Genomic DNA, 84,063 nt, shown 5'->3' with positions numbered 1-84,063 from the left:
CCTGCTGCGCGGTGGCGGCATCGGCGAGCGCCTTGGCCTGCGCGGCCTCCTTGGCGACGCGATCCGCTTCCGCGCGCGCAGCCGCATCGGCCGCCGCCGCCGCGGCCTTGGCCGTCGCGTCGGCCGCCGCCGCAGCGGCGACGCGCGCCGCCGCTGCCTGATCTTGTTCGGCCTTGGCGCGCGCGGCGTCCTCCGCCGATCTGGCGGCTGTCGCGGCCGCGAGCTGTGCCGCGTGATCGGCCTCCGCCTTGGCCTGCACGGCGGCGGCCGCCTCGGCGCTCGCCTTTTCCGCTGCCGCTGTGCTGGCGCGGGTCGTGGCGACTTCGGTCGCCGCCTCGATCACCTTGACCGCCGAGGACGATGCCTCCGTCGCCACCCGCGTCGCCGCCGCCACCGAGGCGAGCGCCGCGTTCGTTTCGACGCCGATCGTGCCCTGGACCATACCACCCGTGGTCTGCTGCAACGACACCGGTGCGGCATAGACCGCCTGCGACAGCGCCGCGACCTCGACGACCGGTGCGGCAGTCACCGCTGCCGTCGCGGGCGCTGCCGCCGTGTCCGCGGTCACCACCGTGTCGGCCACCGGTTCAGGCGGCGCGATGGCCGGTGCGGCCGGCGACTGAATGACCCGGCGCACGCCGCCGGTCTCCACCTCCATGCGGAAGCGGTCGCGCGACGATACCAGCGCGACGGAGCCCGGCAGGATCAGGTCGTGCGCGCCGCCGTCGGGCGTCGCCACCTCGACCGCGCCTTCCAGCACCTGGAGCGCGGTGCCCGAATCGCCGATGTTGACGCTGAAGGTGGTGCCCTTCACCACTGCGGCGAGATAGGGCGTCTTCACCTCGAAATGCGGCGTCATCTTCTTCTTGATCATGAAGACGACGTTGCCGAATTCCTGGGCGATGCGGGTGAGGCCGCTCGCCTCCTCGCTGTCGCTGGGCAGGCGCAGCCGGGTGTCGGGCGCGATCATCATGAATTCCGTGCCGCGCACCAGCACCGCCCGGCCGCCCTTGGCCGTGGTGATCGTGTCGCCCGCCGCGATGGCGAGGCCCCGCGTCGCGGCCTTGCTGAGGCCGGCATGGGCGACGACGACCCCGCCGCTCGCCTCGCTGATCGTCCAGCCGCGCGAGGCGGCGAGCCCCGCAGTCGAACAGGACGTCGCCAGAACGGCGAGCACCAGCTTGCGCATTATCGTTTTCCCCTGTCGGGCGAGAACCGCCCAATCATGGGCTGATAGACAGGGAAGCGTTGCGAACCGCTTGATCGGAATGGTTACCCGAATGCCACCCGCCGCCATCGCAAATGCGACGGTAACCAAATGCCAACACTGCCGCGTCTAGGCCCCTTGGCGATGAGTGGGGATACGATGCGTAGATACCGGACGATTCAGGCAATGTCGCTGGCGGCCCTCGGCCTCGCCCAGGCGGGGGTGGCGGGGGCACAGGTGCGGCTCGATCGCGCCGATCCGACGATCACCGAGAAATCGCTGCCGGCGCCCGGCCCGGACGTGACGCAGCCGCCTGCCACCACCGAGGTGGCGACACCGGCCGGCATCGCCGACACCGCCCAGCGCACGCCGACGATCACCGCCATCACCGTCGCGGATGGCGGCCTGCTGCCGGCTGCCGCCTATGCGCAGGTGCTGGCGAACGCGACCGGTCGCGCGCTAGACCGTGCCGATCTCGCCAAGCTGGCGGGCGATGTCGCGGCAGTGGCGCAGGCCAGGGGTTTCCCCTTCGCCACGGCATCGGTCGAACCGCAGCCGATGCGTGACGGCATCCTGCGCGTCACGCTCGACTCCGGCCGGATCGACGCCGTGCGCGTGGTCGGCGCACGGAACGCCGCTGCGGATGCATTGCTGGTCGAGGTGCTCGTCACGCACGGACCCGTCCGCCAAGCGACGCTGGAGCGGGCGCTGTCGCTGCTCGCCGACATGCCCGGCGTGACGGTGAAGCAGACCCGCTATGTCCGCCAGCAGGGTTTCGGCATCCTGCTCGTCACCATCGATCAGGATCGCGCGAGCGCCTACCTTCAGATAGACAACCGCGGCAGCAAGGAGGTGGGGCCGATCCGCTCGACCTTGCTCGGCAATATCCGCAATGTCGCATCCGACGGCGACGAGCTGGGCATCATCGTCGCGCAGACGCCGATCCAGCCGAGTGAATTCGCCTTCCTCCGCCTGCGCTATGCCGCGCCGGTCGATGCCGCGGGATCGATCCTGGCGGTATCGGGATCGATCGGCCGGTCCCATCCGGGTGCGTCGCTCGCCGCGCTCGACGTGATCGGCAACAGCGGCGATCTGGCGGTCACCTATGCACGGCCGCTGCTGCGCCGTCGCAGCGAAGCCTTGTGGGCCACGGCGGAATGGCGGGCGGTCAGCATCGACCAGTCGCTCGCCGGCCAGCGGCTGCGCGCCGACCGGCTGTCCACCTTCACCGGATCGGTCAACGGCTTCACGCCGCTGGCCGGCGGCGTGTTCCGCGGTGAGGTGTCCGCCGTCGCCGGCCTGCCGCTGGCCGGCGTGTCGCATGAAGGCGACCGGTTCATCTCGCGGCCGGATGGCGATGCGCGCTTCGTCGCGGCGACCTATACCTTCGACTGGACGACGCATCTGTCGCGCCCGATCAGCATCGTGCTCGCCTCGGCCGGCCAGCTCGCTTCGCGGCCGCTGCTCGCGACGGCGGAGATCGGCATCGGCGGGCCGGTGTTCGCGCGCGCCTACGATTATGCCGAGCGGACCGGCGATCAGGGGATCATGGGTTCGGCGGAATTGCGCGCGGACACCGGTCGGTTGATCGCCGGGGTGATCGACCGGACACAATTCTACGGCTTCGTCGACGGTGGGGTCGTGCGCAACCTGCGGGACGGCTTCGGCGGCGGTTCGCTGGCGTCGAGCGGCGTCGGCCTGCGCGCCGGTACGGGCCGGATCGACGGGATGGTCGAGGTGGCGCTGCCGCTCAATTCCGATCGCTTCGACACCGGCGACCGCACCCCGCGCATCTCGCTGCGCCTGTCGCGGGTATTCTGATCGGACGGCGGTGTTTTCCGTCACCCGACCTTCAGGGCGCAAAGCGATCTCGCAACGTCCGATGCCGATCCTCCGCCGCGAAGCGATGAACCGATCGGGCGGACGGGGGTTGGATCGGTTCGCATGGACCGGCAACGTCGCCGCGGCATGTCATGCACCACGAGGACTGGCCAGTGACCGATATCAACACCGCGAACCAGGACGAACTCGATGCCATTGGCGGGCTGCGTGGCCATGGCTTCGAGATCGTGCGGTATCGCGAGGAGCGCGGACGCTTCACCAGCCTGCGCCAGCTCGACGAGGTGCCCGGCCTGTCCGGCAAGCTGGACGAGGCAACGCGCGGACAGCTGAGCGTCTGACGCACGGGCGGCGCGCGCGTTGCGGATCGCGACCTATAACGTCAACGGCATCAACGGCCGGCTGCCGGTGCTGCTCGACTGGCTGGCCGCATGCCGCCCCGATGTCGTCTGCCTGCAGGAGCTGAAGGCGGCGGAGGCGCGCTTTCCCCGCCTTGCGCTGGAGGAGGCGGGATATCACGCGATCTGGCACGGCCAGCCGAGCTGGAACGGCGTCGCCATCCTCAGCCGGCGCGATCTGCCGGTTGAGACGCGGCGCGGATTGCCCGACGATCCCGATCCCACCCAGAGCCGCTATATCGAGGCGGCGGTGGACGGCGTGCTGATCGGCTGCCTGCACCTGCCCAACGGCAATCCGCGTCCGGGCGCGAAGTTCGACTATAAGCTGCGCTGGTTCGATGCGCTGATCGCCCATGCGCAGACGCTGGTCGACACCGGCCTGCCGGTCGTGCTGGCGGGCGATTACAACGTCATGCCGACGCCCCGCGACGTCTACAAACCCGAACGCTGGCAGGACGATGCGCTGTTCGCGCCGGAGGTGCGCGCCGCCTTTGCCCGGCTGGTGTCGCAAGGGTGGACCGACGCGCTCCGCACGGTCCATCCCGATGCGACGCTTTTTACGTTCTGGGATTACCTGCGGAATGCCTATGCCCGCGGTGCCGGCCTGCGCATCGATCACCTGCTGCTCAGCCCGTCGCTGGCGCCGCGGCTGCGCGATGCGGGCGTGGACCGGGCGGTACGCGGCCGGGACAGGTCGAGCGACCATGCGCCCGTCTGGATCACGCTCGCGGACGAATGAGCCTGCGGGCTTGCGCGACCGCGGGCGCTGGGGATAAGGCGGCGCCATCCGCATGGACCCGGTGCAAATCCGGGTGGCTATCCCGGCCGCCGATCCGCCGGGCAACCTCCACATGATCCGAACAGGCGCCGCCTTCGCGCGTGCGGCCGGCATGTGTTGCGTTCACGACAGGCAATGACCCACTTACTCTCCCGTTTCCGAACCGAATGGTTCGCCGGCGCCGGCGAAGCGCGCCGCGACATCCTGGCCGGCATCGTCGTCGCACTGGCGCTGATCCCGGAGGCGATCGGCTTTTCGATCATCTCGGGCGTCGATCCGCGCGTCGGCCTCTATGCCTCGGTGGCGATCGCGATCGTCATCTCGCTGCTCGGCGGCAGGCCGGCGATGATCTCGGCGGCGACCGCGGCGGTCGCCGTGGTGGTGACGCCGCTGGTCCGCGACCACGGCGTGCCCTACCTCTTCGCGGCCACCATCCTGATGGGCGTGATCCAGATCGCGGCGGGGCTGCTCCGGCTCGACCTGCTGATGCAGTTCGTCTCGCGATCGGTCATCACCGGCTTCGTCAACGCGCTGGCGATCCTGATCTTCATGGCGCAGCTGCCGCAGCTCGTCGGGGTCAGCTGGCACACCTATGCGATGATCGCGGCGGGGCTGGCGATCATCTACCTGTTGCCGCGCGTCACGCGGGCGGTGCCGTCGCCGCTGGTCGCGATCGTCCTGCTGGCGATCGTCAGCATCGCCATGGGCCTGCCGGTGCGCACCGTCGGCGACATGGGGCGCCTGCCCGAAGGACTGCCCAGCCTGGCGCTGCCGGACGTGCCGCTGACGCTGGAGACGCTGCGCATCATCCTGCCCTTTTCGCTGACCATGGCCGCGGTCGGCCTGCTCGAATCGCTGCTCACCGCGCAGATCGTCGACGACATGACCGACACGGACAGCGACAAGCGCCGCGAATGCATGGGGCAGGGGGCGGCCAACATGGCGGCGGCGCTGGTCGGCGGCATGGGCGGCTGCGCGATGATCGGCCAGTCGGTCATCAACGTCACCTCCGGTGGCCGCAAGCGGTTGTCCACCTTCGTCGCGGGTGCCTTTCTGATGTTCCTGCTCGCGGTGCTCGGCCCGGTGGTCGGGCGTATTCCGATGCCCGCGCTGGTCGCGGTGATGGTGATGGTGTCGATCGGCACGTTCAGCTGGAATTCGATCGCCAACCTGCGCCGGCATCCGCCGACCTCGTCGGTCGTCATGCTCGCGACCGTCGCGGTCGTGGTCGCGACCCACGACCTCGCGCGCGGCGTGCTGGCGGGCGTGCTGCTGTCGGGCATCTTCTTCGCAGGCAAGGTGCGCCGCATGTTCGCCGTCGAGCGCGCGGACGCGGGCGGCACCGGAGAGGTGGCGTATCGCGTCTCCGGCGAGATCTTCTTCGCCTCCGTCGATCGCTTCACCCGCGCCTTCGCCGCCGAGGGCGGGCGCGCCGTAACCATCGACGTGTCGGCGGCGCATTTCTGGGACATCTCAGGCGTGGCGGCGCTCGACAAGATCGTCGCCCGGCTGCGGCGGGATGGATCGGAGGTGACCGTGATCGGCTACAACCGCGCCAGCGCCGACCTGATCGACCGGTTCGCGCTCCACGACAAGACCGGGGTCGAGCTGGGCGTCGTACCGCACTGACTGCCGCGCATGCCGGCGATGCGCGGCGATGCAGGACAAGACGCTCGCCACGACGAGGGCGAAGGCGGCGATCTCCAGCGGCAGCGGCCAGCGGCGTTCCCACAGGAAGCCGTAGAGCAGCGCGAACAGCGTTTCGAACAGGATCATCTGGCCGACCATGGTCAGCGGCAGCAGCCGGCTCATCCGGTTCCACAGCGCATTGCCGGCCAGTGAAGCGAGGAGGGCGACCCCGATCGACACCGCCGCCAGCATCGCCCAGCCATGCGCCTGGTGCCGGGCCGGCTCGATCGCCGTGCTCAACGGGATCAGCGCCACGGCCTGTGCCCCGGTGACGATCCCGGTGAGCAGGTTCCAGTCATGGGCGGACACCGCCGGCAGCCGCGCGAGGCAGCGGGCATTGCCGATGGCGTAGGCGGTCCACGACGCCAGCGCGCCGACCGCGCAGCTCAGGCCGACCAGCGGCAGCGCCGTGCCGGTCGATGCGGATCGCCCCAGTGCCTGCCAGCCGATGCAGGCGACGCCCGCGGTGCACAACAGGATCGACGGCGCCAGCCGCACGAGCGGCACCGCACCAGCATCGCGGCTGCCGATGATCGTGACCGCGACGGGGAGGAAGCCGATGACGAGCGAGGTCATCGCGATGCCGCCGGTCTGCACCGCGGTCGACAGCAGCACATAGTATAGCGTGTTGCCGGCGACCGACAGCCACGCCAGCGCCAGCCAGTCGCGCCGCGCCAGCTGCCGCGTCAGCACCCGCCAGCGCGGCGCGACCAGGATGGCGGAGATCAGCCCATAAGCGAGATAGCGCCCGACCGCGAGTTGCAGCGGCGTCGCCTCGCGCACCAGCGCCGGCGCCAGGAACACGAGGCCCCACAGCGCACCCGCCGCCATCCCGCAGGCGATGCCCGATGCGGTGCGATCCTGGCCCGTGCCCGGCGCCTGCGATGCGATCATGGATGGTGTCCCGCTGTCTGCGCCTTTCGCCTATCACGTCGCCGGCGAGCGATGTGCGCTTGCTCGGCCGCCCGAATGCAACAATTACTCGCGCATGGCCCGCAGCATGTCCTCCCGCCGTCCGACGCTTGATCCGTTCGACCGGGCGATCCTGCGCATCCTGCAGGTCGATACGAAGACGCCGCAGCGCACGATCGCCGCCGCCGTGAACCTGTCGACCGCGGCGGTGCAGCGGCGGATCGCCGCGCTGGAGGATGCCGGCATCATCCGGCACAATGTCGCGATCCTCGATCCGCGTGCGCTGGGCCTGACGATCACCGCGATGGTGGAGGTACAGCTGACCGACGAGCGCCCCCATACCGTGGCGGCCGCCAAGGCGGTGTTCCTCGCGACGCCCGAGGTGCAGCAATGCTATTACGTCACCGGCGGCATCAGTTTCGTGCTGGTGATCGTGACCACCGACATGGTCGTCTACGAGGCGCTGACCCGCCGCCTGTTCACGCAGAATGCGGCGGTGGCGAGCTTCCGCAGCCTGATCGCGCTCGATCGGGTGAAGGCGGGCGCGGAGGTCGTCGTACCCTGACCGCGCCGATCGATCGGTTTCGTTCCGATGGAGAGGGGGCTACACTGCCGGGATGATCGCCGCCGGTTGCCTGTCGCTTGTCGTCCTCCCGCTGATCGGCATGGCGGCGGGCGGGTGGCTGGTGGGATCGGCCGGCGCGGCCTGGGGCGCGGGCATCGGGTTTGCGCTCGCACTGGCGCTGTGCGGCCTGTCGGGGCTGGCGCTGGTCAAGGCGCGCCGGGGTTGACCATTCCGATCGCCTCCGGAGCGTCGCGCAGCCGCAGGTAGAGCTTGGTCTTGGCGGTGGCGGGGATCGTCAGGTCGAGCGCATTGCCGGTAAAGCCGTCGGGCACCGCTTGCACGGTGGCGAACCGGTCGTCGGTTGCAATGGCGCGGACGAGGAACAGGCGATCCGCATCCAGGATGCAGCGCGTCGCCGACGGACAGGTCAGGCCGTGCACCTCGGGCAGGCGGATCGCGGTGCCGAGCGGCGCCCAGCGCGAGGCGACGCCACCCTGGATGACCCGAAAGCGCAGGCGCCCGTGGATCAGCGGCCCCAGCCGATCGCGCGGCACCAGGCTGACGATGCCGGTGGTCGCATCCTGCACGTCATAGCCCTTGCCCGCGGTCAGCTGCACGCTCGCGCCGCCGTCCGCCGCGGCGACCTGGACGATCTCGCGTCCGGTCAGCGGGCTGCCGGCATCGAGGCGGAAGGCGAAACTGACCGGGGCGTCCTGCGCGAAGGCGTCGTCGGGCGATAGCGCGATGGCAAGCGCACCGGTGCGCTGCGGCGGCCGGGCGCTGCGCTGGAGCAGCACCGGATCGGGCCGCGCCGGCGCGACGGTGAGGGGAATCGTCTTGTGCCGGTCGCCGGTGAAGGTCACGGCCGCAGCCACGCGCGTGCCGGCGCCGAGCGCGCGCAGCGCCGCAGGATCGGCGGGCACCAGCACCAGCCGGTCGCTGCCGTCGGCGCGGCTGAGCGCGCCCGGTTGCAGCATGGCCTTGCCGATCGTCACGCTGCGCACCTGATCGAGCCGCGACCCGGTCAGCACCGCCTCGTCATCGCCCGCGGCGAGCGTCAGGTCGTCGAGCCGGCCGACCTCCTGCAACGCGGGCAGCGTCAGGGTGACGGGGGCGGCCTGAGCGCTGCCGGAAACGGTCAGCGTGACGGGGCCGGGCGTCGCCTTGTCGAGCGGTATGGCAAGGGTGATCGCATGCTGGCCGCTCTGCTTCCATGTCAGCGGCTGGGGTGCGCCGTCGCCGCGCCGCATGGTCACCGCGCCGATGCAGCCGGCGCCGTCGCCGGTCAGCTCCAGGCTGTTGTCGCGGCCGACGACCAGTGATGCGCCGGCGGGCGCCGCCCAGCGATTGACCCGCGGATCGGAGAGGGTGAGGCGCGGCCCCTCGAACGGCGTGAACCCCCAGTTGCCGTGCAGCCGCGCCTCGACCACCGGCGCGAAGCCCTGGTCGGGCAGGGCGCGGTCGAGCACGAAGCCGCCGCGGCGCGGATCGGCATGGACGGGCAGGTCGACCGGCGTGCCGTCCTGCCGCGTCACGCGTACCCGCATGTCGTGGGCGTAGCGGGTCGCATAGACCAGTGGCGCGCCCTCCACCGGCAGCACCGCATCGGCGCGCGCGCACAGCAAAGCGCTGCCATCGGTCGCGCGCAGCGGCGGCGGCTTGGGCGCCTCGATCGCGGGCAGGCCGATGACCATCACCGAGGCGGGCTTGCCGAAGGAGAGCGGCGTGTTGAGCAGCAGGGTGATGCGATCCCCGCCCATCCGCGCGAGCGCCGGCACGAATTGCAACTGGGTCGACTGGAACGCGCCGAACAGGCGGAAGATGTCGCGCACCACGCCGATGTACGAGCTGTAGGTGCCATAGCCGCCCTGCGGCGTCGCGCTGATCTGAAAGGCGAGGTCGGTCGGCGCCCCCGCCAGCGTATCGGCGAGCGCCGAACTGTGCGTATCGGCGAACAGCAATGTCTCGCGGTCGCCGGTCAGGCACGCGGCCTGCAAGTCGGCGGGCTGTTGCAGGCATTCCGCCTTCAGCTTGATCGACAGGCTGCGGGTGAGCATCTGCGAGGTGGCGTTGACGCTCTCGGGGTCCTTCGCCGCCGCCTGGAGCAGCAGGTCGAGGAACGTGTCGAGCCGGGCACGGTCGAGCGAGGCCTGGTTGAGGTCCTGTACCGCGCGCACGAAGGTGCCGGGCTGCTTGCGCACCGCGCTGACGATCGCATTGGCGCCGCCGCCCCGTTCGGGCAGCACGAACAGCGCGAGTTGCTGCGCGCCCTTGGGCACGACCAGCGACAGGTCGCCGTTCTTGGCCTTGCCGCTCAGCGTGTCGTGGAACCAGTCGCGCGGCGGCCGGTCGGTGGCCCCGCGCAGAAAGGCGGCGACCAGCCGGAACCGGTCCGTCTGCCCGGCCGGCAGATCGAGCTTGATCGCGATCCGGTCGCCCTCGGCGAGGTTCGGCACCCATTCCAGCGGCAGCGTACTGCCACCGCGCGTCACCGCGACGTCGAGCCGCGGGCCGGTGAGGTCGAACTGCGCCGGCGTCGCCCGCACGGCGCAGGCCGCCACCAGCAGGAGGGACAGGCCGAGATTGCGAAGGAAACGCGACATGAGGCTGGATTCGATCCGTCTCGCAAGAGCGCCATGGGACCCGTGCGTCCTTGCCGCCGACCTGTGTTCAGAATGAGGCCGGGTCGGGGGCGTGTGCGGCGCTAGTCGGTTTCGGCGCCGTCGGGATCGTCGTGCCCGCGATTTATGTCCGAAAGGGATCGCCGCGGCTGGCCTTTTCGCCGGGGGGCTGTAAGCGGGCGGGCATGGCTGGACTGCGGACGACCCGGGCGGGAGCGCGCAAATGGACCCCGTCGCGGTATCGCGCCTTGCTGCGCGCCCGCGGGCCGCGATCGGTGCAGTTCCGCACCCGCATCGCGATCCTGATGGGCGCCGTCGCCATCGGCCTCGCTGCCACGGTCTTCGCCGAGGCTGCCGATTCGGCTGGCGCGATGTTCAATCGCTACGTCGAGCGCCATCCCTATGCGCCGCTGGTGACGACGCCGCTGATCTTTGCCGTGCTGGTGTGGCTGACCCGCCGCTACATCCCGCTCGCGCGCGGATCGGGCATCCCGCAGGTGATCGCCGCGCAGCAGGATCCCGAGCGGGCGACCCGGTCGCTGGTGTCGATCCCGACGGTCGTGGGCAAGGCGCTGCTGACGCTCGCCGCGGTGCTGGGTGGCGCCTCCGTGGGGCGCGAGGGGCCGACGGTGCAGATCGCCGCGGCGGTGATGGGGCTCAGCCACCGGCTGCTGCGCGTGCCGCTGCGTGGCGCGGTGCTGATCGCGGGTGGCGCGGCCGGCGTCGCCGCGGCGTTCAACACCCCGCTCGCCGGCCTGCTGTTCGCGATCGAGGAGCTCGCCTCGGCCTATGAGCAGCGGGTGACGCTGCTGGTCATCGCGGCGATCGTCATCGCCGGCATGGTCGCGCAATCGGTGCAGGGCGATTACGTGTATTTCGGCCTGATCGGCGCGCATATGGCGCTCGGCCCGGCGCTGGTCGCGGTGCCGGTCGCAGGCGTCGTCGGCGGCATTGCGGGCGGCGCGTTCTCGCGCCTGATGCTGACGCTCGCCACCGGCACCCATCGCGTCACCCGCTGGTCGAAGCGGCAGCCGGTCGTCTTCGCGGCGCTGTGCGGGCTGGTGGTCGGCGCGCTCGGCTGCGCGACCGGCCTCACCTGGGGCACCGGCTACAGCGCGGCGCGGGCGATGATCGTCGGCGTCGATGCGCCGCTGTGGTTCGGTCCCGCCAAGTTCCTCGCCACGCTCGCCACCGCGGTTGCCGGCCTGCCCGGCGGCATCTTCGCGCCGTCGCTGGCGGTGGGGGCGGGGATCGGCAACCTGCTGCGCTCCGTCTTCCCCGGATCGCCGTCGTCGGCGATCGTGATCCTCGGCATGGTCGGCTATTTCGCCGGCGTCGTCCGTGCACCGCTGACCGCGGTCATCATCCTGTCGGAAACCACGGTCAGCCGCGGGCTGATGCTGCCGATGTTCGCCACCGCCTTCATCGCCGATGGCACCAGCGCCTTGATATGCCGGGAAAAACTCTACCACGGCCTGTCCAGGACCTTTGCGATGCGCTGATTGGCGGCATCGCCGTGCCTCGGCCGCCCGCGGCCGCCAAAAAGCGGTTGAAAGGTTAGCGCTACTGACCGAGAGGATGGGAATCGGTCGCGCGTCATGAGCGGCCGGCGATGGAGTCGGACGACGCAGCTGTGCTGAACGAAATCGATGTGGATCAACGCTTTGCGCTGTTGGTCAAGGCGGTCAAGGATTACGCCATCTACCTGCTCGACCCGGAGGGGCATGTCGCCAGCTGGAACGCGGGCGCCGAACGATTCAAGGGCTATACGGCCGACGAGATCATCGGTCAGCATTTCTCGCGCTTCTACACCGAAGAGGATCGCCAGGCCGGCGAACCGGCAAGGGCGCTGCACATCGCGGAGAGCGAGGGCAAATACGACATCGAAGGCTGGCGGATGCGCAAGGACGGCACGCGCTTCCGCGCCAGCGTGCTGATCGATCCGATCCGCGACGATGCCGGCCGGCTGATCGGCTTCGCCAAGGTGACGCGCGACCTCACCGAACGCTGGCTGGCGCAGCAGGAGGTGGAGCGCGCGCGCGAGGCGATGGCACAGGCACAGAAGATGGAGGCGGTGGGCCGTCTGACCGGCGGCGTCGCGCATGATTTCAACAACCTGCTGACGATCATCCGCTCGTCGGTCGACCTGCTGCGGCGACCCGGCCTCGATCCTGCGAAGCACGACCGCTACATCGATGCGATCGCCGACACCGCCGATCGCGCCGCGGCGCTGACCGCGCAACTGCTCGCCTTCGCCCGCCGCCAGCCGCTGAAGCCCGAGGTGTTCGACATCGCCGAACGCCTCGCCGCGATGCGCCCGATCATCGAGACCAGCACCGGCCCCGCGATCCGGCTGACCATCGAGGCGGTGGCGCCCGCCCTCGTCTACGCCGATTTCAACCAGTTCGAGACGGCGCTGCTCAACCTGGTGGTGAACGCCCGCGATGCGATGCCCGCGGGCGGCGGCCTGCGCGTCGCCTGCCGGCCGGCGGACGGCGTGCCGGCGGTGCGCGGCCATGGCGCCGCGAGCGGCTGCTTCGCCGCCGTCACCGTCGCCGACGAAGGCAGCGGCATCGACCCGCAGACGATGCGGCATATCTTCGAACCCTTCTTCACCACCAAGGGGCTGCACAAGGGGACGGGGCTGGGCCTCAGCCAGGTGCACGGCTTCGCCAAGCAATCGGGCGGCGAGATCGACGTCGACAGCGCGATCGGCCAGGGCACCACCTTCACCCTGTTCCTGCCGCTGGCCGACGGCGCGCTGGCGCAGCGTGCCGCGCGCCGCAAGCGGCCGGAGGCCGACCCCGGCACCCGCCGCATCCTGCTGGTCGAGGACAATGAGGCGGTCGGCGCCTTTGCCCGCGAACTGTTCGAGGAGATGGGGCAGATCGTCACCTGGGTGCAGAACGGCGAGGCGGCGGTCGCGCTGCTGGAGGTCGCGGCGGCGAAGTTTGACCTGATCTTCACCGATGTCATCATGCCGGGGATGAGCGGCCTCGATCTCGCTCGGCTGGCGGCGGAGCGCTGGCCACAGATCCGGGTTGTGCTGACCAGCGGCTACAGCGACGCGCTGGCCGAGGATGGCGACCATGGCTTCGACTTCGTGCGCAAACCGTATTCGGTGGAGGGGATTGTCGCCGTCCTGGGCAACACGCCCGATACCGCACATCCGGCGGCGACGAGGGATATCAATCCGATCTGACGAATTGTGTCCGGGGTAATCCCTATCGGAGGCACCGTCATGATTCGCTCCTTCCTCATCGGCCTCGTCGCGGGCCAGCGCGGCATCACGCCGCTCGCCGTGGTGGCGACGGCAACGCGGCGTAAGGAGCTGCCCGCCGCGCTCCCGCTGCAATCGCTGATGGAAAATCCGGTGGTCGCGGCAGGCGCAGCCGCGTTCGCCGCGGCGGAAATGGCGGGTGACAAGATGAAGACCGCCCCCGATCGCATCGTGCCGATCGGCCTTGCCGTGCGCAGCGTCACCGCCGCTTATGCCGGCGCGGCGGTCGCCCCGCGCGACCGGCGCGTGCTGGGCGCCGCGGTCGCGGTCGGGACGGCGCTGGCCTCCTCCTATCTCGGCTGGCGGCTGCGCTGCGCGGCGATGCGCCGCTTCGGGCAGACGGCGACGGGCTTCGTCGAGGATGCGATCGTGTTCGGCAGCGGCCTTGCGATCACCTCGCCGAAACTGGTCGGGATCAAGGGGTAAGGGAACATTCGGGCCCGCGGGCGGCTTCATCCCATCCAACACCGGGAGTGACGACGATGGACGACAGCCGCCTGTGGAGCTTCGAGGAAAGCCTGTGGACCGAGGGTCCCGACAATTACCGTGAAAAGGTGGATGGCGAGGTTGTCATGGTCCTGCCGCAGCCGCCGTTCGTCTATCGCGGCGACGCGGCGATCGAAGCGGTGGCGGCGACCCCGGTGTGGGACGGCGCGGACCTCGACGAACGCCAGGTGTCGCGCCCGCAGGAAGGGCTGATCGTGATCGGCTATCGCGTCCGCGCCCATCGCGGCGATGAGACGTATGAGGCGCATTGCACCTCGGTCATCCGCCGCCTGGAGCATGAGGTGTGGCGCGTGGTGCAGCATCAGCAGACGCCGGTTCTCGCCACGACGGCCGGCTGAACCCCAGCTCCCGAGCGGCGCCGCTGTGGTGTCGTTCGGGACGCGCGACCGGGAGGCGATCGCACCCTTGATGCAGGAGAGCGCGCGCGGCGGGCCGATCCGTGCTAGGCGGACGGTTCCCCGGGAGATGACCATTTGGATATCGTTGCGCTCTGCCTGTTCCTGTTGCTTGCCGTGGTCGTCAGCGGCATCGTCGCCCGCATCCTGCCCTCGGCATTACCGCGCCCGCTCGTCCAGATCGCGCTGGGCGCGCTGATCGGCAGCTTCGCCGGCATCCGCGTCGAGCTCGATCCGGAGCTGTTCTTCCTGCTGCTGGTGCCGCCGCTGCTGTTCCTCGACGGCTGGCGCATCCCCAAGGACGAGCTGTTCCGCGACGCGCGCATCGTGCTCGGGCTGGCGCTCGGCCTCGTGTTCCTCACCGTGCTGGGGCTCGGCCTGTTCGTCCACTGGCTGGTGCCGGCGATGCCGCTGGCGGTCGCCTTTGCCCTGGCGGCGGTGGTGTCGCCGACCGATCCGATCGCGGTGGGTGCGATCGCGCAGAAGGTCGCGATCCCCAAGCGGATGATGCACATCCTGGAAGGTGAATCGCTGCTCAACGACGCGTCGGGGCTCGTCTGCCTGCGCTTCGCCATCGCCGCCGCGCTCAGCGGCGCCTTCTCGCTGCCGCATGCGATCGGCACCTTCGCCTGGACCGCGCTGGGCGGCGTTGCGATCGGGGCGGCGCTGACCTGGGCGGCGGTGCAGGGCAAGGCGCTGCTCGCGCGGCGCTTCGGCGACGATACCGGCTCGAACATCCTGGTCAGCCTGCTGATCCCGTTCGGCGCCTATCTCGCCGCCGAGCATGTCCACGCCTCCGGCGTCCTCGCCGCGGCGGCGGCGGGCATCACGATGACCTTTGCCGGCAGCGGCGTCGACACCGGCGCCTCGACCCGCATCCGCCGGCGGGCGGTGTGGGACATGCTGCAATTCACCCTCAACGGCGTCATCTTCGTGCTGCTCGGCGAACAATTGCCCGAGCTGTTCCGGGGGGCACGCGCGGCGCTCGCCGGCACCGGCCACGACAGCGCCTGGTGGCTGCTCGCCTATGTCGCGGCGATAGTCGCGGTGCTGGCGGTGCTGCGCTACGGCTGGGTCTGGCTGTCGCTTCAGTTCACCCTGTTCCGCGCGCGCCGCCGCGGGCACGAGGGCGCCGGCAGCCCGCCGCGCCGCGTGATCGCCGCCATGTCGGTGGCGGGGGCGCGCGGCGCGATCACGCTGGCGGGCGCGCTGACCCTGCCGCTGGCGATGCCGGATGGCGCGCCGTTCCCCGCGCGCGACCTGCTGATCCTGCTGGCATCGGGCGTGATCCTCGCCTCGCTGGTCATCGCCGCGGTCGGCTTGCCGATCCTGCTGCGCGACCTCAGCCTACCCCTCGAGGAAGGGGCGACGACGGCGCGCGACCAGGCCCGCACGATCACTGCCAAGGCCGCGATCACCGCGATCGAGCGTGCGCAGCATGCGTTGTGCGAAGCCGACGATGCCGATCGCTACACCGATGTCGCCGCGCGGCTGATGGCGCAATATCGCGAGCGGATCGAGGATGTGACGGGAGATCAGGCGCAGCGTGACGAACAGGCCCGCGACCGCGCCATCGAACGCGCGCTGCGCCTTGCCGGCATCCGTGCGGAACGCCAGGCGCTGTTCGATCTGGCGCAACGACGCGAGATCAGCGTCACGCTGGCCGAACAGCTGGGTCGCGAACTCGACCTCGCCGATGCGCGGCTGACGCGGCTCGGCATGCGATAGCGGCGCCGGCGGCGATCTTAGCGGTCGCAGGATCGGGCGGCAGCGGCTAGCCGTCCGCCATGGCCCGCCCCTGGATATCGATCGTCACGCTCTGGCTGCTCGGCGTGCTCGCCGCCGCGCAGCTTGCCAAATTCGCCACGCTGGCGCCGCTGCTGCGCGTGCGCTTCGACCTGTCGCTCGCCGAGACGGGGCTACTCATCTCGCTGATGGAGGTCGGCGGCGGGCTGCTCGGCTTCGGCGCCGGGCTGGCGCTCGGCCGGGTCGGCTGCCGGCGCGCGCTGCTCGCCGGCGTGGCGCTGCTGGCGGCGACCGGGCTGGCCGAGGCGCTGGCGCGCGATGCGACGCTGCTGTTCGTCGGCCGGGCGCTGGAAGGGATCGCCTATCTGCTGGTGGTGATCGCCGCGCCCACGGCGATCGCCGCGCTGGCCGACGCGCGCAGCCGGCCGCGCGCGCTCGCCTTGTGGAGCAGCTTCGTGCCCGTCGGCATGGCGGTCGGCGGCGCGATCACCAGCGTGGCGGTCGGGCCGCTCGGCGCCAGCGGCACGATGGCGCTATGGGCCGCGCTGCTCGCCGCTGCGCTGCTGCCGGCGTGGCGGGTGCCGATCGCCTGCGACGAGGAGCCGCGCGTCGTGCTGCCGCGTCCCGCCGCCTGGGTCGCGACCGTCGCCTTCGGGCTCTACACGCTGTCGCTATGCGCGCTCACCATGCTGCTGCCGACGTTCCTGATCGAGCGGCGCGGGGCGGGAGTGAGCGAGGCGGGGCTGATCGCGGCCGTCGCCTCGTTCGCGGCGCTGCCTGCCTTCGTGGTGGCGCTGCGGCTGCTGCGCCACGGTGCCTTGTCGTCGCGGCGGACGGTGGCCATCGCCGCGGGCGCGCTGGTCGCGGCGGCGGTGCTCGCGCCGCTGCTGTTCGGTCCTGCGCCGGGGCTCGTCGGCGCCGGCGGCTGTGCGGTGCTGGTGGTGGGGATCGGCAGCATCGTCTCGCCCCTCCTGTTCGCGCGCCTGCCGTTGCTGGCCGGGGCCGACCGGCCGCACGATCCGCGCATCGCCAGCGCCAACGGCCTGCTGACGCAATTCGGTGCCGGCGGCGCCCTGCTCGGCCCGCCGCTCGGCGGTCTGCTGGTCGAAGCGGCGGGGTGGCAGGCGCTGGGCCTGGGCATCGCGGTGCTGACGCTGGCGATGCTCGCCGCCGTCATCCTCGCCGAGCGGCTGGCAACGGTCAGCCGATAAGCGCCAGCGTCTCGGCGACCGCGGTTAACGGGCGCCCGGTGTCGAACCATGCCGCCAGATTGTCGACCACCAGCCGCCCCATCGCCGCGCGCGTGTGATGCGAGGCGGAGCCGACATGCGGCAGCAGCACGACGTTATCCATCGCGCGCAGGGCGTCCGGCACGTGCGGCTCGTCGGCGAACACGTCGAGCCCCGCCGCCAGGATGGTGCCGTCGGCCAGGGCGGCAACCAGCGCGTCCTGATCGACCACGCTGCCGCGCGCGACGTTGATGAACACGCCGTCCGGCCCTAGCGCCGCCAGCACCGCTGCATCGACCAGGTGCCGCGTCGCCGCGCCGCCGGGCACCACCGCGATCAGCACGTCGCAGGCCGCGGCAAGCGCGACGGCGGACGGGTGATAGGCGTGCGCGACGCCGGCCTGTCGCGACCGGCCATGATAGGCGATGGGCACGTCGAACCCCGCCAGCCGGCGCGCCACGGCCTTGCCGATCGCGCCGAGGCCGATGATGCCGACGCGGCGCCCGCGCAGGGTCGGCGACAGCGGGAAGGGGCCGCCCGGCCACGAGCCATCGCGCACGTAGCGATCCGCCTGCGGAAGGCGGCGCAGCGTCGCCAGCAGCAAGCCGAGGGTGAGGTCGGCGACCTCCTCGTCGAGCACGCCCGGCGTGTTGGTGACGACGATCCCGCGCGCCGCGGCGGCGGCCGCATCGATCCTGTCGTAGCCGACGCCGAAACTCGCGACGATCTCCAGCGCGGGCAGGGCGTCGAACCAGCCGGCATCCAGCCGCCCGGCCAGCGTGCTCGCCGCCAGCCCGCGGATGCGCGGGGCGACCGCGGCGAAATACGCCTCGCGATCCTCCTGCTCCCACAGGCGGTGCAGCACGAAGCGCGCATCAAGCGCCGCGATGACGTCCGCCGGCATGGCGGCGGGCATCAGGATGTCGGGGCCGGTCATGCCACGGCGATAGGGCGCCGCTTCCGCCCGCTCAACCGCCGATACGACAGCGCGGGGCGCTCAGCCGAGCAGCGTCACCAGCCGGTCGAGCCGCTCGTCCGCCGCCTCATGCCGTTCCTTGAGCAGGAAGCGCCCGCCCTTCTCCTCCAGCCCGTCGATCTCGCCCAGGTCGGCGCCGTCGCGACGCGGGGTCAGGGCGATCGCGGCGGGGCCGGCATCGATGCGGGCTATGCCGAGGTCGCGCATCCGCTCGCGCAGCCGGGCGACGCCGATCAGCTGTCGCGCCGCCTCTGGCAATTCGCCGAAGCGATCCTCCAGCTCCGCCTCGAAATCGTCCAGCGCCGCGGCATCGCGCAGCCGGCCGAGCCGGGCATAGAGCGCGATGCGCAGGTCTTCGTCCGGGATCCAGTCTTCGGGCAGGCGCCCTTCGATGCCGATGCGCAGGTCGGGCGTCCACCGCTCCACCGTCTCGCCGCGCGCGGTGCGCAGCGCGTCCTCGAGCAGCTGCTGGTACAGCTCGACGCCGATCAGCCGCATGTGCCCGGCCTGCGTGTCGCCCAGCAGGTCGCCGGCGCCGCGCATGTCGAGGTCGCGCGCGCTGATCGCAAAGCCCGCGCCCAGCCGATCGAACGCCTCCAGCGTGCGCAGCCGCTTGAGCGTACGCGGGGCGATCCCCTCGTCGGCTTCGGTGAACAGCAGCACCTGCCCGCGTCGGTGACCGCGGCCGACGCGCCCGCGCAGCTGGTGGAGCTGCGACAGGCCGAAGCGATCGGCATGGACGATCGCCATCGTGTTGGCGCGCGGCACGTCCAGCCCGGCCTCGATGATGTTGGTCGCGAGCAGCACGTCGCCATCGCCGCGGCCGAAGCGGACCATCGCCTCGTCGATCTCAGCCGCCGGCATCTTGCCGTGCGCCTGCAGCAGATCGAGTTCGGGAACCAGCTTGGCGAGGCGTTCGGCGAGCGGCGCCATGTCGCCGATCCGCGGCACCACGACGAAGCTCTGGCCGCCGCGCGCGCGCTCGCGCAGCAGCGCGGCACGCAGCGTCTCGGGTGAGAAGGTCGACACCGCGGTGCGGATCGGCTGGCGCCGCGCCGGCGGGGTGGCGATCACCGACAATTGGCGCAGGCCGACCAGCGCCGATTGCAGCGTGCGCGGGATCGGCGTCGCCGACAGCGTCAGCAGATGGCCGGCGGACAGGTCCTGCAACCGCTTCTTGTCGGCGGCGCCGAACCGCTGTTCCTCGTCGACGATGACGAGCGCGAGGTCCTTGTAGGCGATGCCCTTGCCCGCCACGGCGCCGGTGCCGATCACCACCTGCACGCTGCCGTCGGCAAGGCCCTGCTTCACCTGCCGCTTCTCGGCGGCGGTCGACAGACGCGAGAGGCCGGCGACGGTCACGCCCGTGCCCTCGAAGCGGGCGGCGAAGCTTTCGAGATGCTGGCGCGCGAGCACCGTGGTCGGCGCGGCGAGCGCCACCTGGCGGCCAGCGAGCGCAGCGACGGCGGCGGCGCGCAGTGCAACTTCCGTCTTGCCGAACCCGACATCGCCGATCACCAGCCGGTCCATCGGCCGCCCGGAGGCGAGGTCGCCGCGCACCGCCTCGATCGCGGTCAACTGATCGGGCGTTTCCGAATAGGGGAAGCCGGCGGCGAAGCGCTCGTAATCGGCCACCGGCGGGTCGAGCACCGGCGCCGTCCGCTCGGCGCGTTCGGCGGCGAGTTCGGTCAGGCGCCGCGCCGTCTCGGCGATGGCGATATCGATGCCGGCGCGCCGGTCGCGCCAGCTCTTGCCGTCCAGCGTGTCGCGGGTGACGGCATCGTCCTCCGCGCCGTAGCGCCACAGCCGATCGGCGTCGGCGACCGGCACCAGGCGCACGGTGTCCTTGGCATGGAGCAGCTTGATCGCGTCGCCCGACACGCCCTCGGCGCTGTCGAGCGGTTCGATACCGGCGACGGTGGCGATGCCATGATCCTCGTGGATCACCGTGTCGCCGACGCGGATCTCCGCCGTCTGGACCAGCGACAGGTCGACGCGCCGCGCGCCGCCATCCTCGCGATCGGCGCGGCTGCCGAGCAGGTCGGCGGCGGTAATCGCCAGCAAGCCCTCGCGCCGAAAGCCGCGCTCGGCCGGTGCGGCGAGCGTCAGGACGGTGCCGGCGGGGGCGGCTGCCACCGCCGCCCAGTCCGCGGCTGGCACGAGCGGTTTCGCCAGAGCCTTCTCCACCCGCCGGGCGAGGAAACGCAGGTCGCGCGCGCTGCCGATGACGACCAGCCGTTCGCCCGCGTCCAGCGCCGCCAGCCCCGCCTTGGCAAAGGCGCGCATCGGCGCGCGGGCCTCGACGAAGCGGGCTGGCGGTTCGCCGGCGCGTGCGATCGCGTGCGTGGTGCGTTCGGCAAGCGCCCGTTGCCAGTCGGCATCGGCGATCATGTCGCGCGCCGCGCGGCGCGATCCGCGCCTGGCGGCATCGGCACTGAGCAGCAGCAGCCGGCGGCGGCGCTCGTCCGCGGCAGGCTCGATCACCACCGTCGCCTGCGCAAGATGGTCGAGCAGGGTCGTCGCCCCGCTGTCGAGCGCCGGCTCGGCAACGCGACCCAGTTCGCGCCGGGCGACCTCGCCGATGCTGCGCTGGTCGGCGGGATCGTAGGAGCGGATGCCGCTCACCACCCCGTCCGCCACTTCGATGCGCAGCGGCTGTTCGGCATCGGCGGGGAACACGTCCAGCACCTGCCCGCGCAATGCCACTTCGCCCGGTTCGTCGACGCGTTCGTCGGCGAGGTAGCCGAGGTCGAGCAGCATGGCGTACAGCGCGGCCAAGTCCTGTGGCTCGCCGGTCGCGACGCAGGGCGGCGCGACGTCGAACGTTTCCGGGCTCGGCAACGCCCGTGCCAGCGCTTCGCCGGAGGTGACGATCGCGATCCGCCTGCGCGTCTTCGCTGCCTGCGCGGCGCGCGCCGCGTGCAGCGCCGACACGCGCTGGCCGACGTTGGCGGGGGAGGCGGGCGCGCTGTCACCGGGCAACGCGTCCGATCCGGGGCAGAACAGCACGGTGGCATCGGGGCAGAGCGCCGCGAGCATGCGGCTGACGGCCAGCGCGCGCACCTCGTCGGTCACCGCCAGCAGCAGGTCGCTGCTGCCGAGCGCTTCGGCCGCCGCCGCGGCGGTTTCGGCGATACCCGGTTGAGGGACGGGCTGATGATCGATGGGGGGCAGGGTGGCGATCTCGGCTTCCGATAAAGTGCGCACGCGCGTCGCGTTCCTCGACAAGGGGGAACAGCGAACGGCTGGGCCTCGCGCCCGTTCCCGAACGATCCAGCCGGATCGACATTCAATCCTCCCCCGCCGGTGGAGGCCTATCGCATATGGCTGGGATGGCTGCCGGCTTCGAGTGAAGGCGCATGCCATCCCAATATCCTTCGTCACCCCGGACTCGTTCCGGGGTCCACCGTGCCGCAAAACCATTAGCGTGTTGGTGTGCGGCACGGTGGATGCCGGACCAAGCCCGGCATGACGGAGGGGTGCAGACATCGCCGGGGATCAGACAGCCCTATGCGATACCTCCCCGCCGGAGGGAGGATGAAAGGGATACCTCATCTTCAATGTCGATCAGGCCTGGAGCGATGCTCGAAGGCCACGCTACGAAAGGGATTTTCAGCCGTTCGGATGGCGCCGGGGCTTATCGGACCCTATGCGCGTTTTTCGCCGGTCAGGCGCCCGCCCCGTCCCGGAGACGAACGATCTTTCACCTCATCTTCACGATCCCCAGCCTGTACGTCATCGCCCGCACGCTGCTGCCGCTCGGCCTTCCGCTATGGGTGAAGGGCGGGGTCGCACTGCTGCTGCTCGCCGCCTCGCAATATCATCTGTGGAGCCGGCTTTCGTCGGGGTCGGTATTCGCGCCCGAATTTCCGCGCGCGATCGTGATCCTGTTCAACTGGGCGTTCGGCGCGATCGTGCTGCTGGCGGTGCTCCAGATCCTGCTCGATGTGGGGCTGGGGATCGCCTGGATCGTGCGGCGCGGCGGCGGCGTCGCTCTGCCGGACGGGCTCCGCTATGCTGCGGCGGGACTGGCGGCGCTGCTCGCCGCGATCGGGGTCGGCAATGCGCTGCGCGTGCCGCCGATCCGCGACGTGACGGTGACCATCCCCGGCCTGCCGCGTCAGTTCGATGGCTATCGCCTGTTGCAGCTCACCGACCTGCACATCAGCCGCCTGTTCCCGGCGGCCTGGGCGTCGGCGGTGGTGACGCGCGCCAATGCGGCGGGCGCCGACCTGATCGTCGTGACCGGCGACTTCATCGACGGGTCGGTGGCGATGCGCCGGGACGACGTGGCGCCGTTGCAGGCCTTGCGCGCGCCCGACGGCGTCTATGCGGTCCCCGGCAACCACGAATATTTCTTCGATTACGACGACTGGATGCGCCACATCGCCGCGCTGGGCATCCGCATCCTGCCCAACACGCACACGGTCCTGACGCGTGGTGACGAACGGGTGGTGCTGGCCGGCGTCACCGACCTGTCCGCCCCTGCCACCGGCCATGCCGGCCCGAACCTCGACGCGGCACTCGCGGGTGCTCCCGCCGGGGCACCCGTGCTGCTGCTCGACCACCAGCCGCAGCGCGCGCGCGGCGCGGCGGCGCGCGGGGTGGCGCTGCAATTGTCGGGGCATACGCATGGCGGGATGATCGTCGGCCTCGACCGGCTGGTGGCACCGGCCAATGCGGGCTTCGTCTCCGGCCGCTATGCGGTGGACGGCATGACCCTCTATGTCAGCAACGGCACGGGGCTGTGGCCGGGATTCGCCCTGCGCCTCGGCCGTCCATCCGAACTGACCCGGATCACGCTGCGCGTACCGCGATGAGGGGGGCGCCCCTCAATCCCGCACGTAGAACAGGTGCGTATCGACCTTCGCCACCTTGACCATCGAATCGCGCCAATAGGGCACCATCCAGTCGGTATGGTAATGCGTCGCCCGGCCGACCTCGGCGAAGACATGGCCGGCGAGCGCGCGACGCGCCGCCCGGCGTGCCTCACCCCAGCCGAGGTGGATGGGCCGCCGTTGCAGCGACCCGTCGCAGGTGAAGGAGAATTGGCAGCCCGTCTCCCGCGTCGAGCCCTGGTAGACGACGCCGCAGATCGTCCTGGGAAAGCCGGGTGCGCGTACCCGGTTGAGCACGACCTGGATCACCGCCCGCTGCCCGCGCCGGTCGTCGCCCGCTTCGTAGAGGGCGGCCGTGGCGAGGCATTCGACCGCCTGCGCCCGCGCCGCCGGCCCGCCGCGGAAGCGGTAGCGTGCGGCGGGCAGGCGGCGGGCGCGGTCGATCGGCACGGCGGCGTTGGCGGCGCGCGCCTCCGCCATGGCCAGCGGCCTCGCGGGGCCGGGTGCGGGCGGGCGTGGCCACGGCCCGATCGTGCCGACCACGACCGCCGCCACCGCGGCGATGCCGAGCAGCAGCAACCAGCGCTCCGACGACTGGTCGCGCCGCGATCGAGATGTCCTGCCGCGTCGCGCCATACCATCGCCCTAGCGCCTCGGCGGATCGGCTCAAGCGGTCACTTGGCATTGCCCGGCGCATGGGGAAAGCGTTGCGCCTCGTACCAGGCGAGGTCGTGCGCCGGCGCTGCGACGCCGCGCGCACCCTCAGCTCTTGAACGGGTCGATCAGGCGGATCGTGCCGTCGGGATTGAAGGTCAGCGGCGTGACCTTCACCGACCGCAGGTGGTTGCGGTTCGACGATTGCGTATCGTGGTAGAACAGCCACCACGTGCCCTGGAATTCGACGATCGAATGATGCGAGGTCCAGCCCTGTACCGGTAGCAGGATATGCCCGGTGTAGCGGAACGGGCCATAAGGCGACGTGCCGATCGCATAGTTGAGGAAATGCGTGTCGCCGGTCGAATAGGTGAAGTAATATTGGCCGTCGCGCTTGAACGTCCAGGCCGCCTCGAAGAAGCGGCGGTCGTGATCGCCTGCCAGAATCGGCGTGCCGGAGGCATCGGTGATGACGACGTCGCGCGGTGGTTCGGCGAACTGCTTCATGTCGTTGGCCATGCGGGCGATCTTGGGTACGATTGCCGGCCGGTCGTCCTGCTTCAGGTCGGTATCGCTACCGGCGGGATCGAAGCGGCCGGTCGTCCAGCGCTGCAACTGCCCGCCCCAGATGCCGCCGAAATACATGTAGCTCTGCCCATCGCTATCGGTGAACACGGCAGGGTCGATCGAGAAGCTGCCGCGGATCGGCTGCGCCTCCGCCCTGAACGGGCCGGTCGGCGATGTGGAGGTGGCAACGCCGATGCGGAACACCCCCTGTTTGTCGCGGGCGGGCATGTAGAGGAAGTAGGTGCCGTTCTTGTAGGCGGCATCGGGCGCCCAGGTCTGCTTGGAGGCCCAGGGGATATCCTTCACGTCGATCGCTACCGGGTGCACCGTGACCGGCCCGCCGACCCGATCCATGCTGAGCACGCGATAGTCGTGCATCGCATATTGGTTGCCGAGGTCGTCGTCGGGGATGCCGGCGTCGACGTCGTGGCTGGGATAGACGTAGAGCTTGCCATTGAAAACGTGAGCGGACGGATCGGCGGTGTAGATGCCGCTGACCAGCGGCTGCGACAGGTAGCGGCGCCCGTCCGGGCTGCGCGCGTCGTCGCTGGCGGGGACCTGCGCGAGCGCGAGCGTGCCGATCGTGGCGAGCACGGCGACGCCGAGGCAGTGTGAAACGCGCAGGCGCATGATCGATCCTTCCCGTGACGGCCATCTATGGCGACCTTGGATACCGCTACCATATCAGGTGAAGGCCACTCTGCAAGGATGACACGCGGTCGTTGTCGGTTGACCAAGCGCTTGACGCCTGAGGGTCACGCGTTAGCGTTACCAGATGAGCCGACCGGCGTAACCGGCGGGTGAGGGAGGGATGATGAGCGACATGGGCAGGACAGGTGGCGGCGCGACAGGCGCGGGCGGGAGCGTGAACCACGGGTTCATCGCCGCGATCGTGGCGGTGGCGACGATCGGCGGCTTCATGTTCGGCTATGATTCGGGCGTCATCAACGGCACGCAAAAGGGGCTGGAGGCGGCCTTCGGGCTCGGCCGGCTCGGCATCGGCGTCAACGTCGGCGCGATCCTGCTCGGCTCGGCGATCGGTGCGTTCGGCGCCGGACGGCTCGCCGATGCGATCGGCCGGCGGCGGGTGATGATGCTGGCCGCGGTGCTGTTCCTCGTCAGCGCGCTGCTCGCGGGGGCGGCGAGCGGCTCGGCGGTGTTCATCGTCGCGCGCATCATCGGCGGCCTGGGCGTCGGCGCGGCAAGCGTCATCTCGCCGGTCTACATCTCCGAAGTCACGCCCGCTGCGATCCGCGGGCGCTTGTCCAGCGTGCAGCAGGTGATGATCATCACCGGCCTCACCGGCGCGTTCGTCGCGAACTTCGTCATCGCGCGCTATGCCGGCGGCTCCACCGCGACCTTCTGGGCGGGCTTTCCCGCCTGGCGCTGGATGTTCTGGCTGCAGGCGATCCCCGCCGCCATCTACCTCGTGGCGCTGCTGGTGATCCCGGAAAGCCCGCGCTACCTCGTCGCCAAGGGGCGCGATGCGGAGGCGCATGCCGTGCTCGTCCGCCTGTTCGGCACGGCCGAGGCGGACCGCAAGGTCGCCGAGATCCGCCGCAGCCTTGCCGCCGACCACCACCGGCCCAAGCTGTCCGACCTCGTCGACACGGCGACCGGGCGCATCCGCCCGATCCTGTGGGCAGGCATCGGCCTTGCCGTGTTCCAGCAGCTCGTCGGCATCAACGTCGTCTTCTATTATGGCGCGGTGCTGTGGGAGGCGGTCGGCTTCACCGAGGACAATGCGCTCCAGATCAACATCCTGTCGGGCGTGCTGTCGATCGGCGCCTGCCTGTTCACCATCGCCACCGTCGACCGCATCGGCCGAAAGCCGCTGCTGCTGGTCGGATCGGCCGGCATGGCGGTGACGCTGGCGGTGGTCGCCTGGGCGTTCTCGACCGCGGTCACCGCGCCCGGCGGGGCGGTGAGCCTGCCCGGGCACAACGGCCTCGTCGCGCTGGTCGCGGCCAATCTGTACGTGATCTTCTTCAACGCCAGCTGGGGCCCGGTGATGTGGGTGATGCTGGGCGAGATGTTCCCCAACCAGATCCGCGGTTCGGGCCTTGCCGTGTCGGGCTTCGCGCAGTGGATCGCCAATGCCGCCATCTCGGTCAGCTTCCCCGCGCTCGCCGTCTCGCCGGGGCTCGCCGCCACCTACTTCGGCTATGCCGCCTTCGCCGCCATCTCCTTCCTCTTCGTCCGCGCCATGGTCAACGAAACCCGCGGCCGCGAACTGGAGGATATGGCGGGGTGAGATGACACCCTGCCGCCACACCGATGGCGGCGGGCGGTCACGCTCGCGGACAGCTTCGGCCGCGACGTGGTGGGGTCGGTGATCGGGGGCGAGGTTGGACGCGGTTGCTCCGGCCGCTGCCGCTGGCGTGCGCTTCACCGCGTTCCGGTTTGACGCGGCTCCCCCTCCGGTGGCAGGGAGCGCGCCGACCAGCGTATCGGTAACGGAGTACGGCCGTGGGCATGAATTTCGACAATGCGGCCCGGCTCCTGGAGGCGCACCGGCTTGTCGCGCTCGCGCTCGACCTGGTGGTGAGCGCCGACGAGACACTGGCCGCCGCCGAGCTGGAGCAGGCGCTGGATACGCTCGCCCGCCGGGTCGGCGATGCCCCGCTCAGTTCGGGCGGAACCAGCTGGCGCTCGTCTGCGACTCAATAAGCGCCTGACACGATTCGGCCATCATGCGGAAACCGGCGTCGGTCAGCACGACGTCGCCGCCGCGCACCTCCATCAGATCGCGCTGGACGAAGACGTCGATCCAGCGACGCGTCACGGCGGCGGCGATCGGCACCGCCTCTACTAGCGTACCATAGGACAGCGTCTGCGCCTCCGCGACGAACAGCGCGAACAGGATGTCGAGCGAGGGGCAGTGCACGAAATCGCCCGGCATCGTGCCGCGTAGCGCCTGCCGCGCGGCGATCGCGCCCCGTGCGGCGTCGCGCAATTGCTGCAACATCGCCGGGGATCGCGTCACCATCGACTTCGCCCAGAAGTCCACCACGCGTTCGTCTGCCATGGTCTCTCCCCTGTTTGCCGGCCCCTGATGCCGGCTTTCACTCGTGATTCTGGCCGTCGGCCCGGTCTTGCCCTCGATCAATCTAACCAACAATAGCGATGTTTGCCAACGGCTTAGCGAAACTTCCGATCCATGACAGACGCCGAAAAATTGATCGATGTTTGCGCGGCGGCGGCTGTTGCGGGTAGCGGCTTCCGCAGGGGTCGTATCGCGGGGCGCGAACGGATGGAGTGACGATGATCGACACAGTGGCGCCGACGATCGACCGGCGCGGATTGCTGCTCGCGGCGGCGCGCGTCGGCGGGGTCGCGGCGTTGGCCTTGCACGCGCCGGCGTGGGCGCAGGGCGTGTCGCCCGGCTTGCCGCGCGACCTGCCGATCGTTTCGGGCGACGCCATCACGCTCCATATCGCGCGCACCACCATGCAGGTCGACGGCAAGCGCACGCGGGCGATCGGGATCAACGGTTCGGCACCGGGGCCGCTCATCCGTCTGCGCGAAGGGCAGGACGTACGCATCCGCGTCGTCAACGGTCTCGACACCGACACATCGCTGCACTGGCATGGCCTGCTCGTGCCCTTCCAATATGACGGCGTGCCGGGGGTGTCCTTTCCCGGCCTCCGCGCCGGCGAGACGTTCGAATACCGTTTCCGCGTCGCGCAGAGCGGCACCTATTGGTACCACAGCCATTCGGGCGGGCAGGAGCAGGAGGGGCTGTACGGCCCGATCGTGATCGACCCTGCGGCCGGCGATCCCGACCGGGCCGATCGCGAGCATGTCGTCATGCTGTCCGATCACAGCAGCGAGAGCGCGGAGGCGATCTTTCGCCGGATGAAGCTGCAACCGGGCTATTACAACTTCCAGCGGCAGACGCTGGCCGGGCTCCTCGCCGGACGCGACCAGCGGCTCGGCGAGCGGCTGCACTGGGGCGCGATGCGGATGGACCCTGCGGATATCGCCGACGGCACGGCCGCGACCTACAGCTATCTCGTCAACGGTCATGGGCCGAAGGACAATTGGACCGCGCTGTTCGCGCCGGGCGAGCGGGTGCGGCTGCGCATCGTCAACGCCTCGGCGATGACGACCTTCAACGTGCGGATCCCGGGCCTGGCGATGACGATCGTCGCGGCGGACGGGCTGCCGGTGAAGCCGGTGACGGTGGACGAATTCCAGATCGGCGTCGCGGAAACCTATGACGTCGTCGTCATGCCCCAGCAGGCGCGCGCCTATACGCTGGTCGCCGAGAGCGTCGACCGATCCGGCATGGCGCGCGCGACGCTGGCACCGCAGAGGGGCATGGTCGCAGCGGTGCCGCCGCTGCGCCCGCGCCCGCTCGCGACGATGACCGACATGGGCATGGGCGCGCGCATAAGCGGGGGCATGGCCGGCATGGATCACGGCGCGATGGACCACGCCGCGATGGGCCATGCCATGCCCGGCATGGATCATGGCGCGATGGCGATGCGCGACTTTTCCAAGGCGCCGGGCGTGCGCAAGGGGCCGGGCGTGCAGACGATCTCTCCCATGCCGATCGATCGGACCGGCTATCCCGGGCAGGGGCTGGAGGATGTCGGCCACCGCGTGCTGACCTATCGCGACCTCGTCGCGCGCACCCGCAATCCCGACGTGCGGGCGCCCGGCCGCCAGATCGACGTCCACCTGACCGGTAACATGGAACGGTTCATGTGGTCGTTCGACGGAGCCAAGATGTCCGACACGCACGTGCCCTTCGCCTTTACCGAGGGCGAGCGGGTGCGCGTGCGCCTGGTCAACGACACGATGATGGCGCATCCCATCCACCTGCACGGCCATTTCTTCGAACTGGTGACCGGCCATGGCGCCTATGCGCCGCGCAAGCATACCGTCATCGTCCAGCCGGGCGGCACGGTCAGCTTCGACCTCACCGCCGATGCGGTCGGCGACTGGGCGTTCCACTGCCACATGCTCTATCACATGCTGGCGGGCATGATGCGGGTGGTGAGCGTGCGGCCCGCCGGGGATGCGGCATGATCGCACTTGCCGCGCTGCTGCTGCTCGCCGGGCAGGATCACGCGATGCACGGCATGCCGGGCATGACGATGCCGATGCCCGCCGCCAAGCCACAGGGGAAACCGCGGCCGGCGGCGAAGCCCCGACGCAAGGCTGCGCCCTCACGCACGGCGCCGGCCCGACCGACTGCCGAGGTCGCCCCGGCGATGGATCACGGCGCGATGGACCATTCGACCATGGATCATTCGCACATGAATCACGGCGCCATGGATCACGCCGCGATGGGGCATGGCGACGCGCCGCCACCGCCGGCCGAGGCGCTCGGCACCGATCTGCCGCCGGGCGATGCACCGCCGCCGCCCGTGCCGAAGCCGCATATGGCCGATCGTTTCTGGGATCCCGCGGCGATGGCGCGGGGCCGTGCGATCATGATGGGGCGTGACGGCGGCGGGCGCCGCTTCGCGCAGGTGATGGTCAACATCGCCGAATATGCCGTGCGCGACGGGCGAGACGGCTATCGCTGGGACGGCGAGGCGTGGCTGGGCGGCGATATCGACCGGATGGTCGTGAAGAGCGAGGGCGAAGGCGACGTCCGCGGCGCGCTCGGATCGGCGGAGGTGCGGGTGCTCTACAGCCATGCGGTCGGGCCGTACTTCAATCTGCAAGGCGGCGTCCGGCAGGATATCCGGCCGACTCCGGCACGCACCTATGCGACGGTCGGCATCGCCGGCCTCGCACCCTATTGGTTCGAGGTGGAGGCTGCCGCCTTCGTCTCCACGCATGGCGAGGTGTCGGCACGGCTTGAGGGCTATTACGACCAGCGGCTCACCCAGCGGCTGATCCTGCAACCGCGCGCCGAACTCAACCTGTCGGCGCAGCGGGTGCGGGCGACGGGCCTCGGCAGCGGCCTGACCTCCGCCGACCTGGGCCTGCGCCTGCGCTACGAGATCCGGCGCGAATTCGCGCCCTACGTGGCGGTGACGTGGGAGCGGCGGCTGGGCGACACCGCACGCATGGCGCGCGCTCAGGGGCAGGACACGGGCGGACCGGCGCTGGCGCTCGGTATCCGCGGCTGGTTCTGATCGCGGCCGGGTCGTCAGCGAGTTCACGCGGAGGTGCGGAGGCGCGGAGGCGTCGCGTCTGCCGCGCATGCGGCTCTCCGTCTACGGCCGCTTGTTGATCGAATAGCGCTGCCGCGTGCGAGACATCTCCGCGCCTCCGCGCCTCCGCGTGAACCATTCATTCAATAAGCTAAGCGACCTCGTACCACACCGGTCCGGCAGCGAAGATCGATGGCGCACTTTCCTCGACGCCATCGGCGAAGCGGATCGTCGCGTCCGGCACCTCTGTCCCGCGGATCAGCACCGCGACGCGCAGGCGGCGGTCGCCCGCGCTGCGGGTGAAGGCGAGGATGCGGTCGCTGCCTTCGACGCTGGCGGGCGCATAGTCGCCATCGGCGAACAGCGCCGGATCGGCGCGGCGCAGCGCCAGCAGGTCGGCGATCAGGCGGAACTTGGCGGGCGCCGTGTCGCTGCCCAGCGCCGCTTCGCGCGCGGGGTAGTCGACGGCGCGGCGGTTGTCCGGATCGACCAGCGTCAGGTCGGCGAACTCCGTGCCCTGGTACAGGTCCGGCACGCCCGGCAGCGTATAGCGCAGCGCCGTCTGCACCAGCGTGTTCGCCTCTGCCACCGGCGCGAGGTCCGCGACGAAGGCGCCGACCTCGGCCACGAACCGCGCATCGCCGAGCCAGGCTTCGGCCAGCGCAGCCGCCGCCTGCTCGTAATCCTCGTCCGGCGCCTCCCATGACGAGCGCAGCTTCGCCTCGCGCAGCGCCTTCTGCTGCCACGCCTTCACCCGCTCGACGAAGTCGGGGGTGACGCCGCCTTCCGGCCAGGCGCCGACGATCGTCTGGAGCAGCATGTAGCGGTCGCCGCCATCGACATCATGGCCCCAGCCCCAGGACAAAGCGTCCCACGCCTCGACGCGCGCCGCCCACGCCTCCGGCATCGTGCTGATCGCCGCGAGCCGGGCGCGTACGTCCTCGCCGCGCTTGTGGTCGTGGGTGGCGGTGGTCAGCATCGCATGCGGCACGTCGCGCGCCCGCTCGACCATCAGCCGGTGGATATCGTCGATCGGCAGGCCGAGGATCGTCGCGTCGAAGCCGACGTCGTTGCGCGAAAGCAGCCGGCCGGAGCGGTAGAAGGCGGTGTCCTCCACCGCCTTGGCCGCGATCGGTGCGGACAGCTGCTGGAACCGGCGCACGGCGTCGGCGGCATCGCCCGGTCCTTCGCCGGCGAGCCAGGCGAGGATGCGGTCGACGACATGGGCCTCGCCCGGCGGCACCAGCCAGGCGACGCGCTCGCGCACGCTGCCGCGGATCGCCGCATCCTGCGCAGGGGCGGCATCGCCGGTGCCATAGGTGCGGTAGACGGGGAACACCCACAGCAGCCGCTCGATCGCGCGGCGCAGCATCGCCGGCGTCACCGCCTCATCCGTGTTGAGCGCCACGAACGCGGCGACGCAGCCGTCGAGCTGGCCGGCGAACTGCCAGGCCAGCAGGTCCTGCCGCGCCTCGAATTCCTCCGTCTCGAAACTCTGGTAGCGGCCGCTGACGTCCTGCCACAGCTCCTCCAGCGGCAGCGCGCCGAGCGGATCGTGGATCAGCGTCGCCACCTGTTCCATGAAGTCGTAGCCGCTGGTGCCGTCGACACCCCAGCCGACCGGCTGGCCTTCGCCGGCACCCAGGATCTTCTCGATCACGATCCACGCGTCGGGACCGAGCCGTTCGCGCAAACGCCGGCAATAGCCGATTGGGTCGGTCAGGCCGTCGACGTGGTCGATGCGGACGCCCTGGATCAATCCTTCGTCGTACAGCCGGAAATACAGCGCATGCGTCGCCTCGAACACCGCCGGATCCTCGATCCGCACCCCGGCGAGATCGTTGACGGTGAAGAAACGGCGCCAGTTGAGCAGGTCGTTGGCGACCCGCCAGCTGGCGAGGCGGTAATGCTGCCGGTCGAGCAGCGCCGCCAAATCGTCGATAGCGCCGCGATCCTCCGGCCGGATCGGGAAGCGGTGTTCGCCATAGGCGACGATCTGGTCGCCCTCGACCGTTATGTCACCATTGGCGAGCGTCGCCGCCAGCGTGTCGCCCAGCACGGGGAGCAGGATCGGCCGGCTCCAGTCGATATCGAATACGCGCGCATGCTCGCTCGCTCGACCCTTCGCAAGCACGTCGTTCCACCAGGCGTTGCCGCCGCCGGCGACGCCCATATGGTTGGGGACGATATCGATGACGACGCCCAGCCCATGCGCCTGCAACGCGGCGACGAGGCTGCGGAAGCCGTCCTCGCCGCCCAGTTCGGGGTTGATCCGCGTCGGATCGATCACGTCGTAACCATGCATCGATCCCGCCGCCGCGACGGTGATCGGCGAGGCGTAGAGGTGGCTGATCCCCAGCCGGTCGAGGTAGGGCACCAGCGCCTCGGCATCGGCGAAGGTGAAGCCCTTGTGGAACTGCATGCGATAGGTGGCGCGCGGGATCATGCGGGGCTTTCCGTGGAGAGGATGGCGGTGCGGCGTGCGACCTTGGGCCGGGCGAGCAGGCCCACGGTGGTGTCGGGCATGCGGCGGCGCCAGTTGGGATGTTCGTCGGTGGTGCCGGGCAGGTTGGGCTGTTCCTCCAGCCCGACCAGATCCTCCAGCGGCACGATGGTGAGCGGGCAGGGCGCCTGCGCGACGAAGGCGAGTGCGGCATCGATCGCCGGCGCAGCATCACTGGGCAGCGGGCCGGTGGCGGCGCCCGCGGCCTCGCATGCGGTCCACAGCGCCTTCTTCTCGCCAATGCGGCGCAGGCGGTCGGCGGGTTCGTCGCCGTTGCTGCGCTTCAGCTTGTGGTTCCAGGTGATGTCGCGCCCCGTCCACCAGCCGGCGAGCGTGGCGGTGTCGTGCGTCCCGGTCATCGCCACCGCCTGCGCGTCCCACTCGCGCGCCGGCGTGAAGCCCGCCTCGTCGCGCTCGAACGGCAGCACCCGCATGCCCAGCATGCCCTTATCGGCCATCGTGTCGCGGAAGCCGGGCGGCACCGTGCCGAGGTCCTCGCCGATCACGATCGCCCCGGCACGGTGCGATTCGAGCGCGAGGATGCGGAGCAGGTCGTCGAACGGCATCGACAGATAGGCGCCGTCGCTGGCCTTGCCGCCTTCGGGAATCACCCACAGCCGCTTGAGGCCGAGCGCGTGATCGATGCGGATGCCGCCGGCATGGCACAGGTTGGCGCGCACGGTGCGGATGAAGGCGTCGAACCCGGTACGGCGCAGCGCGAAGGGTGACAGCGCGGTGATCCCCCAATTCTGGCCCAATGGCCCCAAGGGGTCGGGCGGCGCACCGATCGACAGGCCGGTGAGCAGGTCGCCGCGCCGGCTCCACGCATGGCTGCCGCCCGCATCCATGCCGACGGCGAGGTCGGCGATCAGCCCGATCCGCATGCCTGCATCGCGCGCCCCGGTGTGCGCCGCGGCAAGGCTGTCCTCGGCCAGCCATTGCAGGAAGGCGTAGAAGGCGACCTTCGTCGCACGATCGGCGACGAAGCGCTCGACTGCGGGCGCGGCGGGATCGTGAAAGGCGGCGGGCCAGTCCTGCCACCCCGACACGCCGAAATGCGCGTGGAGCGCATCGTAGCGGGCATGCTCCTCCCAATCGGGCCGCTCCGCGCGCGCCGCCTCGAAGCGCCGGCGCAGGGCGTCGGGTGCGGCATCGAAGGCGGCACGCAACGCGGCGAGGCGGGCGGGCAGCGCCTGCTGCCAGTCGATCAGCACCCCGCCGTCCGCTTGCGGCTGCGTGATCCCGGCTCGCGCCGGGTCGGCGAGCAGCGCATGATGGAACAGCCGGCTCGACGGCGCATACGGGCTGAACCGCGTGGGATCGTCGGGGAACAACGCGTGCGTGGGGCTGATCGCCAGCGCATCGGCCCCCGCCGCGGCAAAGGCACGCGCCGCCTCGGCGAGCGTGCCGAGATCGCCATAGGGGCCGGGCGTCGCGCCGCGCAGGGCCGGGATCTGGACCGCCGGCCCCCAGCAATGCCCCGCCGGCGGTGCGACGCAGCGCGCGGGCGCGATGGCGAGGGTGATGGTGGAGCCGCCGGTGTCCAGCCGATGATAGCCGGGCACGTCGATGGCGGGGATCGATCCATCCGCGGCGATCGTCACCCCGCAGCGCGTGCCGTCCTCCAGCACCAGTTCGGCTGCGCCTGCCGCCGTACCGGTCGGGATCGCCATGCCGACATCGGCGGTGACGAACGCCTGGCCTCCGGTACGCGTATCGAGGGTATCGAGGACCGCCCGCAGCACCGCATCGGCGACGCGATGCCGCTTGCCGTCGGCGTCCTCCCACTCGGCTTGGAGCCCAGCGGCGGCTGCGTCGCGTGCGAGATCATTCATGCGGCAGGCACCTGCGCGCCAGTGCACCCAAACCCATCCGTTCGCCCTGAGCCTCTGGAGGGCACGCTGCCGCGAGCGCGTCACTCGTGGAGAGCCGCCCTTCGACAGGCTCAGGGCGAACGGGAGCGTCGTCGTGTACGTCGCCGACGTGGGAGACGAGAGGTTCGCGCAAAGCCGCGAAGACGCGAAGGAGAACATCTTCGCGTCTTCGCGTCTTCGCGTGAACCTCTATCCTGCGATGGAGACAGGCACCGCCGCCGGCAGCGGGTACGGCATCGCCGCGTCCGCCGCGCCTTCGCGCGACCATCATCGTCCCAGCCATGCCCGGAAGCGTTCGCCCTCGCTGTGCAGCACCTCGCCGACACCTTCAGGCAGCGGCGCCGGTTCCGCACCGAGATCGATGGCGATCGTCAAAACGCTGCCATCGCCAAGCCGCCAACGCGCGGTAACCGCCGCGTCGCCGGTCGCCTCCGCGCCGAGTGCCATGGCGCCCGCAAGATGCGGCACGATCGCCGTCTGCCGCAGCGCGATCAGGTCGCGATACAGCGCACGCCACGCCGCCGCATCGGAGCCGGGCTGCGGGCGGCTCGCTTCGAAGGTCGCCAGTGCGTTGGGGTCGGGGATGCGTTCGCGGGCCGCCGGATCGGCGAAGGCGTCGAACTTGGCGAATTCCTTGCGCCGGCCCTCGCGCACCGCGTCGGCGAGTGCGTCGTGAAAATCGGTGAAGAACAGGAACGGCGTCTCGCTGCCGTCGACGTCGCCCATGAACAGCAGCGGGATCTGCGGGCAGAGCAGCAGCAGCGCCGTCGCCGCACGCAGCGGCTCGCGATCGGTCAATTGGGTCAGCCGCTCGCCCAGCGCCCGATTGCCGATCTGGTCGTGATTTTGGAGGAAGGACACGAAGCGCGTCGGCGGCAGGTGGCTGCTGGATTTGCCTCGCGGCTGGCCGTCGTGGTTGGGTGAGCCCTCGCCCTGATAGATGAAGCCTTCCGCCAGGCAGCGCGCCAGCCGCTCGGCGGGACGTTCGGCGAAGTCGCCGTAATAGGCGCTGGTCTCGCCGGTGAGGAGGACGTGCAGCACGTTGTGGAAGTCGTCGTTCCACTGCGCGTCATAGCCGCCCCCGTCCCTGTACGCTCGCAGGCGCTCCGCGTCGTTCTCCTCGTTTTCGAGGACGAGGTGGACGTGGCGATCGGGCAGGCGCTCGCGGATCTCCGCGGCCATCGTGTCGAGGAAATCGGGGTTGGCGATGGCGTGCACCGCGTCGAAGCGCAGGCCGTCGATGCGATACTCGTCGAGCCACAACAACGCATTGTCGACGAAGAAGCGGTGCACGGCCGGGCGCTCCACCGCGACCGCGCCGCCCCAAGGGGTATGCACCTCGGCATCGAAGAAGCCCGCGGCATAGGCGCCGAGGTAATTCCCGTCGGGGCCGAAGTGGTTGTAGACGACATCGAGGAACACCGACACGCCGAAGCCGTGCGCGGCATCGACCAGCGCCTTGAGGTCGGCCGGCGAGCCATAGGCCTCCGCCGGCGCATAGGGGAGGACGCCGTCATACCCCCAGTTGCGCGTGCCGCCGAAGGCGCCCACCGGCATCAGCTCGATCGCGGTGACGCCGAGTGCGGCGAGGCTCGCCAGTTGGTCGATGACCCCGCGGAACCCGCCGCACAGACCGGCATGGAGTTCGACCAGCACCGTCTCCTCCCACGGCCGGCCACGCCAGTCGTCGGTCGTCCATGGATAGACGGGGTCGATCACCAGGCTCCAGCCATGTACGCCGCCCGATTGCGCACGCGACGCAGGATCGGGGACGGCAAGGTCGCCGATGCGGAAGCGGTAGCGCGTACCGGCCGGCGCGTCGGTGGCGAGGACGAACCAGCCATCGTCCGCAGCCGTCATCGGCTGCGGCGCGGCGCCGTCGATCTCCAGCAGCACCGCGTCGCGATCGGGCGCCCAGAGCGCGAACCGCGTGCGTCCGTCGTCCAGCAGGCGCGCGCCCCAGCCCTGCATCATGCCGCCGCTTCCTCCGTGGCATCCACGGTCCACGTCACCAGCACCGCGCCCTGCGGCGACACCTCGTAGCTGTCCTCGATGCCGATCTCGCCCTGTTCGGGCTTGGCGCTGTCGATCAGTACCGTCCGGCCGGCATGCGGCGGCGGCAGGTGGAAGGTCACCGGATCCGGCGATCCGTTGAGCAGCAGCGACACCGCCTCCACCTCACCCGCGGCGTTGCGGCTGGCGCGGCGCATCATCAGTGCGCGGCCTTCCGGATTCTGCCAATCCTCGGGCGACAGCTGCTGGCCGCGTTCGTCCCACCATTCGATGTCGTTGATGCCCTGGCCCGGCGAATCCTGGCCGTAGAGGAAGGTCGCGGCGCGCAGCACCGGATAGCGACGGCGCAGGTCGGTGAGCCGCGCGACAAAGTCGATCTGGCGCTGCCCCTCCGGGCTGGCCGCGGCCTCCCAGTCGAGCCAGCTGATCGCATTGTCCTGGCAATAGGCGTTGTTGTTGCCGCCCTGCGTGCGGCCGAACTCGTCGCCCGCCACCAGCATCGGCGTGCCGAGCGAGGCGAGCAACGTCGTCAGCATGGAACGTTGCACCCGCCCGCGCGCATCGTTGATCGCGGGATCGTCGGTCGGCCCTTCATGGCCCCAGTTGCGCGAATGGTTGTTGTCGTGGCCGTCGCGATTGTCCTCGCCGTTCGCCTCGTTATGCCGCTCCTCGTAGGCGACGGTATCGGCGAGGGTGAAGCCATCGTGCGCCGACAGCAGGTTGATGCTCGCCCACGGCCGCCGCGCGCGCCGGTCGAACAGGTCGCCCGATCCCGACAGGCGTGCGGCGAGGTCGGCGCGTTGCCCGGCATCGCCGCGCCAGAACTGGCGCACGGTGTCGCGATACTTGTCGTTCCATTCGGCGAAACCCGGCGGGAAGTTGCCGAGCTGGTAGCCGCCCGGCCCCACGTCCCACGGCTCCGCCATCAGCTTGAGGCGGCCGAGCACCGGGTCCTGCCGCACCACGTCGAAAAAGGCCGCGCCGGGGTCGAACCCCGTCTCCTCGCGCCCCAGCGTCAGGCCGAGGTCGAAGCGGAAGCCGTCGATGCCGAAGCTGGTCGCCCAATAGCGCAGCGAATCGGTCACCATCTGGATGACCCGCGCCTTGCTGAGGTTCAGCGTATTGCCGGTGCCGGTGTCGTTGATGGAATAGCGCGGGCTATCCTTGACCAGCCTGTAGTAGCTCGCATTGTCGAGCCCGCGCCACGACAGCGTCGGCCCCTTCTCGCTACCCTCGCAGGTGTGATTGTAGACGACGTCCAGGATCACCTCGATCCCCGCCTTGTGCAGGCGGTGGACGGCGCGGCGCAGTTCGTCCTGGCTGTCGGAGGCCATATAGGCCTGTTCGGGCGCGAAGAAGCCGAGCGTGTTGTAGCCCCAATAGTTCTTCAGCCCCTTTTCCTGCAGGAACCGGTCCTGCGTGAAGCTGTGGATCGGCAGCAGTTCCAGCGCGGTGACGCCGATCCGCTTGAGATGCGCGATCACCGCCGGATGGCCGAGGCCCGCATACGTGCCCCGCTCGCGCGGCGGCACCAGCTCCATCAGCTTGGTCAGCCCCTTGACGTGCGCCTCGTAGATGACGGTTTCCGACCAGGGCGTGTTGGGCTTGGTATCGCGCGACCAGTCCCAATGGTCGTCGACCACCACCGCCTTGGGCATCGCCGGCGCGCTGTCGCGCTTGTCGAAGCTCAGGTCTTCGCGTGCGTGGCCGACCTTGTAGCCGTGCAGCGCGTCGGTCCATTTGATCTGGCCGGCGAGCCGCCTCGCATAGGGGTCGAGCAGCAGCTTGTTGGGATTGAAGCGGTGGCCGTTCTCGGGTTCGTAGCGGCCGTGTGCGCGATAGCCGTAGAGCAGCCCCGGCGCGGCATCGGGCAGATAGCCGTGCCACACCTCGTCGGTGCATTCGGGCAGGGTGATGCGCTGCATCTCGCGCTTGCCGGACGGGTCGAACAGGCACAGCTCGATGCGGTCGGCATTGGCGGAATAGACCGCGAAATTGACGCCCAGTCCATCGAACGTCGCGCCGAGCGGATAGGGCGAGCCCGGCTCGAGCCGGTCGGGCAAGGTGTGCAAGCGGATGGCCCCCATTGGATCGTTGAGGCCGTGTAACGCGGGTGCAGCATGGAAGGTCCCGACCCGCGCCGGACAAAAGGTCCGGCGCGGCCGGTGCGGTCGAGGGTCAGTGCTTGGGCAGCGGATCGATGCCTTCGGCACGCCAGTCGTTCAGGCGCTTGCAGACGCGCAGCGGGATGTGCGAGCCGGTGACGCTGTCGACGATGCAGACCCGCGGGTTGCGGCTGACCCGGCTGGCCTGTGCCGTGGCCGCGGGAGCGGGGGCGGGCGTCTCGCTGGCGGTCGGCGTGGCGGTCGAGAGGATGGCGGCGGCGATGGTGATGAGCATGGACGTTCTCCCTGGCGAGCAGCCCGTCTTGGCTGCACGTGTAGCAGTGCATTATGCATGCCAAACACCTCGTATGAGGGAAATCAGGGACTTAGTCGTTTCACACCCGTGATGACGCGCCAGATATTGGCGTGTAGCGCCGATCGTCAGCCATTCCGCACCGGCTTGCTGAGGAAGCGCGAGCCGATCAGGCAGAACCGCCATGGCGTGTCAATTGCGCGGGTGATGCCGATCCGCGGCCCCGCGTGGATCGGCAGCGGGGTAGGGGCGCCCTCCAGACGAAACGGCGGCCGGTCGAGCGGCGCTCCGTCCAGTGCGATGTCCACGCCGAGCGCCTGGCACAGCCGCCCCGGCCCGGCGCACAGCAGGCGCGGATCGGCAAGCCCGCGACGGGCGATCATCGCGTCCAGTCCGTGCGTCGGTTCCAGCGCCCGGATCAGCACCGCGCTGCCCGGTCGGCACACCAGGTTGAGGCACCAGTGGATGCCGTAGCTGCGATAGACATAGGCATGTCCGGCCGGCCCGAACATCGCCGCATTGCGCGGCGTCGGCCCGCGCGCGCTGTGCGAGGCGGGATCGGCCGGGTCATAGGCCTCCGTCTCGACGATCGTGCCGCCGACGCCGTCGACCAGCAGGGTGACGCCGATCAGGTCGCGCGCCACCGCCGCCACGTCGCGATCGAAGAATGAGGGGGCGAAGGACGAGAGCGGCAGCATAAGCGTAACGCTCAACGTCCCACCGGGCGCCGCTATCCCGCCCAGCCGTGATCGTTCGCCCAGGCGACGAACAGGTCCTGCCACGGCACCGGCCGGCCGTCCTTGTGCGCCGCGGGCGGGCCGTGGCCGCCGCGTTCGAAGATCATGAGTTCGGCCGGCACCTTGGCGGCGTGCAGCGCCTCCCACATCAGCACCGCGTTGCGCGGCGGCACCACCGGATCGTCGGCATTGGCGGCGACGAAGGTCGGCGGCATGTCGGCGGGCAGGTCGACCTGCGCGGCATAGCGCCGCTGCCACGCCGGATCGGCGGCATGATCGCCGAGCAGTTCGCGGCGCGACTGCGCATGGACGCCGTCGTCGAACATGGTGATGACGGGAAAGAACAGGCCGGCGACATCCGGGCGCGCCGACAGCCGATCGGCGGCGTCCACGGCGTCGTAGACCGGCGTGCCGGCCCGCGCGGCGAGGCGCGCGGCGACGTGGCCGCCCGCCGAAAAGCCGGTCGCCGCCACCCGCGCCGGATCGACCTGCCAGCGGGTGCCGGCACCGGCGCGGATCACCCGCATCGCGCGCTGCGCATCCTGCAACGCTACGTCTGGTCCCGCGGCCCAGCCGTCGTGCGGCAGGCGGTAGAGCATTTCGAACGCGGTCACGCCGCGTGCCGCGAAATCGCGGGCGATGCCGCCGCCGGTGCGGCCGACGGCGACGCGCGCATAGCCGCCACCCGGGCAGATCAGCACGGCCGCCCCATTGGGTCTGGCCGGCCGGACCACGGTGAGCATCGGCGTCGCGACATGCGGCCAGGCGATATCGTCCGGCCCGCCGGTCGGCGACCGCTTGACCCATTGGTCGGCGATGCTGCGGCCTTCGCCACCCGGCGGCGCCTTGGGCCAGAGCGGGAAGCGCTCCACCGCGGACGTCCGGGTTTGCGCCGTAGCGGGCAGGGGCAGCATCGCGGCGAGGCTGCCGGCGATCAGGGTGCGGCGTGTCGTCATCTCAATTCCCGTCCGGACGCGTCGCGTCGCGCGTCATGCTGGCAGTGAGGCGAAAGCGCGCCGGATCGGGCGGCCGGTGCGGATCGAAGGGCGTCAGGTCGCCGCGCAGATGCGCACCGACGGGCAGGGCGGCGAGCCCCTGCGCCACCGCCCGCGCCAGCACCCAGGCGCCGTAATTGTCGTGGTGCGTCGCGTCCTTGCCGCCGTCGTTGAAGGCGAGCGGCGCGCGAGCCGGCCCCAGCGCCTCGTAGAAGGCGATGCTGGCGGCGTTGAGGTCGATCACCGGCACGCCGGTTTCAGCGCCGACCGCGCGCACCGCGGCGGCATAATCGCCAAGCGTCGGCTTGATCCGGTCGCCGGTCCACATCCGCCGCTCGGGCGAGGTGACGAGGATCGGGGTGACCCCGCGACGGCGGAACTCTCCGATCCACGCGCGCAGATAGTCGCGATACGTCGTCTCGGCCGCGGCATAGGTTTGCGGCCACTGCGCCTTCTGATCGTTGTGGCCGAACTGGATCAGCGCGACATCGCCCGCCTTCGCAGATTCGAGCACCTTGGCGAAGCGCAGCTCGGACATGAACGATTTCAGCGTCTCGCCCGATTCGGCATGGTTGGCGACCGCGATATCGGGCTTGAAGAACACCGGCAGCATCTGCCCCCAACTCGCCGCGGGTTCGGCAGGCTGGTCGGTGACGGTCGAATCGCCGAGCAGGAACAGCGTCGGCACCGTCACCGGCTCGACTGCGATCTGCGTCACGCCGGGATGCTCGCCGAGGATCTCCAGGCTCAGCCGGTCGTCCCAGTTGAGCGAATCCCGTTCGCGCGGCTTGAGCAGCACCGCGGTGCCGCCGGGTGCATTGGCCGGCGGCGGCGTCAGCGCGGCATCGCGGACGTTGACGACGAAGCTGCGGGTGACACTGCGTCCGGCCGGGACGGCGACGGCGTCGAGCATCAGCCGGCGCGACTCCGCCTTGATCGTGGTGACGGTGGCGGCATGCGGCAGCCCGAGCGTGACGGTGACGCGATAATTGCCCGGCGTGGCGGGAACGGAGAAGACGCCGGGGGCGGTGAAAGAATCCGTCACCCCGGACTCGTTCCGGGGTCCACCGTTCCGCGCGGCCATCGGCTGCGACTCTTGCGGCGCGTTGGAACCCGGAACAAGTCCGGGGTGACGGACGGGCGTGGCGTGCGCGCCGGACGCCATTATCAGCGCCACTAGCCCGATCAGCCGCACGACGGCCCGCCCGCCGGCGTCGTCCGCGTCAGCGCGGGCACGTGCGGGGTGACCCGCTTCGCGATCGGCAGCCGCGTTGCCTTCAGCCCTACCGCGACCAGATCGGCGACCCGGCGCGCACCCAATTCGCTGAAATGCGTATCGTCGGACACGCCATTGGGATAGCCCGGCGCACCGGCCGCGCCTTCGTAATGCAGGTAATAGGCCTTGGCCGCGTCCGGCCCCGCCGCCTGTACCCAGGCCTGCGATGCCTTGCCGAGGTCGATCAGCGGCGTGTGCGTGCTGCGCGCGACCTCTCGCGCCGCGTCGGCATAGGTCGGAAAGCTCGGCTGCTCGACACCGTCCTTGAAGTCCCGGCGGGCGACCGGGGTCAGGATCACCGCCTTCGCACCTGCGGCCTTGGCCACATCGAGGAAGCGCAGCAGGTTCGCCTTGTACTGGTCGATCGTGGTGTAGCGTTCGGGCTTGTCGATGCTGGCGTCGTTGTGGCCGAACTGGATCAGCAGCGTATCGCCCTTGCGCAAATCCTTGGCGATGCCGTCGAGCCGCCCTTCGCGGATGAAGCTGTTGGTGCTGCGGCCGCCGATCGCGCGATTTTCGACCGTGACGCCGGGCACCGCGCAGCGCAGCATCGTGCCCCAGCCGGACTGCGGGTATTTTTCGGGCTTGTAATCCTGTGCGGTGGAATCGCTGGCGATGAAGATGCGCGGCTGCGGATCGCTCGCTCCCGTCGCGAGCATAGCCAGAACCATCGCCAGCGCGCCGCCAAGCTTCATGCGATCTCTCCACATCCTGTTGTCGTGTTCCGCATCATGCGCGCCTCTTCCGGCAACCGCAATGGCCATAATATGGGACTGACAGCGATTATCCGGGATAGGCTTGGCAGGCTGACCCAATCCCCCTAAGCTGGACCGCAAGGCGAGAGGATGCGCAGCCACGATGAACAGTCGCACGATGCTCCTGGCGATGGCGATGGCGACGGCTCCGATGCTGGTTGGGGCGGTGCCCGCACCCACGTCTCTGCGCGACTGGGTGGTGGAGGCGGAATCGCCGGACACCCGCGTTACGGTGCGTGCCGGCGTGATCGACGTCGACAGTCCCAAGGGCGTGACGCTCTGGTCGCGGCGGCCGGTGACCGCACCGGTGACGATCGCGTTCGAGGCGATGGCGGTGCAGGCCGGCGGCGCGAACGATCAGGTCAGCGATCTCAACGCCTTCTGGATGGCAACCGAGGCGGACGGCGGATCGGCGCTGGCGCATCGCCGCAGCGGCGCCTTTGCCGCCTATGACGACCTCAGGACCTATTACGTCGGGATCGGCGGCAACCGGAACAGCACGACGCGCTTCCGCCGCTACGTCGGCCAGCCCGGCAACCGGCCGTTGCTGCCGGAACATGACCCGTCGGCGCCCGACACCCTGCTGCGCCCCAACGTCTGGACGCGCATCCGCCTGATCGTCGACGGGCGTCATGTCGCGGTCGAGCGCGACGGGCGGCGGCTGTTCACGCTGGCCGACGATCATCCCTACACGCGCGGCCATTGGGGGCTGCGCACCACCTGGAGCCACCTGCGCATCCGCCGGATATCGGTGACGCGCCGTTGACGGAGACTGCCATGCACCCGAGCCGACGCGACACCATCCGGGCAGGGCTGCTCGGCGGGGCGACCGCCTTGCTGCCGTCGCGGCTGCTCGCGGCAGCGCCGCCGGCGTTCGCGCCCGCGCCCGTGCGCTGGATCGATGGCGCCGCACCGGCGCTGCATGCCGGGCAGACGTTCGGCGTCGCCTGGCCGCGCGGCGTGATGAAGGCGGGCACGCGCCTGGCGGTGCAGGGCGCCGGCGGAGCGGCGGTGCCGGCGCAGAGCTGGACCACCGCGACCTGGCCCGATGGTTCGATCAAGTGGACCGCGCATGCCATTCCCGCCGACGTGACGCCCGCCGATCTCGTCGTCACCCGCGGCCGCAAAACCGCGCCGCGCCAGCCGGTGCACGTCACCGAAACCGCCGAGGCGGTGACGATCCAGGTCGGCGACCTCGCGTGGGAGGTCGGCAAGTCGGGCGAGGCACTGGTCCGCTCCGCGCGCGTGGCGGGCAAGCCGGTGCTCGGCCCGGTGACGCTCGTGGGCGCGGTGCGCAGCGATCCCCTGCACGGGGAGGCGACGCCGTTCGCCGGTGCGGTCGAGCGGGTGACGGTGGAGCAGCGCGGCCCGGTCCGCGCCGTGGTGAAGATCGAGGGGCGCCACCGCGCCGCCGACCGGCAGTGGCTGCCCTTCACCGTCCGCCTCTATGCCTATGCGGGCAGCCAGGCCCTGCGCATCGTCCACAGCGTGGTGTTCGACGGCGATGCGTCAAGGGACTTCCTATCGGCACTCGGCGTGCGTGCCGCGGTGCCGCTGGCCGGTGCGCTGCACGACCGCCACGTCCGTATCGTCACCGACGGCCAGACCTTTGCCGAAGGGGTGCGCCCGCTCACCGGCCTGCGTCGCGATCCGGGCAAGGCGTTCCGCGACGCGCAGATCGCCGGGCAGGCGGTGCCGCCGCTCGGCCGGATGGCGCCGGCGGTGCGCGACACGCTGGAGCGCATTCCCGGCTGGGGCGATTTCCGCCTCGAACAGCCCAATGCCAACGGCTTCGCGATCACCAAGCGGACCGGCCCCGATCACGGCTGGATCGACAGCGCGCAAGGGCGGCGTGCGCCCGGCCTCGCCTATGTCGGCACGCCTGCGGGCGGCGCGGCGATCGGCGTGCGCTATTTCTGGCAGCGGCATCCGACCGCGCTCCACATCGATGGCGCCACCGGCGACACGGCGCAGCTCACCGCCTGGCTCTGGTCGCCCGAGGCACCGGCGATGGACGTGCGCCCCTATCACGGGACCATGGGGATGGAGGGCTACGACGCCCAGAACGAAGGCCTGTCGGTCACCTACGAGGATTACGAGCCCGGCTGGGACGATGCCTCCGGCATCGCGCGCACTGCCGAGCTGATGCTATGGGCGCTGCCCGCCACCCCGCCGACCGACACGCTGGTGGCGATGGCCCGCATGCAGGCCGAGCCGCCGCAGCTGATGACCGCGCCGGCGCATCTCCACGCCGCTCAGGTGTTCGGCGACTGGACCCTTCCCGACCGCTCGACCCCCAATCGCACCGCGATCGAGAACCAGCTCGCCAATCTGATCGATTTCTACACGGGCGAGGTCGATCGCCGGTCGTGGTACGGCTTCTGGAACCACGGCGACGTGATGCACACCTATGACTCCGACCGGCATCAATGGCGCTACGATATCGGCGGCTTCGCCTGGGCGAACAGCGAATTGTCGCCCGACCTCTGGCTGTGGACGCAAGTGCTACGCACCGGCGATGCCAAGGCGTTCCGCTTCGCCGAGGCGATGACGCGCCATACGGGGGAGGTCGACGTCTACCACACCGGCCGCTTCCGGGGGCTCGGCACCCGCCACGGCGTGCAGCATTGGAGCGACAGCTCGAAACAGCCGCGGGTCAGCAACGCGAGCTACCGCCGCATCTTCTACTACCTCACCGCCGACGAGCGGGTCGGCGACCTGCTGCGCGACCTCGTCACCTCCGATCAGGCGCTGACCCGCGTGGAGATCGGCCGCAAGGTGCCCGGCGCCAAGCGACCGCAACTGCCGCCCGGCACGATCGAGATGACCTTCGGCACCACCTGGTGCCCGCTCGCCGCGGCGTGGCTGACCGAATGGGAGCGCACCGGCGACACCCGCTGGCGAGACCGCATCCTGGCGGGCCTCGAAACGATCGGTCGCCTGCCACACGGCTGGATGACCGGCAGTGCCCCCTTCGACATGGCGAGCGGCCGCTTCATCGACCAGAACCGCAAGATCAGCCTGTCGCACCTCAACGCGGTGTTCGGCGCGGTGGAGGTGAGTTCGGAACTGATCCGCCTGCTCGACGTGCCGCGCTATCGCGCCGCCTGGCTGGAATATTGCCGCTGGTACAATGCGCCGCAGGCCGATTACCTCGCGAAGTTCGGTGCGCCCTACGGCCCGCGCAACCTGCGCGAGGGGCAGTCGCGGCTCACCGCCTATGCCGCCTTCCAGGACAAGGACGCCGCGCTCGGCACCCGCGCGGCGGAGGAATTCCTGTCGGGCGATGCCGGCCTCGGCACTTGGCCCGCCGATCCGCGGCGCACCGTCGATGGCGTGCTGGAATGGCCCGGCGTATCGACCAACGCCGCCTCGCAATGGGGGCTCGCCGCGATCCAGACGCTGGCGCTGATCCCCGAAGCGCTCGATCGCACGACCATCGTGCCGCCGGACGCCCCGGGGCGCAAACGGCAGAAGGACGCCGGCCGCGACTGACGGCCGGCGCGTGGCCTAGCTCCGGCTCAACCCGCCCCGCTGGCCAGATAGCGTTCCAGATCGTCGCTGCCGCCGATCGTCTCGCCGTCGATGATGACCAGCGGGGTGGTGTCGACGCCCCGCTCGGCCTTGAACGCGTCCACCTCCTCGCGCGAACGCAGGATCCGGTCGTCGACCTCGAAGCCCTCCGATTGCAGGATCTGCTTGGCGCGCACGCCGAACGGGCAGGTGTGATCGGGAAGGACCATGCGGTACAGCGTGGCGCGGCGGCGGTCGGCCATGGGCGATTATCCTTGCAGAGGTCGGTTCGGTCCTACAGCGCGGCAGCGCACCCAAGCGTTCCATGGAAGGGGCAGGATGGCCGATCGGATGACGCTCTATTTCGATGGCGGCGCGCGGCCCAATCCGGGGCGGATGGAGATCGCCGTGGTCACCGGCGGCCGCGCCGTCATCCGCGACGATTGCGGCGAAGGCGACAATTGCACCGCCGAATGGCTCGCCCTGTTGCATGCGGTGGAGATCGCGCGGGCGGCCGGTGCGCAGGACGTGCTGCTGATCGGCGATGCGCTGTCGGTCGTGGAGCAGGCGCGGGGCACGTGGCGACCGCGCAGTCCGCAGATGCAGGCGCACCTCGCCGCTTTTCGCGCCGCGACCACCACCCTGGCGCGGGTCACGGTGCGCCACGTCGGGCGCTCCAAGAACCTCGCCGGCTTTGCACTCGCCAGCCGTCATCCGCGCTGATCGCTTGCCGCGTTCGCAGTTGCGGAAACTCTCCAGGCCTTGCGCGTTTGTCGCCGTCTCATCATCACAGGAGCGAGCCGAGATGAACCAGGACCAGATCGAAGGCACCGCCGGCGACCTCGCGGGCAAGGTCAAGGAAACCGTGGGTCAGGCGACCGGCGACACGCAGACCCAGAACGCCGGCCTCGCCGACCAGATCAGCGGCAAGGTGCAAAAGACGTTCGGCGACACCAAGGAAACCGTCGCCCGCAACGCCGCCCCACTCGCCGACAAGGCGCGCAAGTTCGCCAACGAGCGCCCGTTCGCCACCGCGGCCCTCGCCGGCGTCGTCGGCCTGGCGATCCTCAACACGCTCCGCGGGAAGACGGCATAAGCGAACAGCCCCGAAACCCTCCCTCGCGGCAGCGGGGGAGGGCGTCCCAATATTCCCCCCTGGCGGGCGAGGATGAATGTCGTTGGTCCCAATATCCCCCGTCACCCCGGACGTATTCCGGGGTCCACCGTGCCGCAAAACCGATAGCGTATTGATGTGCGGCCCGGTGGATGCCGGACCGCGTCCGGCATGACGGAGGACTGAAGAACACCGCCGCGGATCAGACAGCCCATCAGCGCTGGCCCTGCTTCAGCGGGGGGGCAAAAGGCCGCAATGCCGAACCGTGGCGGTACGACACCACAAGCGGCGACCACTTATTGCGCCGGCCGCGGCCCGCGGATCTTCACCACATCGCGGTGCATCGGCGCGAGCTTCGCAAGAAAGCGGTTCTGTGCCGCGAACGCGACGCCCTCACGGCGCATCGCCGCCTGCAAATTCTCGACCAGCGCCGCCATGTCCGCCTGCTGCACGCCCATGTCCTGATGCGCCGCGCGCATGGTCCGGCCGCTGTAATGGCATCCGCCGTTGAGGATGTAGCAGAACTGCTCCTTCAGCGTCCGCCGCAACCGGACGAGATCCTGCCCCTTGAAGATGTCGCTGATCCGCGAATCGGCGACGTTGCGCGCCACCATATCCTCGACGATCCGGTCGACCCCGTCGCGTCCGTGAAAGGCGCGCCACATCCCGTCGCCCGCGAACGGTGTGGCGCCGGCATTGGCGTCCGCCGCGACATAGGGCGCGACGGGCTCTTCGCCCGGCGGCGGCGTCGTCGGCACGGCCTGGAGCGCGAGGAGGAGCGGGAGGATCATCGGCAGGTCCTTGGCAGGATAGGATTACGGCACGGGCCGAAGGGTCAGAACGCGCCTTGCAGCGACAGGAACAATCCGCGCTGCCCGCGCACCGTGGCGATATCGCCCAGGTCGACATAGGCAGCCGTCACCGACACGTTGCGATGCACGGCCCAGGCGGCGAACAGGTCGTAGCTGTCGTCTTCCTGCGCGAAGCCGAGCGCGTCGGGCTTGGTGCGATATTCCGCGCCGACGACCAGCTTGCGGGTGAGCATCTTGCCGAGCGACCCCTCGAACTGCGCGCTGCGGGCCTGCCCGCGCGGCCCACCGAAGCCGAGCAGGCCGAACTGGTTGGCCTTGGTGAAGCGCACCGTCGCATCGGCGACCACGCCCTGCGCCAGCCACACCTTGGTGGCGGCGACGTACAGGTCGGTGCCGCGCGTCTGTTGCGCGCCCACGGCCCGCAACACGGCGCCGCGCTCGGCCGCCTTGTATTGCACGCCCAGCGCGATCTGCGGCAGGATCGTATTCTGCGCCCAGACGGCATCGCCGGCGATCTTCAGCTTGGCGCCGACGATATGCTGGCCGAAGGTAAAGCCGCGGCCCAGCCCCAGCGCAGCCCCCGCGGCACGCGTGTCGAAACGCTGATAGGCATAGGACAGCTCGACCCGGTCCGACAGGCCGATCGCGGCTCCGGCGCTGGTCAGGTCGAAATCGGGCAGCGCCACATAGGTCGCGTGCACGGCAGCGCCGTTACCGTCCTCGGTTTCGTTGCCGGCGATCACCGCCCAGGTCGCCAGCCCGCCGCCGGCCGCTCCCTCGACGGAGGACACGCCGTTGGTCAGCAGCAATTTGCCGCCGCTGCGGCGCTGATTGGCCGCCGCCGGACCGGCGATCATGGCCGCGGCAAGCATCAGGACACCGGCAATGCAGGACTTCGGGAACACCATGCCGCGGCTTTATGTCCGTTATGGTGAAGATTGTGTAAGTACCGGTTTCAGGAAGTTTCAACCTCGCATGCGCTACGGTTGCGCACATGCGTGTCCTGTTCCCCGTCGCCTGCCTGCCGCTCGCCATGATGGCCCTGCTGATGCCATCCCTCGCCTCGGCGGCGACGGTGACCATCGCCGTGCGCCAGCCGGACGGATCGCCGCTGACCGACGGCGTGGTGATGATCGAGAGCGCGGCCGCACCGCGTGCCGTGCCGCGCGGCCCCTATGTGATGGAGCAGAAGGCGATCGCCTTTCAGCCGCACATCCTGGTCGTGCCGGTGGGGGCGCAGGTCTCCTTCCCCAACCGCGATACCGTGCGCCACCACGTCTATTCCTTTTCCAAGGCCAAGCGCTTCGACCTTAAGCTCTACGGGCGCGAGGATCAGCGCAGCGTCACCTTCGACACCGCCGGTGTCGTCGCGCTGGGGTGCAATATCCACGATACGATGAGCGGTTTCGTGGTGGTGACCGCGACGCCGCTTTATGCCCGGACGGATGCGCAGGGGCGGGTCAGCATCCCTGACGTGCCCGCCGGTGCGGTGACGCTCCGCCTGTGGTCGCCGTCGATCCGCGCGCCGGGCAACACATTGGCGCAGAGTGCCAGCGTGCCGGCATCGGGCTATGCGACGACGCTGACGATCCGCCGCTGATGCGTCTGCCGAGATCATTGGCCCGTCTGTCGCCGTTGCCGCTGCGGTTCCGCACGCTGCGTGGGCGGCTGGCGGTGCTCTATACGGGCATGTTCGCCGCGGCGCTGGCGGTGCTCGGGATCACCGCGCAGGTGATGATCTGGACGCATGCGCGCACGTCGGTGGCCGCCGAACTGACGGCCAGCGGCAGCGTCTACGACGGCCTGTGGACGCTGCGTGCGCGCACCATCGCTGGCATCGCCGACGTGCTGGCGCACGATTTCGGCTTTCGCACTGCGGTGGCGACCGGCGACCGGGCGACGATCGAATCGGCGCTCGAAACGCTGCGGGCGCGGGCCGGCGTCGAACAGGCGATGGTGGTCGAACCGGACGGACGGGTGATCGGCGCGGGCAGCGCCCTGGCGCCGGCGCTCGCCCGCCTGCCGGATCAGTTGCAGGACGGCCGGCGCGACGCGGTGCTGGTGGCGCGCGGCCGCATCTATCGCGTCGTCGTCTCGCCGGTGCTGGCGCCGATGCAGATCGGCACGGTGGTGCTCGCGCTGCCGCTGGACGCGGCCGAGATGCGCGGGCTGGAGCGGCTGTCCGCCATTCCGCTGACCGCGACCATGCTCCACCGCGACACGGGCGGTCAGTGGCGGGCATCGGACGGCTCGGTGCCGTCGAGCCGCGCGGTCGACGCACTCGTCGCGCGATCGGCGACGCAGCGGCCGCTGGTCACGCTGTCGCTGCCGAGCGGCCATGCCTTTGCCATCGCCAAGCCGCTCGCCGGGCCGGACGGGCGCGCCGATGCGGCGCTGCTGATCCGCTATCCGTTGCAGGCGGCGCTGGCCCCGTATCTGCCGTTGCAGCTCGGCCTTGCGCTTGCCGGGCTCATCGGCGTCGCGCTGGTGGTGCTCGGCAGCCTCAGGCTCGCGCGCACCATCACCCGGCCGCTGCACGCGCTCGACGCCGCCGCACGCACGCTGGAGGAAGGCGCCCGGACCGAGGTCGCGGTGACCGGCGAGGACGAGATCGGCCGCCTGGCGCAAAGCTTCAACCGCATGTCGCAGGGGATCGTCGACCGCGAGAACCGCATCTCGCACCTCGCCTTCCACGACACGCTCACCGGCCTGCCCAACCGCATCTCGTTCCGTCAGGCGCTCGACCAGGCGATGGCGCTCGCCGCGCGCAACGACGACAAGGTGGCGGTGCTCTGCCTCGATCTCGACGGGTTCAAGGGCGTCAACGATACGCTCGGCCATCCGGTCGGCGACGAATTGCTTCGCCAGGTCGGCGCGCTGCTGTCGCGGCTGGCGCCCGATGGCCTCGTCGCCCGGCTGGGCGGCGACGAATTCGCCATCATCCTCTCAGGGAGGGTCGATCCCGACCGGCCGCGGGCGCTCGCCCAGTCGATCCTCGATGCCGCGGCGCAGCCGATCGAGGCGGCCGGCCACCAGATCGCCACCGGCTTCAGCATCGGCATCGCGCTGTCCCCGTCGGACGGCCGCGACTCCGAACAGCTGCTCAAGAACGCCGATCTCGCGCTCTACCGTGCCAAGCGCGACGGGCGCTGCGTCTATCGCTTCTTCGAAGAAGCGCTGGACATCGCCGCCCGCAAGCGCCGCCAACTCGAACTGGACCTGCGCGAAGCGCTGATAACGGGCCAATTCCGCCTCAACTTCCAACCGATTTACGACCTGAAGGCAGACCGCATAGGCGGCTTCGAATCGCTGTTGCGGTGGCACCACCCGACCCGTGGCGAGGTGTCGCCCGTCGAGTTCATCCCGGTGGCGGAGGACACGGGCCTGATCGTCGGCATCGGCGAATGGGTGATGCACGCGGCGTGCCGACAGGCGATGCACTGGCCCGATCATGTGCGTGTCGCGATCAACGTCTCGCCCCTCCAGTTCCGCAGCCATGGCTTCGCCGCCATCGTGATGCAGGCGCTGTCGCGCAGCGGCCTGCCCGCCAGGCGGCTGGAGATCGAGATCACCGAATCGGTGTTCCTCGATGGCGAAGATCATGTGCTGAAGCTGCTGCACCAGCTGCGCGAAATGGGCGTGCGTATCGCGCTCGACGATTTCGGCACCGGCTATTCGTCGTTGAGCTACCTGCGCAGCTTCCCGTTCGACAAGCTCAAGATCGACCGCTCGTTCGTCACCAACTGCGCCGCCGACGAGAGCAGCGCCGCGATCGTGCGCGCGATCGTCGACCTCGCCGGCGCGCTGCACATGGAGATCACCGCCGAGGGGGTGGAGGATGCGGCACAGCTCGGCTGCCTGCGCGGCCAGGGTTGCGACAGCATCCAGGGCTTCCTGCTCAGCCGCCCGGTGGAGATCGAGGGCATCGCGCGCCTGCTGCCGGCGCGCCTGGCCCGGGCGGCCTAGAGTCGGATGACATCAAGCTGACCCATATCCTGCGTTAACGAGGTAGTTGCGGCATTCTGCGGCGGAGAAGGCATCGAGAAGCGTGCCGACGCGTCTCCATGTTGCCTCGTGGGATCGCTCGGCGGCCTTGCGCATGAGGTGTTTGAGCTTGGCGAAGACCTGCTCGATCGGGTTCAGGTTCGGGCTGTAGGGCGGCAGGAACAGCAGCCTGGCACCGATCGCACGGATAGCGTTGCGGATGGCGGGTTTCTTGTGGCTGGAGAGATTGTCCATGACAACGACGTCGCCGGGCGACAGCGTCGGCACGAGGCACTGCTCGATATAGTCGGTGAAGCTTTGCGCGTTGACCGGCTGGTCCAGCACGCACGGCGCGTCGATCCGGTCGCAGCGCAGCGCCGCCAGGAACGTCATCGTGCGCCAGTGGCCGTAGGGCACCGTGGCATGGAGCCGCTGGCCGACCGGTGCCCAACCGCGCAAGGAGGCCATGTTCGTCTTGACCCACGTCTCATCGATGAAGACGAGACGCGCCGGATCAAGCCGACCCTGGTATTTCTTCCACTGCGCCCGACGGCGGGCGATCGCGGGCCGGAGCTGTTCGGCGGGCAGCACGCTTTTTTTTGAAGCTCAGGCCCTGGGCATGGGCGAACCGCCAGACCTGAACATAGTCGACCTTCACGCCGTGGCCCACCAACTCCGCTACTAGTCCACGCAAGGTGAAGTCGCGGCTCATCCGCTCCAGCAGCCAGTCACGTGTCGCGCCGGACAGGATGTTGGACCGGCGACCACCCATCCGGCTCGGCGCGGCGCTGCCCGTATCGCGAAAGCGCCGCACCCATTTGATCGCCGAACTCGGTGCCACCCCGAAGCGTGAAGCGGCCGCGTGACACGACATGCCATCGGCGGTTACCGCCCTGACCACCCGTTCCCGCAGGTCCATCGAATACGGCTTTGACATGCTGGCTGGCCTCCCTCGCCAGCCGGCACATTGAATCAGATCGCCAGCCCATTGGGAATCCTCAGCGATTCAGATTCACGTCATCGCGCTCTAGCGGACGGCGGGCATCTGCTGCGCCATCGCAGCGTAGTTCGCGCGCATCTGGCGCAGCGCACCGGCGACCTTGTCCGCATCCAGCGCGTCCACGACGGGGTCATAGCCGTCGGGCATGATCCCCTGTCCCAGCATCACCGCGACCCAGCTCGGGATCGCGAACAATTCGTCGTCGTAGCGGAAGATGCGCCCTTTTTCGCGGAACAGCGCGATCTTGCGCACCAGCGTGTCGGGCAGCGCCATGGTGCGGACGTAGTTCCAGAACGGCGTGTCGTCGCGCCGCGTCGCGGCATAATGCAGGATGATGAAGTCGCGGATCGACGCATATTGATCCGCCATCAGCCGGTTGTATTCGTCGCGCTCGATGGCGGTGAAGCGCATGTCGGGGAACAGGCCGAACAGCTTCGATATGCCGGCCTGGATCAGGTGGATGCTGGTCGATTCGAGCGGCTCCAGAAAGCCGCCGGCAAGCCCCAGCGCGACGACGTTGCCCGCCCACATCCGCTGCCGCCGCCCCGCGGTGAAGCGCAGGCGGCGCGGCTCCGCGGTCGGCGCGGCGTCTAGGTTGCCCCGCAGGACGCGCTCCGCCTCCTCGTCGCCGATGAACGCGCTCGCATAGACGTGGCCGTTGCCGGTGCGATGCTGCAACGGGATGCGCCATTGCCAGCCCGCGCCGTGTGCGGTCGCGCGGGTATAGGGTAGCAACGGCTCGGTGCGCGCGGTCGGCACGGCGATGGCGCGGTCGCAGGGCAGCCAGTGCGACCAATCCTCGAACGCGACGCCCATCGCCTCGCCCAGCAACAGGCTGCGGAAGCCCGAACAGTCGATGAACAGGTCGCCCTCGATCCGGCGATCGCCCTCCAGCCGCACCGAGGCGACATGACCGCGCGCGTCATGGTCGACGCCGACGATCCGCCCCTCCACCCGCTCCGCCCCCTGCGCCTCGGCCCGGTGGCGCAGGAACGCGGCGTAAAGTCCGGCGTCGAAATGATAGGCATATTCCAGCCCCGACAGCGGCGAGCGGGGGTCGGGAGAGGGAGGCGCGAACCGGCCGGCACGTGCCGCCACCGCCGACATCGCATAATCGTCGATGCCGCCGATCCCCTCCCGATCACGCAGTTTCAGCCACAGCTGGTGGAAGTTCAGCCCTTCGATATCACGGCCATGCGTCCCGAACGGGTGGATGTACCGGTCGCCGCCATCGGTCCAGCCGACGAATTCTATGCCGAGTTTGGGCGTGCCCCCGGTCGCACGCAGGAAATCCGCCTCGTCGATCCCAAGCCGCGCATTGAAGCCGCGGATCGGGGGGATCGTTGCCTCGCCGACGCCGACGGTGCCGATCGCGTCCGATTCGACCAAGGTGACGGTGCGCTGGCCGTCATCCAGGAAACGCGCTGCTGCGGCGGCGGCCATCCATCCCGCGGTGCCGCCGCCGACGATCACCACGCGTCCGATCGGTTCGCCACTCATCGCATCAGTCTCGCCAGATAATCGGGATAGGGGGGAAGCGATGCCGCCAGTCCGCCGACCGCGGCGCGCCATTGTGCCAGTGCCGCGACCGCGCTTGCCCGCGGCACCGACAGCGCCACCGGATCGGGGCGCTCCGGGCACACGCCCAGGCCGATCAGCGCCTGCTGCCACATGACCTTCGGGATCATCGCTTCCTCCAGCGGCGGCAGCGTGCCGCGGCGGCCGAACTGCGTCAGTGCGCGATCCAGCTCCTCGGGCGGCAGCGCGCAGCGCGCCGCGTGCCAGAACGGCCCCTTGCGGGCGGCACCGGCAAGATAGAACGCCGCGGCATAGGCGTGCATGCGATCGGCGGCCAGGCCGGCACGCCGATTGTATTCGGCGGCAAGCCGCGGCCCGTCGCCCCGCGCAGGCATCAGCTCCAGCGCCAGTTCGATCTGCACCAGCGCCAGCGGCAGGCCGAGCCAGCCGAGTGGCCCCAGCGCCGCCGCCGCATCGCCGATCGCCAGCACATTGCCCGTAAACGGCGTGTCCTGCCGCCGCGGGTGCAGCGCGATCCGCTCCGCCTCGTGCGGGAACAGGCGGCGCGCGCGGGCGTCGTTCGTCACTGCGGCGGTGTAGGCGAAGCCGCGCAGCGTGCGGGTAGCGAGCGGCCAGCGTGCGCTCCAGCCATCGCCGACCGCTTCATAGCCATCGGTCGGGGATGGGCGTGCCGGGCCGGCGGCGAGCAGCAGCCGATCGGCGGGCAAGGTCGCGTGCCAATCGATCCATCCGGTATTCGGCGCCGCGAGGCAGGCAGCCGGGCCGCCCGCATCGATGAACAGGTCGGCGGCTAGGTTTTCGCCGTCGACCGTCACGCCGCCGAGCCGGCTCTCCTCATATATCACGGCGGTCCGTTGCGCTGCGACGATCCGCACGCCGGCCGCGCGTGCGGCGCCCGCCAGCAGCGGCGCGGCGCAAGCGGTATCGAGCCGCAGCGCATAGTCGATCCGCGACAGCAGCGATCCAGCGTCGTCGGACGGGTGGACGAAGCGTTCCTGCGTCGCGAGCACGGCACCCGGCACCAGCGCATCGAACGGGCCATCGCCGTGTGCCCGCCACAGCTGGTGCAGTGCTGCTCCCGCCAGCGTCGCGTTGCCTTCGCCTTCCCCGATCGCGAACGGCGCTGCGCCCCAGTCGAAGCGCGTACCCACGCGGTGGGTCGCGGCGCCGGCAGCGACCAGCGTGTCCTCCGATATCCCCAGTCGCGCAAGCAGCACCAGCCCGCGGGCATCCACGGCCGCGAACCGGTCCGCGCAGGCCGCAGGATCCACCGGGATCGCAACCTGCGTCACCACCGCCCGAGGCAGGGCACGCGCGAATCCGATCGCCGCACAAGTCGCGACGAGGCCGCCGCCGACCACGACGATCTGCTGCAAGCCCGACCGTTCGTTCATGCGGCGTCGGCCGCCAGATAGGCCTTGTGGTCCGGCATGCCGGCAACCGCGCTCGCGATGCCGCCGTGCAATCCCGCCAATGCGCGGTCGAGAGCGCCCGCCTCCGGCAGGTCGGCGCGCGGATCCCAACCGTCCGGTACGATGCCCTGGCCGAGGTACACCGCCACCCAGCTGGGTTCGAGGAACAGGCCGTGGCTGTAGCGGGATACCTGGGCGGTTTCGCGCCACAGCGCCATCTTCTCGGCCAGGCTGTCGGGGATCGTCATCGTCCGGACATGGTTCCAGAACGGCGAATCGTCGCGGCGGGTGGCGTGATAATGCAGGATCAGGAAATCCCTGATCCGGTCGTATTCGGCATCGACCAGCGCATTGAAGCCGTCGCGATCGGCGTCGGCCACGCGGGCGTCCGGAAAATGTTCGATCAGCTGGGTGATCGCCATCTGCGCCAGATAGATGCTGGTCGATTCCAACGGCTCGAGAAAGCCGGAGGCGAGCCCTACAGACAGCACGTTGCCGACCCAGCTGCGCCGCCGCCGCCCGGCGCGAAAGCGCAGGGTCCGCGGCTCGGCAAGCAGCGGGCTTTCGAGCGCGGCGACCAGCGTATCGGTGGCTTCGCCGTCCGACAGATGGGTGCTCGCATAGACATAGCCATTGCCGACGCGGTGGGTGAGGGGGATACGCCAGCGCCAGCCCGCTGTCATCGCGGTGGCGCGGGTATAGGGCTCGATCCCGCCCGGCGGCGATGCGCAGGGCGCGGCGACGGCGCGGTCGCATGGCAGCCACTGCGACCAATCCTCCCATGCCTCACCCATGGCACCGCCGATCAGCAGCGCGCGGAACCCCGAACAGTCGATGAAGAGGTCGCCCTCGATCCGCCGCCCGTCATCGAGCCTGATAGCGGTCACGTCACCGTTGCTGTCATTGCGTTCGACTTGGATCACACGCCCTTCGCTACGCACCGTACCGCACGCTTCGGCATGGGCACGCAGGAACGGCGCGAATCGCGTCGCGTCGAACTGGTAGGCATAGCCATAGGCGCTGGCGAGATCGTCGGGATCGGGGCCAGGTCGAGTAAAGCGGAGCGCTTCCGCCGCGACGACGCCGGTCGAGTATCCGCCGATCGGGCCGGTTGCACCGGCGCGGAAGCGTCGCAGCCAATAATGGTGGAAGCCGACGCCGGCGAGCTCGCGGCCGTAGGTGCCGAACGGATGGATGTAGCGCTCGCCGATCGCGCCGAAATCTCTGAACTCAATCCCTAATTTGAACGTGGCGTGGGTCTGCGCCATGAAGGTCGCTTCGTCGATCCCCAGCCGGGTGATGAAGGCACGCAGGTGTGGCAGTGTCGCTTCGCCGACCCCAACGATACCGATCTCCGCCGATTCGACGAGATGCACCCGCGCCGCCCCGGACGCGAGCGTCGCGAGCGCGGCGGCGGTCATCCACCCCGCCGTGCCACCGCCGACGATCACCACCCTGATCCGTCGATCCGCCTCCACGCCACCTCCTCCGCTGCCGGCAAGCCGTCCCTAACCGGTCATACCTGTTGCTCAAAAACCTACCTGACGGAATACTTATATCAAGTTGCGATAATTCCGCTTGTCGCGTGATTTTGGTCACGATACCACGCGTGCCAGACACATTGAGCAACGTGCTCGAGCACCTACAGCCAGACCTTTCGGCTTCGCACTGAAAGGCGGTTTCGGGATGAGGACTGAAAGGGGACAACATGATCGTTCGTGGTACGTCAGATGCTGGCCGCAATCCCGGCCGCCTTCGGCTGCGTGACCTCAGCATCGGCGTTTCGGCGCTGGCGATGCTGTGCGCCGCTCAGCCGGCCTTCGCACAGGATACGACCACACCGACCAAGCCGGTAACCGACGGATCGCAGGGCACGACATCGGGTACCCCGGCCGTGGATGCCGGCACCGCGCCGACCGCGCAAGGGCAGGCCGGCGCCACCACCGGCACCTCCGGTGCATCGCAGGACGCCTCGGTCACCCCGCCCGACACCGATCGCGACGAGATCGTCGTCACCGGCGTGCGTCAGAGCCTCGCCACTGCGCAGAACATCAAGAAGAACAGCGACACCGTCGTCGACGCGATCACCGCGCAGGACATCGGCGCGCTGCCGGACCGTTCGGTCAACGAGGCGCTGCAGCGCGTTCCCGGCGTCGCGATCAGCCGCTTCGCCGCGCCGAACGATTCGCAGCACTTCTCGGTCGAGGGTTCTGGCGTCGTCATCCGTGGCCTCAGCTATGTGCGCGGCGAATTCAACGGCCGCGATACTTTTGCGGTGTCGGGCGGACGCGAGATCGGCTTCAACGACGTGCCGAGCGAACTGATCGGCTCCGTCGAGGTGTTCAAGAACCTGACCGCCGACCTGATCGAAGGCGGCATCTCGGGCACCGTCAACATCAACACGCGCAAGCCCTTCGACCAGGATCAGCGCCTGATCTATCTGTCGGGCAGCATGAATTGGGGCGACTTGGAGCAGCGCGGTGCGCCTTCGGTTGTCGGTCTATATAGCCAGCAGTGGGATACCGCAGGCGGCAGCCGCTTCGGCGTGCTCGCAAGCGCCAGCTATTCGCAGCAGTACAGCCGCTCGGATTCGGTGTTCCTCGCCTCCATGCTGCCGCGCTATAACGACGACCGCAACGGCAACGGCGTGCAGGATCCCGGCGAAGGCCGCACGATCAACGCCGGTACCGGATTCTCATCGTCGCTGTTCGATACCTATCCGGTGCCCAACGGCGGTGCCGGCCCCGTCTACGCGCCGGTCGGCGGCGGATCGCGCACGCAGACCTTCGATCGCAAGCGCATCGGTGTGTCGGCGGCGGCGCAGTTCGAGAACGCGGCCAAGACCTTCCTGCTGACCGCGCAATACCTGCGCACCGAGGGCGAGCAGAACTGGCTGGAGAAGACGATCGAGCCGAACGTCTATTACGGCGACGTCACCACCACGTTCCCGCGCGCGGGTACCACCAACACCTATGATGCCAACGGCGTCTTCACCAGTGGATCCATTGTGAAGCGGTCGGGTGCGGTGTTCGGCAATCGTCCGGATGGTACCTATGGCGAGCTGACGCAGTTTGCGCCGAACGGTATCTTCACGACCTTCTCCAATCGCTATTTCTATCAGAAGGCGACCACCCAAGACTTCTCGCTGAACGCGAAGATCGATCCGACGGATCGGCTGCACATCAACCTTGACGGGCAATATGTGAAGTCGGAGTCCAAGAACCTCGACGACATCGTCGATATGGCGACCTATTCGGGCGTCGATATCGATCTGCGGGGCAAGACGCCGCAGATCACCCTGCGCCCGGACGGCCGCAATACCGCTGCCTATTTCGGCAACAAGGCGTCGACCTATTTCCGCGACGCGTTCAACAACCGCGCCGACAATGATGGCGACGAATGGGCGTTCCGCGGCGACGTGCAATATGACGTCAGCGAGGAGAGCTTCCTGCGCAAGGTGCGTGTCGGCGGCCGTTACGCCAAGCGTGACCAGACGGTGCGGACGAACGACTACAACAACTGGGGTGCGGTGTCCGACACCTGGACCGGTGGCGGTCCGGTCGGCTTCAACAGCGTTGCCGCCAATCAGGCATCGTTGTTCGCCTACAACGACTTCTATCGCAATCAGGCGGTGCAGCCGCCGGCGACGTGGTACATTCCCGATAACATCATGCGCGATCACGATGCGCTGACGTCGTTGCTCCGCACCGTGACGAAGCTTGGCGGCGGCAATTACACTCCGTTGGAGGATCGCGGTCCGCTGCCGGAATATCGTAACACCGAAAAGACGTGGAGTGCCTATGCCCGCGCCGACTTCGGTATTGACGATTTCGGCAATGGCATGAGCCTGTCGGGCAACATCGGCGTGCGCTACGTCCATACCCAGGACGAATCCTTCGGGCAGCTCACCTTCCCGACGCCAAACAACGTGTTCACCCCGGATACGCAGAACCCGCCGCGCTACACCAATCTTGCCACATATTGCGCCTATACTATCGCCAATCCGACGCAGCAGGGGACCATTCCGGTAATCTGTACGCTGACACCCGCGCAACAGGCCGCTGTCCAAGCCTTTTCCAATGCAGGGACGCGAGCGGACGTAGCCAATCAGAAGTTCGACAACTGGCTGCCCAGCCTGAACGTCAAGCTGCAGGCTACCGACAAGCTGCTGTTCCGTTTTGCAGCGTCGAAGGCAATCTCGCGTCCGAACTTCGGTGATCTGCGCAACTTCATCGGCGTGATACCCTCGGGATCCAGCACGGCGGGCAATTACACCTTCGAGGCGTCGGCCCGGAATCCCTACCTGCGGCCGATCGAGGCAAAGCAGTTCGATCTCACCGCCGAATGGTATTTCGCTAAGGTCGGTTCGTTGACGGCGGCGGTCTTCTACAAAGACCTGACCAACATCATCCTCGACAACTACGGCTATCAGCGGTCGTTCACCAATAACGGCCAGACGTTCAACGTGACCGTCAACGGCCCGGCGAACGCTCCCGGTCATGGCAAGATCAAGGGCGTCGAGCTAAGCTACCAGCAGACGTACGACTTCTTGCCGGGTCTGTTGTCAGGCCTCGGAACGCAGGCGACCTTCACCTTCGTTGATCCTAGCAACATCCCCAACGGCGTGCCGACCAATGGCGCGGCAGACGGATCGCGCCCGCCGCTCGACGTGACCGGCATCTATTCGAACCTGCCGCTCGCGGGCCTGTCGAAGTATAACTTCAACGTCGCCGCCTTCTACGACAAGGGCGGGATCTACACGCGCTTTGCCTATAGCTGGCGTTCGAAGTTCCTGCTGACCAACCGCGATTGCTGCTTCCCGTTCCTGCCGGTCTACGCGCTGTCGACCGGTCAGCTCGACGGATCGGTCTTCCTGACGGTCAACAAGAACTTCAAGATCGGTATCGAAGCGCAGAACCTGCTCGATACGACGACCCGGACGGTGTTCCTGCTCAACCCGCAGGGGCTCACCGCACCGCGTTCGTACTTCAAGAGCGATCGCCAGTTCTCGATCACGACGCGCCTCACGTTCTGATCCGTTCCATTCCTCCCCGGCGGGTGGGGAGCCTTCGGGCTCTCCACCTGTCTTTGTTTCAGGGCGTTGGATCGGCTAAGCGATGGGCCGGGAAGGGTAAGTCCATGAGCAAGGCGATCGAGTCCGCGGCGCGCGTCCCCGAAATCCGCGATATCACGCCCGAGCGGTTCGCCGCGGAGGTCGTGCCCGCCTACCGTCCTGTGGTATTGCGCGGTCTGGTCCGCCATTGGCCGGCTGTGGCAGCCGGGCAGGGTGGCCCCGCCGCGATGGCGGCGTACATCCGCCGGTTTGACGGGGGGCGTCCCGCAGACGTGATGGTCGCCGCGCCCGAGGTCGGCGGGCGCTTCTTCTATTCGCCCGACCTCACCGGCTTCAATTTCACCCGGGCGCAGGTATTGTTGCCGATCCTGCTCGACCAGTTGGTCGCCCAGGTTGCCGATCCGGCACCCGCGGCGCTCTATGCAGGCGCGGCCAGCGCGCCCGACAGCTTTCCGGGATGGGTGGAGGCAAATCCGTTGCCGCTCGCGACTCCCGATGCCACCCCGCGGCTGTGGATCGGCAACGCCAGCCGCGTCGCGACCCATTACGACGTGTCGAGCAACATCGCAGCAGTGGTCGCAGGGCAGCGACGCTTCGTGCTCTTCCCGCCCGACCAGGGGCCGAACCTGTACGTCGGGCCGCTCGACCGGACGATCGCGGGACAACCGACGAGCATGGTCGACCTCGAAGCGCCCGACCTCGTCCGCTACCCCCGGTTCGCCGCGGCGATGGCGACGATGCAGGTCGCCGATCTGGAGCCGGGCGATGCGATCTTCGTGCCCTCCTTATGGTGGCACGACGTGACGGCGCGCGGGCCGCTCAACCTGCTGGTTAATTATTGGTGGGGGCAGCAGGCGGCGGCCTCTCCCTTTGCGGCGATGATCCACGCGCTGCTCGCGGTGCGTGATCTGCCCCCGGGCGAGCGCGAGGCGGTGCGCGGCTGGTTCGACCATTATGTCTTCGGCGATGGTGCCGCAGCCGCCGGCGACCACCTGCCGCAGCCGGCGCGGGGCGTGCTGGATACACCCTCGCGCGAGCGCACCGAGCGTATCCGCAGCTACCTTATGCGGGCGTTGGGGCGCCCCTGACGCGGGTCGCGTCGAGGAAGGCGGTGACCCAGACGAGCGGTGCGTTCCAGTTGATCGCGACCTCGTTCATCGTGAAGGCGCGCCAATCGTCGCGCCAGCAGGTCTGGCCGACGCACTTGCCTTTCAGCACGGCGTCGTCGGCGCGCGCGCTGCTGTTCGGGCCGCCGGAGATCACGCCGGGCGGTGTCGCGGGATAGCGCGGATCGGCGGCCTGTGCCCAGAAACGGTGGTGCGGCTGGTGCATGGTGCGGCCGCCGATCCCGGTGACGAAGGAACGGTCCAGCGCGTTGCGGCCGAAGACGTAATCCGCAACATCGACGACGGCTTCGCGATACACCGGCTTGCGGGTGATCTGCCAGGCGACACCGAGCACGATGGCCCGGTTGAGCATCGTCGAATTCGAACCCCATTCGAACGTCGCTCCAGCCTTCGGCAGGCGATAGCCGCTCGTCGCCCGCTCGGCGAGGATGCGGTCGGCGAGCGATACGACCTGCTTGCGGATCGCGGCGACGGTTGGCGCGGGCAGCCGGTTGGGCATTGTCGCGAGCGTCAGCAGGCCGGGCAGCGCGGTGCCGCCCCAGCCGAAATCGGGACTGTCGTCGTGCAGGAACGGGGAGCCGGCGATCGCCTCGCGATACGGGGCCTCGCCAGTCGTCGTGAACAGCTCCGCCGCGGCCCAGAAGCGTTCGTCGGCGATGGTGCGGTCGCCATAGCCGCCGCTGCCGGTGAAATCGGAACTGGCATAGAGATCGGGAACGCGCTGCGCCGCTGCCCAGCCACGGCGGGCGGCGGCGAGTGCGCGTGCGGCGAAGGCGGGGTCGCTGTTCCGCCATATCCGCGCCGCCTGCGCCGCGACGGCGACCATGTTGTAGGTCGCAGCCGTCGAGGGCGGATAGAGGAAGCGCCGCATCGGGTCGTCGGCGGGCGACATCGGCAGGCCGGTCCACTGCTCGTCGGCGACCTTGGTGTGGACGAGGCCGCCGGCGTCGATCGTCCGGAAATCGCTCGCCGGCGCGCCACTGTCGGTCTTGAAGGCGACGGTCAGCCGCTTGCCGTCCGGTATCTGCATGGCGAGCAGGAAGGCGACCTCCACGCGCGCTTCGTCGAGCAGGTCGTCCTGGCCGTTGCCACGCTCCGGCAGCGCCAGCCGGCCGTCGGCGAAGGCCTGCGGATCGCCCCATTGCGCCAGCCGTCGGTGGAGGTCGAGCAGCGTCCACGCCGACAGGCCGCCGTTGACGACATATTTGCCGTGATCGCCCGCGTCGTACCAGCCACCGGCGGTATCCAGCCGATAGTCGCAGCCCGGCCAGCGGACGCCGCGCTGATCCTTGCCGGAGAAGCAGGTGACGACCTCCTTCGGCTGGCCGGCAGGGCGGGCGAGATCGGGTCGCTGGACGTAGCGGGCGTCGATCGGCACGCCGCTGCGCTGTTGATAGAAGAAGCTCATCGCCGCCGTTGCGGCGTCCGCAAACGGACGATCGGCGATTGGGAAGGGCTGGCTGCGCTCACCGGCGATCCCCAGCCGATAGCCGGTGCCGGGGCGCGTCACTGTGCCGAAGTCGATCCGCTGCACGATCTCGCCGGACGATGCCTCGGGGCCGAACGGGATGGTCCGGCCCTCCGCCACCACCGTGCCGTCCGCATCGCGCAGCGTCCATGGTCGCGGCGCGGCATCGGGCGTCGCGACGATCGCGATCTTGGGACCGAACGTCTCATAGCCCGCTTGGTCGACCCGGATCGTGCTGGGGGACGGCTCGTTCGCCGCCACCAATGCTAGAGCGGCGAGCAGAAGCGGCTTGCTTGTCATTGGCGGCCGCTCTGGATCAGGATCGAGTCGGAGGGGAGGATGTGATCCAGAAACGGCAGGATAGCCGCGCCGATCGCGGGTGCATCCTGCGCCATCACCGCCGGCATGATCGCGGCGCGCGAGGGCTGCGGCACGGCATCGAGTGCGAGGGTGAGGCCGGCGGCGAGCCGCTCGATCAGCGGCACCGGCAGCCGTCCCCCGATCAGGATCGCATCGGGATCGAGCAGGCAGTTGATTGCGACCAGCGGCGCGGTCAATGCACGCACCGCATCGGCGATCCAGCCGTCGATCACCGCGGTAAAGCCGGGATCCTCGTTGGCGAGGCCGGCGACGCCGGGGCGGGCGAAGCCGGCTGTTTCCAGACGTGCGAACAGGGCGGAGAGCGACACGGTATCCTGCACCGTCGCGCCGGGCCGGCCCGTGGTATCGGGCATCAACCCGATCTCGCCGCTCCGCGCATTGGCGCCGCGATGATAGGAGCGGTCGATTACCGGCCCACCACCGAGCCCGGCGCTGATGAGCAGGTAGAAGAAGCTCGGATTGTCGAAGGCGGTGCCATATTCCGCCTCGCCCAGCGCCGCGGCGGCGGCGTCATTGTCGCAATGCACCGGCCAGGGCAGCACCGACAGCATGGCGGACAGGTTCACCTCGTTCCACCGGTCATAGCCTTCGGGACGATGCGGCAGCGCGATGCGGCCGAGATCGTCGGGGATGGCGACGCCGACGCCGAGCACCCGGTCGCGGTCCACGCCGCCCTCCGCGATTACCTGGTCGATCACTTCGGTGACGAAGGCGACGACATCGTCGGGCATGGCGAAGGCGATCTCGCGCGTCGCACGGCTGCGCACCTGCCCGGCCAGATCCAGCGTCACCAGCGTCAGGTGATCGCGATCGATGTTGAGGCCGATGCCGAAGGCGCCGTCCGGGTTGATCTGAAGCCGCAGCGCCGGCTGTCCGCGGCCGCCCTGCATGCGCCCCGCATTGCGGACAAGTCCCATCTCGATCAGTCGGCCGGTGATATTGGCGATCGTCGGCGCCGTCAGCCCGGTCTGCTGCGCGATGGCGACGCGCGTCGTGTCACCACCCAGCCGCACCGCCTGAAGCACGGTGCGCAGGTTGTAATCGCCCGCCCGTTCCAGATTGGTGCCCGACAGGCTGCGCGACAGCCGTGCATCGCGCCCGTCCGTCGCTGACGGATCGGCACGCCGGCCGGTCTTGGCGCCGAAGCTGATCTGCATCCCCCATCCTTTGCTGCGCCGTCACCCTAGCCGGGCCCGGTGCTTTCGTCATCCGAGCAGGTACGATAATCGAGCCCGCAGGACATCAGAATTATTTCAATTTGTGTTTATTATTAAGGCGGTACGATACCAATGTAGACCATAGCAGCGGTGCTGCCTAGGGTGTCGGGAACGAAGCAGAGGATGGCGGGAAGCGCGACGACGCGCCCCTGCCGTCCCGGACGAGAGAGGGACCCACGTGATTCAGATCGGCATCGATTTCGGCGGCACTAAGATCGAGGCGGCGGCACTCGATGCGGGGGGCCAGTTCCTGGCGCGGGTGCGGGCGCCCAACCCCGGCGATTACGACCGCGCGATCCGTGACGTGCGCGAGCTGATCGTGCGTGCGGAGGCGGAGGCGGGCAGCGCCGGTACGGTCGGGATCGGCACGCCCGGGTCGATCAATCCGCGCGACGGGCGGATGCGCAACGCCAACGCGACCTTCCTCAACGGGCGGACGTTCCGCGAGGATCTGGAGGTGGCGCTGGGCCGCGAGGTGCGGATGGCGAACGATGCCAATTGCCTTGCCCTGTCCGAAGCGGTGGATGGCGCGGCGGCGGGTGCCCGGTCGGCGTTCGCGGTGATCGTCGGTACCGGCGTCGGCGGCGGTCTGGTGGTCGAGGGACGGATCGTCGAGGGTGCCAACGGCATGGGCGGCGAATGGGGGCACGTACCGCTGCCGTGGATGACCGCGGCGGAATATCCCGGGCCGAAATGCTGGTGCGGCCAGCATGGCTGCCTCGACATGCTCGTGTCCGGCACCGGCCTGCAAAAGGATATGGCGACGCGCACTGGCCACACGCTCGATGGCCCCGCCATCATCCAGGCCGCTCGGCGCGGCGACGAAGCCGCGGTCGCGGCGCTCGATGCCTATGTCGACCGGCTGGGGCGGGCGATGGCGATGATCGCCAACATCGTCGATCCCGACGTGTTCGTGATGGGCGGCGGCATGAGCAACGTCGCCGAAATCTACGATCGCCTGCCGGCCGTCATCGACCGCTACAGCTTCGGTGGCGACTGGGAAGGCCGGATCGTTGCGGCGAAATGGGGCGACAGTTCCGGCGTGCGTGGCGCCGCCCGGCTGTGGGCCAGTGGGTGATCCTGTATCCCTCCCGTCGCGGGGGAGAATAGATCAAGGCACGTCGCGTAGCGCGCAGATCGGCTGGCGCAGGCCGGTCTTCGCGACGGGACCGTCCTGATCGAACGCCATATAGCCGCGTCGCGTGCGGTCATAGGCCGGCCAATGGAGGAGGCCGTCGCCGTTCGGCTCGCCGGTGCGCACGAAATTCACCCAATAGGCCTGCAGCGGCGGCTGGCCCGGCTGGGGCGTATTGAAGAGGTAGCCGAGTTCGCTCGCATGGCTGACGGTGCCGCCTGGCGGCGCATAATCGAATTGATACTGCCATACCCGGCCGCCGTGCGCTGCGAGCGCGTTCGAGACGGCGATGGTCGGGCAGCGGAAAGTGAGGTCGGTCGCCAGCTGCTGCGTCACGTCGCCGAGGCGCGGATCGGAAACCGGTGTGCCGCCGGGTTGCAGGCCGTACAGGGTAAGCGCGCGGCCGGAGTTGGCGCCGAATTCCCGTCGCACGGTCGCCGCTGCGGCGGGCAGGCCGCCGTGCAGCCCCAGTTCCTTGGCATTGACGCCGATCACCAGCGGGGCGGGGTTGATCCGGCCGCTCGCCAGCAGGCGGGCAGGGGCATCGGGCAGCACGCGTCCGTCGACCACCGCCTGCAACCAGACGAAGCTGTCGTCGTCGAGCCCCGGCACGTCCACCGCATCGTCGGCCTTGAGCACCGCCGCCATCGACAGGCCGCGCAGCTGCGCGGCCGAGGCCTTGGCGGGCAGCCCGGCGCGCTTCGCGATCAACGTGCCGAGCGCTTCGTTGGCGGCAAGGCTGCGTGGCTGTGTGCCGAAGCCGGCCGTGCCGCTTTCGGCGATCGCTTGGCCGAACAAGCCGCGCGAGCCCGGGCTGAGCATGTGGAGGCCGACGTCCATGGCGCCCGCCGATTCGCCGGCGATCGTCACCCGCGCAGGATCGCCACCGAAGCGCGCGATGTTACGCTGCACCCAGCGTAGCGCCGCCTGCTGGTCCATCAGCCCGTAATTGCCGCTATGCCCGCCCTGTTCGCGGCTCAGCGCCGGGTGCGACAGAAAACCGAGCGTGCCCAGGCGATATTGGACGCTGACCAGCACGATCCCCTTGTCGGTGATCCGCGACTCCACCGTGCCGCCGCCACCGCCGGCGCGATTGCTGCCACCATGGATCCAGACCAGCACCGGCAGCTTGCCCGTCAGGTCGGGCGTGCGCACGTCGACGAACAGGCAATCTTCGCTGCTGGCGTTCGCCGCGGCGCGGTTCCAGTCGCCGTAGACGATCTGTGGACAGGCGGCATGCTCGGCCACCGTCGCGCGTGGCTGCGTCCAGGGTTTCGGCCGCGCGGGCGCGCGCCAGCGCAGCGGGCCGATCGGCGGCGCGGCGAAGGGAATGCCGCGGAATACCGCGCCGCCGCCCGCCGCCGCCTCACCCTGTACCGGCCCGTCGTCCGTGCGGACGATCGGCCCGCCGGTCGCCGCCGCCGCAAGTGCCAGCGCCAGCGCGATCGTCATTGCGCGGTCGCCTTCGGCGCGGGCTTGGCCATCGCGCTGCGAATCGCCGCCTCGGCGACGGGCGCCATCACCGCATAGCCTGCCTTGTTGGGATGCACGCCGTCATAGGTCCATGCCGCCTTCAGCGCCTGACCGTCGTGGAGCGCCCCCCAATAGTCCGCATAGGTCGCGCCGGTGCGCGCCGCATATTCCTTCATCCAGCCGTTGAGCGCTGCGATCTTCGTCGCGGTGTCGAGGCCCGGCCGCCACGGGAAATGATCCGCGGGCGGGATCGAGGCGAGGATGACGCGGATACCGTGCGCGCGCGCCAGTTCGGCCATCGACATGATGTTGTCCTTGGTCTGCTGCGGCGTCATCGGGCCGGTATTGCCGGCGATGTCGTTGGTCCCCGCCATGATCTGCACCACCTGCGGGTGGAGGTCGATCACATCCTGGCGGAAACGCAGCAGCATCTGCGGCGTCGTCTGCCCGCCGATGCCGCGGCCGTAGCGGCCGGGCGTGAAGAAGCCGGGCACCATGTCGAACCACCCCTGCGTGATCGAATCGCCCAGGAAGACGACCTTCACCGGACCGGTGATCTTGGCATTCGCCTCCTGGTAGCGGCCGAGCCAGGCGAAGTCCTTGTGCAGCCGCTCCTCCGCCTCGCGTTCCCATTGCGCCTTCTGCTCAGGCGTAGGCTGCGTCTGCGCAAACGCGGGGCCGGTGAGCGTTGCGAGGATCAGGGCAGCGGCGAGCTTCATGGGAGGCACCTTTCAAGCGATCAGCGGGCGGGGGCGAGGATGGCGGCGGCACCGCCGGCGGCGTGGAGGTCGAGCGTCAGCGTGTCGGTGGCTGCGACGGTACGGCTGGCGGTGACGAGGTCGGTCGGTGCCGTGCCGTCCTGCCACAGGCGCGCGGTATAATGCCCGGTGCCGAGGAAGGAGAGCGGCACCGCCACCGTCCGCGCGGCGTCGGTCATCGCGCCGATGTACCAGCGCTTGCCCTTGCGTCGGGCGATGGCGATCGATTCCCCCAAGGTGCCGGTGACGAACCGCGTTTCGTCCCAGCTTGCCGGGACTTCGGCGAGGAAGTCGAGGCCGGGCTGGCCGCGATAGGCATCGGGCGTGTCGGCGACCGATTGCAGCGGGCTTTCGTAGACGACGTATTTGGCGAGTTCCGCCGCGCGCGTCGTCTGCGTCTCGGGACCGGTGGCGGCGATGGCGAAGGTCGCGGGCATCGCGTTGCGATAGCCGCCCGGCGTATAGTCCATGGGGCCTGCCAGCATGCGCGTATAGGCGAGCGTGATGTTGTGCCGCGGCGTGATCCGTTTCGTCCACTTGTTGTATTCGGCGCCGAGCACGCCTTCCTGCGTGATGAAGTGCGGCCAGGTCCGTGTCATGCCCCAGGGATGCGTGGCGCCGTGCAGATCGAGCAGCAGATGGTGACGCGCGGTCGCTTCCGCCAAGCGATGGTAGAAGGCGATCATGTCCTGATCGTCACGGTTCATGAAGTCGACTTTGATCCCCTTTGCGCCGACCTGCGCGACGAAAGACAGGATCTTTTCCATGTCGCGGTCGAGCAACTGCCAGTGGATCCACAGGATCAGCCCGACCCCGCGGGTGCGGCCGTAGGCGACGAGGCCGGGCAGGTCGATGCCCGCCACCGGCTGCGTCGGGTCGGCGCCGGGATAGAGCGTACCGCCGCCGCCGCTGTTCACGTACCAGCCCTCGTCGACCATCATATAGGGCAGCTTGAGCGAGGCGGCGAAGTCGATGAAGGCGCGCTCGGTCGCGGCGTTGGAGCCGGCCTTGGGCACGCCGGCGAGCAGCGGGCCGGACCACCAGTCCCATGCGGTCTTGCCCGGCTTCACCCAGCTGAAATCGCCGACGGGCGCGGGATTGAGGCTGGTGAGCAACGTGTTCTCGATCAGCTTGCCCGCCTGCGGCGCCACCATCACCACGCGCCACGGCGAGACGATGCCGGTGCCGACGTCGCGGGTCAGCGCGACCGTGGGATCGTCGGGCTTGCGGGTCAGCTTGGCGGCGACGCCGAGCGCGCCCGTCTCGGTTCCGGTCAGGTACATCGCCGGCCAGTTGTCGACCGCCGCCTCGGCAATGGCGATCGTCGGGCCGCCGGCACCCGTCTCGCAAACGAGTGGGAGTTCGTAGAGGTTGTGCGGGCGGATCGCGGAGGCGCGGATTGGGTCGTATTCGCCTTCATGGCTGGTGCCGAAGCTGCCCAGATTGAGGCCGGTGCAGGCATAATCGGCCGGGAAGGCGAATTGGGTGAGTTCGTTGACGAGGCGCAGCGCCGTGAGGTCGGGCTGCTGCGGCACCGCGTAGCGGAGCGCGATGCCGGTGTCGTAGGCGCGGACGACGAGGTCGAGGCGGCGGTGCTTGCCGTCCCGTTCCGCCATATGGACGACGATCTGGTTGTAGCGTTCGGCGACCTGCGCAGTCTTGCCGGCGATCAGCGTGTAGCGATCCTCGCCGCGGCTCGTGTCGGTGGAGGTGGCACGCAGGCCGTTCGCCAGCTTGGCGTAGCGCTCGGATTCGAGGCCGAGCGGGGAGGGAGCGATCACCGTCCGGCCGGCGACGGCCAGCGTATAGGTGGGCTGATCGTCGGCGCTGGTGCCGAGCGTCACCGCCAGCCGGCCGTCCGGTGAGGAGACGCTTTGCGCGGCGGCAGGTGCTGCGCAGAGCATCGCGGCGGCGAGCAGCAGCGCCTTCAACGCACCGGCTCCACCGCCGCGGCGACGTTCCAGCCGCGCAGGGCGATACGCGCCCCGTTCGCCTTGGCGACGGGATAGCGGACGGTCACCGTGCGCGTCTCGCCGGGCAGCAGCGACACGTAATTGTCGCTGAAATAGGCGGGCAGCACCTGGCTGCCGTCGGCATTCATCACCGTCAGCTTGGTTTCGATCGCCGGCGTCGCGCCGGGATTGGTAAGCATCACGCGCACCTCCGTCTCGTCCCCGACAGGCGTCGCGGTGGCGCTGGTGGTCAGCGTCACGGGCGCGAGGCGGGTGAGGCCGCGATAGGCGGCATCGTCCTTGCCCTGCCAATAGACATTGTTCGACAGCTCCGCGCCGCTGGCATCGGTCGCCTTCAAGCTGACCAGCACCATGCCGTTCGCTGTCAATGCGGGCAGATCGAGCACAAAGGCGTCGTTCGCCGCCTCGGCTTTGCCTGTGATCGTCGCGCGGCGTTCGGCAAGCGTCCTGCCGGCGAGATCGACCACCTTGGCCGTGACCGTCGCACCGGGGATCGGGCGGAGCCGGTTGTTGACCAGCACGACCTTGCCATCAGGCAGGTTCATCTGGACATGCACCGGCTCCGACGCCTTCTTGACGCCATAGAAGCTTGCATGCGTGTCATAGTCGGACGAGAAGATCTGCCACGCCGACGATGGCCAGGCGGGCTGCGTCATCCACAGCATGCGGCCCGAATTGACCGTCCACAGCCCGGCGTTCATCCCTTCGAAGATGGCGCGGTAGCTTTCGTACTGCATCATCTGCGCCTTGCGCTCGAAATCGGGCAGGCTGGTGCCGGCACCGAAGCGTGCTTCGAGCGCCTGCATGTACGTGCCCACCCCGCCGTTCCCGGTCCGATGCCAGTCGTGATAGGCCCAGGTATCGCTGATCGGCCATCGATCCGCCTGGGGGATCGCACGCTGCCATGCCTCCAGCGTCGGCAGCGACGGCGTGCCGCTTTCGACCGAAAAGCCGCGGGCATGTTCGGTGAAATATTCCACCGGCGGTCGCCAGTTGTAGGGGCCGGAATTCTGCAGGTTAACCCGGTTGGACGAGCCCATGTAGAGCCGCGTGCCATCCTCGCGCGCGATCAGATCCTCCAGCCGTTCGTTGAGCAGCGGCTGCGGCACGCCCTCGTTACGGCCGAACCACAGGACGATCGAGGGGTGGTTGCGATAGCGCTTCACCACGTCGGCGGCATTGGCCATGAACAGGCCGACGTCCTGCGCCTCGATATTATAGTCCTGTGTCGATTCCCAGAAATCGCTCAGCACCATCAGGCCGTATTCGTCGGCAAGGTCGAAGAAGTTCTCGCTGGTATCCTGCCCCACCCAGTTGCGGACGATGTTGAGATGCGCATCCTTGTGCAGGCGGAACATCGGTTCGAGATGCGCGCGGTCGACGCGCTTCATGAAATCGTCCATGCCGATGTTGCCGCCGCGCGCGGCGATCTTCACGCCGTTGACGCGGATGACGATATAAGGGGAGAGGCCGGGTGCGTCCTTCACGGGTGTCACCGCCGGGCTCGTCCCGGCGCCCGGCAGCAGGCTCGCCGCCCAGCCGTTGGGCACCTTGCGGATGCCATCGTGGCTGCCGTCGACGATCCGCTGCCCCAGGCTGCGCGCCTTGGTGAGGTCGATGCCGACGCGTTCGAGGTCGCCCGCCTGGTCCATCAGCGAGATGTCGTAGGTCACCTGCCGCATGCCGAAGCGCAGCCGCCGGGTGTCGCTCGCCTGACCGTCCACGGTCGCGGTCAGCGTCAGGTCGTGCAGCGCCGGGTCGCCATAGCCATTGGGCCACCACAGCTTCGGGTTCTTGACCGCCAATCCCGGGAAGTCGGCGGGCGTCATCCGGACGTCCGCGGTCTGTCCGGGGGCGAGGGAAACCTGTTTTTCGACCGCCACGTCGTCGAACGCCGCGCGCACGGTTGCGGTGACGGCCTGCGGCGAGGTGTTGGCGACCGGCACCGTGATCTCGACATTCGCGATCGTGTTGTCGGCTCTCGGCAGGCTGGTGACGACTTGCGCATCGCCCAGTTCGGCTGCGCCCGTCGCCGACAGGCGCACGCCCTGCCACAAGCCGGTGTTGCGGTCGCGAATCGACGGGATCCAGTCCCAGCCTTCGGTCGCGACGAACGTCGGCCCGTCGAGCATCTGCATGCCGCCATTCTCTCCGACACCGGCGGTGAGCGACTCCTCGTGCGCGAGGCCGGGGTGCGGCGGCGACGAGACCTTGACCGCGATCGCGTTGCGGCCCGCGGCGAGCGTCACCGGGAAGCGACCCCGGATGAAGGCGCCCTTCATGTCGCCGACGCGCGTGCCGTTGACCCACACCTCTGCCGCGTAATTGACGCCGTCGAAGATCAGCACCTGCCGTTTGCCGGCCGCCTCAGCCGGCACGTCGAATTCGGTGCGGTACCAATAATCCTGGCGGGCGAGGCTTTCGGGAATGACGGTGTTGTTGAGGCCGTAGGCGGGGTCCGGATAAACGCCGCGATCGACCAGCGTCGTCAGCACCGTGCCGGGCACGGTCGCGGCATACCAGCGGCTGGCATCGAAGCCGGTGCGGCTGATCGCCGCGCCGGCGGCGGCAACCTTCGGCGCCTCGGCGAGCCGCCAGCCATGGATGGCCCAGCTACCGTCCGCCTGCCGCACCGGGCCGCGCACGGGCGGGAGCGGCTTGGCGACGGGGGCGGGGATCGGCGCCTTCGAGCGCGGCAGCGTCCAGGCATCCTGCGGTGCGACCTGGCCGTACATCTGGCGCACCTGCACCGGCCAGTGCGGGCTTCCTTGCGTGAAGGCGATCAGCGCCGGGTCCGGCCGCGTCGCCGCACGGCGGCGCAGCGCGGCGGCAGGCAGGGCGCCCGCTTCGAGCTGGAAGCCGACGATGCGGCCGGCGAACACCGGGTCTTCGCCACTGCGTGGTGCCAGCGTCGCGACGGGCGCGACCGCGGCTGCCGCCAGTGTCCGGCTGGCGACCTGCCGGCCGTCGACGAACAGGCGAATCGTGCCGCCATCGGCACTGGCGGCGATGAAATGCCACCGGTGTGGGGTAAGCCGCGGGCCGCCGACGAGCGTTCCTGCTTCCGTGGCCAGCGCCGCGCGCCCGTCCTGCAACGCCAGGAATCGCCGTGGCCCGCCGTCCGTGCCGAAGCCGGCGATCCGCGCCAGCCCGCGCGGCGTCGTCTGCGGTTCCACCCATGCCGACAGCGTCCAGCGATCCGTCGCGACCGGCATGGCGCCGTCGCCGCCGATCGCCTGCCGGATCGCCTCGCCGCCGGCGGGCAGGTCGGCATTGAACGGACCCCAGACCTGCGCGCCTGCGCCGCCTGCGATCAGCCCTGCCGCCACCACCGCCATTGCCCGTGCGGGCACCGCCCATTTACCGCGCATCGCCATCGTCATCCGCCCCTGAAGCTTCTGCGCCCTGCCGGACGTCGTCATTGCCCCACAGGAAGCACAGCGCGCCGAAAAAGCCAAATTGAAATATGTATTGTTGAAGCGGTTCCGTCATGGCACGGCATGTCCCGGTAACGACGGCAAAGATCGCACCGGTTGCAACGGCGAGGGGAGAGGATGATGGTTTCGAGGTTCGGCACGGCGTGCGCGGCAATCGCACTGGTGATCGGCGCAGGCCCGGCGATGGCGCAGCAGCAGCCTGCCCAGCCGCCCGCCTCCATCGCGCATCCCGACCAATGGCCGGTGTTGCCGATGCAGTTGAAGCGCGATCCCAAGGTGGAAGCCCGTGTCGAATCGATCCTGTCCAAGATGTCGATCGACGACAAGGTCGGCCAGCTGATCCAGGTCGACATCGCGAGCATCACGCCCCAGGACCTCGAGACGTACAAGCTCGGCTCGATCCTCAACGGCGGCAATTCCGCTCCGAACAATGACGAATTCGCGCCTGCCCCCGAATGGCTGAAGCTGTTCGACGCCTTCTACGACGCCTCGGTCAAGCGATCCGACGGGCGCCCCGTCGTGCCGGTGATCTGGGGCACCGACGCGGTGCACGGCGCCAACAACATCGTCGGTGCCACGCTCTTCCCGCACAACATCGGACTGGGCGCCATGCGCGACCCGGCGCTCATCAAGAAGATCGGCGCGGTGACCGCGCTGGAGACGGCGGCAACCGGTATCGACTGGAGCTTCGCGCCGACCGTGGCGGTGGTGCAGGACGACCGCTGGGGCCGCACCTACGAAAGCTATTCGGAAGATCCCGCGATCGTCGCCAGCTACGCCGGGCAGATGGTGGAGGGGATCCAGGGGACGTTGGGGCAGGACTTCATGAAGCCCGGCCATGTCATCTCCTCGGTCAAGCACTTCCTCGGCGACGGCGGGACCGGCGGTCACGACCAGGGCGACACGCGCGTGTCCGAAACCGTACTGCGCGACGTCCATGCCGCAGGCTATATGACCGCGCTGCCGGTCGGCGCGCTGACCGTGATGCCGAGCTTCTCGAGCTGGAACGGCGAGAAGATGACCGGCAACAAGAGCCTGCTCACCGGCGTGCTGAAGGACCGCTGGGGCTTCCAGGGCTTCACCATCGGCGACTGGAACGCGCATGGGCAGGTGCCGGGCTGCACCAACGAGGATTGCGCCCCCGCGATCAACGCCGGGCTCGACATGTTCATGTATTCCGGCCCCAAGTGGAAGGACCTTTACGCCAACACGCTGCGCGAGGCGAAGGACGGGACGATCCCCGCCGCCCGGCTCGACGATGCGGTGCGGCGCATCCTGCGCGTCAAGGTGATCGCCGGCACGTTCGATGCCGGGCGCCCCTCGTCGCGGCCGATGTCGGGCAAGTTCGACCTGCTCGGCGCACCGGCGCACCGTGCCATCGCGCGGCAAGCGGTGCGGGAATCGCTGGTGCTGCTCAAGAACAATGGCAGCGTGCTGCCGGTGAAGCCGGGTGCCAACATCCTCGTCGCCGGGCGCGGCGCCGACGATATCGGCCAGCAGTCGGGTGGCTGGTCGATCACGTGGCAGGGGACGGGCGTCACCAACACGAATTTCCCCAACGGCCAGTCGATCTGGTCGGGGATCGACCAGGCGGCGCGTGCGGCCGGCGGCAAGGCGACGCTGGCGGTCGACGGCGGCTATACCGCCAAGCCCGATGTCGCGATCGTGGTGTTCGGGGAAACGCCCTATGCCGAGTTCACCGGGGATCGGCCGACGCTGGAATACAGCCCCGACGACAAGAGCGATCTGGCGCTCCTCAGGAAGCTGAAGGCGGCAGGCGTGCCGACCGTCGCGGTGTTCCTGTCGGGACGGCCCTTGTGGGTGAACCCGGAGATGAACGCTGCCGATGCCTTTGTCGCGGCCTTCCTGCCCGGCACGGAGGGCGGCGGTGTCGCCGACGTGCTGATCGCTCGGAAGGACGGGCGGCCCGCCAACGACTTCCACGGCAAATTGTCGTTCAGCTGGCCCAAGCGCGTCGACCAATATGTGCTCAACAAGCGCGATCCCGGCTACGATCCGCTGTTCCCGATCGAGTACGGCCTGACCTATGCCGACCGGAGCACCGTCGGCCGGCTCGACGAGACCAAGCCCAAGGTCGCGGCGGGCGACCAGAATGCGCTGTTCGTGCGCGGCCGCGTTGCGGGCGGCGCGCGGATCAACGCCAATGGCGCGGTGGTGCTGACCCGCACCGACCGGGCGGGGCAGGAGGACAGCCTGCGCCTCGCCTACAAGGGGGCGGGCAGCATCGCGATCGAGCAAGCGATGCCGATCGACCTCACCCGCGAATCGAACGGGCAGCTGAGCCTGATCGTCGACTATCGCGTCACCGCCGCGCCGGCGGGCGAGGTGACGCTGGGCATCGCCGACACCGCCAAGACGGTGACCGTGCCGATGACCGGCGCGATGACGGTCGGCGACTGGACCACCGCCGCGGTGCCGCTGCGCTGCTTTGCGGACAAGGGGATCGCGATGGACAAGGTGACGCAGCCGTTCGTGCTGGCGAGCACCGGCGCGCTCGGCGTCGACATCTCCGCCATCCGCGTCGGCAGCGCGCCTGCCGGTCCGGTCACCTGCGGGGTGAAATGAGCGACCTCACCCGCCGCAGCCTGATCGGCGGTGCGACGCTGCTGGCGCTCGCCGGCAGCGCAGGCGCGCAGACGGCGGCGGGCGACGAGGTCGTGCCGTTGTGGCCGGGGGCGATCCCCGGCGCTGCGTCCAGGCCGATCGCCCGCAAGGTCAACGACCGGGCGAAGACGCCGGGCGGGCACGACCGCTGGGTGACCGGCATCGATGTGCCTGCGCTGGTGGTGAAGCGGCCGGCGCAGCCCAACGGCGCGGCGGTGCTGCTGGTGCCGGGCGGCGGCTATGGCTTCCTGTCCTACGACAATGAGGGGATCGAGCAGGCGCGCTGGCTCAATGCGCTGGGCGTCACCTGCTTCATCCTCCTCTATCGCCTGCCCGGCGAGGGCTGGGGCGAACGCCGGCTGGTGCCGCTGCAGGACGCGCAGCGGGCGGTGCGGGTGATCCGCGCGCGGGCGACCGCCTTCGGCGTCGATCCTGCGCGTGTTGCGGTGCTGGGCTTTTCCGCGGGCGGGCATCTGGCGGGATCGCTGGCGACGCGCTTCGCCGAGCGGGTCTATGCGCCGGTCGATGCCGCCGACCGGCTATCGGCGCGGCCCGATCTGGCCGGGCTGATCTATCCGGTGGTCAGCATGGATGCCGCGATCACCCACAAGGGATCGCGCGACAATCTGCTGGGGCCGACGCCGAGTGCGGCCGACGTGGATGCCGCCTCGGTCGACAAAAGGGTGACCGCGGAGACGCCGCCGATCTTCCTCGTCCACGCCAGCGACGACGGCACGGTGCCGGTCGCCAACAGCCTGTCGCTCTATGCCGCGCTGCTCGCGGCGAAGCGGCCGGCGGAGATGCACCTGTTCGACGAAGGCGGCCACGGCTTCGGCGTGCGCCTGCCCAAGGCAGTGCCGACGGCGGCCTGGCCGACGCTGTTCGCGGCCTATGCGCGGCGCAAGGGGGTGTTCGCGTAGTTTCCTCCCCCGCTGAAGCGGGGGAGGACCTAATTACGGCATCCTTACCGACATCTGCTTGCCGGTGTACGCGACGCGGGTGGCTGCATTCTCCGCGAAGTCCAGCGCCTCCGCCTTGCCCGGCGTGTGGAAGCGGACCGAGATCGCGCGGGTCGTCGGCATGCCCGGATAGCGCCCGTCGCGCGCGCCGATGGTCAGCGTCTTCGTGCCCTCGTTCCACGTCAGCGGCACGCGGGCGAACTGGCCCTTGGCGTAACCCGGCGACACGCCGTCATCCTCGTACAGCGAAAAGCGGCCGTCGCGCCCGGTAAAGACGTGCAGCACCAGCGGCCCACCGGGCTGCTCGCGCGCATATTGCACCGCCGGTCCCGTCGGCAGGATCGCACCGGCCCGAACGAACAGCGGCATCCGTTCGTAGGGCGCCGCCGCGGTGATGCTCTGCCCGCCCGTGTAGAAGCGCCCGGTGGCGGAATCGTACCAATCGGCGCCGGCGGGTAGGTACACCGATCGCTCTCGCGCCTTGAACGCCGTCACCGGCGCCACCAGCAGGTCGCGGCCGAAGAGATATTGATCGTCGATCCCCCAGGTGCGGCGATCGGCGGCATAGTCCATCACCAGCCCGCGCATGATGCTGCCGTCCCGGTGATAGGTGTCGGCGGCGACGGTGTAGATATACGGCATCAGGCGATAGCGCAGCTGATCGTACCACAGCATCGAAGCCATCATCGCCGGATCGTCGGCGCCCAGTTCGTAGATCTCGCGCTTGGGCTTTTCGCCATGGCTGCGGAACAGGGGACTCAAGGCGCCGAACTGGAACCAGCGCAACTGCAATTCGCGCCATTCGGCCTGCGCGGCGGGGTCGGCGTTGGTGTAGCGATCCTCGACCGCGAAGCCGCCGATATCATGCGTCCAGTTGGGTACGCCCGACATGGAGAGGTTGACGCCCGCCGAGATCTGGTCGCGCAGATCGTCCCAGCGCGCGGCGACGTCCCCCGACCAGAGCGCCGAACTGGTCCGCTGCACGCCGGCGAAGCCCGAGCGCGTCAGGATGAAGGGCCGCTTGTCCGGGTTGGTATCGCGCAGGCCGTCGGCGAAGCCCTGCGCATGGACCAGCGGGAAGCTGTTGAAATAAGCGCCGCCCGGCCCCAGCGCATTGGGACCCATCACGAACTTGCGCTCGTCGATCGACAGGTTGGAATGGATGTCGGGTTCGGTCGCGTCCATCCACCAGGCATCGATGCCCAGCTTCACCAGATTGTCGCGCACCTGCCGGAAGTAGATCTTGCGCGCTTCGGGGTAGTAGGGATCGTAATCGGTGTTGAGGTAGCCCGGGCCGACCCAGTCCTTGTTCCCCATTTCGAGATTGCCCTTGTAGAGGAAGCCCCTGGCGGCGAGTTCCTTGGCATTGTCGGTGTTGGGGTAGAATTTCGGCCAGACCGAGATCATCAGCTGGACATTGTGCTTGTGGACCTCGTCCAGCATGCCCCGCGGATCGGGGAAGCGCGTGGCGTCGAAGCGGTGGCTGCCCCATTGGTCCTGCGGCCAGTAGAACCAATCCTCGACGATGTTGTCGAGCGGGATCTGCCGCTTGCGATATTCGCGCACCACACCGAGCAGCTGGTCCTGCGTTTCGTAACGCTGTCGGCTCTGCCAGAAGCCATAGGCCCATTGCGGCATCATCGGCGCCTTGCCGGTGAGCCCGCGATAGCCGGCGATCACATCGTCCATGTCGCGCCCGGCGACGTAATAATAATCGAGCGCCTTGCCCGCCTCCGACGACAGCCACAGCGAATGGCGATCCGCCTGCGGCAGCGGATCGTTGTGGAAGAGCGCCATATAGCCGACGTTCGGTTCCCATTCGATCCGCACCTCCACCGGCTTGCCCGCGGTCATGGCGAGGTCGACGTTGTGGAACCACGGGTTCCAGTTCTGCCGCCAGCGGTCGAGGACGAGCTTGCCGTCGGCATAGACCTTGAAATAGCTCGACCCGTAGACGCGGAAGCGATGGGAGCCGGTGGTGGCGGGCGCAAGCGTGCCCGTCCAGACGACGCGCTGCTTGCCGACGACCTTGCCCGCGGTGTTCTGGCCGCTGTCGGCCGAGGCGACGGTCTGCGCCTTGGCCTCCGCCGGCCAGCGTGCCTGATCGCGGATGAACTGATAGGCGATCGTCGGTTCCTGGCGGCTCACCGCCAGCCTGTCGCCGAGGTAGTAATCGGCCTTCCATCCCGGCTTGCCGCCGCTGGTCACCGTCAGGTCGTCGGCACCGGCCAGCGCATAGGGTTTGGGATCACCGAAGCGGGTGATCGAATTGTTGTCCCACAATAGCCCGTAGTTGCGCGTCGAGACGACGAACGGGATCGCGATGTCCATGTTGTGCTGGGCGAGTTCGACGTCCTCGCCATTGTAGTTCATCTGCCGGTTCTGGTGCTGGCCGAGGCCGTAGAAGCCCTCGTCCGTGCCGCGGTTGAACTGCTGCCGGGTGGCGAGATAGCCCTTCTCCTCCACGCTGGGCGCGAAGGCGCCGCGTGCTGCTTCGTCGAGCGTCACCTTGCCCGCCGCATCGAGGAAGCGGACATGACCGTCCGCCAGGCGGATCTCCGCCGTCGCCTTGGGCAAGCGCAGCGTGACGAGGCTGTTGCCCTGCGCGATCACCGGGTCGCCGTGGGGCCTCGCGATGACCGTCAGGCTGTCGGGAATGGCGAGGTCGGTGCCGGGCACCGCGGTGACGCGGAAGCTGTCGTCGCCATAAGCGGTGACGCGAACCCGCTTCGCCGGGCCGCTATCGGGGGTGACGATCACGCCCTGATCGATGCGCCGCACGTCGGCGGCGAACGCGGTGCCGGACACCGATAGCGCGAGACAGGCGAGGGATGGAGCGAGGATGCGGGTCATCGATGATCCTAGCGGTAGGTGCCGAGCGTCACGCGCAGCAGCGTGGGGCGGGTGAGATTGAGGCCGTAATCGGTCTGGTCGCCGTTCCAGACGCGCGTCGTCGTCCAGGTGCCGGCGGCATCGAAGCTGCCTTCCTCGACGCTGAGCAACTGCGTCGCCTCGCCCTTGGCCGGTGCGGCGAGATCGAAGCGGACGCGCACGTCCGATCCGACGACGAGGAACCGGTCGGGGCCGAGCTGTGCCACCGCGGTGCCGCCGACCGGCTGGTCCCTAGTCGGGTGCGGATCGGTCTTGAGCCAGGGCGAATCCTTTTCGCCGAACTGCCACAGGCCGTATTGGGCGGTGACCTTCCAGCGGCCGAGCGTGCCGCTTTCGTCGGCGCCGTCGGCGGGCTTGGCGCTGCCCCAGGTCGGGCGTTCGAAGGCGATCCGCGCCCAGTCGCGGGCGATCGGCGCCATCAGCGCATATTTGTCGCCGAAGGCAGCCACCGTCGCGGCGTCGACCACCTTGGTGCCGAGCGGATAATTGACGTAGCCGGTGTCGTCGAAGCCGAAGGGGGCGAAACCGATGCCGCCGCGGCCGAGCACGGTCCACAGGAAGCGCGCATAATCGGCGGCGTTTCCCGTCTCCGGCACCATCAGCGCATTGTCGGGCCGGTCGTAGAGCCTGAGATAGGCGGCATAGGCCTTGGGATCGCGGTTGTAGATATCGGGCGCGACGAGATCGAGGTGCGGCGCCGCCGCCTTCCACACGTCGATCACCGGCCAGTTGGGGCCGCCGCTCGCGCCGCCGTCCTCGCCCGGCGTCGCGAACGGGCTGCCGACCGCGGCGTTGGTATACATCGGCAGGTCGAGGACGGCGCGTCCGGCGGCGGCGAGAGCGTCGACGTAGCGGCCGACGTACCAGCTGTTGAACGCAGCGTCGGCAAGCTTGCCGAAGGCGCTGGTCCAGTCGCCGCTCTTGCCGGTCTTTTTTGCCAGCTCGGCCGGGATCGGCTGGCGGAACAGTGCCTGCGCGGCGGGGGACAGGTCGCGGTTCTGGCCGTAGACGCCGGTTTCGTTCTCCACCTGCACCATGATGACGCGGTGGTCGGGATCGTTGGCCTTGAGGTGCCGCATGAGAGCGACGAAGGCGCGTGTGTCCGCCTCCAGCGTCGTTTTGGCGTGCGGCGTGAGCGCGTAATGCGCGGTGCCGTCCGCCTTGCGCATGCGGGGGAAGCGCTTGCTGTCGGTCTTCACCCATTGCGGGACATAGCCGGCGCTGGTGTTCTTCCAGGTGCCGAACCACAGCAGCACCAGCCGCGTGTCGTGCGCCTTCGCGCCGGCGAGCAGCGCGTCGACCCAGGCGAAGTCGAAGCGGCCCTCGACCGGCTCCACCTGTTCCCAGGCGACGGGGATTTCCAGCGTGTTGGCGTGGATGCGCTCCACCATCGGCCACACTTTGGGCAGCATGGCGGGATAATTGCTGCTGTTGTTCGCCTGGATGCCGAGCATCAGGAAGGGCGCGCCGTCGACCATCAGCGCGTGCCGGCCGTCGCGCGCGACGATGCGGGGCAGGGGGGACTGCGCGGGCAGGGGTGAGGACCACAGGCTTGCCGATGCGAGCAGGGCCAGCCCCTGCCACCACGTCCGTGCCATGATCCCGCTCCCCTTTTCGCCGGCCCTTGGATGGGCCGATCCGATGATCGCGCTACCACAATGCGGCGGAAAGGGGGAATAAGCAAAACAAACTTCGTTAAATCGCGCGGCGGGGTAAGAGGGGCAGATCACCGAGGCGACCGTGCGAGGTTAAACGTTTGAAGAAGCGCTTGCCGTCATGCCGGTGACGGGTTGCTTGTGAAGCGCGGCTTACCGTTCACCAAGGCCTTGGCTATGCGGGCACGGCAGATGGTCGGGATCAGCGCGGCAGCAACGCGGGCAGCAGCGGCGGAAGTTCGCGGGCGAGGAAGCCGATCGGGCCGCCGCGCTGGGCGAGCGTGCGGCCTGCCTCGCCGTGCAGCCAGACGCCCCAGGCGAGCGCCTCCACCGGAGACGCGCCGCGTGCGGCGAGGCCGGCGACCGCACCGGCCAGCACGTCACCCGATCCGCCGGTGGCGAGGCCGACGCCGCCGCCGGGATAATGGAGCGGTTCCGCGCGCGGCGCGGCGACGATGGTCTGCGATCCCTTCAGGGCGATCGCCGCACCGAACCGTTCGGCCGCTTCGACGGCCAACGCCTCGCCCCGCTCGCCCACCGTGTCCGCATCGCACGCCATCAGCGATGCCATTTCACCAGGGTGCGGCGTCAGGATCAGCCGACCGGCGAGCGGTGCGAGCACGTCGCACAGCCCTCCCGCGCAGGCCACCGCCGCGCCGTCGAGCACCAGCACCGCCTGCGTACCCATTCGACCGATGGCCCAGCGCACCAGCCGGGCCGCGGCGTCCGGATCGCCCATGCCCGGGCCGATGACGACCGCGTCGACGCGCTCCAGCGTCCGGGCCAGCGCAGGCTCGTCCTCGATCGCGATCTCGCCCGCCGCATCCTCCGGCAGGCCGATCACGCCGATCTCCGGCATCGCCACGCCGAGCGGCAGCGCGGCGGCGTCGATGGTGGCGATCCGCACTTTGCCCGCGCCGGCACGCAGCGCAGCCTCCCCGGTCAGCCCGATGGCGCCGGGCACGCGCCGGGCACCGCCGATCGCCAGCACCTGCCCGTGGCTGTTCTTGCTCGTCTCGCCGGTCGGCATCGGCAGCGGGTGGGCGGCGCGCCAGGCCGCATCCAGCGGGATCATCCGCGCGCGCCCATGATCGGATCGTCGGCGGTGGTGACCGCGACCGGGCTTTCGTCGACCGGCGCGGTGGCGTTGAAGCGGACCAGCGCGAGGCCGCCGTCCTTGCCGGCGTGGGGGTCGTAGCGATATTCGGTGACCGAGCAATTGGCGACGTTGCCGGCACGATCGATCGCCAGGACCTCCTCCTCGGTCAAATTCTCGATGACGTAGCGCAGGCAGAGCACCACGACCTGATGCGCGACGATCATCACCCGCCGTCCCCGATAGTGGAAGGCGATGCCGTCGAGCACCGCGCGCAGGCGGAAGATGACGTCGCACCAGCTCTCGCCGCCGGGCGGGCGGTGGTAGAATTTGCCGAGCAGCCGGCGCAGCGCCGCCTGCTCCGGCTGCAACGCCGCGATGCCGCTGGTGGTGAGGCCATCGATGATGCCGAATTCCTTTTCGCGCAGGCGCTCGTCGAGGCAGATCGGCTCGTCCGGGTCGCAGCCACCGGCGTCGCGGAACAACCGGGCGGTGTCGCGCGCGCGGATGTAGGGCGAGGCGAGCAGCACG

General features: G+C 69.5%; 61 protein-coding genes, 1 pseudogene and 1 other annotated feature (1 of these 63 running past the window's edge). Of the genes and pseudogenes, 28 read left to right on the top strand and 34 right to left on the bottom strand.

Going from position 1 to position 84,063, the window contains the following annotated elements:
- Positions 1 to 1,189, bottom strand: a 1,189-nt coding sequence (locus AC4GY7_RS16410) for a FecR domain-containing protein (RefSeq protein WP_491116042.1), incomplete at its 3' end; no start/stop codon positions are given.
- 177 nt (positions 1,190 to 1,366) lie between these two features.
- On the opposite strand from AC4GY7_RS16410, the gene AC4GY7_RS16405 reads away from it, so the two are divergent.
- The 4 genes from AC4GY7_RS16405 to AC4GY7_RS16390 all read left to right on the top strand — a co-directional run bounded on the left by AC4GY7_RS16405 (position 1,367) and on the right by AC4GY7_RS16390 (position 5,851).
- A complete protein-coding gene (locus AC4GY7_RS16405) occupies positions 1,367 to 3,028 on the top strand; it encodes a ShlB/FhaC/HecB family hemolysin secretion/activation protein (RefSeq protein ID WP_491116040.1) in 1,662 nt (553 codons plus the stop codon).
- A gap of 173 nt (positions 3,029 to 3,201) precedes the next feature.
- The gene (locus AC4GY7_RS16400; protein ID WP_491116039.1) at positions 3,202 to 3,387 is read left to right on the top strand and encodes a ComEA family DNA-binding protein; all 186 of its coding nucleotides are present in this window, start codon (positions 3,202 to 3,204) and stop codon (positions 3,385 to 3,387) included.
- A 19-nt stretch (positions 3,388 to 3,406) separates the two neighbouring features.
- On the top strand, positions 3,407 to 4,183 hold the full coding sequence (locus AC4GY7_RS16395; RefSeq protein ID WP_491116037.1) for an exodeoxyribonuclease III: 777 nt from the start codon (positions 3,407 to 3,409) through the stop codon (positions 4,181 to 4,183).
- Positions 4,184 to 4,234: 51 nt separating this feature from the next.
- Positions 4,235 to 4,290: a sequence feature (sul1 is cis-regulatory element that is thought to sense ions involved in sulfur or methionine metabolism; They are found in Alphaproteobacteria), on the top strand.
- A 67-nt stretch (positions 4,291 to 4,357) separates the two neighbouring features.
- The gene (locus AC4GY7_RS16390) at positions 4,358 to 5,851 is read left to right on the top strand and encodes a SulP family inorganic anion transporter (protein ID WP_491116035.1); all 1,494 of its coding nucleotides are present in this window, start codon (positions 4,358 to 4,360) and stop codon (positions 5,849 to 5,851) included.
- A gap of 12 nt (positions 5,852 to 5,863) precedes the next feature.
- Here the strand turns inward: AC4GY7_RS16390 and AC4GY7_RS16385 are convergent.
- A pseudogene (locus AC4GY7_RS16385) lies at positions 5,864 to 6,805 on the bottom strand (DMT family transporter); the annotation flags it as partial.
- A 106-nt stretch (positions 6,806 to 6,911) separates the two neighbouring features.
- Here AC4GY7_RS16385 and AC4GY7_RS16380 point away from each other — a divergent pair.
- Entirely contained in the window at positions 6,912 to 7,388 is a 477-nt protein-coding gene (locus AC4GY7_RS16380) for an Lrp/AsnC family transcriptional regulator (RefSeq protein ID WP_491116034.1), read from the top strand.
- Between the two features lie 52 nt (positions 7,389 to 7,440).
- A complete protein-coding gene (locus AC4GY7_RS16375; protein ID WP_491116032.1) occupies positions 7,441 to 7,614 on the top strand; it encodes a hypothetical protein in 174 nt (57 codons plus the stop codon).
- Here AC4GY7_RS16375 and AC4GY7_RS16370 read toward each other — a convergent pair.
- A complete protein-coding gene (locus AC4GY7_RS16370) occupies positions 7,595 to 9,991 on the bottom strand; it encodes a hypothetical protein (protein ID WP_491116030.1) in 2,397 nt (798 codons plus the stop codon). The two genes, AC4GY7_RS16375 and AC4GY7_RS16370, sit on opposite strands and share 20 nt — an antisense overlap.
- A 203-nt stretch (positions 9,992 to 10,194) precedes the next feature.
- Between AC4GY7_RS16370 and AC4GY7_RS16365 the strand changes: the two genes are divergently transcribed.
- From AC4GY7_RS16365 to AC4GY7_RS16340, 6 genes are all read left to right on the top strand, one after another.
- The gene (locus AC4GY7_RS16365; RefSeq protein WP_491116028.1) at positions 10,195 to 11,511 is read left to right on the top strand and encodes a chloride channel protein; all 1,317 of its coding nucleotides are present in this window, start codon (positions 10,195 to 10,197) and stop codon (positions 11,509 to 11,511) included.
- Between the two features lie 149 nt (positions 11,512 to 11,660).
- A complete protein-coding gene (locus tag AC4GY7_RS16360) occupies positions 11,661 to 13,211 on the top strand; it encodes a PAS domain-containing sensor histidine kinase (protein ID WP_491116026.1) in 1,551 nt (516 codons plus the stop codon).
- A 39-nt stretch (positions 13,212 to 13,250) separates the two neighbouring features.
- Entirely contained in the window at positions 13,251 to 13,715 is a 465-nt protein-coding gene (locus AC4GY7_RS16355) for a DUF4126 family protein (RefSeq protein WP_443583120.1), read from the top strand.
- 56 nt (positions 13,716 to 13,771) lie between these two features.
- The gene (locus tag AC4GY7_RS16350; protein ID WP_491116024.1) at positions 13,772 to 14,134 is read left to right on the top strand and encodes a DUF4440 domain-containing protein; all 363 of its coding nucleotides are present in this window, start codon (positions 13,772 to 13,774) and stop codon (positions 14,132 to 14,134) included.
- 135 nt (positions 14,135 to 14,269) lie between these two features.
- On the top strand, positions 14,270 to 15,919 hold the full coding sequence (locus tag AC4GY7_RS16345) for a Na+/H+ antiporter (RefSeq protein WP_491116022.1): 1,650 nt from the start codon (positions 14,270 to 14,272) through the stop codon (positions 15,917 to 15,919).
- Between the two features lie 59 nt (positions 15,920 to 15,978).
- Positions 15,979 to 17,148 (top strand): MFS transporter, encoded by a 1,170-nt coding sequence (locus AC4GY7_RS16340; protein ID WP_491116020.1) that lies wholly within the window; start codon positions 15,979 to 15,981, stop codon positions 17,146 to 17,148.
- Here the strand turns inward: AC4GY7_RS16340 and AC4GY7_RS16335 are convergent.
- Together AC4GY7_RS16335 and AC4GY7_RS16330 are read right to left on the bottom strand one after the other, a co-directional pair.
- A complete protein-coding gene (locus AC4GY7_RS16335) occupies positions 17,138 to 18,103 on the bottom strand; it encodes a 2-hydroxyacid dehydrogenase (protein ID WP_491116018.1) in 966 nt (321 codons plus the stop codon). The genes AC4GY7_RS16340 and AC4GY7_RS16335 overlap by 11 nt on opposite strands.
- A gap of 60 nt (positions 18,104 to 18,163) precedes the next feature.
- Positions 18,164 to 21,349: a TRCF domain-containing protein gene (locus AC4GY7_RS16330; RefSeq protein WP_491116016.1), complete on the bottom strand. Its 3,186-nt coding sequence runs from the start codon at positions 21,347 to 21,349 to the stop codon at positions 18,164 to 18,166.
- A gap of 374 nt (positions 21,350 to 21,723) precedes the next feature.
- Between AC4GY7_RS16330 and AC4GY7_RS16325 the strand changes: the two genes are divergently transcribed.
- Positions 21,724 to 22,962, top strand: a complete 1,239-nt coding sequence (locus AC4GY7_RS16325; RefSeq protein ID WP_491116014.1) for a metallophosphoesterase — start codon at positions 21,724 to 21,726, stop codon at positions 22,960 to 22,962.
- A 12-nt stretch (positions 22,963 to 22,974) separates the two neighbouring features.
- On the opposite strand, the gene AC4GY7_RS16320 is transcribed toward AC4GY7_RS16325, so the two are convergent.
- Both AC4GY7_RS16320 and AC4GY7_RS16315 read right to left on the bottom strand, forming a co-directional pair.
- A complete protein-coding gene (locus tag AC4GY7_RS16320; RefSeq protein WP_491116012.1) occupies positions 22,975 to 23,616 on the bottom strand; it encodes a cell wall hydrolase in 642 nt (213 codons plus the stop codon).
- A 126-nt stretch (positions 23,617 to 23,742) separates the two neighbouring features.
- Positions 23,743 to 24,831: a glycoside hydrolase family 43 protein gene (locus AC4GY7_RS16315; protein ID WP_491116010.1), complete on the bottom strand. Its 1,089-nt coding sequence runs from the start codon at positions 24,829 to 24,831 to the stop codon at positions 23,743 to 23,745.
- A 193-nt stretch (positions 24,832 to 25,024) separates the two neighbouring features.
- On the opposite strand from AC4GY7_RS16315, the gene AC4GY7_RS16310 reads away from it, so the two are divergent.
- Positions 25,025 to 26,455, top strand: coding sequence for a sugar porter family MFS transporter (locus AC4GY7_RS16310; RefSeq protein ID WP_491116050.1), 1,431 nt, complete (start codon positions 25,025 to 25,027; stop codon positions 26,453 to 26,455).
- A 221-nt stretch (positions 26,456 to 26,676) separates the two neighbouring features.
- Positions 26,677 to 26,871, top strand: coding sequence for a hypothetical protein (locus AC4GY7_RS16305; RefSeq protein WP_443584126.1), 195 nt, complete (start codon positions 26,677 to 26,679; stop codon positions 26,869 to 26,871).
- Here the strand turns inward: AC4GY7_RS16305 and AC4GY7_RS16300 are convergent.
- The gene (locus AC4GY7_RS16300; RefSeq protein WP_491116008.1) at positions 26,828 to 27,229 is read right to left on the bottom strand and encodes a hypothetical protein; all 402 of its coding nucleotides are present in this window, start codon (positions 27,227 to 27,229) and stop codon (positions 26,828 to 26,830) included. The genes AC4GY7_RS16305 and AC4GY7_RS16300 overlap by 44 nt on opposite strands.
- A gap of 236 nt (positions 27,230 to 27,465) precedes the next feature.
- Between AC4GY7_RS16300 and AC4GY7_RS16295 the strand changes: the two genes are divergently transcribed.
- Positions 27,466 to 29,238, top strand: coding sequence for a copper resistance system multicopper oxidase (locus AC4GY7_RS16295; RefSeq protein WP_491116006.1), 1,773 nt, complete (start codon positions 27,466 to 27,468; stop codon positions 29,236 to 29,238).
- Positions 29,235 to 30,299 carry a copper resistance protein B gene (locus tag AC4GY7_RS16290; RefSeq protein ID WP_491116004.1) on the top strand — a complete coding sequence of 355 codons (1,065 nt, stop codon included), beginning with the start codon at positions 29,235 to 29,237 and terminating at the stop codon, positions 30,297 to 30,299. The genes AC4GY7_RS16295 and AC4GY7_RS16290 overlap by 4 nt, the downstream gene beginning before the upstream one ends.
- Positions 30,300 to 30,468: 169 nt before the next feature.
- On the opposite strand, the gene treY is transcribed toward AC4GY7_RS16290, so the two are convergent.
- The 9 genes from treY to AC4GY7_RS16245 form a co-directional block, all read right to left on the bottom strand.
- Positions 30,469 to 32,763, bottom strand: a complete 2,295-nt coding sequence (treY, locus tag AC4GY7_RS16285; protein ID WP_491116002.1) for a malto-oligosyltrehalose synthase — start codon at positions 32,761 to 32,763, stop codon at positions 30,469 to 30,471.
- Positions 32,760 to 34,655, bottom strand: a complete 1,896-nt coding sequence (malQ, locus tag AC4GY7_RS16280; protein WP_491116000.1) for a 4-alpha-glucanotransferase — start codon at positions 34,653 to 34,655, stop codon at positions 32,760 to 32,762. The genes treY and malQ overlap by 4 nt, the downstream gene beginning before the upstream one ends.
- Positions 34,656 to 34,961: 306 nt before the next feature.
- Positions 34,962 to 36,668 carry a malto-oligosyltrehalose trehalohydrolase gene (gene treZ / locus AC4GY7_RS16275; RefSeq protein ID WP_491115998.1) on the bottom strand — a complete coding sequence of 569 codons (1,707 nt, stop codon included), beginning with the start codon at positions 36,666 to 36,668 and terminating at the stop codon, positions 34,962 to 34,964.
- Complete coding sequence (glgX, locus tag AC4GY7_RS16270; protein ID WP_491115996.1) at positions 36,665 to 38,779, bottom strand: glycogen debranching protein GlgX; 2,115 nt, start codon at positions 38,777 to 38,779, stop codon at positions 36,665 to 36,667. Before glgX ends, treZ begins: the two co-directional genes overlap by 4 nt.
- Positions 38,780 to 38,885: 106 nt before the next feature.
- A complete protein-coding gene (locus AC4GY7_RS16265) occupies positions 38,886 to 39,107 on the bottom strand; it encodes a hypothetical protein (RefSeq protein WP_491115994.1) in 222 nt (73 codons plus the stop codon).
- A gap of 146 nt (positions 39,108 to 39,253) precedes the next feature.
- Entirely contained in the window at positions 39,254 to 39,838 is a 585-nt protein-coding gene (locus tag AC4GY7_RS16260; RefSeq protein WP_491115993.1) for a DNA-3-methyladenine glycosylase, read from the bottom strand.
- A 17-nt stretch (positions 39,839 to 39,855) separates the two neighbouring features.
- The gene (locus AC4GY7_RS16255) at positions 39,856 to 40,818 is read right to left on the bottom strand and encodes an alpha/beta hydrolase (protein ID WP_491115991.1); all 963 of its coding nucleotides are present in this window, start codon (positions 40,816 to 40,818) and stop codon (positions 39,856 to 39,858) included.
- A 1-nt stretch (position 40,819) separates the two neighbouring features.
- Positions 40,820 to 41,902 carry a rhamnogalacturonan acetylesterase gene (locus AC4GY7_RS16250; RefSeq protein ID WP_491115989.1) on the bottom strand — a complete coding sequence of 361 codons (1,083 nt, stop codon included), beginning with the start codon at positions 41,900 to 41,902 and terminating at the stop codon, positions 40,820 to 40,822.
- A gap of 140 nt (positions 41,903 to 42,042) precedes the next feature.
- Positions 42,043 to 42,828, bottom strand: a complete 786-nt coding sequence (locus AC4GY7_RS16245; RefSeq protein ID WP_491115987.1) for a rhamnogalacturonan acetylesterase — start codon at positions 42,826 to 42,828, stop codon at positions 42,043 to 42,045.
- Between the two features lie 163 nt (positions 42,829 to 42,991).
- Between AC4GY7_RS16245 and AC4GY7_RS16240 the strand changes: the two genes are divergently transcribed.
- Positions 42,992 to 43,654, top strand: a complete 663-nt coding sequence (locus AC4GY7_RS16240; RefSeq protein ID WP_491115985.1) for a DUF6250 domain-containing protein — start codon at positions 42,992 to 42,994, stop codon at positions 43,652 to 43,654.
- 11 nt (positions 43,655 to 43,665) lie between these two features.
- The gene (locus tag AC4GY7_RS16235; RefSeq protein WP_491115984.1) at positions 43,666 to 46,383 is read left to right on the top strand and encodes an exo-rhamnogalacturonan lyase family protein; all 2,718 of its coding nucleotides are present in this window, start codon (positions 43,666 to 43,668) and stop codon (positions 46,381 to 46,383) included.
- Between the two features lie 26 nt (positions 46,384 to 46,409).
- Here AC4GY7_RS16235 and AC4GY7_RS16230 read toward each other — a convergent pair whose 3' ends face one another.
- Positions 46,410 to 46,664 carry a glutaredoxin domain-containing protein gene (locus tag AC4GY7_RS16230; RefSeq protein WP_491115982.1) on the bottom strand — a complete coding sequence of 85 codons (255 nt, stop codon included), beginning with the start codon at positions 46,662 to 46,664 and terminating at the stop codon, positions 46,410 to 46,412.
- A gap of 76 nt (positions 46,665 to 46,740) precedes the next feature.
- On the opposite strand from AC4GY7_RS16230, the gene AC4GY7_RS16225 reads away from it, so the two are divergent.
- Both AC4GY7_RS16225 and AC4GY7_RS16220 read left to right on the top strand, forming a co-directional pair.
- Complete coding sequence (locus AC4GY7_RS16225) at positions 46,741 to 47,124, top strand: reverse transcriptase-like protein (protein ID WP_491115980.1); 384 nt, start codon at positions 46,741 to 46,743, stop codon at positions 47,122 to 47,124.
- Between the two features lie 82 nt (positions 47,125 to 47,206).
- Positions 47,207 to 47,497 carry a CsbD family protein gene (locus tag AC4GY7_RS16220; protein ID WP_443584110.1) on the top strand — a complete coding sequence of 97 codons (291 nt, stop codon included), beginning with the start codon at positions 47,207 to 47,209 and terminating at the stop codon, positions 47,495 to 47,497.
- 314 nt (positions 47,498 to 47,811) lie between these two features.
- On the opposite strand, the gene AC4GY7_RS16215 is transcribed toward AC4GY7_RS16220, so the two are convergent.
- Together AC4GY7_RS16215 and AC4GY7_RS16210 are read right to left on the bottom strand one after the other, a co-directional pair.
- Positions 47,812 to 48,306 (bottom strand): group I truncated hemoglobin, encoded by a 495-nt coding sequence (locus AC4GY7_RS16215; RefSeq protein WP_491115978.1) that lies wholly within the window; start codon positions 48,304 to 48,306, stop codon positions 47,812 to 47,814.
- Between the two features lie 44 nt (positions 48,307 to 48,350).
- Positions 48,351 to 49,235, bottom strand: coding sequence for a DUF3034 family protein (locus AC4GY7_RS16210; protein ID WP_491115976.1), 885 nt, complete (start codon positions 49,233 to 49,235; stop codon positions 48,351 to 48,353).
- A gap of 86 nt (positions 49,236 to 49,321) precedes the next feature.
- Here AC4GY7_RS16210 and AC4GY7_RS16205 point away from each other — a divergent pair, with 86 nt between their 5' ends.
- Complete coding sequence (locus AC4GY7_RS16205; protein ID WP_491115974.1) at positions 49,322 to 49,927, top strand: methylamine utilization protein; 606 nt, start codon at positions 49,322 to 49,324, stop codon at positions 49,925 to 49,927.
- 17 nt (positions 49,928 to 49,944) lie between these two features.
- Entirely contained in the window at positions 49,945 to 52,293 is a 2,349-nt protein-coding gene (locus AC4GY7_RS16200; RefSeq protein WP_491115972.1) for a putative bifunctional diguanylate cyclase/phosphodiesterase, read from the top strand.
- A gap of 12 nt (positions 52,294 to 52,305) precedes the next feature.
- Here AC4GY7_RS16200 and AC4GY7_RS16195 read toward each other — a convergent pair.
- From AC4GY7_RS16195 to AC4GY7_RS16180, 4 genes are all read right to left on the bottom strand, one after another.
- A protein-coding gene (locus tag AC4GY7_RS16195) for an IS630 family transposase (RefSeq protein ID WP_491115971.1) occupies positions 52,306 to 53,248 on the bottom strand; the annotation gives its coding sequence in 2 pieces (ribosomal slippage) (positions 52,306 to 52,903 and positions 52,902 to 53,248; 945 coding nt in all).
- 90 nt (positions 53,249 to 53,338) lie between these two features.
- Positions 53,339 to 54,811 (bottom strand): tryptophan halogenase family protein, encoded by a 1,473-nt coding sequence (locus AC4GY7_RS16190; RefSeq protein WP_491115969.1) that lies wholly within the window; start codon positions 54,809 to 54,811, stop codon positions 53,339 to 53,341.
- Entirely contained in the window at positions 54,808 to 56,244 is a 1,437-nt protein-coding gene (locus tag AC4GY7_RS16185; RefSeq protein ID WP_491115967.1) for a tryptophan 7-halogenase, read from the bottom strand. Before AC4GY7_RS16185 ends, AC4GY7_RS16190 begins: the two co-directional genes overlap by 4 nt.
- On the bottom strand, positions 56,241 to 57,740 hold the full coding sequence (locus AC4GY7_RS16180; protein WP_491115966.1) for a tryptophan halogenase family protein: 1,500 nt from the start codon (positions 57,738 to 57,740) through the stop codon (positions 56,241 to 56,243). The genes AC4GY7_RS16185 and AC4GY7_RS16180 overlap by 4 nt, the downstream gene beginning before the upstream one ends.
- 230 nt (positions 57,741 to 57,970) lie before the next feature.
- On the opposite strand from AC4GY7_RS16180, the gene AC4GY7_RS16175 reads away from it, so the two are divergent.
- A complete protein-coding gene (locus AC4GY7_RS16175) occupies positions 57,971 to 61,297 on the top strand; it encodes a TonB-dependent receptor (protein ID WP_491115964.1) in 3,327 nt (1,108 codons plus the stop codon).
- A 104-nt stretch (positions 61,298 to 61,401) separates the two neighbouring features.
- On the top strand, positions 61,402 to 62,424 hold the full coding sequence (locus tag AC4GY7_RS16170) for a cupin-like domain-containing protein (protein WP_491115963.1): 1,023 nt from the start codon (positions 61,402 to 61,404) through the stop codon (positions 62,422 to 62,424).
- On the opposite strand, the gene AC4GY7_RS16165 is transcribed toward AC4GY7_RS16170, so the two are convergent.
- Positions 62,399 to 64,231, bottom strand: coding sequence for a glycoside hydrolase family 9 protein (locus AC4GY7_RS16165; protein ID WP_491115961.1), 1,833 nt, complete (start codon positions 64,229 to 64,231; stop codon positions 62,399 to 62,401). The two genes, AC4GY7_RS16170 and AC4GY7_RS16165, sit on opposite strands and share 26 nt — an antisense overlap.
- On the bottom strand, positions 64,228 to 65,469 hold the full coding sequence (locus AC4GY7_RS16160; protein WP_491115959.1) for an ROK family transcriptional regulator: 1,242 nt from the start codon (positions 65,467 to 65,469) through the stop codon (positions 64,228 to 64,230). Before AC4GY7_RS16160 ends, AC4GY7_RS16165 begins: the two co-directional genes overlap by 4 nt.
- Before the next feature lie 238 nt (positions 65,470 to 65,707).
- Between AC4GY7_RS16160 and AC4GY7_RS16155 the strand changes: the two genes are divergently transcribed.
- Positions 65,708 to 66,607 carry an ROK family protein gene (locus tag AC4GY7_RS16155; RefSeq protein WP_443584098.1) on the top strand — a complete coding sequence of 300 codons (900 nt, stop codon included), beginning with the start codon at positions 65,708 to 65,710 and terminating at the stop codon, positions 66,605 to 66,607.
- Positions 66,608 to 66,640: 33 nt separating this feature from the next.
- On the opposite strand, the gene AC4GY7_RS16150 is transcribed toward AC4GY7_RS16155, so the two are convergent.
- The 4 genes from AC4GY7_RS16150 to AC4GY7_RS16135 are packed head-to-tail and all read right to left on the bottom strand — an operon-like array spanning position 66,641 to position 74,245.
- Positions 66,641 to 68,116, bottom strand: a complete 1,476-nt coding sequence (locus tag AC4GY7_RS16150) for a carboxylesterase/lipase family protein (protein ID WP_491115957.1) — start codon at positions 68,114 to 68,116, stop codon at positions 66,641 to 66,643.
- Positions 68,113 to 68,856 carry an SGNH/GDSL hydrolase family protein gene (locus tag AC4GY7_RS16145; protein WP_491115955.1) on the bottom strand — a complete coding sequence of 248 codons (744 nt, stop codon included), beginning with the start codon at positions 68,854 to 68,856 and terminating at the stop codon, positions 68,113 to 68,115. The genes AC4GY7_RS16150 and AC4GY7_RS16145 overlap by 4 nt, the downstream gene beginning before the upstream one ends.
- A 20-nt stretch (positions 68,857 to 68,876) precedes the next feature.
- Positions 68,877 to 70,826 (bottom strand): glycoside hydrolase family 97 protein, encoded by a 1,950-nt coding sequence (locus AC4GY7_RS16140; RefSeq protein ID WP_491115953.1) that lies wholly within the window; start codon positions 70,824 to 70,826, stop codon positions 68,877 to 68,879.
- Positions 70,823 to 74,245, bottom strand: coding sequence for a glycosyl hydrolase 2 galactose-binding domain-containing protein (locus tag AC4GY7_RS16135; RefSeq protein ID WP_491115951.1), 3,423 nt, complete (start codon positions 74,243 to 74,245; stop codon positions 70,823 to 70,825). The genes AC4GY7_RS16140 and AC4GY7_RS16135 overlap by 4 nt, the downstream gene beginning before the upstream one ends.
- A 177-nt stretch (positions 74,246 to 74,422) precedes the next feature.
- Here AC4GY7_RS16135 and AC4GY7_RS16130 point away from each other — a divergent pair, with 177 nt between their 5' ends.
- Both AC4GY7_RS16130 and AC4GY7_RS16125 read left to right on the top strand, forming a co-directional pair.
- Positions 74,423 to 76,891 (top strand): glycoside hydrolase family 3 protein, encoded by a 2,469-nt coding sequence (locus AC4GY7_RS16130; protein WP_491115949.1) that lies wholly within the window; start codon positions 74,423 to 74,425, stop codon positions 76,889 to 76,891.
- Positions 76,888 to 77,850 (top strand): alpha/beta hydrolase, encoded by a 963-nt coding sequence (locus AC4GY7_RS16125; protein WP_491115947.1) that lies wholly within the window; start codon positions 76,888 to 76,890, stop codon positions 77,848 to 77,850. Before AC4GY7_RS16130 ends, AC4GY7_RS16125 begins: the two co-directional genes overlap by 4 nt.
- Before the next feature lie 33 nt (positions 77,851 to 77,883).
- On the opposite strand, the gene AC4GY7_RS16120 is transcribed toward AC4GY7_RS16125, so the two are convergent.
- The 4 genes from AC4GY7_RS16120 to AC4GY7_RS16105 form a co-directional block, all read right to left on the bottom strand.
- Positions 77,884 to 80,742, bottom strand: a complete 2,859-nt coding sequence (locus AC4GY7_RS16120; protein WP_491115945.1) for a TIM-barrel domain-containing protein — start codon at positions 80,740 to 80,742, stop codon at positions 77,884 to 77,886.
- Positions 80,743 to 80,750: 8 nt separating this feature from the next.
- Positions 80,751 to 82,379 (bottom strand): DUF5597 domain-containing protein, encoded by a 1,629-nt coding sequence (locus tag AC4GY7_RS16115; RefSeq protein ID WP_491115943.1) that lies wholly within the window; start codon positions 82,377 to 82,379, stop codon positions 80,751 to 80,753.
- Positions 82,380 to 82,638: 259 nt separating this feature from the next.
- Positions 82,639 to 83,511: an NAD(P)H-hydrate dehydratase gene (locus AC4GY7_RS16110; protein WP_491115941.1), complete on the bottom strand. Its 873-nt coding sequence runs from the start codon at positions 83,509 to 83,511 to the stop codon at positions 82,639 to 82,641.
- On the bottom strand, positions 83,508 to 84,063 hold the 3' portion of the coding sequence (locus tag AC4GY7_RS16105; RefSeq protein ID WP_491115939.1) for a histidine phosphatase family protein. It continues 209 nt past the right edge of the window; the window shows 556 of its 765 coding nt (coding positions 210-765); the start codon falls outside the window, past its right edge; the stop codon is at positions 83,508 to 83,510. The genes AC4GY7_RS16110 and AC4GY7_RS16105 overlap by 4 nt, the downstream gene beginning before the upstream one ends.

Source organism: Sphingomonas sp. SP5, from assembly GCF_058313455.1.
Note: the sequence above shows the minus strand (reverse complement) of the source record. Positions and strands in the feature narration are given on the sequence as shown.

Excerpts from the sequence above, each read along its gene's own strand:
- AC4GY7_RS16405 (WP_491116040.1), top strand. The coding sequence starts at position 1,367 with ATGCGTAGATACCGGACGATTCAGGCAATGTCGCTGGCGGCCCTCGGC.
- AC4GY7_RS16390 (WP_491116035.1), top strand. The coding sequence starts at position 4,358 with ATGACCCACTTACTCTCCCGTTTCCGAACCGAATGGTTCGCCGGCGCC.
- AC4GY7_RS16380 (WP_491116034.1), top strand. The coding sequence starts at position 6,912 with ATGTCCTCCCGCCGTCCGACGCTTGATCCGTTCGACCGGGCGATCCTG.
- AC4GY7_RS16375 (WP_491116032.1), top strand. The coding sequence starts at position 7,441 with ATGATCGCCGCCGGTTGCCTGTCGCTTGTCGTCCTCCCGCTGATCGGC.
- AC4GY7_RS16370 (WP_491116030.1), bottom strand. The coding sequence starts at position 9,991 with ATGTCGCGTTTCCTTCGCAATCTCGGCCTGTCCCTCCTGCTGGTGGCG.
- AC4GY7_RS16365 (WP_491116028.1), top strand. The coding sequence starts at position 10,195 with ATGGCTGGACTGCGGACGACCCGGGCGGGAGCGCGCAAATGGACCCCG.
- AC4GY7_RS16355 (WP_443583120.1), top strand. The coding sequence starts at position 13,251 with ATGATTCGCTCCTTCCTCATCGGCCTCGTCGCGGGCCAGCGCGGCATC.
- AC4GY7_RS16350 (WP_491116024.1), top strand. The coding sequence starts at position 13,772 with ATGGACGACAGCCGCCTGTGGAGCTTCGAGGAAAGCCTGTGGACCGAG.
- AC4GY7_RS16340 (WP_491116020.1), top strand. The coding sequence starts at position 15,979 with ATGGCCCGCCCCTGGATATCGATCGTCACGCTCTGGCTGCTCGGCGTG.
- AC4GY7_RS16335 (WP_491116018.1), bottom strand. The coding sequence starts at position 18,103 with ATGACCGGCCCCGACATCCTGATGCCCGCCGCCATGCCGGCGGACGTC.
- AC4GY7_RS16325 (WP_491116014.1), top strand. The coding sequence starts at position 21,724 with ATGCTCGAAGGCCACGCTACGAAAGGGATTTTCAGCCGTTCGGATGGC.
- AC4GY7_RS16320 (WP_491116012.1), bottom strand. The coding sequence starts at position 23,616 with ATGGCGCGACGCGGCAGGACATCTCGATCGCGGCGCGACCAGTCGTCG.
- AC4GY7_RS16315 (WP_491116010.1), bottom strand. The coding sequence starts at position 24,831 with ATGCGCCTGCGCGTTTCACACTGCCTCGGCGTCGCCGTGCTCGCCACG.
- AC4GY7_RS16310 (WP_491116050.1), top strand. The coding sequence starts at position 25,025 with ATGGGCAGGACAGGTGGCGGCGCGACAGGCGCGGGCGGGAGCGTGAAC.
- AC4GY7_RS16305 (WP_443584126.1), top strand. The coding sequence starts at position 26,677 with ATGAATTTCGACAATGCGGCCCGGCTCCTGGAGGCGCACCGGCTTGTC.
- AC4GY7_RS16300 (WP_491116008.1), bottom strand. The coding sequence starts at position 27,229 with ATGGCAGACGAACGCGTGGTGGACTTCTGGGCGAAGTCGATGGTGACG.
- AC4GY7_RS16295 (WP_491116006.1), top strand. The coding sequence starts at position 27,466 with ATGATCGACACAGTGGCGCCGACGATCGACCGGCGCGGATTGCTGCTC.
- AC4GY7_RS16290 (WP_491116004.1), top strand. The coding sequence starts at position 29,235 with ATGATCGCACTTGCCGCGCTGCTGCTGCTCGCCGGGCAGGATCACGCG.
- treY (WP_491116002.1), bottom strand. The coding sequence starts at position 32,763 with ATGATCCCGCGCGCCACCTATCGCATGCAGTTCCACAAGGGCTTCACC.
- malQ (WP_491116000.1), bottom strand. The coding sequence starts at position 34,655 with ATGAATGATCTCGCACGCGACGCAGCCGCCGCTGGGCTCCAAGCCGAG.
- treZ (WP_491115998.1), bottom strand. The coding sequence starts at position 36,668 with ATGATGCAGGGCTGGGGCGCGCGCCTGCTGGACGACGGACGCACGCGG.
- AC4GY7_RS16265 (WP_491115994.1), bottom strand. The coding sequence starts at position 39,107 with ATGCTCATCACCATCGCCGCCGCCATCCTCTCGACCGCCACGCCGACC.
- AC4GY7_RS16255 (WP_491115991.1), bottom strand. The coding sequence starts at position 40,818 with ATGACGACACGCCGCACCCTGATCGCCGGCAGCCTCGCCGCGATGCTG.
- AC4GY7_RS16245 (WP_491115987.1), bottom strand. The coding sequence starts at position 42,828 with ATGAAGCTTGGCGGCGCGCTGGCGATGGTTCTGGCTATGCTCGCGACG.
- AC4GY7_RS16240 (WP_491115985.1), top strand. The coding sequence starts at position 42,992 with ATGAACAGTCGCACGATGCTCCTGGCGATGGCGATGGCGACGGCTCCG.
- AC4GY7_RS16235 (WP_491115984.1), top strand. The coding sequence starts at position 43,666 with ATGCACCCGAGCCGACGCGACACCATCCGGGCAGGGCTGCTCGGCGGG.
- AC4GY7_RS16230 (WP_491115982.1), bottom strand. The coding sequence starts at position 46,664 with ATGGCCGACCGCCGCCGCGCCACGCTGTACCGCATGGTCCTTCCCGAT.
- AC4GY7_RS16225 (WP_491115980.1), top strand. The coding sequence starts at position 46,741 with ATGGCCGATCGGATGACGCTCTATTTCGATGGCGGCGCGCGGCCCAAT.
- AC4GY7_RS16220 (WP_443584110.1), top strand. The coding sequence starts at position 47,207 with ATGAACCAGGACCAGATCGAAGGCACCGCCGGCGACCTCGCGGGCAAG.
- AC4GY7_RS16215 (WP_491115978.1), bottom strand. The coding sequence starts at position 48,306 with ATGATCCTCCCGCTCCTCCTCGCGCTCCAGGCCGTGCCGACGACGCCG.
- AC4GY7_RS16210 (WP_491115976.1), bottom strand. The coding sequence starts at position 49,235 with ATGGTGTTCCCGAAGTCCTGCATTGCCGGTGTCCTGATGCTTGCCGCG.
- AC4GY7_RS16205 (WP_491115974.1), top strand. The coding sequence starts at position 49,322 with ATGCGTGTCCTGTTCCCCGTCGCCTGCCTGCCGCTCGCCATGATGGCC.
- AC4GY7_RS16190 (WP_491115969.1), bottom strand. The coding sequence starts at position 54,811 with ATGAGTGGCGAACCGATCGGACGCGTGGTGATCGTCGGCGGCGGCACC.
- AC4GY7_RS16185 (WP_491115967.1), bottom strand. The coding sequence starts at position 56,244 with ATGAACGAACGGTCGGGCTTGCAGCAGATCGTCGTGGTCGGCGGCGGC.
- AC4GY7_RS16175 (WP_491115964.1), top strand. The coding sequence starts at position 57,971 with ATGATCGTTCGTGGTACGTCAGATGCTGGCCGCAATCCCGGCCGCCTT.
- AC4GY7_RS16170 (WP_491115963.1), top strand. The coding sequence starts at position 61,402 with ATGAGCAAGGCGATCGAGTCCGCGGCGCGCGTCCCCGAAATCCGCGAT.
- AC4GY7_RS16165 (WP_491115961.1), bottom strand. The coding sequence starts at position 64,231 with ATGACAAGCAAGCCGCTTCTGCTCGCCGCTCTAGCATTGGTGGCGGCG.
- AC4GY7_RS16160 (WP_491115959.1), bottom strand. The coding sequence starts at position 65,469 with ATGCAGATCAGCTTCGGCGCCAAGACCGGCCGGCGTGCCGATCCGTCA.
- AC4GY7_RS16150 (WP_491115957.1), bottom strand. The coding sequence starts at position 68,116 with ATGACGATCGCGCTGGCGCTGGCACTTGCGGCGGCGGCGACCGGCGGG.
- AC4GY7_RS16145 (WP_491115955.1), bottom strand. The coding sequence starts at position 68,856 with ATGAAGCTCGCCGCTGCCCTGATCCTCGCAACGCTCACCGGCCCCGCG.
- AC4GY7_RS16135 (WP_491115951.1), bottom strand. The coding sequence starts at position 74,245 with ATGGCGATGCGCGGTAAATGGGCGGTGCCCGCACGGGCAATGGCGGTG.
- AC4GY7_RS16130 (WP_491115949.1), top strand. The coding sequence starts at position 74,423 with ATGATGGTTTCGAGGTTCGGCACGGCGTGCGCGGCAATCGCACTGGTG.
- AC4GY7_RS16125 (WP_491115947.1), top strand. The coding sequence starts at position 76,888 with ATGAGCGACCTCACCCGCCGCAGCCTGATCGGCGGTGCGACGCTGCTG.
- AC4GY7_RS16120 (WP_491115945.1), bottom strand. The coding sequence starts at position 80,742 with ATGACCCGCATCCTCGCTCCATCCCTCGCCTGTCTCGCGCTATCGGTG.
- AC4GY7_RS16115 (WP_491115943.1), bottom strand. The coding sequence starts at position 82,379 with ATGGCACGGACGTGGTGGCAGGGGCTGGCCCTGCTCGCATCGGCAAGC.
- AC4GY7_RS16110 (WP_491115941.1), bottom strand. The coding sequence starts at position 83,511 with ATGATCCCGCTGGATGCGGCCTGGCGCGCCGCCCACCCGCTGCCGATG.